At 63.4% G+C, this 114,535-nt stretch carries 101 protein-coding genes, 1 tRNA gene and 2 pseudogenes (2 of these 104 running past the window's edge); 55 read left to right on the forward strand and 49 right to left on the reverse strand.

The features are described 5' to 3' along the window. The 9 genes from CAG29_RS17850 to CAG29_RS17890 form a co-directional block, all read left to right on the forward strand. Positions 1 to 1,072, forward strand: partial view of a methyltransferase gene (locus CAG29_RS17850; protein WP_085694897.1) — the 3' portion only. 164 nt of this gene lie to the left of the window's left edge; the window shows 1,072 of its 1,236 coding nt (coding positions 165-1,236); the start codon falls outside the window, past its left edge; it ends in the stop codon at positions 1,070 to 1,072. 344 nt (positions 1,073 to 1,416) lie between these two features. After that, a complete protein-coding gene (locus tag CAG29_RS17855; RefSeq protein ID WP_085694898.1) occupies positions 1,417 to 2,232 on the forward strand; it encodes an FkbM family methyltransferase in 816 nt (271 codons plus the stop codon). 76 nt (positions 2,233 to 2,308) lie between these two features. Next, a tRNA-Thr gene (locus CAG29_RS17860) sits at positions 2,309 to 2,384 on the forward strand. Positions 2,385 to 2,548: 164 nt separating this feature from the next. Next, positions 2,549 to 3,877, forward strand: coding sequence for an integrase arm-type DNA-binding domain-containing protein (locus CAG29_RS17865; protein WP_085694899.1), 1,329 nt, complete (start codon positions 2,549 to 2,551; stop codon positions 3,875 to 3,877). 1,027 nt (positions 3,878 to 4,904) lie between these two features. Continuing rightward, positions 4,905 to 5,804, forward strand: a complete 900-nt coding sequence (locus CAG29_RS17875) for a DUF1837 domain-containing protein (RefSeq protein WP_085694900.1) — start codon at positions 4,905 to 4,907, stop codon at positions 5,802 to 5,804. Continuing rightward, on the forward strand, positions 5,801 to 8,347 hold the full coding sequence (locus tag CAG29_RS17880) for a DEAD/DEAH box helicase (protein WP_085694901.1): 2,547 nt from the start codon (positions 5,801 to 5,803) through the stop codon (positions 8,345 to 8,347). Before CAG29_RS17875 ends, CAG29_RS17880 begins: the two co-directional genes overlap by 4 nt. A 22-nt stretch (positions 8,348 to 8,369) precedes the next feature. Then, the gene (locus CAG29_RS28285; protein ID WP_139831507.1) at positions 8,370 to 9,335 is read left to right on the forward strand and encodes a hypothetical protein; all 966 of its coding nucleotides are present in this window, start codon (positions 8,370 to 8,372) and stop codon (positions 9,333 to 9,335) included. Between the two features lie 948 nt (positions 9,336 to 10,283). Beyond that, the gene (locus CAG29_RS28660; protein ID WP_218191442.1) at positions 10,284 to 11,942 is read left to right on the forward strand and encodes a hypothetical protein; all 1,659 of its coding nucleotides are present in this window, start codon (positions 10,284 to 10,286) and stop codon (positions 11,940 to 11,942) included. A gap of 866 nt (positions 11,943 to 12,808) precedes the next feature. Further along, on the forward strand, positions 12,809 to 13,084 hold the full coding sequence (locus CAG29_RS17890) for a DUF3077 domain-containing protein (protein WP_085694903.1): 276 nt from the start codon (positions 12,809 to 12,811) through the stop codon (positions 13,082 to 13,084). 57 nt (positions 13,085 to 13,141) lie between these two features. Here CAG29_RS17890 and CAG29_RS17895 read toward each other — a convergent pair whose 3' ends face one another. The 4 genes from CAG29_RS17895 to CAG29_RS17910 form a co-directional block, all read right to left on the reverse strand. Next, a complete protein-coding gene (locus tag CAG29_RS17895) occupies positions 13,142 to 13,852 on the reverse strand; it encodes an SDR family NAD(P)-dependent oxidoreductase (protein WP_085657141.1) in 711 nt (236 codons plus the stop codon). A 33-nt stretch (positions 13,853 to 13,885) separates the two neighbouring features. Continuing rightward, the gene (locus CAG29_RS17900) at positions 13,886 to 14,530 is read right to left on the reverse strand and encodes a DsbA family oxidoreductase (protein WP_085694904.1); all 645 of its coding nucleotides are present in this window, start codon (positions 14,528 to 14,530) and stop codon (positions 13,886 to 13,888) included. Further along, positions 14,527 to 14,745, reverse strand: a complete 219-nt coding sequence (locus CAG29_RS17905; RefSeq protein WP_085581897.1) for a 4-oxalocrotonate tautomerase family protein — start codon at positions 14,743 to 14,745, stop codon at positions 14,527 to 14,529. Before CAG29_RS17905 ends, CAG29_RS17900 begins: the two co-directional genes overlap by 4 nt. 153 nt (positions 14,746 to 14,898) lie before the next feature. Further along, a complete protein-coding gene (locus CAG29_RS17910; protein ID WP_256576789.1) occupies positions 14,899 to 15,162 on the reverse strand; it encodes a type II toxin-antitoxin system RelB/DinJ family antitoxin in 264 nt (87 codons plus the stop codon). 372 nt (positions 15,163 to 15,534) lie between these two features. Between CAG29_RS17910 and CAG29_RS17915 the strand changes: the two genes are divergently transcribed. Then, positions 15,535 to 16,461, forward strand: a complete 927-nt coding sequence (locus tag CAG29_RS17915) for a LysR family transcriptional regulator (RefSeq protein ID WP_085694906.1) — start codon at positions 15,535 to 15,537, stop codon at positions 16,459 to 16,461. Here CAG29_RS17915 and CAG29_RS17920 read toward each other — a convergent pair. The 7 genes from CAG29_RS17920 to CAG29_RS17945 form a co-directional block, all read right to left on the reverse strand. Continuing rightward, positions 16,378 to 16,695, reverse strand: coding sequence for an AzlD domain-containing protein (locus tag CAG29_RS17920; protein WP_085581901.1), 318 nt, complete (start codon positions 16,693 to 16,695; stop codon positions 16,378 to 16,380). The genes CAG29_RS17915 and CAG29_RS17920 overlap by 84 nt on opposite strands. Next, a complete protein-coding gene (locus CAG29_RS17925; RefSeq protein ID WP_085694907.1) occupies positions 16,674 to 17,390 on the reverse strand; it encodes an AzlC family ABC transporter permease in 717 nt (238 codons plus the stop codon). The genes CAG29_RS17920 and CAG29_RS17925 overlap by 22 nt, the downstream gene beginning before the upstream one ends. Further along, the gene (locus CAG29_RS17930) at positions 17,387 to 17,764 is read right to left on the reverse strand and encodes a GNAT family N-acetyltransferase (protein ID WP_085582221.1); all 378 of its coding nucleotides are present in this window, start codon (positions 17,762 to 17,764) and stop codon (positions 17,387 to 17,389) included. Before CAG29_RS17930 ends, CAG29_RS17925 begins: the two co-directional genes overlap by 4 nt. A 79-nt stretch (positions 17,765 to 17,843) precedes the next feature. Continuing rightward, positions 17,844 to 18,590: a 2OG-Fe dioxygenase family protein gene (locus tag CAG29_RS17935; RefSeq protein WP_085581906.1), complete on the reverse strand. Its 747-nt coding sequence runs from the start codon at positions 18,588 to 18,590 to the stop codon at positions 17,844 to 17,846. Between the two features lie 33 nt (positions 18,591 to 18,623). Next, positions 18,624 to 18,800: a hypothetical protein gene (locus CAG29_RS28545; RefSeq protein WP_170930285.1), complete on the reverse strand. Its 177-nt coding sequence runs from the start codon at positions 18,798 to 18,800 to the stop codon at positions 18,624 to 18,626. 20 nt (positions 18,801 to 18,820) lie between these two features. Next, positions 18,821 to 20,107, reverse strand: coding sequence for an OprD family porin (locus CAG29_RS17940; protein ID WP_085631926.1), 1,287 nt, complete (start codon positions 20,105 to 20,107; stop codon positions 18,821 to 18,823). A 298-nt stretch (positions 20,108 to 20,405) separates the two neighbouring features. Continuing rightward, positions 20,406 to 21,074 carry a DsbA family protein gene (locus CAG29_RS17945; protein WP_085694908.1) on the reverse strand — a complete coding sequence of 223 codons (669 nt, stop codon included), beginning with the start codon at positions 21,072 to 21,074 and terminating at the stop codon, positions 20,406 to 20,408. Positions 21,075 to 21,331: 257 nt separating this feature from the next. Here CAG29_RS17945 and CAG29_RS17950 point away from each other — a divergent pair, with 257 nt between their 5' ends. Beyond that, on the forward strand, positions 21,332 to 23,422 hold the full coding sequence (locus CAG29_RS17950) for a TonB-dependent siderophore receptor (protein ID WP_085694909.1): 2,091 nt from the start codon (positions 21,332 to 21,334) through the stop codon (positions 23,420 to 23,422). Between the two features lie 242 nt (positions 23,423 to 23,664). Here CAG29_RS17950 and CAG29_RS17955 read toward each other — a convergent pair whose 3' ends face one another. The 3 genes from CAG29_RS17955 to CAG29_RS17965 form a co-directional block, all read right to left on the reverse strand. Continuing rightward, a complete protein-coding gene (locus tag CAG29_RS17955; RefSeq protein ID WP_085581914.1) occupies positions 23,665 to 23,877 on the reverse strand; it encodes a hypothetical protein in 213 nt (70 codons plus the stop codon). A 245-nt stretch (positions 23,878 to 24,122) separates the two neighbouring features. After that, positions 24,123 to 25,229, reverse strand: coding sequence for an agmatine deiminase (aguA, locus tag CAG29_RS17960; RefSeq protein WP_085581916.1), 1,107 nt, complete (start codon positions 25,227 to 25,229; stop codon positions 24,123 to 24,125). A 266-nt stretch (positions 25,230 to 25,495) separates the two neighbouring features. Continuing rightward, complete coding sequence (locus tag CAG29_RS17965; protein ID WP_085639428.1) at positions 25,496 to 28,408, reverse strand: aminotransferase; 2,913 nt, start codon at positions 28,406 to 28,408, stop codon at positions 25,496 to 25,498. Between the two features lie 230 nt (positions 28,409 to 28,638). Between CAG29_RS17965 and rfbC the strand changes: the two genes are divergently transcribed. From rfbC to CAG29_RS17985, 4 genes are all read left to right on the forward strand, one after another. Continuing rightward, positions 28,639 to 29,184: a dTDP-4-dehydrorhamnose 3,5-epimerase gene (gene rfbC, locus CAG29_RS17970; protein ID WP_085581920.1), complete on the forward strand. Its 546-nt coding sequence runs from the start codon at positions 28,639 to 28,641 to the stop codon at positions 29,182 to 29,184. Between the two features lie 105 nt (positions 29,185 to 29,289). Next, positions 29,290 to 31,098 (forward strand): ATP-binding protein, encoded by a 1,809-nt coding sequence (locus CAG29_RS17975; protein ID WP_085581922.1) that lies wholly within the window; start codon positions 29,290 to 29,292, stop codon positions 31,096 to 31,098. Beyond that, a complete protein-coding gene (locus CAG29_RS17980) occupies positions 31,095 to 32,483 on the forward strand; it encodes a sigma-54 dependent transcriptional regulator (RefSeq protein ID WP_085581924.1) in 1,389 nt (462 codons plus the stop codon). Before CAG29_RS17975 ends, CAG29_RS17980 begins: the two co-directional genes overlap by 4 nt. Before the next feature lie 40 nt (positions 32,484 to 32,523). Further along, the gene (locus CAG29_RS17985) at positions 32,524 to 32,979 is read left to right on the forward strand and encodes a YiiD C-terminal domain-containing protein (protein WP_085581926.1); all 456 of its coding nucleotides are present in this window, start codon (positions 32,524 to 32,526) and stop codon (positions 32,977 to 32,979) included. 5 nt (positions 32,980 to 32,984) lie between these two features. On the opposite strand, the gene cysQ is transcribed toward CAG29_RS17985, so the two are convergent. Further along, on the reverse strand, positions 32,985 to 33,812 hold the full coding sequence (cysQ, locus tag CAG29_RS17990; RefSeq protein ID WP_085694910.1) for a 3'(2'),5'-bisphosphate nucleotidase CysQ: 828 nt from the start codon (positions 33,810 to 33,812) through the stop codon (positions 32,985 to 32,987). Positions 33,813 to 33,823: 11 nt separating this feature from the next. Further along, complete coding sequence (gene nudE, locus CAG29_RS17995) at positions 33,824 to 34,390, reverse strand: ADP compounds hydrolase NudE (protein WP_085581930.1); 567 nt, start codon at positions 34,388 to 34,390, stop codon at positions 33,824 to 33,826. An 87-nt stretch (positions 34,391 to 34,477) separates the two neighbouring features. Between nudE and yrfG the strand changes: the two genes are divergently transcribed. Further along, positions 34,478 to 35,140, forward strand: a complete 663-nt coding sequence (gene yrfG, locus CAG29_RS18000) for a GMP/IMP nucleotidase (RefSeq protein ID WP_085694911.1) — start codon at positions 34,478 to 34,480, stop codon at positions 35,138 to 35,140. A 40-nt stretch (positions 35,141 to 35,180) separates the two neighbouring features. Here the strand turns inward: yrfG and lysM are convergent, their stop codons facing one another. Further along, a complete protein-coding gene (lysM, locus tag CAG29_RS18005) occupies positions 35,181 to 35,621 on the reverse strand; it encodes a peptidoglycan-binding protein LysM (protein WP_085581934.1) in 441 nt (146 codons plus the stop codon). 139 nt (positions 35,622 to 35,760) lie between these two features. Between lysM and CAG29_RS18010 the strand changes: the two genes are divergently transcribed. The 4 genes from CAG29_RS18010 (at position 35,761) to CAG29_RS18025 (ending at position 40,644) form a co-directional block, all read left to right on the forward strand. Next, the gene (locus CAG29_RS18010) at positions 35,761 to 36,648 is read left to right on the forward strand and encodes a LysR family transcriptional regulator (protein ID WP_085631914.1); all 888 of its coding nucleotides are present in this window, start codon (positions 35,761 to 35,763) and stop codon (positions 36,646 to 36,648) included. Between the two features lie 92 nt (positions 36,649 to 36,740). Then, positions 36,741 to 37,580: a formate dehydrogenase accessory sulfurtransferase FdhD gene (gene fdhD / locus CAG29_RS18015; protein WP_085694912.1), complete on the forward strand. Its 840-nt coding sequence runs from the start codon at positions 36,741 to 36,743 to the stop codon at positions 37,578 to 37,580. Beyond that, the gene (locus tag CAG29_RS18020) at positions 37,577 to 39,925 is read left to right on the forward strand and encodes an FdhF/YdeP family oxidoreductase (RefSeq protein WP_085694913.1); all 2,349 of its coding nucleotides are present in this window, start codon (positions 37,577 to 37,579) and stop codon (positions 39,923 to 39,925) included. Before fdhD ends, CAG29_RS18020 begins: the two co-directional genes overlap by 4 nt. 239 nt (positions 39,926 to 40,164) lie before the next feature. After that, positions 40,165 to 40,644 carry a YMGG-like glycine zipper-containing protein gene (locus tag CAG29_RS18025; RefSeq protein WP_085581944.1) on the forward strand — a complete coding sequence of 160 codons (480 nt, stop codon included), beginning with the start codon at positions 40,165 to 40,167 and terminating at the stop codon, positions 40,642 to 40,644. A gap of 66 nt (positions 40,645 to 40,710) precedes the next feature. Here the strand turns inward: CAG29_RS18025 and CAG29_RS18030 are convergent, their stop codons facing one another. The 3 genes and pseudogenes from CAG29_RS18030 to CAG29_RS18040 form a co-directional block, all read right to left on the reverse strand. Further along, positions 40,711 to 41,142 carry a thioesterase family protein gene (locus CAG29_RS18030; RefSeq protein ID WP_085581946.1) on the reverse strand — a complete coding sequence of 144 codons (432 nt, stop codon included), beginning with the start codon at positions 41,140 to 41,142 and terminating at the stop codon, positions 40,711 to 40,713. A gap of 83 nt (positions 41,143 to 41,225) precedes the next feature. Beyond that, positions 41,226 to 42,452 (reverse strand): 3-hydroxyacyl-CoA dehydrogenase, encoded by a 1,227-nt coding sequence (locus CAG29_RS18035; protein ID WP_085639434.1) that lies wholly within the window; start codon positions 42,450 to 42,452, stop codon positions 41,226 to 41,228. A gap of 230 nt (positions 42,453 to 42,682) precedes the next feature. After that, a pseudogene (locus CAG29_RS18040) lies at positions 42,683 to 44,605 on the reverse strand (ATP-dependent DNA helicase RecQ); the annotation flags it as partial. Between the two features lie 252 nt (positions 44,606 to 44,857). Here CAG29_RS18040 and CAG29_RS28800 point away from each other — a divergent pair. After that, positions 44,858 to 44,989 carry a hypothetical protein gene (locus CAG29_RS28800; RefSeq protein ID WP_256576451.1) on the forward strand — a complete coding sequence of 44 codons (132 nt, stop codon included), beginning with the start codon at positions 44,858 to 44,860 and terminating at the stop codon, positions 44,987 to 44,989. Positions 44,990 to 45,002: 13 nt separating this feature from the next. On the opposite strand, the gene CAG29_RS18045 is transcribed toward CAG29_RS28800, so the two are convergent. Then, on the reverse strand, positions 45,003 to 45,506 hold the full coding sequence (locus CAG29_RS18045) for a polysaccharide deacetylase (RefSeq protein WP_085656673.1): 504 nt from the start codon (positions 45,504 to 45,506) through the stop codon (positions 45,003 to 45,005). Between the two features lie 283 nt (positions 45,507 to 45,789). On the opposite strand from CAG29_RS18045, the gene CAG29_RS18050 reads away from it, so the two are divergent. Both CAG29_RS18050 and CAG29_RS18055 read left to right on the forward strand, forming a co-directional pair. Then, complete coding sequence (locus CAG29_RS18050; protein WP_170930018.1) at positions 45,790 to 46,077, forward strand: hypothetical protein; 288 nt, start codon at positions 45,790 to 45,792, stop codon at positions 46,075 to 46,077. 97 nt (positions 46,078 to 46,174) lie between these two features. Further along, positions 46,175 to 47,302, forward strand: coding sequence for a hypothetical protein (locus CAG29_RS18055; protein WP_085694915.1), 1,128 nt, complete (start codon positions 46,175 to 46,177; stop codon positions 47,300 to 47,302). A gap of 135 nt (positions 47,303 to 47,437) precedes the next feature. On the opposite strand, the gene CAG29_RS18060 is transcribed toward CAG29_RS18055, so the two are convergent. Further along, entirely contained in the window at positions 47,438 to 48,979 is a 1,542-nt protein-coding gene (locus tag CAG29_RS18060; RefSeq protein WP_085581956.1) for a phosphoenolpyruvate carboxykinase, read from the reverse strand. A gap of 181 nt (positions 48,980 to 49,160) precedes the next feature. Next, positions 49,161 to 50,063, reverse strand: coding sequence for an Hsp33 family molecular chaperone HslO (gene hslO / locus CAG29_RS18065; RefSeq protein ID WP_085581958.1), 903 nt, complete (start codon positions 50,061 to 50,063; stop codon positions 49,161 to 49,163). Between the two features lie 103 nt (positions 50,064 to 50,166). Between hslO and CAG29_RS18070 the strand changes: the two genes are divergently transcribed. Next, the gene (locus CAG29_RS18070; RefSeq protein ID WP_085631903.1) at positions 50,167 to 50,967 is read left to right on the forward strand and encodes a phosphatase PAP2 family protein; all 801 of its coding nucleotides are present in this window, start codon (positions 50,167 to 50,169) and stop codon (positions 50,965 to 50,967) included. 87 nt (positions 50,968 to 51,054) lie between these two features. Here the strand turns inward: CAG29_RS18070 and CAG29_RS18075 are convergent, their stop codons facing one another. Then, positions 51,055 to 51,462 (reverse strand): RNA-binding S4 domain-containing protein, encoded by a 408-nt coding sequence (locus CAG29_RS18075; protein WP_085581962.1) that lies wholly within the window; start codon positions 51,460 to 51,462, stop codon positions 51,055 to 51,057. Positions 51,463 to 51,673: 211 nt separating this feature from the next. Between CAG29_RS18075 and CAG29_RS18080 the strand changes: the two genes are divergently transcribed. Together CAG29_RS18080 and rimK are read left to right on the forward strand one after the other, a co-directional pair. Further along, positions 51,674 to 52,120 (forward strand): ATP-dependent zinc protease, encoded by a 447-nt coding sequence (locus tag CAG29_RS18080; RefSeq protein WP_170930020.1) that lies wholly within the window; start codon positions 51,674 to 51,676, stop codon positions 52,118 to 52,120. Further along, the gene (gene rimK, locus CAG29_RS18085; RefSeq protein WP_065257794.1) at positions 52,117 to 53,022 is read left to right on the forward strand and encodes a 30S ribosomal protein S6--L-glutamate ligase; all 906 of its coding nucleotides are present in this window, start codon (positions 52,117 to 52,119) and stop codon (positions 53,020 to 53,022) included. Before CAG29_RS18080 ends, rimK begins: the two co-directional genes overlap by 4 nt. A 153-nt stretch (positions 53,023 to 53,175) precedes the next feature. Here rimK and CAG29_RS18090 read toward each other — a convergent pair whose 3' ends face one another. Together CAG29_RS18090 and ompR are read right to left on the reverse strand one after the other, a co-directional pair. Continuing rightward, positions 53,176 to 54,489 carry an ATP-binding protein gene (locus CAG29_RS18090; protein ID WP_085581966.1) on the reverse strand — a complete coding sequence of 438 codons (1,314 nt, stop codon included), beginning with the start codon at positions 54,487 to 54,489 and terminating at the stop codon, positions 53,176 to 53,178. Between the two features lie 101 nt (positions 54,490 to 54,590). Next, entirely contained in the window at positions 54,591 to 55,331 is a 741-nt protein-coding gene (gene ompR, locus CAG29_RS18095; RefSeq protein ID WP_085581968.1) for a two-component system response regulator OmpR, read from the reverse strand. Positions 55,332 to 55,694: 363 nt separating this feature from the next. On the opposite strand from ompR, the gene CAG29_RS18100 reads away from it, so the two are divergent. The 7 genes from CAG29_RS18100 (at position 55,695) to tauD (ending at position 64,046) form a co-directional block, all read left to right on the forward strand. After that, positions 55,695 to 58,019, forward strand: coding sequence for a Tex family protein (locus CAG29_RS18100; protein ID WP_085631901.1), 2,325 nt, complete (start codon positions 55,695 to 55,697; stop codon positions 58,017 to 58,019). Further along, the gene (locus tag CAG29_RS18105) at positions 58,019 to 58,402 is read left to right on the forward strand and encodes a PaaI family thioesterase (protein ID WP_085581972.1); all 384 of its coding nucleotides are present in this window, start codon (positions 58,019 to 58,021) and stop codon (positions 58,400 to 58,402) included. The genes CAG29_RS18100 and CAG29_RS18105 overlap by 1 nt, the downstream gene beginning before the upstream one ends. A gap of 269 nt (positions 58,403 to 58,671) precedes the next feature. Beyond that, entirely contained in the window at positions 58,672 to 60,255 is a 1,584-nt protein-coding gene (gene gshA, locus CAG29_RS18110; protein ID WP_085581974.1) for a glutamate--cysteine ligase, read from the forward strand. A 214-nt stretch (positions 60,256 to 60,469) separates the two neighbouring features. Beyond that, complete coding sequence (tauA, locus tag CAG29_RS18115; RefSeq protein WP_085694916.1) at positions 60,470 to 61,447, forward strand: taurine ABC transporter substrate-binding protein; 978 nt, start codon at positions 60,470 to 60,472, stop codon at positions 61,445 to 61,447. Between the two features lie 16 nt (positions 61,448 to 61,463). Next, on the forward strand, positions 61,464 to 62,258 hold the full coding sequence (tauB, locus tag CAG29_RS18120; RefSeq protein ID WP_085581978.1) for a taurine ABC transporter ATP-binding subunit: 795 nt from the start codon (positions 61,464 to 61,466) through the stop codon (positions 62,256 to 62,258). Continuing rightward, a complete protein-coding gene (tauC, locus tag CAG29_RS18125) occupies positions 62,255 to 63,094 on the forward strand; it encodes a taurine ABC transporter permease TauC (protein WP_085694917.1) in 840 nt (279 codons plus the stop codon). The genes tauB and tauC overlap by 4 nt, the downstream gene beginning before the upstream one ends. Positions 63,095 to 63,203: 109 nt before the next feature. After that, a complete protein-coding gene (gene tauD / locus CAG29_RS18130; RefSeq protein WP_085581982.1) occupies positions 63,204 to 64,046 on the forward strand; it encodes a taurine dioxygenase in 843 nt (280 codons plus the stop codon). A 303-nt stretch (positions 64,047 to 64,349) separates the two neighbouring features. Here the strand turns inward: tauD and mgrA are convergent, their stop codons facing one another. Further along, positions 64,350 to 65,372 carry an L-glyceraldehyde 3-phosphate reductase gene (gene mgrA / locus CAG29_RS18135; protein WP_085694918.1) on the reverse strand — a complete coding sequence of 341 codons (1,023 nt, stop codon included), beginning with the start codon at positions 65,370 to 65,372 and terminating at the stop codon, positions 64,350 to 64,352. A 281-nt stretch (positions 65,373 to 65,653) separates the two neighbouring features. Continuing rightward, positions 65,654 to 66,547 (reverse strand): LysR family transcriptional regulator, encoded by an 894-nt coding sequence (locus CAG29_RS18140; protein ID WP_085581986.1) that lies wholly within the window; start codon positions 66,545 to 66,547, stop codon positions 65,654 to 65,656. Positions 66,548 to 66,670: 123 nt separating this feature from the next. On the opposite strand from CAG29_RS18140, the gene CAG29_RS18145 reads away from it, so the two are divergent. Together CAG29_RS18145 and CAG29_RS18150 are read left to right on the forward strand one after the other, a co-directional pair. Beyond that, positions 66,671 to 67,411 (forward strand): SDR family oxidoreductase, encoded by a 741-nt coding sequence (locus CAG29_RS18145; RefSeq protein WP_085581988.1) that lies wholly within the window; start codon positions 66,671 to 66,673, stop codon positions 67,409 to 67,411. Positions 67,412 to 67,502: 91 nt separating this feature from the next. Further along, positions 67,503 to 67,763, forward strand: coding sequence for a hypothetical protein (locus CAG29_RS18150; RefSeq protein ID WP_085581990.1), 261 nt, complete (start codon positions 67,503 to 67,505; stop codon positions 67,761 to 67,763). Between the two features lie 23 nt (positions 67,764 to 67,786). Here CAG29_RS18150 and betT read toward each other — a convergent pair whose 3' ends face one another. Both betT and epsC read right to left on the reverse strand, forming a co-directional pair. Further along, on the reverse strand, positions 67,787 to 69,787 hold the full coding sequence (betT, locus tag CAG29_RS18155; RefSeq protein ID WP_085631889.1) for a choline transporter BetT: 2,001 nt from the start codon (positions 69,785 to 69,787) through the stop codon (positions 67,787 to 67,789). A 324-nt stretch (positions 69,788 to 70,111) separates the two neighbouring features. After that, on the reverse strand, positions 70,112 to 71,038 hold the full coding sequence (epsC, locus tag CAG29_RS18160; RefSeq protein ID WP_085581994.1) for a serine O-acetyltransferase EpsC: 927 nt from the start codon (positions 71,036 to 71,038) through the stop codon (positions 70,112 to 70,114). A gap of 190 nt (positions 71,039 to 71,228) precedes the next feature. Between epsC and CAG29_RS18165 the strand changes: the two genes are divergently transcribed. The 12 genes from CAG29_RS18165 (at position 71,229) to CAG29_RS18220 (ending at position 83,415) form a co-directional block, all read left to right on the forward strand. Then, the gene (locus CAG29_RS18165) at positions 71,229 to 72,221 is read left to right on the forward strand and encodes a D-cysteine desulfhydrase (protein WP_085581996.1); all 993 of its coding nucleotides are present in this window, start codon (positions 71,229 to 71,231) and stop codon (positions 72,219 to 72,221) included. A gap of 239 nt (positions 72,222 to 72,460) precedes the next feature. Further along, entirely contained in the window at positions 72,461 to 73,261 is an 801-nt protein-coding gene (gene tcyJ / locus CAG29_RS18170; protein WP_085581998.1) for a cystine ABC transporter substrate-binding protein, read from the forward strand. Next, on the forward strand, positions 73,261 to 73,926 hold the full coding sequence (tcyL, locus tag CAG29_RS18175) for a cystine ABC transporter permease (protein WP_085582000.1): 666 nt from the start codon (positions 73,261 to 73,263) through the stop codon (positions 73,924 to 73,926). The genes tcyJ and tcyL overlap by 1 nt, the downstream gene beginning before the upstream one ends. 4 nt (positions 73,927 to 73,930) lie before the next feature. Further along, entirely contained in the window at positions 73,931 to 74,680 is a 750-nt protein-coding gene (gene tcyN, locus CAG29_RS18180) for an L-cystine ABC transporter ATP-binding protein TcyN (protein WP_085582002.1), read from the forward strand. A 462-nt stretch (positions 74,681 to 75,142) separates the two neighbouring features. Beyond that, complete coding sequence (locus CAG29_RS18185; RefSeq protein ID WP_085582004.1) at positions 75,143 to 75,895, forward strand: hypothetical protein; 753 nt, start codon at positions 75,143 to 75,145, stop codon at positions 75,893 to 75,895. A gap of 172 nt (positions 75,896 to 76,067) precedes the next feature. Further along, entirely contained in the window at positions 76,068 to 77,309 is a 1,242-nt protein-coding gene (locus CAG29_RS18190; protein WP_085582006.1) for an SfnB family sulfur acquisition oxidoreductase, read from the forward strand. 38 nt (positions 77,310 to 77,347) lie between these two features. Next, the gene (locus CAG29_RS18195; RefSeq protein WP_085694919.1) at positions 77,348 to 78,541 is read left to right on the forward strand and encodes an SfnB family sulfur acquisition oxidoreductase; all 1,194 of its coding nucleotides are present in this window, start codon (positions 77,348 to 77,350) and stop codon (positions 78,539 to 78,541) included. Beyond that, positions 78,541 to 79,899, forward strand: coding sequence for an LLM class flavin-dependent oxidoreductase (locus CAG29_RS18200; RefSeq protein WP_085694920.1), 1,359 nt, complete (start codon positions 78,541 to 78,543; stop codon positions 79,897 to 79,899). Before CAG29_RS18195 ends, CAG29_RS18200 begins: the two co-directional genes overlap by 1 nt. Before the next feature lie 127 nt (positions 79,900 to 80,026). Then, positions 80,027 to 80,836 (forward strand): MetQ/NlpA family ABC transporter substrate-binding protein, encoded by an 810-nt coding sequence (locus tag CAG29_RS18205; RefSeq protein WP_085582012.1) that lies wholly within the window; start codon positions 80,027 to 80,029, stop codon positions 80,834 to 80,836. A gap of 1 nt (position 80,837) precedes the next feature. Next, entirely contained in the window at positions 80,838 to 81,962 is a 1,125-nt protein-coding gene (locus CAG29_RS18210) for a methionine ABC transporter ATP-binding protein (RefSeq protein ID WP_085656667.1), read from the forward strand. Then, positions 81,952 to 82,596, forward strand: a complete 645-nt coding sequence (locus CAG29_RS18215) for a methionine ABC transporter permease (protein WP_085694921.1) — start codon at positions 81,952 to 81,954, stop codon at positions 82,594 to 82,596. Before CAG29_RS18210 ends, CAG29_RS18215 begins: the two co-directional genes overlap by 11 nt. A gap of 162 nt (positions 82,597 to 82,758) precedes the next feature. Beyond that, positions 82,759 to 83,415: a bifunctional 2-polyprenyl-6-hydroxyphenol methylase/3-demethylubiquinol 3-O-methyltransferase UbiG gene (locus CAG29_RS18220; protein WP_085582018.1), complete on the forward strand. Its 657-nt coding sequence runs from the start codon at positions 82,759 to 82,761 to the stop codon at positions 83,413 to 83,415. A gap of 61 nt (positions 83,416 to 83,476) precedes the next feature. On the opposite strand, the gene CAG29_RS18225 is transcribed toward CAG29_RS18220, so the two are convergent. Genes CAG29_RS18225 through CAG29_RS18235 form a run of 3 tightly spaced genes read right to left on the reverse strand, consistent with a single transcriptional unit; the run spans position 83,477 to position 88,691 of the window. Next, positions 83,477 to 86,530 carry an efflux RND transporter permease subunit gene (locus tag CAG29_RS18225; protein ID WP_085631877.1) on the reverse strand — a complete coding sequence of 1,018 codons (3,054 nt, stop codon included), beginning with the start codon at positions 86,528 to 86,530 and terminating at the stop codon, positions 83,477 to 83,479. Beyond that, a complete protein-coding gene (locus CAG29_RS18230) occupies positions 86,527 to 87,591 on the reverse strand; it encodes an efflux RND transporter periplasmic adaptor subunit (RefSeq protein WP_085582022.1) in 1,065 nt (354 codons plus the stop codon). Before CAG29_RS18230 ends, CAG29_RS18225 begins: the two co-directional genes overlap by 4 nt. Then, positions 87,588 to 88,691 carry an efflux RND transporter periplasmic adaptor subunit gene (locus CAG29_RS18235; protein ID WP_085582024.1) on the reverse strand — a complete coding sequence of 368 codons (1,104 nt, stop codon included), beginning with the start codon at positions 88,689 to 88,691 and terminating at the stop codon, positions 87,588 to 87,590. The genes CAG29_RS18230 and CAG29_RS18235 overlap by 4 nt, the downstream gene beginning before the upstream one ends. Before the next feature lie 158 nt (positions 88,692 to 88,849). On the opposite strand from CAG29_RS18235, the gene CAG29_RS18240 reads away from it, so the two are divergent. Continuing rightward, entirely contained in the window at positions 88,850 to 90,010 is a 1,161-nt protein-coding gene (locus CAG29_RS18240) for an AAA family ATPase (RefSeq protein ID WP_085639465.1), read from the forward strand. A gap of 42 nt (positions 90,011 to 90,052) precedes the next feature. Here CAG29_RS18240 and CAG29_RS18245 read toward each other — a convergent pair whose 3' ends face one another. The 12 genes and pseudogenes from CAG29_RS18245 to CAG29_RS18295 form a co-directional block, all read right to left on the reverse strand. After that, entirely contained in the window at positions 90,053 to 90,904 is an 852-nt protein-coding gene (locus CAG29_RS18245; protein WP_085694922.1) for a transporter substrate-binding domain-containing protein, read from the reverse strand. Beyond that, positions 90,901 to 91,034 (reverse strand): annotated as a pseudogene (locus CAG29_RS28665) (amino acid ABC transporter ATP-binding protein); the annotation flags it as partial. The gene CAG29_RS18245 and the pseudogene CAG29_RS28665, both read right to left, overlap by 4 nt. A gap of 24 nt (positions 91,035 to 91,058) precedes the next feature. Beyond that, entirely contained in the window at positions 91,059 to 91,718 is a 660-nt protein-coding gene (locus CAG29_RS18250; RefSeq protein WP_085582030.1) for an amino acid ABC transporter permease, read from the reverse strand. Continuing rightward, entirely contained in the window at positions 91,699 to 92,364 is a 666-nt protein-coding gene (locus CAG29_RS18255; protein WP_085694923.1) for an amino acid ABC transporter permease, read from the reverse strand. Before CAG29_RS18255 ends, CAG29_RS18250 begins: the two co-directional genes overlap by 20 nt. 509 nt (positions 92,365 to 92,873) lie before the next feature. Beyond that, positions 92,874 to 93,671: a MetQ/NlpA family ABC transporter substrate-binding protein gene (locus CAG29_RS18260; RefSeq protein WP_085639468.1), complete on the reverse strand. Its 798-nt coding sequence runs from the start codon at positions 93,669 to 93,671 to the stop codon at positions 92,874 to 92,876. Positions 93,672 to 93,838: 167 nt separating this feature from the next. Next, positions 93,839 to 94,771, reverse strand: a complete 933-nt coding sequence (locus tag CAG29_RS18265) for a sigma 54-interacting transcriptional regulator (protein ID WP_085694924.1) — start codon at positions 94,769 to 94,771, stop codon at positions 93,839 to 93,841. 59 nt (positions 94,772 to 94,830) lie between these two features. Then, positions 94,831 to 95,412, reverse strand: coding sequence for an alpha/beta hydrolase (locus tag CAG29_RS18270; RefSeq protein ID WP_085639474.1), 582 nt, complete (start codon positions 95,410 to 95,412; stop codon positions 94,831 to 94,833). A 275-nt stretch (positions 95,413 to 95,687) separates the two neighbouring features. Next, on the reverse strand, positions 95,688 to 96,089 hold the full coding sequence (locus CAG29_RS18275; RefSeq protein WP_085631869.1) for a biopolymer transporter ExbD: 402 nt from the start codon (positions 96,087 to 96,089) through the stop codon (positions 95,688 to 95,690). Position 96,090: 1 nt separating this feature from the next. Then, positions 96,091 to 96,813 (reverse strand): MotA/TolQ/ExbB proton channel family protein, encoded by a 723-nt coding sequence (locus CAG29_RS18280; RefSeq protein WP_085694925.1) that lies wholly within the window; start codon positions 96,811 to 96,813, stop codon positions 96,091 to 96,093. Between the two features lie 45 nt (positions 96,814 to 96,858). Then, positions 96,859 to 97,671, reverse strand: coding sequence for an energy transducer TonB (locus CAG29_RS18285; protein WP_085582044.1), 813 nt, complete (start codon positions 97,669 to 97,671; stop codon positions 96,859 to 96,861). 382 nt (positions 97,672 to 98,053) lie between these two features. Further along, positions 98,054 to 98,380, reverse strand: a complete 327-nt coding sequence (locus CAG29_RS18290; RefSeq protein WP_085582046.1) for a hypothetical protein — start codon at positions 98,378 to 98,380, stop codon at positions 98,054 to 98,056. Between the two features lie 257 nt (positions 98,381 to 98,637). Next, positions 98,638 to 100,998, reverse strand: coding sequence for a TonB-dependent receptor (locus CAG29_RS18295; protein WP_085639477.1), 2,361 nt, complete (start codon positions 100,996 to 100,998; stop codon positions 98,638 to 98,640). 165 nt (positions 100,999 to 101,163) lie between these two features. Between CAG29_RS18295 and CAG29_RS18300 the strand changes: the two genes are divergently transcribed. Beyond that, on the forward strand, positions 101,164 to 102,108 hold the full coding sequence (locus CAG29_RS18300) for a LysR family transcriptional regulator (RefSeq protein WP_085694926.1): 945 nt from the start codon (positions 101,164 to 101,166) through the stop codon (positions 102,106 to 102,108). Positions 102,109 to 102,350: 242 nt separating this feature from the next. Next, a complete protein-coding gene (locus tag CAG29_RS18305) occupies positions 102,351 to 103,967 on the forward strand; it encodes an alkaline phosphatase family protein (protein WP_085639483.1) in 1,617 nt (538 codons plus the stop codon). A gap of 140 nt (positions 103,968 to 104,107) precedes the next feature. Here CAG29_RS18305 and CAG29_RS18310 read toward each other — a convergent pair whose 3' ends face one another. After that, positions 104,108 to 105,028 carry a TauD/TfdA family dioxygenase gene (locus CAG29_RS18310; RefSeq protein WP_085582053.1) on the reverse strand — a complete coding sequence of 307 codons (921 nt, stop codon included), beginning with the start codon at positions 105,026 to 105,028 and terminating at the stop codon, positions 104,108 to 104,110. Between the two features lie 181 nt (positions 105,029 to 105,209). Between CAG29_RS18310 and CAG29_RS18315 the strand changes: the two genes are divergently transcribed. Continuing rightward, entirely contained in the window at positions 105,210 to 106,130 is a 921-nt protein-coding gene (locus CAG29_RS18315; protein ID WP_085694927.1) for a LysR family transcriptional regulator, read from the forward strand. Positions 106,131 to 106,196: 66 nt separating this feature from the next. Here the strand turns inward: CAG29_RS18315 and CAG29_RS18320 are convergent, their stop codons facing one another. Next, a complete protein-coding gene (locus CAG29_RS18320) occupies positions 106,197 to 107,210 on the reverse strand; it encodes an ABC transporter substrate-binding protein (RefSeq protein ID WP_085694928.1) in 1,014 nt (337 codons plus the stop codon). Positions 107,211 to 107,523: 313 nt separating this feature from the next. On the opposite strand from CAG29_RS18320, the gene CAG29_RS18325 reads away from it, so the two are divergent. The 3 genes from CAG29_RS18325 to CAG29_RS18335 are packed head-to-tail and all read left to right on the forward strand — an operon-like array spanning position 107,524 to position 111,559. Further along, positions 107,524 to 109,122: an ABC transporter permease gene (locus CAG29_RS18325; protein ID WP_085694929.1), complete on the forward strand. Its 1,599-nt coding sequence runs from the start codon at positions 107,524 to 107,526 to the stop codon at positions 109,120 to 109,122. Then, complete coding sequence (locus CAG29_RS18330; RefSeq protein ID WP_085694930.1) at positions 109,119 to 109,934, forward strand: ABC transporter ATP-binding protein; 816 nt, start codon at positions 109,119 to 109,121, stop codon at positions 109,932 to 109,934. Before CAG29_RS18325 ends, CAG29_RS18330 begins: the two co-directional genes overlap by 4 nt. Before the next feature lie 14 nt (positions 109,935 to 109,948). Next, the gene (locus CAG29_RS18335; protein ID WP_085694931.1) at positions 109,949 to 111,559 is read left to right on the forward strand and encodes an arylsulfatase; all 1,611 of its coding nucleotides are present in this window, start codon (positions 109,949 to 109,951) and stop codon (positions 111,557 to 111,559) included. A 192-nt stretch (positions 111,560 to 111,751) separates the two neighbouring features. On the opposite strand, the gene CAG29_RS18340 is transcribed toward CAG29_RS18335, so the two are convergent. Then, positions 111,752 to 112,828 (reverse strand): fatty acid desaturase, encoded by a 1,077-nt coding sequence (locus CAG29_RS18340; protein WP_085694932.1) that lies wholly within the window; start codon positions 112,826 to 112,828, stop codon positions 111,752 to 111,754. Between the two features lie 100 nt (positions 112,829 to 112,928). On the opposite strand from CAG29_RS18340, the gene CAG29_RS18345 reads away from it, so the two are divergent. Beyond that, positions 112,929 to 113,933 carry an AraC family transcriptional regulator gene (locus CAG29_RS18345; protein ID WP_085582065.1) on the forward strand — a complete coding sequence of 335 codons (1,005 nt, stop codon included), beginning with the start codon at positions 112,929 to 112,931 and terminating at the stop codon, positions 113,931 to 113,933. A gap of 107 nt (positions 113,934 to 114,040) precedes the next feature. Here CAG29_RS18345 and CAG29_RS18350 read toward each other — a convergent pair whose 3' ends face one another. Then, positions 114,041 to 114,535, reverse strand: the 3' portion of a protein-coding gene (locus CAG29_RS18350) for a Crp/Fnr family transcriptional regulator (protein ID WP_085694933.1). 189 nt of this gene lie beyond the right edge of the window; only the last 495 of its 684 coding nucleotides appear in the window; its start codon lies off the right edge, out of view; its stop codon occupies positions 114,041 to 114,043.

Here is a 114,535-nt window from a genome sequence, read left to right on the forward strand (position 1 = left end):
CACCTGGCTACGCGGCCGGTCGCTGGACGATGCGGAAAACGCCCACAACCACCCTGCCGATCTGCTGAATGCGCCGGAGCCGTTCGCCTCCCTGGCCGCGCTGTCGCTTGAGTTGAGCGCGGTGGGCGAGTTGCCGGGGCATGCGCTGGAGGCGGCGGGCCATCGGCTCAACGTCGATGTGCCGGGGCGCAAGTGGCAGCAGATCGAAGCTTTCGCCAGTCGCCTGTCGTTTACCTCCAGGCCCGTGCATTGGCTGGACTGGTGTTCCGGCAAAGGGCATTTGGGGCGGCGCCTGCTGGGGGCCGAGCAGCAACTCACCTGCGTGGAATTTGATCCGCTGTTGGTCGCCAGCGGCCAGGCACTGAGCCAGCGTCATCATCTGCACGCCTTGCACATCGAACAGGACGTGCTGGCCGCCGACGCCGCAACCGTCCTCGACGCCCGCCACACCCCGGTGGCCCTGCACGCCTGCGGCGATCTGCATGTGCGGCTGATGCAACTGGCCAGCGCCGCCGGCTGCAAACACATGGCCATCGCGCCGTGCTGCTACAACCGGATCCGTCTGACCGAGTATCAGGCGTTGTCCTCGCCGGGTCTGCGATCCATCCTGCAGCTGTCGCTGGAAGACCTGGCGCTGCCCATGAGCGAAACCGTCACCGCCGGCGCACGCGTCCGCCGTCAGCGCGACACCTCCATGGCCCGTCGCCTGGGGTTCGACCTGTGGCAACGGCAGCTGCGTGGCGTCGATGAATACCTGCCCACCCCGTCCCTGCCCAGCGCCTGGCTGGACAAACCCTTCGCCGACTACTGCCGCGACCTCGCAGCGCTCAAAGAGTTATCCACAAGCGGCGAGGCGGACTGGCCGGCCCTGGAAGCGGCGGGATGGCAGCGGTTGGCCGAAGTTCGCAACCTGGAACTACTGCGCGGATTGTTCCGACGGCCGCTGGAGCTTTGGCTGAACCTGGACCGGGCACTTTTCCTCAGCGAGCAGGGTTACGCCGTGCGCCTCGGCACCTTCTGCGACACCCCGCTCACGCCCCGCAACTTCCTGCTGCTGGCCGAACGCACCTGACGCCACACAGCCTGTGGATAACTCTGTTGATGAATTGACCGTGGATCCAATATCCACGCCTGTTTCAGGGGCGAAACAGCACTGGTCATTTTTTGTTCACATGAACAAAAAACCTGTAAAACAGGGATTTGCGACCCAAATGAGAACCCGTCCACAAAACCCCGCCAGAACGCACGCCCTCTCTGCCGCGTTGTGCATAAGCCTCCAATCAAAAGGACATAAACGCCGAATCCCGGACGCCCGGAACAGGCAATTGCACCGGCCGGGCACCCTTGCTATACAAGGTCACTCCGTTCCGGTGGCGCACAGACCAATAAGAAAAACCTGACAGAAAGGAATCGACTTTGACGTTCATTTCCTACGCCGAGAATTTCGAAGACGTTCGCCTGTGGCGGGCCCTCAAGCATTGCGAAACCGGCTTCTACATCGACGTCGGCGCCAATGACCCGATCCAGGATTCCGTCACCAAATCCTTCTACGACCACGGCTGGCAAGGCATCAACATCGAGCCGGTGCAGGACTTCTACGACGCCCTGCGCCAACACCGCCCGCGAGACATCAACCTGCAATGCGTGGCCACCGACCAGCCGGGCGAACTGACCTTCTACAGCATCCCCGACACCGGCCTCTCCACCGCCGACCCCGCCGTCGCCCGGGCGCGCAAAGACCTCGGCATGGACGTGCGAACCCTCACCGTCAACGCCCGCACCCTGACGTCGATCTGCGAAGAACACGCCGCCGACCGGCCGATCCACTTCCTGAAAATCGACGTCGAAGGCCACGAAGAAACCGTCCTGCGCGGCATGGACTTCACCCGCTTCCGCCCCATGGTCATCCTCATCGAAACCCCATGGGAACGCGACCACACCTGGGAACACCTGGTGACCGGCGCGGGCTACCAAAACGTGCTGTTCGACGGCCTCAACAGCTACTTCCTGGCCAACGAACACCTGAACCTCAAACCCGCCTTCGACCTCCCGCCCTGCAACCTCGACGGCTTCCGCCTCTGCAAGGGCCACAAACTGGCCCACCCGCTCAACACCGACCTGGAAACCGCCCTGCAACGCGCCGAACACGCCGAAGCCCAACTGCACGCCCTGCAGAGCAGCCGCACCTGGCGCACTGTACAAAAACTGCGCAACCTCCTGCGCCGAGCCTGATCCGCCGCCCGCGCAAAAATAGTCAGAATTCAGGGGTTTACAGAACCCGCCCAACCGCTATAATCGTCGCCCACATGCCGGTATAGCTCAGTTGGTAGAGCAACTGACTTGTAATCAGTAGGTCCCGGGTTCGATTCCTGGTGCCGGCACCATATCCAGCTCCATAGCGTTCCACCGAATGCCTTGGAAGCCCCTAAAACCCGCCCTTTGGCGGGTTTTTTCGTTCCAGGACCCTCCGTCGGGATCCAGCAAAATACCCCATCCCCGGGGGTATTTTTAGGGTACAGCGTCTTGCCTGCATGGAGAACGTACCCTTATGCCACGCCTAGCCGTTCCTCTCAGCGACCTCAAATGCCGTACGGCGAAACCTCGCGAACGCGCCTACAAGCTATTCGACGGTGGCGGCATGTACCTCTTCGTGAAACCCAACGGCGTGAAAACGTGGCGATTGCGCTACTTCAAACCCAGCGGCAAGGAAGGCACGCTGATCATCGGCAACTACCCCATCATCTCGCTGGCCGTCGCGAGGACCAAGCGCGATGAAGCCAAGGCCCTGTTGATCGACAACATCGACCCGATGGAAGAGAAGAAGAAAGCGAAGCTAGCGGCTCAACGAGCTTCCCTGCTTTTTGAAACCGTCGCCCTGGAGTGGCACGCCGAAATGTCGCGGCGCTGGACGGAGGGACACGCCAAGACCGTCATGAGTCGGTTGCGCACCCACGTCTTTCCTCTGATCGGCCAACGCCCCATCGCTGAGCTTGATACCCATGATCTGCTTGAGGTCACTCTGCGTATCAAAGAGCGCGGCACCATGGACGTTGCCCTGCGCGTGCAGAATTATCTCTCCACGATCATGCGGGGCGCGAAGCGGGCGCGGCAGATCAGCCAGAATCCGGCGCTCGATCTGGCAGGCTCGATTCATGCCCCGCGCACCGTGCACCGCCCTGCCCTCTCACTCAACCGCCTCCCCGAACTACTAGAGCGGATCGACAACTACAACGGTCGTGAGCTAACCAAGCTGGCTGTAATGCTGACGCTGCACGTGTTCGTGCGTTCCAGCGAACTGCGCTTTGCGCGCTGGGATGAGTTCGACCTGCAAAGGGCGATGTGGGAAATCCCGGATACTCGCAAGCCAATCGATGGCGTGCGCAATTCCACCCGCGGCACCAAGATGAGCGGAGACATACAGATGGTGCCGCTCTCTCCCCAAGTCATTGCGATCCTTGAGCGGCTGCGCGGCTTGAGTCGCTTCTCCGAACTGGTGCTGCCCGGTGACCACAAATACTGGAAGCCAATGTCTGAGAACACGGTTAACCAGGTGCTGCGCAACGTTGGCTATGACACATCCAAGGAAGTATGCGGGCATGGATTCAGGACCATGGCCTGTAGCGCCTTGCTGGAGTCAGGGCTGTGGACAGACGCGGCTATTGAGCGGCAGATGAGCCACAAGGAACGCAATCGCGTGCGCGCCGCCTATATCCACAAGGCCGAATTTTTGGAGCAGCGTCGGCTGATCATGGCGTGGTGGAGCAATTACATCGATGCGAACAGATCGGGGCATGTCACTCCACATGAGTTCGCCCATCCAGCTGGAGACAACATCACTCCCTTGCCAAGTGGGCGTGGCGCATTCAATCGTCGATGAACCCTCCAGATCACCGCTGGCCGCTCTTTAATTCGGGTCCATCCAAACAGGGCTGCAAAGCCGCCCTGTTTGGATGGACCTCGCTTTGCAAAGCTAAAAGCCGACACAAATCCTTTGGATACCACTGATTTCCACCGGTGGATAATTTCATGCACAAGCCCAGAAGCCACGAAAATCAGGGCGTTGACCAAAGTTACCCACAGGCGTAGAACTGATCTTGCAACCGCTGCCTTAGGCAGCACCCCAGGTGACCCGAACCTTCAAGGTCACGCCGCTCTCGAGGTGGTTCTCCCCAAAGGCGATTCGCATCCGGCAGCTCGCCCGGTCACTACCCATGTGATGGATGCTCTTACACATATAGCGCTCGTGCGCCAGATACACCGTACCTCGCTGCCCTGCAGCAACCTATCCGCTTGGCCGAATCCTGCGCCAACCTGTGCCCGTCTCTTTTCCTGAAAAGAGACGGGCACTTCTACCACTGCTGCAGCCCTGATCGCACATGGCTTTGCGGCACTCCCCCTCGTGACAATCGGCGTGACAAACGCTGATGTCACCAGCAACGGCGCTGTAGATGATGGTGCCGCAGACCAAGGAATGGACTGCACCTGACTGACAGTCAGGCATGCCCCGGTCATCGCATTGCTGCTTGCACATGGCTCAGGATCTTCAGGCGCTGGTCTCGTCAGCCAGTGCTGCCTCCACCCGCCCACCGGTAACGGTGTTCAGGAGGCCAGATCATGAGATGCCCTTGCTCCCGGACGTAAGGAGCCGCCAGTCCCGCGTTAGAGGACATCCCCACAGGTCGCAGGGGCCTTGATCCCTGATAACACTCAACATTCTTGGCGGGATGACGTGGGGGGAAATGCGGTGGTAACCGTCAGAGGACGATAACAAGGCTTGAGAAATTTCTGCATTAAGCAGGATGAGGGCGCGGGCTTGAATTGGCCAGACGCATAATGGCATGCTGCCATACAAATAGATTCCTCCTCAAAACACACACGCCAAAGAATATGGATGTCAAAAAGAAATGGACTTAACACTCGAGAGCGATGAATTTCTCAATGGTTTTGATCATCTGGACTGCCATACAGTTAAGTCCAACACAATAGATTTGTTTTCACTAAAAATCAATGCCAACGAATTCAACTACACATCTCTACAAGAAAATCTGATAGACCCGCTTGTTAATTACTCGCTATCTCGGAAGGTAAGAACAGAATATCAAGGAAAGCCTGCAACTCTATCTAGAAAAGCACGAGAAAAATTTCTGGACTATTTGAGAAACAGAGGAGAGCTTGGCGAGCTATTGCTTTATTGTTTCTTAGAGTCACATCTGAAAGCACCTAAAATACTTTCGAAACTCGAACTTAAAACCTCCACAAGTCACTATGTAAATGGCGCCGACGGCGTACATTTCGCAAAACTAGACGACGGAAACTTTCAAATAATATTTGGCGAATCAAAAACAGAAGAAAGCCTAACCACAGCACTAAGCCATGCATTCAAGTCAATATTCGAATTTAAGAACGAAATCAATTCTTCAGGCGTAAGTAAAAGCGGACTACCCTATGAAAAGGGGTTAATCAGTGATCATCTAGAAAAAGAAACATTCAGCGATGCCGAAAAGAGTTTCATAAAAAGCATAATATATCCTAAACGAGACAACAAGTTCGAAGTAGACGACGCCTTTGGGATATTCATTGGATATGAAATTACTATTGAGGATGCCGATCGCTGGCTCCCTAATTCAGAATTCAGGAAGAAGACTCAGGATAAAATTAAGAAAGAAATTCAAGAGCGCCTTAGCCATATCGAGAAAAAAATCACCGAATACAAGCTATTTGGTCACAGATTTTATATCTATATCTTACCATTCACAGAGCTCTCTAAGACCAGAACAAAAATCCAGGAGGAGATTACAAAATGAGGTTCTTTGAAGAGCTATCAAACGAAGCACTCAATGACGAGTACTTTCGGGAATTGTTAGTTAAACTCGAAACTATTTCGGCACAAAATTTTTTCAAGATCCCTGTCGCCAACATCACATCAAAAGAGCTAACCGACTCCCTTCGTTTCGCAGACATACTTTCACGCTCAGAAAACCCTGACGCAAAAAACAAATCTTACAAAATAGTCAGCTTACTATCTGAATCGCATCAAAAAGACGAAACTTTTTTAACATTCGCAAAGCCAATACTTATCAGGCTAGGCAATTTCCCCGCCTTAAGCTATTTAGAAGATAGCTTGGGGGTAGATGTCAAATCACCACGAGAAGTGGTTTTTGAAAAGATCATCAAAGAAACATTTCACGCTATCCCGAATAGCAGTCACACGTTTACAGACTCACAGTATGAAATCTACGAGAGCCTCAAAAAAAACAACCATTTCAGCTTTTCCGGCCCTACATCTATCGGCAAGTCTTTTATCATCAAGGCCTTTATCCACCATTTAATACGTGAAAGCAACGGCAATGACAACATTGCCTTACTGGTTCCCACCAGGGCGCTTATAAATCAAGCAGAAAGCCAAATAAAGTCGGAGTTTTCGCAATACACTCAATACAAAGTACTTGCTCATCCGATAATCCCAAAAGCCTTGAAGAGAGAATCCAATAAATTTATATTCATTTTCACACCCGAACGCTTGATATCCTACTTATCAACCACCGACAACCCCAAAATCGACTACCTGTTTATTGACGAAGCGCACAAAATAGTATCTGAGAGCGATACGCGAAGCCCTCTTTATTACCACGCCATTCTTCAAGCCGAGAGAAAAAGCGTCAAGCTTTACTTTGCGTCCCCAAACATTCCAAATCCTGATATCTTTTTGCGTCTATTTGAGAAAAGCGCAGAAGAATCACTCTGCGTAAAAAGCTCTCCTGTTTCTCAGAATAGATACTTTTTAGATTTAGTTGAAAAGCGAGGAGTACTTTTATCCGACTCTGAAAGTGAGATAAATCTTTCCTTGGAATTTGATTCTAACGACTTAAACCACTGGATTAAAAAACTATCCAGCGGAGAAAAGAGCATTATATATTGCAACTCAAAATCTGATACTATCGAACTAGCCCTCCAATTTGCAGAAACGTTGCCAGCAAAAAACATCAAGGAAGTGAATGAAGTAATTACGCTCATCGAGCAGCATCTGCATAAAAAATACTATTTAGTCGATTGTTTGAAGAAAGGCGTAGCGTTCCACTTTGGTAATTTACCGCAGCGTATTAGAGAGCGGATAGAGTGGCTTTTTGAGTCTAAAAAGATTGACTACCTTTTTTGCACCTCCACGCTTCTAGAAGGGGTGAACCTCCCTGCCAAAAACATTTTCATATTGAGCAATGCTATTGGACTAACGAAATTTACGGATATTGACTTTTGGAATCTTTGTGGTCGCGCAGGCCGGCTCACAAAAGAGTTGTCTGGCAACATAATATGCACCCGCGCATTCAACAAAAAAAACCGATGGGATAAGCCTGAAACAGACCTGAATGTGGTCAAACAAAAGAAAATAAAGAAGCTTGAACCGCAGATAATTTCTGGGAAAGGGAATTTTTACAAAAATCTTGAATCCGCCTTGAACGGAAAAGAATTTACCAAGAAAAAACCCTCTGCAAATCAAGTAAGCATCTGGAAGCACTATGCGAACATTGCGCTAATCCATGAGGTGCGCGGTGATGACTCAGTCCTCAGATCAAGTTTAATAAACAGTAGCAATACGGGACAAGCCACATTAAAAGCAAAAACTGCATCTATTGTCGTGCCGCAGAAAATTCTAGAGTCATGCTCAGGAATAAAACCTGAGTACCAAAATGAAATATACAAGAACGCTAGAGCCAGTACATCTATATTGCCTGAAGAAATCACATACGAGACAGCTCTGGCCGCATTAAGATCGCTAAGCAATTTTTATCGTTGGCCAGACGAGGAATCTTCGGGAAAATCACCTTTGTATACCTCTGCCGACGTTCTAAAATATTATGCCGTGTTAATTTCAGGCTGGGCAAATACCAAACCTCTTCATTTGATGATTCAAACTGCCCTAGACCATTATGAAACCAAGGGCGAAATCTGGATCACAAACGAAACCATCCCTTTCGATAAAAACAACAAAAAACACTTAAATGTCGTTATCAACAACCTAATATCAGACATCGACAACTTCATACGCTTCAAAATCAGAAGCTACTTTGAAAACTACAACCTGCTTATAAACTCAAGCCTTGGCGATACTGCTGAAGTCCCCAACTGGGCTGAGTATCTTGAATACGGCACTACTGACTACAGAGTAATCGAACTACAAAACTACGGAATACCTCGCCATCTCGCACTGTATTTGATTGAAAACCACGAAAGCTCAATGAACTTTGACGACAGCAATAAAGCACCTTTCGAAAAGAAAAAATTGCTTGAACTCATGGACAAAGAAAGCGACGAATTTAGAGAGCTAAGCGAGCTAGAGCTATACTACTAACATCGTTAAATGGAGAATCACTGTGTCCATACTAAACAATGCAATTGAGTCAATTCAAGTTGGAATGGAGGATTTCCATAGCGATGATCCCCGCCGGGTGCAGTCTGCCATACGAAACTTGTACGCAGGAATCCTTCTGCTATTCAAATACAAGCTTCAGCAGCTTAGTCCTGAAGGCTCTGACGAAGTCCTGTTAAAAACCAAAATAATCCCTACAATCAATCCCACCACTGGTATTGTGGCATGGGTTGGCAAGGGGAAGAAAACAGTAGAAGTTCACGACATCACTGAACGACTCACAGCACTAGGCATTACGAACATCGAGTGGAATCGCCTTAGCACTTTACAAAGCATCCGCAACAATATCGAGCATTACTTTAGCACTTTACCCGCTGAGCGCATGAAGGAAGCGGTAGCAAACTCGCTTCATTTAATCATTCAATTTTGCGAGCCGTACTTGGGTCAGCAACCGGTTGATATTTTAGGTCAAGAGTGCTGGGAATTAATGCTAAATGAAGCGACAATATATGACGCCGAGCTACAATCATGCCGAGGTAATTTAGAAAGTGTTAACTGGCCATTCCCCGAAGTTGGTGAATCAATTCCTAAGATGAGATGCCCAGAATGTGACTCTGAGCTACTAAGAGTTACAAATACTCAGGCAATCCGTGAGGATATTAATTTCCTGTGCAGTAGCTGTCAGGAAGAGTTTACGTATCCACAGATAGTAGGCCCGGCAATTAGTGAAGCGATGGCTGGTAGAAATCATTGGCGAGTTAAGGATGGAGACCAAGCTGTCACTGGCGATTGCCCAGAATGTGGAGAAGATACATTTCTTCTAGACCATAACGAGTGCGCCTCTTGTTTTTATGAACTGGAATATACCGAGTGCGAATGGTGTGGCGAGAGTTTAGGTTTGGAAGATCAATACTTGGAGGGCACTTGTGGCTATTGCCAGAATAGATACGACAGAATAATGGCTGAGTGAGATTTAACATAACCCCACTAAAACGTCCGAGTTCGATTCCACTGAGAGCCATAAATAGCTGAATGATTTATAGTCACCTTTTGAGGTACATCAAATTTTCCACCGAATTCCAGATCTGCGAAAAAACTGGCGTCGCCGACCAGGACCGTTCGTCTGGTGCCGCACCATACACAGTGAAGCCCCTGCAGAGATGCAGGGGCTTTGTTGTTTCTGGGGGTTGGGAAATTTTTCTGTTGTGGATGGTTGTTGTGCTGACTGTCTATGCCCTTGCTCTCCTTTCCAATCTTGAGCTACAGCACTGGACAACAGATCTGTCACCCTTTCCCGGCCATCCCTCAACGCACACCGCCTGAGTTTGGCTCCATCCGCCTATATGCTCACGCGAATGCCTACGGATAGTCATAGGAAAATAGTCAAACAAATCAAAAATAAAATTCAATAAAAATAACAACTTATAAAACTTTTCGACTTGTGATGCCGCACCATACACAGTGAAGCCCCTGCAGAGATGCAGAGGCTTTGTTGCTTCTAGAGTTTCGAACACTCTCCTATCGTGGAAAGCCAATGCACTGACAGTTTTGACCCCAACTCTACTGTCCACTTTCGAACTACAGCACCGAAAAACAGATCGACCACTTTCTCTTTAATTTTCAATAAGTTATGCCATTAAAGCTATGGCTGTAGATCATTAGATAGGAATAGTAGGCCAAAACTGGTTAAGGTCAAAAACTGAACTACGCTGCCACTAGAGATTATCGTGTAGCTCGGCTTTCGCGACAGGCTTAAGGGTGATAGCTATCTAGAACATCTAACCAGATAGAATCGAAACGGAATAATCTGCCCCCCTCAGAACTGAAACAAAAATTCCTTGATATCATCCAAAAAAATGGCATATTGCCACTCATGCATGCCGATACCCCCTAACCGCCTCAACACAAGGATGAAAAAATGGCGACTTATTTTGAAGATACCATTTCAAAAATCTATGGAGACAAAGACGACTTCATAATAATAGGTCTGACTGGGCAAACCGGCAGCGGATGTTCAACCGTAGCAAGTATTCTTTCAAAAAAGCAAGAGCACATAAAGCACTCGTTATACAAAGGAAATGCTCCAGAGAACAACCACCAAAGAAAACAAAAAATAATATACAAATGCTTTGAAAAAACCTGGACTCCTTTCATCTCAATACAAGCCAGCTCAATTTTAACATTACTTCTCAGCGAAAAGAGAATTGAAGATGTTGCTCGCTTCGCAGGAGGAGTAGCCGGACTTACTGATGAGCTACAAAAGACAATCGTAGAAACAATCAAAACAATAAAAGACTCACACAACAACTTAAACCACCAAGATATTGATGCACTGAGATCCTTCTATACCGAGTTCCTACCAACTCAAAACAACGAGTTAAAAAACAAAATCGGTGGAGCTGGGTATGTATCTCTTTTCCAAACTATCGGCAACAACGTCAGAAACTCTGGAGATCCAACCTCAGACGAGGTAATTGGGGGAAACTTCTTTTCTCTAGCCGATCGCATCAACAAAATAATCAAGGCCATACGAAAAGCTAGAAATAAAGGTGAAAGGACGTTCATCGTCATAGACGCCATCCGAAATCCATTCGAGGCAATCTACTTCCAAGATAGATACTCTTCGTTTTATTTGATGGCTGTTTCCTGTGAGGACGATCAACGTAAAGCAAGACTCAGAGGGCTGGGGTATACAGATAGCCAAATCAAAGCAATGGACGACGAAGAGTATGGCGACAGAAAGCTCACCGAAAAATCCACTTACATAAAACAGGACATCCAGGCCTGCTTACAACGTTCCGATCTTTATGTGAGCAACCCTAACTCAAGCAACACCGTCTCACACTTTAGTTCACTAGCAAATCAAATTTTAACTTTCGTTTGCTTGATGGTTCGCCCGGGGCTAGTAACACCCACGCCATTAGAAAGATGCATGCAAATAGCTTACACCGCGAAACTTAACTCAGGCTGTATTTCTAGACAAGTCGGAGCCGTGGTGACGGATAAAAACTTTTCAGTTCAATCCGTAGGATGGAATGACACTCCCTTTGGACAGGTACCTTGTAGTTTGAGAAGCAGATTCGACTTAGTCAACGGCAACGACCAAGAAGCGTACTCCGAATATGAAAAAACCGACATCAAATACATCACTAGATTCACTGAAGAGAGCAAGAAATACCAAAAAATAGAAAACACCGGAAGAAATATCTCGTACTGTTTTAAAAGCGAGTACAATGATTTAATCGGCGAAAAAAACCAAGTACACACGCGCTCGTTACACGCAGAAGAGAATGCATTTTTACAATTATCGAAATATGGCGGCAGAGGTATAGAACATGGAAAACTTTTTACCACTGCAAGCCCTTGTGAACTTTGCGCAAAAAAAGCATATCAACTCGGCGTAAAGGAAATATATTACATCGACCCATACCCAGGAATTGCAATGAGCCATATACTCATGGGAGGAACCAACAATCCAGAATTAATTCTTTTTTCAGGCGCGATTGGAAAAGCATTTCACAACCTATACTCATCCAAAATGCCTTATAAAGACGAACTGAACGCTTTAGCACTTTAAAAAACCACAACACCACCAACCAGACACAATTACATTAATACATCCAACACATAATATTTTTGCAGGGGCCAAGTTAGTTTGGCACTCACTTGGCCCCAACCCTCCTGGCTCTATAATAAAAAGTCGCACCTCCCACGTTACGACATCCATTGAGCCAAAATTTGTAGACCACCATACAACTCACAACACTGAATAAAATATACTCTCAATCCAATTTGGCGTGATTAAACCAAACAAAACGTTACATCCTCTCCTCAAAAACTGACGCAGAACATTTTACCAGCATGAAATTGCCCCTCATAATTTACTATATATTTTATTTCTAAACCCGTAAAAACCTTGTTAGGCCATAACTTCCACATCCACCCTCAGATAGCTTTTGTTGCTTTTTTGGACAGAAACTCCAAGGTCTGACTTGCTGTTCCTTAACTTCCCTCTGAACCTCCCCTTCAAAAGCTCGGCGATCAAAGGCCACAGATATCACCTCGCTAACACCAGCACTTCGCCACGATTGCGCTCCCCCCGCCCCCAAGCTACCGTCAACCCCGTCGCCACCAATCCAGCGACCGGGCCTGATAACCCGAGTAAGATGCAGGCGCCCCCAGCGCCCCAACCCACGTTTGCCGGCGCTTTTTCATGCCCGCAACTCCGTGTAATGGCGGCTGTGCGTGGGAGACCTTCGGGTCTGCCGGGTTCCTGTATCTCCGGTTTATCAGCCTACGCATAGCTGCCACCCATTCGCCTGATAACGAATTGGCAGCCCTCATTTGATACAGGGAGTTTCACAAATGAATGCCATCAATCCGTCCAAGCTCCACACACCGGTCATCGCTCTCCACCGCCCAGCGAACGGTAGGTGAAGCCCAATGACCTACCCTCAAGACCTGAAAACCCTCGGCCTCACCCACTTCTCCTTCCACTCGAACCACGCGCTGTTCCGCACCAACGCCGGCGTCCCGGTCACTACCGCCCTCTCCCATGCCTCGCAGCTCCTCCACATATCCCGATTGCTGATCGCCGACACCTCCGCCGCGCGTGATCCCGACCTACGTTCCTGTGCCTCGCAGTATTTGCAGGAGTTGAGCAAGGCCTTGATCGACGACGCAGTGAAAGTCCTGGATTCGCCGAAGCCCAAACCCTGAACCGCGTCCATAAAAAAGCCCTCGCATCTCTGCGAGGGCTTTGTGTTTCAACCGCACTCAGTGCCCGGCGCTCTGCCCGCCATCCACATGCAGAATCTCGCCGGTCACGAAGCCCGCGTTGTCGAGGTAGACCACCGCCTGCGCGATGTCCTCGATTTCGCCCATGTGCCCGACCGGGTGCAGGCTGCCCAGCGCCGCGTGGGTTTCTTCGCCGTGCATCGGGGTCTTGATGATGCCTGGCGATACGGCGTTCACGCGGATGCCGCGTTTGGCGTATTCGATGGCCAGGGATTTGGTCGCGGCGTTGAGGCCGCCCTTGGTCAGTGAGGCGAGAACCGAAGGGACGCCGTCGATGGCGTGGTCGACGAGGCTGGTGGTGATGTTGACCACGTGGCCCTTGCCCTGTTTTTCCATTTCGGCGATGGCCAGTTGGGTGATGTAGAAGAAGCCGTTGAGGTTGACCGACAGCACCGCCGCGTAGTCTTGCGGGGTGTAGGCGGTGAACGGTTTGGCGACGAAGATGCCGGCGTTATTGACCAAGGTGTCGATGCGGCCGAAGCGGGCCACGCCTTCGCTGATCACGCGCTGGGCGGTGGCGGGGTCGCCGATGTCGCCGGCGATGGTCAGGATCTGCGGGTCGTTCGACGGTTTGATCGAGCGCGAGGTGGCGACGATGTTGTAGCCCAGTTCGCGGAAGGCCTTGACCATGCCTTCGCCCAGACCTTGGGATGCACCGGTGATGACGACGGTTTTTTTCGAGCTGCTCATGATGGATTCCTCAATGATAAAGACGGTGTTCAATCAGGCCTTGGCCAGTTGTTTAAGCATCTGTTCGTAGTACTCGACCGATTGCGAACCGGACACCAGGTGCGTGCCGTTCAGAATCAGCGCCGGCACCGAGTTGATGCCGTGTTGCCGGTAAAACGTTTCGAGCTGGCGCACTTCGCTGGCGAACTCGTCGTTGGCCAGCACCTTGCGGGCCCGGGCCGCATCCAGTCCCGCTTCGGCGGCCAGTTGCACCAGGGTCGGCCGGTCGCTCGGGTCGGCACCGTCGCGGAAGTAGGCGCGCAGCAGGATCTTCTTCAGCGCGATCTGCCGCCCTTCCTGCGCCGCCCACATCAGCAGGCGGTGGGCGTCGAAGGTGTTGTAGAAGTGCGTGCGCTTCTCCAGGTCGAACTCGAAGCCGATGGCCTGGCCGCGTTCGATCTGCATCCGTTTGCCGGCGACGATGTCGGCGGCGCTGCGCCCGTACTTGCGCATCAGGTGCTGCTCCGCCGGTTCGCCTTCGGCGGGCATGTCCGGGTTCAGTTCGAAGGGCTTGTAGGTCAGCTCCACCGAGACTTCGCCGGCCAGGTTGGCGATGGCCTGCTCCAGCGCCGTCGCCCCGAGGGCGCACCAGGGGCACACCACGTCGGAGACGAAATCGATGGTCACGGTCGGGGTCATGACTGGCCCCGTTCCGCCAGCTGTCGGCGGTACTCGGTGGTGGTGATGCCGGCGTAGCCCCAGTTATCGGTGTCGACTTCCTCGATCACGATGTGGGTCAGATCCGGGCGTTTATTGAGGACGCGTTCCAGGGTTTCCGTGATTTCGGCGATCACCTGGGCCTTCTGTTCGGCGGTGACGCCGTCGCGGGTGATGCGGACGCTGACGAATGGCATGACGACTCTCCCAGTGACCTGGCCTCGGGATGGGGTCAGGTGTTGGAGCTCAATTTAGGCGTGCGGCGGGAGGGGAAAAAGTAGGGATGGGGTACTTCATTTGTGAGGTGGTGTAATCAATTCGGCGCAAACCGCCAAGCCTTCTTCATGCCGCTACTTAGTGCGTTTTCGTCGGCCCTGCTTTCTTTGCCCTTCATCCATGGAGTCGAAACGTCGACCTATCTCTCTAGCTTCCCGTATGGCCCGGGCGGCCTTCGGGGAAGGTTTTCGCGTTTCGAACGGTAGGTTCTGAGTCGTAACGACTTTAATGAGAAACAAACGAACTGCATCTGCGAGGGTAAGCCCGTGAGCGTCCAAAACCTTGCTGGCTTCTGCCTCCAAATCGGCGAATCTCAACTGAACATCCAAGGCAATCACCTGTATCTGCTATTTACTGATACGAACGGAACCTATTAGAGGTGCTGACAGAGACCGACGCCATCAGCGCAATTGCAGCTTTCCATAGGAATTTTCCGTAATGATCGCAAGTAAAGGAGAATCTCTCCTCTCATCCCCTTCTCTCAGAATAACCACTCTCCCATGACTGATTCGGGTACTTTTTTGACCCCAATCACCCCCACGTCATCAAAAACCCCGATCCTCTGTCAGCCTCCAGCCATCGGCGGGGGCATCAATTCGCTACTAATTGCGCGACAACTATGCTCAGGTACAGGAATATAGCCGGCAGATGGCGCCGGACCGGCGGAAACGTACACAACAATACCCAGCCCACATCAGAGGGCATTACCCATGGATAGCAGAACCTTACGCAACCTCATGCGCATCGTGCAGACCGGCTCGTTGTCGGCCGCAGCCGAGCATTCGTGCCTGACCGTGCAGGCGTTGGCCGCGCAGTTGAACAAGGTCGAAGAACAGTTCGGTTTCCGCTTGTTTCGCCGATCCAACAAAGGGCTGACGCTGACGCCGCAAGGCACCGAGCTCACGCCTTACATGGACCGGGTGCTGATCGCCACGCGCCAGATGGAAGAGAAAGTCGAAACGCTGAAGGCGCCGGGCCAGCGCACCCTGAAGGTGGCGTTGAACAACACGCTGGCGCCGGACTTCAACCGGCGGATGATCGGACGCCTGATCGAGGTGTTTCCCGATTACCAGATGGAATTCAGCTACGCCGAGTCGATGGAAAACCTCAGCAAGCTGAAGAACGAGGACTTCGACCTGGCGGTGCTGATCGGCCCGCAGCGGCCGGGCCTGCCGAGCCTTGTCTTGCCGGACGTGCAGGTGCAGGTGGTCGGCGCCCATTGCGGGCAGGAGAATGATCCACTGACGTTGTTGGGCAACAAGTTTCAGGTGCGTCCTGCAGAAGATTGTCCGTATTCCCACAGCTTCTTGCGTTTTCTCGACGCGGGGCTGGGCAATCAGGAGAACGGCCAGCGCATGGTCTATTCATGCAGCGAAACCCTGACCCTGTCGCTGATCACCCAGATGGACGGCGTCGGCATGGTCTCGCGCGAGGCCGCGCAGAAGAACGGCCTGACGATTTTCCCCGGGTTCGAGGATTTCCTCGAAGTACGCCTGGCGGTGAACAACCCGGACCTGTCCGGCCAGGCGCTGAACGAGGTGGTCGATCTGCCGCTACATGAACGAGCCGAGCGCAATGTACGCAGCCGTCCCAACCGCCACACTGAGAAAGAGGTTTTTGCTGAAATACGCACATAACAACGTCGGAATCGCGGCATAGAATTCCGGGCGGTCGAGCTGTATGCGCTGATCCTTGATCAACAAGGGAGTCAGGCTGATCGCAGCGACGATCGCCACCGGCAGGTACTCCAGCGCTCGCGCCACGAAGGGCGGCCAGTGCTCGGTGTTGACCTGCAACGGCAGCGCCCGCGGCAGGAAGGTCACGGCCATCATCAGCGCCACCACCAGCATCAGGAACGTTTGGTCAGGCATACACCCACCCCGCAACCCACAAACGTGGCGATGAAAACGTTGAACGGCGAAGTGCCCACCAGGCTCAGTGCACCCATGCACAGCACGGCGCCCAGGGCGGCGACGAGTTTTTTCCGGGTGTTGCACAGCGAGACCAGCACGTAGAGCATCATCGCGGTCAGGGCGTAGTCGAGCTGGTACTTGATCAGGTGCGCCGCGTATTGCGCGCAGACCGCCCCGAGCAACCCGCCGAGCACCCAAGAGGTGTGGCAGAACAGGTTGAAGCCGATCAGGTAACGCACGTTCACCGGTGCGCCGTTGCCCAGTTTCACGCTGTGGAAGGCGAACGATTCGTCGGTCAGCCCGCCGGCGTAGCACCAGCGCTCCATGCGGCTCAGGCCCAGCGCGCGCAAGGCCTTGGCCATGTACACCGACATCAGCATATGCCGCGCGTTGATCAGGAAAGTGGTCAGCACGATGGTGGTCAGCGACGCCCCGCTGCTGATCAGCGCCAGCGCCGCGAATTGCGAAGCACCGGCATACACGAACAGGCACATCGCTACCGGCAGCCACAGCGGCAGCCCGGCGTTGACCGCCATCAGCCCGAACACGAACGACACCGTGAAGTAGCCGGCCACCACCGGGCTGGCTTCGGCGAACGTGCGCGACGGCTGACGGTCGGCCATCAGCGGCGCACTGCCGGACGTTTCATTCATAGATCCCTCTCGTAAGTCCGTTCGCCGTGAGGTTCGCAAAAACCCTGGGCCGTCCAAAAACGCTTGCCCGCGAGGTTAGCATCGTCGACGAACAGAAACATCCGCAGCACGCCGACCCGCTTCATGTCGGACGACGCCGCCTCCACCAGCCGCTGGCCGACGCCTTGGCTGCGGTAGCGCAGGCTGACCGCCAAGTGGTTGATGGTGCCGCGGCTGCCGAGCATGCCGCCGAGCACCGCGCCGACGATCTCGCCTTCGACGTCGAAGGCGAGATAAGCCGTGGTGGTCTTCTGGATCAGCACGCCGCGCAGGCACTTGGCGTCCTGCCACTCGCAGAAGGACACTTCGTCGAACTGGCGGAAGAAGCGCTCCATGCGCTGCGCATCCTTGGCGGTGGCGCGTCGCAGCACCACCGGCGTCGAGCATTCGACGCCGTCGATTGGGGTGATCTGATTAGCGAACAATGTCGAAAGCGGTCCCGGGCCGCGAGAAGGAAATCGCCAGAATCTGCCGGTAAGCCATGGCGCTCGAATGGGTGTTGCGCGCCGGTGTCACGTAGTGGCGCATGTCACGGTCGAGGAAGTACGTGGTGTCGAGAATTTCCTGGTAGGTGGTCGACGCCAGTTGATGCTCATGGATGTCGTACAGACGGCTTTCGGCGCCATCGACGTTGTTGCGGCCCCAGAAGTGCACGCCACTGAACGGGTAGCCGTCGCAGTGGATGCCTTCCGGCGTGATCTCCAGTTGCTTGCCAGGCTTGATCTCGATGCGGATCTGGTGGATCTGGCACTGCCAGATTTCCTCGTGCAGCTCTTCCGGCAGCACGTTCTTGTACACCTCGAAATCGGTGTCGATCAGGCTGCGCATCACAGGCGAAGTGATGACTTCATCGGAGAAGTCCTGGAAGTGCCGCACCACGCCGCCCACGTAACTGTTGTTGGCCTTGGACTGCACATACGCGCGGTGTTCCAGCTGACGCAGTTCACGGGTCTTGGGGTTGTATTCGAAGTCGCTGTAGCGACGGTAGCGCATGCCCGCGTCGGCCTGACCGTAATAACTGTCAGGTTCCATGTTTTCCCAACTTTTGGTCAGTCTGACGAAGTCGGCGAAATGACCGTAGAGATTGAAGTCACCACCCTGGACGTTGACATACTTGTCGCGCCGTAGCGATTCGCCCACTTCTCTGTTCAAAACGATCATTACCAAATTCTCCGTTGCATTGAACGCCCTAATCTAGAGGGTGGAGAATTTGCGTCCATGAGAAAGAATTTCAGGCATTTGAAGCCCTGTTTGAAACGGCTTTTGAAGCACCTTCAAATGCAGTTTGAAGGGGTCGAAAAGCGTCTTTTTCGCCTTTTTCATCAAAAACGGGCCGAAAAAAAACCCCGAACCGATCGGGGTTTTTTCCATGTCTGCAGCTTAAGCGATCATCAGAAGATGTTGATCGGGTAATCCACGAACACACGCACTTCGTTGCCGCTGACGTTGTACTCGCTGGACTTCTGCGACACGCGCAGGATCGAGCTGCGCAGTTTCACGCTGAGGTCCTTGGCCGGACCGCTCTGCACCACGTACTTGAACTGGTTGAAGATTTCGCGCTCGGTGCCGCCTTCGCTGGTGGAGGTGGTGATGTTGTCGCCACGCACGTACGCGAAGTTGTAGCTCAGGCCCGGCACGCCGAAGGCGCCGAAGTCCAGGCCGTAGCCCAGCTGCCAGCTGCGTTCGTCTTCAGCGTTGAAGTCCGACCAGTAGGAGTTGGCCAGGTAGATGGTGTTGCCGCCGTCGCCGACGCGGCCTTGGCCTTTCTGGTAGCCGCCGTAGGCGTAGCCCAGGTTGCTGTCGCCGGTGGAGCGCTGGTGCGCCACGGTGAACGAGTGCGGGCCGGTGGCGAAGGTCGCCGCCAGGCTCCAGATCTTGTTGTCGTCGCCGGTCGCGCCGCTTTCGCGGACGTAGGAGTCGTCCAGCTTGGTGCGGTAGCCGTTGAAGTCGAAGGTCAGGGACTGATCCTTGTCGATCGGCAGCACGTAGTTGGCGTTGATGTACTGCTTCTTCAGCACGTCTTCGACGTCGGAAGCGTACAGCGCACCCTTGAAGCGCTCGGTGAACTGGTAGCTGCCGCCCAACACGTTGATCGACTTCAGGCCGCCGCTGTCACGGCCTTCGGCGCTCTTGCGCGATTCGGCGGTGAAACGGCCGGCGTTCAGTTCCAGGCCTTTGATCTCCTTGGAGGTGATCAGGGTGCCGGTGTAGCTTTCCGGCAGCAGGCGCGAGTTGTCGTAGTTCAGCACCGGCAGGGCCGGCATCTGGTCACCGTAGGTCAGCACGGTGTTGGACAGACGGAATTTCACCGCCGCGCCGCCCTTGGACAGGTCGTCGGCCGCGTTGCCGCTGTCGCCTTGCTTGAAGAAGTCGATGCCGCCGGCGCCGCTGCGGCCCTTGCCGCCGTCCAGACGCAGCGCGTACAGACCGAAGGCGTCCACACCCACACCGATGGTGCCTTGGGTGAAGCCGGACGAGAACGTGCCGATGGCCGCTTGGCCCCACTCGGCCTTGTCTTTGTTGCCGTCTTTGTAGTCACGGTTGATGTAGGCATTGCGCAGCAGCACTTTGAGGCTGCTGTCTTCAACAAAACCCTTGGACTCGGCCTGGTCGTTAGCCATGGCCGAAGTGGCGCTCAACATCCCCAATGCGATCAGACTGATCCGCTTGTTCAACATTTTGTTTTCCTTATTACGGGTTGAAACGCGCTGTGTCGAACGGCTGAAACGGCGCTATCGCACTCTTTTTTCATCCCGGAACAAAAAGGCCCGCCCACGGCAAAGCCGTAGCGGGCCTTCTTATTGTTCTTGAGTCATGGCGGTTGGCCACAGGCGTTGGGCCGAATCGTAGCCGCGCCCTGAACAATGTGTCAATTTCAAGAATCGTCTGTAAATAGGCAAAAATCGTCTAAAAAACGTAATTTTTGTGATAGCGGCGTGCACGGAAATGACAGCGATCAGGGATTCCCTGATGCGCTCAAGCGCAGCCGTCGAGCCCGCAGACCGGCAAGGCCTGCGCAGGTGCAGCACTCGGCAGGCACTCGCCCAGCCATTGGGCGAAGGCCTGCGGCTTGCCCACCCACGGGCCGATATCGAACAGGGTGAACTGCCCGTCCTGCTCCAGCGCGAAGGTCGGGAAGCCGTTGCCGTGCAGCGTCGCCAGCAGTGCGCGGCTTTCCTTTATATGGCGCGCGGTATCGGCGGACGCGAAAGCCGCCCGGAAAGCGGCCGGGTCGTAACCCAGCTCAGCCGCCAGTTCCATCAGCACGGCCTCATCGGCGATCCGCCGGCCTTCCACGTAATGGGCGGTCTGCAGGCGGCCGAGCAGCGTCAGCCCGCGCCCGTCCAATTGTTCGGCGGCCATCACCGCGGCGATCGGCGGGGCGGAGTCGAAGACCGCCGTGTGATCGCGCAGCAGCCCCTCGAAATACGCCTCGCCGAACGGCTGGCCGGTGTACTCGGCGATGCGCCGGTCGTGAGGCATGACGTAATTGCGCAGCTGCGGCGAAACATTCTGGCGATTGGCGCCGGTCATCATGCCGCCGCCGTGGGGCACCACCGGCAGCACCTGCTGCGCGGCCTGAACCAGGGGTTCGGCGCCGTAGCACCAGCCACAGAGCGGGTCGTAAATGTAGTGAAGGATCATCGGAAACTCCGGCATCAAAGGTGGGAAAAATCGATGGCGGCAGATTAGTACTCCAGCGGTTGTCGAAAAACGCCGGAATCGCGTTCAGTCTGTTGCCTGAATCGGTCGAATGGCGGGCGGAACGGGTTTGTATCAATCCCGAAATAAATTGAAACAATCAATCAAAGGAACTTATTAACGAATCATTAACGGAGGCAAATGCAAAGCATTACCATTCACGCGCTCAGATTCCTCCACCCTTTCGGATGCGCTTTTCAATGCCTGCCCCGTTCCGTCTCACGCCCGTCACCCTCGGGCTTTCCGCCGTCCTGTCCTCCGGTTTCGCCTACTGCGCGACCGAATTGCCCGCCACGTCGATCAGCGCCGAATCGCAAGTCGACGACCCGCGCGTGAAAGTCAGCAGCACCGCCACCCGCACCGCCACGCCCGTGCGCTACGTGCCCCAGGCGATCGACTCGGTCAAGACCGCCAACGTCGCCGACTACGGCACCAACGACCTGGGCGACGCCCTGAGCGGCATCCCCAACGTCAGCAACGGCGGCGACACCCGGTTCGACAGCCTGCGCATCCGCGGCTTCGACGCCAGCAACGACTTCTACCTGGACGGCATCCGCGACGACAGCCAGTACAAGCGCGACCTGCACAACATCGAACGCGTCGAAGTGCTCAAGGGCCCGGCCGCCGTGCTCTACGGCCGCGGCAGCCAGGGCGGGATCGTCAACCGGGTGAGCAAGGCGCCGGAAGCCGGCCGCCGCTCGACCATCGAGGCCCAGGGCGGCAGCGAGGATCTGCGCAGCCTGTACGCCGACCTCAGCACCGACCCGAGCGAGAACATCAGCCTGCGCCTGAACATGAGCAACATGGACGAAAACAGCTTCCGCGACGGCGTCAGCGGCAACCGCCAGCTGTTCGCCCCGTCGATGAGCTGGCAACTCACGCCGGATCTGAACTGGCTGGTGCAGTACGAATACAGCCGCTACAACCGCACCCCCGACCGCGGCATCCCGGGCATCAACGGGCGCCCGGCGGACGTCGGCCGGGACACCACCTACGGCAACGACCACGACTTCATCGACGACAAGACGCAATCCTTGCGCTCACGCCTGAGCTACGAACTGAGCGACGACTGGCAACTGCGCCACACCCTCGGCGTGTTCAAGCTCGACAGCGACTTCGACAACACCTACCTCACCGGCTTCGACAAGAAGACCAACAAGGTCACTCGCCAGCACTGGCAGCAGGACCTGACCACCCGCAACATCTACAACAACCTTGAGCTGGAAGGCGGCTTCGAAACCTTCGGCCTCGAGCACCGCCTGCTCACCGGGCTCGAGACCGGCAGCCAGCGCCGCGACCCGACGCTGTACAACGCCGCCACTTCCGGACGCGGCAGTTCGCCGGTGCCGGGCCTGGACCTGTACAACCCTGACCGCGACCTGCGCCACACCGGGCGCATGCAGGTCTCGAGCAGCAGCCACACCGAAGTCGAAAGCCGCGCCGTGTACGTGCAGGACCAGCTGCGCCTGAACGATCAATGGCAACTGCTGGCCGGCCTGCGCTACGACACCTTCGACATCGAGTCCACCAACAAGCTGCGCAACATTTCCGAAGACCGCGACAGCCACAGCACCAGCCCGCGTTTCGGCGTGGTCTGGACGCCTTTGCAGAACCACTCGTTCTACGCCTCGTGGACCAAGACCTTCTCGCCGGTCGGCGGCGGCCTGATCGGCATCACACCGGGCGCGTCGGGCAACGGCAACGACCTGAGCCCGGAGCTGACCAAGCAGAAGGAAATCGGGGTCAAGAGCGACTGGCTCGACGACCGCCTGAGCACCACCCTGGCGGTCTACGAGCTTGAGCTCTACAACCGCCGCACCACCGACCCGAACGACCCGACCCTGACCGTGCTCAGCGGCCTGCAGCGCTCGCGCGGGATCGAGCTGACCGGCACCGGCAAGATCACCGGCAACTGGTACGTGCGCGGCGGCGTCGGCGTGCAGGACGCGACCATCGAGAAGGACAACAACGGCCTGGAAGGCAACCGCGTGAACAACGTCGCCAAGCGCAACGGCAGCCTGTTCCTGACCTGGAAACCGGAGCTGGGCTGGTACGCCGAAACCGGCCTGACCCTGGTCGGCCAGCGCTACGCCGACAACGCCAACACCACGGTGCTGCCGGGCTACGGCCGCTGGGACGCCCTGGCCGGCTACCGCCACAAGGACTGGGACGTGCGCGCCGCGCTGAACAACATCACCGACCGCGAGTACTACTCGTCGGCCACCAGTGCGTTCCAGATCCAGCCGGGCGCGCCGCGCAGCCTGGTGGTCACCGGCACGTACAGTTTCTGAGCATCGGGTCGCCGGTGTGCCCTTCGGGGCATTTCCGGCTGACCCGCCGCCATCGCCAGCAGGCTGGCTCCCACAGGGTTGCGGGGTGACCGCAAAATCCATGGTCACCGCTGAACAATGTGGGAGCCAGCCTGCTGGCGATGGCGGCGGCACAGACACCCCGGGGAACCCCGCCCTTCCCGCAGGCAAAAAAAAGCGCCGCCCTCCCGGCAGCGCTTTCACCTGTCCTTAGTCGTTCTTCTTTATCCTTCCATCACATCCCACAACGCTTCCAGTTCCGCCTCGCTGAACAGGCCAGCGGGGTAACGCTCGATCATCATCCGGCGCGGATCAGGTTCCCTGATCTGACGCGTTCCATTGGACTTCAACCAGTGCGCGACAATCTGGAGCGACTCAGTGTTTACAGCCATGGGATGCAACGTCCGCTCGCTGATTACGTTCACTTCGGCGTTCATTTCAGCGCTCTCTCCCCGTTCGTGAGCGGCTAAGTTATCCAAGGTTTATGACAGAACCGTTGAAGTTCTCCCCCCTCCCTAGTGCGCCATGAGCGATACAAGAGCTATGCCAAATTCGGAGAATCGCCGACCGGCGGCCATAAAGAAACCCGCGGTCCTGACGGGCTGCGGGTTTCTCTTTGGGCGACGAGGCCGGATTCGGGCTTGAGCGATTCTCCAATCAACTCAAGCTGTTACATCCGCACTCACTCTTTGTGCGGGGCAGGCTGCTGCTGGGTAAGGCAGTGAATGTTACCGCCTCCCAGTAACAGTTCGCGGCCCGGCACCATCACCACTTCGTGCTGCGGGAACAGGTTCTGCAGGATCTCTTTGGCCGGCCCGTCCATCGGGTCGTCGAAGCTCGGCGCGATGATGCCGCCGTTGACGATCAGGAAGTTCACGTAGGAACCGGCCAGGCGTACGCTCGGGTTGCGCTCCTGGGTGCCGTCCACCGGATCGACGCCGGCGCATTCCTCTTCGGTCGCGTACAGCGGCCCCGGAATCGGCATCTTGTGCACCGTGAACGGGCGGCCCTTGGCGTCGGTGCTGCTCTGCAGCACTTTCATCGCCGCCTGGCAGCGCGGGTAGTTAGGGTCCTGCGGATCGTCGGTCCAGGCCAGCAGCACTTCGCCCGGGCGCACGTAGCAGCAGAAGTTGTCCACATGGCCGTCGGTCTCGTCGTTGTACAGGCCGTCCGGCAACCAGATGACTTTGTCCACCGACAGGTGGGCGCTGAGCACCGCTTCGATCTCTTCGCGGCCCAGGTGGGGGTTGCGGTTGCGGTTGAGCAGGCACTCTTCGGTGGTGATCACGGTGCCTTCGCCGTCGACGTGGATCGAACCGCCCTCCAGGACGAAGCCTTCGGTGCGGTAGCGCGGGCTGCGCTCGATCTCGAGGATCTTGCCGCCGACCTGGGAATCACGGTTCCACGGCGAGTACAGGCCGCCGTCGAAGCCGCCCCAGGCGTTGAAGTCCCAGTTCACGCCGCGCACTTCGCCGCTGCCGTTGATGACGAAGGTCGGGCCGCTGTCGCGCACCCAGGCGTCATCGCTGGACATCTCGACCAGGCGGATGTTCGGCACGTCGAGGCGGGCGCGGGCGTTCTCGTACTGGCCGGCGGACACCGCCACGGTCACCGGCTCGAAACGGGCGATGGCCTTGGCCACCGCAGCGTGCGCGGCCTGCGCGGGCTTGCCGCCCAGGCGCCAGTTGTCCGGACGCTCCGGCCAGATCATCCAGGTCTGGGTTTGCGGCGCCCATTCGGCCGGCATGTGGAAACCGTCGGCGCGGGGTGTGCTTTTCAGTGTGGTCATGGTGGTCTGGACTCCGGGAAACCTTCGGGAGAAAACACGGGCACCGGACCTACGCCGGAGCATTGGCGACTTTATAACCGATAAAAATCGGCATTAAAAGCCAAATGAATGCTGTGAAGCTTAAGGCTATGAAATTTCATCGATATTAATCGGATTGAAAACCCTGTAGGAGCGAGCCTGCTCGCGATGGCGGCGGATCGATCAACATCGCGCTTGAATGATCGTCCGCTATCGCGAGCAGGCTCGCTCCTACAGGAGGCGGGGCTTCACAGCCCCTCGTCGAACACCTTCGCCAGCATGTCGACGAAGAAGTCCACGCTCCGGCGCGAGGTGACCATCGGCGGCTTGATCTTGAGGATGTTCAGGTCGTCGCCGGTGGGCTGCATGAAGATCCCCAGTTCCCGCAGCCGGTCGCACAGGCGCATGGTTTCCTCGGTGGCCGGCTCCAGGGTCTCGCGGTCGCGCACCAGTTCCAGCCCCAGGTAGAAGCCGGAACCGTGCACCGCGCCTGCCAGCGGGTACTTCTCGACCAACGCTTGCAGACGGGCCTTGAAATGCCCGCCGACCACCTGGGCGTTTTCCCACAGTCCCTCTTCTTCAAGGACGTCCAGCACCGCCATGCCGATCTGACAGCTCACCGGGCTGCCCCCGGCGGACGAGAAGAAATAGCCTTCATTCTCCAGCGCCTCGGCAATCTCGCGCCGGGTGATCACCGCGCCCAACGGCTGGCCGTTGCCCATGCCCTTGGCCATGGTGATGATGTCCGGCACCACGCCCTGCTCTTCGAAGCCCCAGAAGAAATGGCCCATGCGCCCGTAACCGACCTGCACTTCGTCGGCGATGCACACGCCGCCCCGGGCGCGCACCAGTCCGTAGACGGTCTTCAGATACCCCGGCGGCAGCGAGATGCCCCCGGCGTTGCCGTAGACCGGTTCGCAGATGAAGCCGGCCAGTTGCCGTTTCTGTTCGTCGAGGCGGGCCAATTGATGCTCGACGCTGCGCACGTAGTCCGGCGCCGAATCCGGCCCGCGGAACTCGCCGCGGTAGGTGTTCGGCGCCGTCACCGGATGCACCCAGTCCGGGCGGCTTTCGAGGGCGCGCGGGTTGTCGGCGACGGAGGTCGAGACCGAATCCGCACCCACCGTCCAGCCGTGATAGGCCTCCAGCACGCTGATCAGGTCGCGACCGCCGCTGTAGGCCCACGCCAGACGGATCGCCAGGTCGTTGGCCTCGCTGCCGCTGTTCACCAGGAACACCCGGTCCATGCCCTCCGGCGCCAGTTTCAGCAGCCGCTCGGAAAACTCGGCGACCGCCGCATAGTTGAACCGCGAGTTGGTGTTGAGCAACGACCATTGCCGGCGGGCGGCCTCCGCCATGCGCGGATGGCCGTGGCCGAGCACGGCGACGTTGTTGAGCATGTCGAGATAGGAACGGCCCTGCATGTCGATCAGGTGGTTGCGCCAGCCGCGCTCGATGCGCGGCGGGTCGACGTAATAATGCTTCTGGGTGCGGGCGAAACTGGCGTCGCGGCGTTGGAGCAGGGTTTTCCCGTCCAGCTCCGGCTCGGCGTCGCAGGCCAGCCCCAGCAGCGAAGCCGGCGACGGGCACAAGGCCTGCCAGGCCGGCGCCCGCGAAGGCGTGCAGAACAGCGGCGCCTCCAGTTGCGCGTCCCGCAGCAACTGCACGGTCAGGGCGCCGCCCGCCGTTCCCAGCACCTGGCCTTTGACCAGCGCCGCGCCGCTGTGCAGCGAGGTCGTCACCCCCCACAGGCGCACGCTCGACTGCACACCGTCCAAGCGCAGCGAACCGTCCGCCGCCAGGTGGAGCACACCGGCAAACGGTGCCTCCAGCGCCGAGCCTTCCGGCACCCGCAGTTCGACGTGCAGCGGGAAGGTGTCCGGCTCATCGGCAGAGTCCGGCCGGGTGCGCGACAAGCGGTATTGCCCGTAGCGGCTGGCCGCCAAGCCGTGCACAGCAGCGGCTTCATCCAGCAGGCGCTGGTCGATGCCGGCCTGCTCCCAATTGCCGGCCTCGAAATGCGGGCTCAGCACGCCGAGGTCGATCAGCGCGAACTCGCGCCCGACCAGGCCCGGCAGCAGCGGCGCAAAGCCTTCGCTGCCCAGGGCCGGCAACGTCTGCCCGACCGCCGTCAGGATCGCCGCCTCCATCAGGGCGAACGGCACCGAAGTGGCGACCCGGAAAATCTCCCACTCATGGGCCAGGTTGTTGCGGCTGTAGGCGTTGCCGGGGTCGATGCTGACCTGCTGTTCGCCGCTGAGCACCAGCACCGCCGCCCGGGCCACGATCAGCGGCCACAGGGCCTGCAGTTCTTCGGGCAGCAGCGGATTGACCGCGTGGTAGGCCTGCACCGCCGGCAGGATCACGAACGGATCACCCTCGGCATGGTGCAGCAGCGCCGCACAGGTCACCGACAGGTCGGTGATGCGCCAGGTGCGCACCAGGTCGCCGAAATCGATGACGCCCTGCAACTGCCAGTGGCGCCCGGCGTCCCGCTGCCAGACGACGTTGTCGTCAGTGATGTCCATGTGGATCGCCTGCACCGGCAACCGCGCCAGCAACGGCCGCAACCGGTGTTGGGCCTGGGCCGCCGCGTCGGCGATCAGCGCGCGCTGGCGGTCGTCCGCGATCACCGGCAATAAATGTTCGGTCAGGGCCTCGGCGTGCCGGGCGTCCCACTGCAACGTGCGTTCAAGGCCCGGATGGTCGAACCCGGCCAAGGCCAGATCCATCTCGCCGCAGAGCCGGCCGAACCCAGCCACCACTTCGTGGCCCAGATGGTCGAGCGCCGTCAGGGACTGGCCTTCGATGTAATCCAGCAGCCGCACATGCACGGACTCGCCGCCGACGGTCAGCGTCAGCAGGTCTTCACCGTTGCGGGCCGCAATCACCCGGGGCACCGGCACGGCGCAATGTTCGGCCAGGTATTTGAGGCCGGCGTGCTGGGCCTGCAGTTCCACCAGCGAATAGTCGCCGCGGCAGACCTTGAGCACGAAGCGGCCGCGCTCGCTGTCGACCCGGAAGTTGAGATCCTGCTGACTGCCCAAGGGGTGCAGCGCGCCGCTCAGCCCGTAATGCTCCTTCAGAAGGTGCAGGGCCTGCTCCGCAGAGACCTGCGGGGTGGGTAGGCTGACACGATGAATCAACGTGGCGAACGACATGGAGCGACCCCTATTGTTTTGTCAGGCGCCTATATCGCCACTGCTTCGGGCGATCTGCAACCCCCTGAACCGGTTGCAGGACGGAGCGAGAGCGGCGACGGCCAACCCCATCGAGCGGAACGATGGAATGTCGGCAAGGTCGATTGACCGTTGCATCCGCTTCGACACTCGCGCAGGCCGGCACTTTGCGCAAGAATACCGACCATTCACATTGGCCACCGAAAATCCCCATGAATGTAATCCCCACCGACCTGCCCGGTGTCCTGATCATCGAACCCAAGGTGTTTGGCGACGAGCGCGGCTTCTTTTACGAGAGCTTCAACGGCAAGGCGTTCCTGGAGGCGACCGGCCTCGATGTGCAGTTCGTCCAGGACAACCATTCCCGCTCGCAGAAAGGCGTGCTGCGCGGCCTGCATTACCAACTGCAGAACACCCAGGGCAAGCTGGTGCGCGTCACGGCCGGCGAGGTGCTGGACATCGCCGTGGACATCCGCCGCAGCTCGCCGCACTTCGGCCAATGGGTCGCGGTGCGCCTGTCCGCCGACAACCACCGCCAGCTCTGGATCCCGGAAGGTTTCGCCCACGGTTTCGTGGTGCTGAGCGAATTCGCCGAATTCCTCTACAAGACCACCGACTACTACACGCCTTCGGCGGAACGCACCATTCGCTGGGACGACCCGGACCTTGCCATCGACTGGCAGCTGGACGAGGCGCCTCAGTTGTCCGCCAAGGACCAGGCGGGCACCGCCTTCAAGGACGCCGACGTCTTTTCCTGATTCGCCGTGCGAATCTTCAGCGGCGCTGTGCCCCGCCGAGCGGCGCGCAGACTGCTGCCGCAAGGCTAGGCATAATGCGTCTGTCCCCACAGGCGCACGATGCTCATGACCCCGACCCTACCCCGCCGGCCCCGCTGGCGCAGCCTCGCCCTGCTGGCCCTGTGCCTGGCCCCGTTGCTGTGGCCGCTGGAGCATCTGGCCGAGCGCTACTACCGCAGCGAACTGGCCGGCCAGAACCGCCAGACCCTGGACCTGTACGTCGCCAACCTGCTGGGCACCCTGCACCGCTACGAAGTGCTGCCGCAGATCCTCGGCGACCTGCCGGCCCTGCGCGCCATGCTCGCGGCCCCCGACGACGGCGACACCCAGGCCAACGCCAACCGCCTGCTCAAGAACATCGCCGCCCAGACCGGCGCCGAGGTCATGTACCTGATGGACACCTCCGGCAAGACCCTGGCCGCGTCGAACTGGGACAAGCACGACAGTTTCGTCGGGCGCAATTTCTCCTTCCGGCCCTACTTCAGCGAAGCCATGGCCGGGCACCTCGGGCGCTTCTTCGGCCTGGGCACCACCTCGGCCAAGCGCGGCTACTTCTTCGCCGCCGCCGTGCGCGCGGGCGACAAGACCATCGGCGTGCTGGTGATCAAGGTCGACCTGGACCACACCGAAAGCCTGTGGGGCAAGACGCCCGAACAACTGCTGGTGACCGACCACAACGGCGTGGTCATCCTCACGTCGCGCCCGGAATGGCGCTTCCGCTCGACCCGGCCCTTGAGCGACAGCGAGCGCACGGCGATCACCGCAATCCAGCCCTATCCGACCCGCGATCCGCGCCCGCTGAACCTCAGCCCCACGGCGTGGCTGACCCAGACCCGGGAAATCACCGAAACCGGCTGGAGCGTGAGCATCCTCGCCCCGCGCACCCTGATCGACCGTCCGGTGCGCACCGTGGTGGCGATCGGCGGCGCCACGCTGCTGGTGGTGATGCTGCTGCTCGGGCTGATGATGCAGCGGCGCCGGCACTACCTGGAACGGATCGCTTTCGAAGGCAAGGCCCGGCGTGAGCTGGAGGGTCGGGTCGCCGAGCGCACCAGCGACCTCGAAGGGCTCAACCGCCGGCTGAAGCAGGAAGTGCTGGAGCGCGAACACGCCCAGCAGGAACTGGTGCGGGCCCAGGACGACCTGGTGCAGGCGGGCAAGCTGTCGGCGCTGGGCACCATGTCGGCGAGCATCAGCCACGAGCTCAACCAGCCGCTGGCGGCGATCCGCAGCTACGCCGAAAACGCCGAGGTGCTGCTCGACCATCAGCGCACCGACGACGCCCGCGGCAACCTCAAACTGATCAGCGAACTGACCGGGCGCATGGCCTCGATCATCGCCCACCTGCGCGCCTTCGCCCGCCGCGACCGCCACGCTCCCGAGAGCGTCGCCCTGCAACCGGCGCTGGACGACGCCCTGGCGCTGTTGGCCAAGCGCCGGCGGAGCATGGACGTCGAGCTGATCCGCGACCTGCCCGCCGCCACCTTGTGGGTGGAGGCCGGGGAAACCCGCCTGCGCCAGGTGCTCGGCAACCTGCTGGCCAATGCCCTCGACGCCCTGACCGAGAAAGGCCCGCCGCGCAAACTGTGGCTGAGTGCCGAATCCACCGGCGACGGCGTCAACCTGTACATCCGCGACAACGGCCCCGGCTTCTGCATGGAGGCCCTCGGCCGCGCCAGCGAGCCCTTCTACACCACCAAGACCCGCACCCAGGGCCTTGGCTTGGGGCTGGCGATCTGCGAGACCCTGATGCGCGCCTTCGGCGGCGAACTGTCGTTCGCCAACCACAAGCAAGGCGGCGCCCTGATCACCCTGAGGCTGCGCGCCGGAGCGCCCGGCGTCAGTCTGCAACCGTCCGAGGACCGAAGCGCATGACCATCGACAACCGCATCCAGGTGCTGCTGATCGACGACGATCCGCACCTGCGCCAGGCCCTCGGCCAGACCCTGGACCTGGCCGGCCTGAAAGTCCTGTCGCTGTCAGAGGCCACCGGCCTGGCCGGGCAACTGGAGCGAGACTGGCCGGGCGTGGTGGTCAGCGACATCCGCATGCCCGGCATGGACGGCCTGGAACTGCTGACCGAACTGCACGCCCTGGATCCGGAACTGCCGGTGCTGCTGATCACCGGCCACGGCGACGTGCCGCTGGCGGTGCAGGCCATGCGCGCCGGCGCCTATGACTTTCTGGAGAAACCCTTCGCCAGCGACGCCCTGCTCGACAGCGTGCGCCGCGCCCTGGCCTTGCGGCGGCTGGTGCTGGACAACCGCAGCCTGCGCCTGGCGCTCAGCGACCGCAACGAACTGAGCGCGCGGCTGGTGGGGCATTCGGCGCCCATGCTGCGCCTGCGCGAACAGATCGGCGCCCTGGCCGCGACCAAGGCCGACGTGCTGATCCTCGGCGAGACCGGCGCCGGCAAGGAAGTCGTCGCCCGCGCCCTGCATGACCTGTCGAGCCGGCGCAACGGGCCGTTCGTGGCGATCAACGCCGGCGCCCTGGCCGAATCGGTGGTGGAAAGCGAACTGTTCGGCCATGAGCCCGGCGCCTTCACCGGCGCGCAGAAGCGCCGGATCGGCAAGTTCGAGTTCGCCAACGGCGGCACGCTGTTTCTCGATGAAATCGAAAGCATGAGCCTGGACGTGCAGGTCAAGCTGCTGCGCATGCTGCAGGAGCGGGTGGTCGAACGGCTGGGCGGCAATCAATTGATCCCGCTGGACATCCGCGTCATCGCGGCGACCAAGGAAGATCTGCGCCAGGCTGCCGATCAAGGGCGTTTCCGCGCCGACCTCTACTACCGCCTCAACGTCGCCCCGCTGCGCATCCCGCCGCTGCGCGAACGGGGCGAAGACGTGCTGGTGCTGTTCCAGCACTACGCCGACGAAGCCAGCGCCCGCCATGGCCTGCCCACCCACGAACTGCAACCGGCCCAGCGCGCCCTGCTGCTGCGCCACCCGTGGCCGGGCAATGTGCGCGAGCTGCAGAACGCGGCGGAGCGCTTCGCCCTCGGGTTGGAACTGGCGCTGGACAACACCGAAAGCGGCGGCCAGGGCAGTGCGACCGCGGGAACGGTCGGCGCCGGCCTCAGCGAGCAAGTGGAAAACTTCGAGAAATCGCTGATCGCCGCCGAACTGGCGCGCTCCCACAGCTCGGTGCGCAGCCTCGCCGAAGCCCTGGGCATTCCGCGCAAGACCCTCCACGACAAACTGCGCAAGCACGGCCTGAACTTCGCCGACGGCGCCGGCCAGTCCGAGGAATCCGAATGATTCGCCCCTACGCCCCCCCGTTGCCGCAAGAGGATCGGACATGAGCCGCGACAGCCTTTACCTGGAATCCGTCCTCCACCACGACATCCCGCTGACCCGGGACATGGGCCTCAAGGTGCTCGACTGGCACGAACGGCAACTGCGCCTGCACCTGCCGCTGGAGGCCAACGTCAACCACAAGAGCACCATGTTCGGCGGCAGCCTGTACTGCGGCGCGGTGCTGGCCGGCTGGGGCTGGCTGCACCTGCGCCTGAAAGAGGAAGGCATCACCGACGGCCACATCGTCATTCAGGAAGGGCAGATCCTTTATCCCCTGCCGGTGACCGGCGATGCCGTCGCCGTTTGCCCGGAACCGGAGGCGGCGGTATGGAAGAAATTCCTGGCGATGTACCGGCGTTACGGGCGCGCGCGGCTGACGCTGCAGACGCGGGTCGTCAACGCCGGGAGCGATGAGGACGCGGTGACCTTCACCGGCCAATACGTCCTGCACCGCTGAAAGCGTCAGGAGCGGGCCAGTTCCAGCAGTTTCGAGCGCCACGCCGCCTTCGCCGGCAACGCCAGGAAGAACCCGTTGAGCAACGACTCCCGGGCCGGGTAGCTGAACGCCACGCCGTTCAGGTCCAGCACCTCGCCGCCGGCGCCTTCCAGCACGCCTTGCGCCGCCGCCGTGTCCCACTGCGAGGTCGGCGCCAGGCGCGGGTAGCAGTCCGCCGCCCCTTCGGCCAGCAGGCAGAACTTCAACGAACTGCCGATGTTCGCCAACTGCAGCTCGCCGAGGCTGGCGCTCAAGCCGTTCAGCAGCCGCTCCTGCTCCGGGCTGGAATGCCGACGGCTGGCGACCACGGTGAACGCCTCGCCCGGCCCCGGCACATCGCGCACCCGGATCGCCTGCGGCGTGCCGCCCGTGTCGCCGCGCCAGGCGCCGAGCCCGGCGCCGCCGACGTAATAGCGCCCGCTGGTCGGCATCGACACCACACCGAACACCACCCGACCGTTCTCGACCAGGGCAATGTTGACGGTGAACTCCTCGCTGCCGCTGATGAACTCCTTGGTGCCGTCCAGCGGATCCACCAGCCACCAGCGCTGCCACCCGGCGCGCACGGCCTGCGGGATGTCGGCGTCCTCTTCGGACAGCACCGGAATGTCCGGCGCCAACGCCGCCAGACCGGCTGCGATCACGTGGTGCGCCGCCAGATCGGCAGCGGTCACCGGCGAATCGTCGGACTTGGCGGTGACCGCCACCCCGGCGCGCCAGAACGGCAGGATCGCCTGGCCTGCGCGCAAGGCCAGTTCAACCACCGGCGCCATCATCGGATGGGGAAAATTCATCGGGCTCTCACTCATGGCTTGAAGAACCCGCGCTGGGTCAGCAGATCACGGGTCAGGTACAGGGCCGCCAGCGCGCGGCCTTCGGAAAAGTTCGGAGTCTGCGCCAAGGCCGACAGCTCGCGCAGGTTGACCTTGTCCACGCGCATCGGCTCAGGTTCGTCGCCTTCCAGGCGCTCTTCGTACAGATCGGTGGCCAGCACCACCTGAATCTTCTGGCTCATGTAGCCCGGAGACAGCGACAGTTCGGTCAGGTGTTCCAGCTGCCGCGCGCCGTAGCCGGCCTCTTCCTTGAGCTCACGCTCGGCCGCCGCCAGAACATCCTCGCCAGGCTCGATCAGGCCCTTGGGCAGCGACAGCTCGTATTCGTCGGTGCCACCGCAGTATTCCTCGACCAGCACCGCGTGCTCGGCATCCAGCATCGCCACGATCATCACGGCACCGTACCCGGCGCCCTTGCCGACCAGGCGCTCATAGGTGCGCTCCGCGCCGTTGGCAAAACGCAGCTTCAGTTCTTCGACGCAGAACAGCCGGCTGGTGGCGACAATCTCGCGGGCGAGGACGGTGGGTTTCTGGCGCATGCGAAGCTCCTTGGGTGAACGCGCTACTATAACGCGGCTTTTCCGATTGTTTGCGTCGGATATCTTTCTACCCCCCGAGACGTTGCCATGCCTTCATTACCGTGGTCCGACATCGATACCGTTCTGCTGGACATGGACGGCACGCTGCTGGACCTGCACTTCGACAACCATTTCTGGCTGGAGCACCTACCCCGGCGCTACGCCGAACTGCACGGCATGAGCCTGGCCATGGCGCAGATGGAACTGCAGCCGCTGTTCGAACGCAACGCGGGGCGGCTGCAGTGGTACTGCCTGGATTTCTGGAGCGCCGAACTGAAGCTGCCGGTGCGCGAACTGAAGCTGGAGACCGCCCACCTCATCGCCCTTCGTCCGGACGCCGACACCTTTCTGGCGGCGATCAGGCAGGCCGGCAAGCGGGTGGTGATGATCACCAACGCACACCGTGATTCGCTGTCGCTGAAACTGGAGCGGATCGAACTGGCGCCGTACTTCGAGCGGCTCATCAGTTCACATGACTACGGTTTCCCCAAGGAAACCCCGCAGTTCTGGGACGCCTTGCAGGCGGATCTGCGCTTCGATCCGGCGCGCAGCCTGTTCATCGACGACACCTTGCCGATCCTGCGCAGCGCCCGGGGTTTCGGCGTGGCGCATCTGCTGGCGGTGAAGGAGCCGGACAGCCGCAAAGGGCCGAAGGACACGGCAGAATTTGCGGCGGTGGGGGATTACCGGGATCTGATTGAGGGCCTCTAGGGCCCCAACCAGCGAGGGAGCACGCTCCCTCGCCACAAGGTCATTCGGGGATGCGCAGCACCTGGCCCGGATAGATCTTGTCCGGATGCGACAGCATCGGCTTGTTGGCCTCGAAGATCTTGTTGTACTTGTTGGCGTCGCCGTATTCGGCCTTGGAGATCGCGCTGAGGGTATCGCCCTTCTTCACCGTGACGAAACGTGCTGCCGTCGCGACCGGCCCGGTCACGGTGATCTGGTCGTCCACACTGCCGACCCCGGCGATGTTGCCCAGGGCCAACAGGATCTTTTCCTTCTCCTCCTGGCTCGCCACTTCGCCTGTGACCGTGACCTTGTCCCCGTCCACGGTCGCCTGGACGTTCGGGTTGCCCAGGCCGACCTTGCTGATGTGATCCTTCAGCTGATCGCCGGCGTTGGCGTTGCCCGGCGTCAGCAGATCGATCAGTTTCTCGCCCGCCTCTTTCACAAAACTGAAAATGCTCATCGTGTTCTCTCCATGGAATCAAGGGTCAGTCGACAAAGCCTAGACCACCCCGCGCGGAGCCGGTTCCGGCCCGACCAATGACCCTGCCCCCGCACAGGCGTTAGAATCGCCCACCCCCAACCCACGCCCCGGAGCGAAGATGGACATCAAGCAGCTGAAATTCCTCATCGCCCTCGACGAGACCCGCCACTTCGGCCAGGCCGCGGCCCGTTGCCACGTCACTCAGCCGACGCTGTCGATGCGCCTGCGCAGCCTCGAAGAAGAGCTGGACCTGCCGCTGGTCAACCGCGGCCAGCGCTTCGAAGGCTTCACGGCGCCGGGGGAGCGGGTGCTGGCCTGGGCGCGCACGGTGCTGGCGGCCTACGACGGCTTGCAGGCCGAAGCGGCGGCCTGCCGCGGCAACCTGATCGGCACATTGCGGCTGGGGGTCGTGCCGTTGTCGAGTTTCGACGCCGTGCCGCTGATGCGCCAGCTGCACGGGCAGCACCCGAACCTGCGCTTCGAGCTGTCGTCGCTCAGCTCCGAGCAGGTCCTCGAACACCTGGCCAACAACCGCATCGACCTGGGCGTGTCCTACCTGGACCGTCTGGACAGCGAGCGCTTCGAGTCCCTCGAACTGAGCGAGACCCGCATGGGCCTGCTCTACGATCAGCGCTGCTTCACCTTCGGCGAGGCGCCGTTGAGCTGGGAGTCGCTGATCGAACTGCCGCTGGGCATGCTCACCAGCGGCATGCACTTTCGCCAGTCCATCGACCACAACTTCCACAGCCGCGGCCTGACCCCGCAGCCTTTGCTGCAGACCGACGCCGTCCATCAATTGCTGCAAGCCGTGCACGGCGGCCTGTGCTGCGCCGTGATGCCGCTGGACGGCGGCCTGGAAAACCTCACCGATCACCTGCGCCTGCAACCGATCGAAAGCGCCCGCACCCTCGCACCGCTGGGTCTGATCATGCGGCGCGGGGCACCCCGCTCGGCGTTGGCCGAGGCCTGTTTCGCGCTGTACCGGAAATCGCCGGCAGCCGCTTGATCGACGGCATCTATCGGAAGATCGACACTAGCGATTAGACGCGACAACTTGACGCGCCTAGGCTTAACGTTGATCAATCCGTCGGTGATGCCATGAACGCCAAGCGCCCTGCCTGCGCGGCGCCTGCTGTCGAAACAGGCGCGCCCGCCGCGAGCCGCACCTACAGCTACAGCGACCTTCTCCAAAACGAATCGGCCGCCACCGCCCTGGCCGAGGAAGTCGCCTTGGCGATCGCCTACAACGGCATCAGCCAGGCCGTCATGCTGGTGAGCCCGACCGACCTGGAAGACTTCATCGTCGGCTTCAGCCTGGGCAGCGGCATCATCGAAGACGCCACCGACATCTATGACCTGCAACTGACCGGCTCGGGCCAGGCGCAGTACGCGCAGGTGACCATCGCCAACCGCGCCTTCTGGAACCTCAAGCAACAGCGTCGGCAACTGGCCGGCACCAGCGGCTGCGGGTTGTGCGGCGTGGAAGCGGTGGAACAGGCGCTGCCCGAACTCGCCGAACTGCCCGGCGCGCCCTTGCCGCCGCCGCAGTGGCTCGACGGCCTGCGCCAGCGCATCAGCGAGTTCCAGCCGCTGGGCCAGCACTGCGGCGCCGTGCATGCGGCGGTGTTCATGAACGCCAATGGCGAGCTGCTGCTGGGCCGCGAAGACATCGGCCGGCACAACGCCCTCGACAAGCTGATCGGCGGCCTGGTGCGGCAAAAGATTTCCACAGCCGGCGGTGCGGCGATCGTCACCAGCCGCTGCAGCCTAGAACTGATCCAGAAAGTCCTGCGGGCCGGCATCCAGACCCTCGTCAGCCTGTCGGCGCCCACCGGCCTCGCGGTGCAGTGGGCCCGCCGGCACAACCTCAATCTCATCCACCTGCCGCAGAAGAACGCGCCGCGGGTGTACAGCCCAGAAAGGGAGAAACACCTGTGAGCCAACATCATCAAGCCGACCAGAAACCCGTCCCGCGCTACAAGCCGTACAAAGGCCCGGCCGGCGGCTGGGGCGCCCTGATCAGCGTGGCCCAGGCCTGGCTGACCAGCGACAACGCGCTGAAGAACCTGCGCATGATGCTCAAGACCAACCAGAACGGCGGCTTCGACTGCCCCGGCTGCGCCTGGGGCGATTCGCCGGAAAGCGGGATGGTGAAGTTCTGCGAGAACGGCGCCAAGGCCGTGAACTGGGAAGCGACCAAGCGCCGGGTGGACGCGAAGTTCTTCGCCAAGCACAGCGTCACCTCGCTGCTGGAGCAGAGCGACTACTGGCTGGAGTACCAGGGCCGCCTGACCGAGCCGATGGTGTACGACGCCGAGACCGACCGCTACAAGGCCATCGCCTGGGACGACGCCTTCGCGTTGATCGGCAGGCACCTGCAAGCCCTGTCGAGCCCGGATCAGGCCGAGTTCTACACCTCGGGCCGGGCCAGCAACGAAGCGGCGTACCTCTATCAGCTGTTCGTGCGCGCCTACGGCACCAACAACTTCCCCGACTGCTCGAACATGTGCCATGAGGCCAGCGGCGTGGCGCTGGCGCAGAGTGTCGGCGTCGGCAAGGGCACCGTGACCTTCGACGACTTCGAGCATGCCGATGCGATTTTCGTCTGGGGCCAGAACCCCGGCACCAACCACCCGCGGATGCTCGAACCGCTGCGCGAGGCGGTCAAGCGCGGCGCCCAGGTGGTGTGCATCAACCCGTTGAAGGAACGTGGCCTGGAACGCTTCCAGCACCCGCAGCATCCGCTGGAGATGCTGACCAACGGCGACAAGCCGACCAACACCGCGTATTTCCGTCCGGCCCTGGGCGGCGACATGGCGGTGCTGCGCGGCATGGCCAAGTTCCTGCTGCAATGGGAGCGCGATGCGCAGAAGGCCGGTGCCCCCGCCGTGTTCGACCACGGCTTCCTCAATGAACACAGCGTCAACGTGCTGGATTACCTGGCCGTCGTCGACGACACGCCGTGGGAACAGATCGTTGCGCAATCGGGCCTGACCCTGGTGGAGATCGAACGGGCCGCGCGGATGTACGCCAAGGGCAAGAACGTGATCATGTGCTGGGCGATGGGCATCACTCAGCACCGCCACTCGGTGCCGACCATCCAGGAAATCGCCAACCTGATGCTGCTGCGCGGCAACATCGGCAGGCCCGGCGCCGGCCTGTGCCCGGTGCGCGGCCACAGCAACGTGCAGGGCGACCGCACCATGGGCATCAACGAACGTCCGCCGGCGGCGTTCCTCGACGCCCTGGAGCGGCGCTTCCAGTTCAAGGTGCCACGCCACAACGGCCACAACGTGGTCGAGGCGATCCACGCCATGGCCGAAGGCCGCGCCAAGGTGTTCATCGGTCTGGGCGGCAACTTCGCCCAGGCCACCCCGGACAGCCCGCGCACCTTCCAGGCCCTGCGCAACTGCGACCTGACCGTGCAGATCAGCACCAAGCTCAACCGCAGCCACCTGGCCCACGGCAAGGACGCGCTGATCCTGCCGTGCCTGGGCCGCACCGACATCGACCTGCAGGGCGAAGGCCCGCAAGCGGTCACCGTGGAAGACTCCTTCAGCATGGTGCACGCCTCCACCGGCCAGTTGCAGCCGCTGTCGAACCAGATGCGTTCGGAACCGTCGATCATCGCCGGCATCGCCGCCGCGACACTGGGCAGCAAGCCCGTGGACTGGAACTGGCTGGTGGCCGACTACCGGCGCATCCGCGACCTGATCGCCGACACCATTCCGGCCTTCAAGGACTTCAACGAGAAGGTCAAGCACCCGGGCGGCTTCTACCTCGGCAACACCGCCGGCGCCCGCAAGTGGAACACCGCCTCGGGCCGCGCCAACTTCAAGGCCAACGCCCTGCCCAAGGATCTGATCCACGAACGCACCCGCGCCACGGGGCAACTGCCGGACCTGATCCTGCAGTCGATGCGTTCCCACGATCAGTACAACACCACCATCTATGGCCTCGACGACCGCTACCGCGGCGTGAAGGGCCAGCGCGACGTGCTGTTCGCCAACGAAGCCGACATCATCCGCCTGGGCTTCAAGCCGGGCCAGAAGGCCGACATCGTGTCGCTGTGGGAAGACGGCCGCGAGCGTCGGGTGAAGGGCTTCACCCTCTTGGCGTTCGACATTCCCGCCGGCCAGGCGGCGGCCTACTACCCGGAAGTGAACCCGCTGGTGCCGCTGGAAAGCGTCGGCGACGGCAGCCATACGCCGACTTCGAAGTTCATCGCGATCCGCCTGGAGGCTGCGAGCGAAACCGGGCTGATCATGTCCAAGTCTGCGTAATGGTGATGAGGGCGCTCGCTCCCGCGCCCCGGCGCATTTTCGAACGCCCACAAAAAAGGCCGCTTCTGCATGAAAGCGGCCTCTTCGAAGTAGCTAAAGACCGGTGAAAATCGGTTAAGTTCCAACCAAAAAACAATAACTTAGCGAATTGTGCACAAGTCGTGCTACTCGTCGGATTTTGATTGTCACGCCTATTCCACAGCCTCAGGATCGCGCCGTCATCCCTTTGAGGCTCCGCTATGAAGTTCTCCTCGATTCTCTTGTTGTCCCTTGGCCTGGTCAGTGGCGTCGCCTCTGCCGGAGGCACCGCTGAAGCAGGCGTGGGCGGCGCATTGGGCGGGGTGCTTGGTTCGGTCGTCGGCCAGTCCTTGGGCGGCAGCACCGGCTCCACCATCGGCGCGGCCCTGGGCGGCGCAGGCGGCAGTGCGGTCGGCGCAGACAAACGCAGCCGCGGCGAAGCCGCCATCGGCGGTGCGCTGGGCGCAGCCGGCGGCAACGTGGTCGGCCGCAGCATGGGCGGCACCACCGGCAGCCTGATCGGCGCAGCGGCAGGCGGCGGCGCCGGCGGCGCGCTGGGTAACTACATGGGCAACAAGAGCGATGACGACGACCGTCGTTACGACCGCCGTCACGATGACCGTCGCTACTACCGCGACCATCACCCTGGCCGTGGCCACGCCTACGGCCACCGCAAGCATCACCGCTACTACCGCGACTGAGGCCTCAGCGCCCCGTTGCCCGGTGAACCGAGAAACGCAGCCTGAAGGCTGCGTTTTTTTTGCCTGTCACACCACCAGGCCTTCCAGTGCCTGCCGCAGTTGCGGCGGAATCGGCGCAGGCCGGTTGCTGGCCCGGTCGACGAACACATGGACGAACTGTCCGGCGGCGCAGGCTTCGCTTTCGCCGGCCTTGAACACCGCCAGTTCGTACTGCACCGAACTGTTGCCCAGCTTGCCGACCCGCAGGCCGACTTCGATCAGGTCCGGAAACGCGATCGAGGCGAAGTAGTCGCACGACGAGCTGACCACGAACCCCACGACCTCCCCGTCATGGATATCCAACCCGCCCACCTGGATCAGGTACGTGTTCACCGCCGTATCGAAGAAGCTGTAATAGGTGACGTTGTTGACGTGACCGTAAGCGTCGTTATCGTGCCAGCGGGTGGTGATCGGCTGGAAGTGCGGGTAGTCGCTGCGTTGCGGCATCGGGTTGGACATCGGTGTCAGTTCCTGAAGTCGGGTGGTGAGTCTAAGGTCAAATCCGTGCCGTTCCCAATCGCCGGCAAGCTCGCGACGGGGACTCAGTCATCGGCGAATCCCTTGCCCTGCGCCGCCAGCTCACCGATCAACCGCGCCGGCTTCCACTGATCCCCCTGCCGTGTCTCCAACGCCAGCAAGCGCTGGTGGATGTCCGCCAGCCCCTGGGAATCCGCCCAGGCCATCGGCCCGCCCTTGTCCGCCGGGAAACCGTAGCCGTTCAGGTACACCAGATCGATGTCATGGGCGCAGCGGGCAATGCCTTCCTGAAGGATCTTCGCCCCCTCGTTGACCAGCGCCAGCAAGCACCGCTCCAGAACCTCCTCAGGCCCGATCACGCGACGATGGAAGCCCAGCCGTTCGCTGACCTCCAGCACCAGCGCGTCCACCTCCGGATCATGCTCGGCCTGCCGGCTGCCCGGCTCATAGCGGTAGTAGCCGCTGCCGGATTTCTGGCCGAACCGCCCGAGTTCGCACAAGCGGTTGTCCACCTGGATCTCCGGGGCGTCCTGTCCCTTGCCGGCCAACTCCCGGGCCCGCCACTCCAGGTCGATGCCGACCACGTCATACATGCGAAACGGGCCCATGGCGAAGCCGAAGCCCTGCAAGGCGGCGTCGACCTGTTGTGGATAAGCGCCCTCCAGCAGCATCTTGCGGGCTTCAAGCACATACGGGTGCAGCATGCGGTTGCCGATGAAACCGTGGCAATTGCCCGAGACCACACTGACCTTGCCCATGCGCGCCCCCAGCGCCAGCGCTGCCTCCAGCACCGCCGGCGAGGTCTGCGCGCCGCGCACGATCTCCAGCAGTTTCATGATGTGCGCCGGGCTGAAGAAATGCAGGCCCAGCACCTGGGCCGGCCGCCGCGTCGCGGCGGCGATCGCATCGATGTCCAGCGCCGAGGTGTTGCTGGCCAGCAGCGCCCCGGGCTTGAGCAGGCCGTCGAGCTCGCGGAAGATCTTCTGCTTGAGCTCCAGGTTTTCGTACACCGCTTCGATCACCAGATCGACATTGCGGATCGCGATGTAGTCCGCCGCCGAGGTGATGCGGGCGACACGGGCGTCGGCCTCGTCCTGCCCGATGCGCCCCTGGCGCACGTTGTGGGCATAGGTGTCGGCCACTGCGGCCAGCGCCTGCTCCAGCATCTGCGGATTGTTGTCGACCCACTGCACCGCCACGCCGGCATTGGCCAGGCACATGACGATGCCGCGGCCCATGGTGCCGGCGCCGATCACGGCAGCCTGGCGGATTTCGAAGGATGTCTGGCTCATTGCGGTTCTCTTGTTGGCGACCCGAAGACAGGTTTCACCCTAGTCAACCGACGGCCGTTTTAGAAGCCCGTTCCCGTGATGATCGACATTCAGCGGATGGATGCGGCCACGCCACCGTCTTGACTCAGCCGTGCGGCGCCTGGGCTGAAGCCTTCGCCGGCCGGATGGCTCTCACAGGGATCATGGGTGAATGCGGAGCCTGCGATCACCGCAGCGTCGGAGCCACCGGACAGGTGCCGCTCCACCCAGGCGCGCACCTCGGCATAGGGATAGGCTTCCAGTGCCCCATGGCCGGCGATCGTCCGCGCCTTGAGCTTGGTGAACAACGGCGCGCCGATGCCGCAGAGAAACCGGGTCAGCCGCTGCGCCGAAGGTGGGTTGCCCGTGTGCTGTCCGTGCCTGTGGATAAAAGCCCCGCACAATGCCGCGAACGACTTATCCACAAGCGCCGGCAGCTTCGGCGGCAAGGGGAGCGTTGCGACCTGGCCGTTGCATACCGAACAGTGCCCGCACTGCACCGGCGCGTCATGGTCGCCGAAGTGTTCGGCCAGTCGGCGCCCCAGGCAGCGTTCAGAGGCGAACAGCTCGAGCATGGCGTGTATCCGCGCCACTTCGGTTCGCTCGTGGCGGGAGAAATGTCCATGCAACTCGCGGCTCAAGGCCTGGCTGTCGAAGCCGCTGTCCAGCACGCCGTAGACCTCGGTCATCTGCTTGCTTTCCAGCTCGATCCAGCCCTTTTCCTGAAAGTGATCCAGCGCCTTCACCACCCGGCCCCGCTCGGCGCCGTAGTGTCGGGACAAGGCGTCGAAGTCCACCGTGGCCCAGGTGCGCGCGCGGGGCGAGGCCTGGATGAGCGCTGCGACGAAGGCCCGGCGCTCGCCGTCGAAACGCTCCAGCAACGCCTCCGGCTCCAGCAGGTACTTGAAGCGGTACTCGGCGTAATAGGCGTAGCGCGGCGCAATCAGCCCCTTAAGTTCCAGTTGCACCAACAGTGTCTTGAGCGGCAGCGCACGGATATTGCTCCGATCCGCCAGCGGGCCCTGCAGGAACTCCCACTGACCGTGACCGGCCGCCAGCACTTCGTCCAGCACGCAACGGATGCCGTCCTGTTCCGGCGTGTCGCCGTACACGAAGTTCTCCAGCACGTTCAGGCTGTCGCGGTTGGCAAGCACCAGACACTCCGAACGTTGCCCGTCACGCCCGGCGCGGCCGATTTCCTGGCTGTAGTTCTCGATGGATTTGGGCAGGTCGAAATGCACCACGTGGCGGATGTCCCGCTTGTCGATGCCCATGCCGAACGCGATGGTGGCGACGATGCAGTGGGTCTGCCCGGCCATGAAGCGCTTCTGCACCGCCTCCCGCCGATCCCCCGGCAAGCCGGCGTGATAGGCCTCGGCGGGAATCCCGTGACGGCCCAGATGCTCGGCGATCTGCTCGGCGGTCTTTTGCAGGGTGACGTAGACGATACCCGGCCGGCCCGCACGTTCGCCCATCCATTCCACCAGCCGGCGGCGCTTGTCCTGCCCCTGAACCGGTTCCACCCGCAGGTCGAGGTTGGGCCGGTAGAAGCCCGTGGTCACCACATCCCCGGCGGCGATGGCGAACCTGGCCTGCATGTCGGCGATCACCTGCGGCGTCGCCGTGGCGGTCAGCAACAGGGCCTGTGGAATGCCGAACTGGCGCTGGTAGTCCGGCAGCTTGAGGTAGTCGGGCCGGAAGTTGTGGCCCCACTCCGAGATGCAATGGGCCTCGTCCACCACCAGCAGCGAAATCGGCACCTGCTGGAGGAAATGGCGAAAGCGCTCGTTCTTCAGGCGCTCCACCGAAACCATCAGGATCTTCAGCTCGCCGGAGCGGGCACGGGCCATCACGGCATTGGCCTCGTCACGGCTTTGCGCCGAGTCGATGCTGCCGGCCGCAATGCCGTGGCGCGCGAGGAACGCCAACTGGTCCTGCATCAGCGCCAGCAACGGAGAAATCACCAGGGTGAGGTGCGGCAGCAGCAATGCCGGCAACTGGTAGCACAGCGACTTGCCCGAGCCTGTGGGGAAGATAGCCGCCGCCGGACGCCCGGCCAGCACCGCGCTGACCGTGGCCTCCTGGCCGGGACGGAACTGTGGATAACCGAAGACCCGCTTCAGGGTGTCGTGCATGGGCTGTCGCTCCTTGACTGCTGACGTGACCACAGCCTAGCGGACGACCGCAGCGAGTCGAGGGAGCCCGCAAAGCAAATCGATACGGAATGATACAGCCCCGCCGAAGGCATCGGCGCCTGCATCAAAAGACACACTTTGCCGCTCGCCGACGCGCCGGACGGAGGCTAGGGTGGCCGCCCATTGACCTGCGTTTACCTGCATCGCGCCATGACGGCGGATGTGCGCACGTCATCCGCAAAGGAATCGTTCATGCTGCACAGACTGACCTTGACCCTCGCCTTGCTCATCGCACCGCCGCTGCTGAACGGCTGCGTACCGATCCCCGAGGACTTCCAGCCCCAGGCCGGGCTCGCGGGCCCCGCATCCGCCGGCACGGCGTAGACCCCGCCGCACGTCAGGGCTGCAGCGAGGCCACCCGCAGTTGCTCGTTCACCGTCTGCTCATGCAGTCCTTGGCTGCGGCTGGCCCACAGCGCATGCGCAGGGCTGATGTCGCCGGTGAACGCCGCCGCCAACTGGCGCAGGTCGGCGACATTGCGCACCCGCGGGCAAAACGCTTGTCCGTCGCAGTTCAGGCTGGCGTTGCGGTAGGTGCCCAGCAAGCCTTCCCACAGGCCGTCGCGCACCCGGCGGATCGACTCCAGGCGCACCTGCGGCACCTCCAGGCGCCGCTTCAGCCCCTGCTCGTCCAGCGCCTCGCTGGCCAGCAAGGCCTTGGCGAACATCAGCACTTCGGCACGGGAGGCCGTATCGACGTTCGCCTGGCTGGTCAGCGCGTCCGGCCAGCCGCTGCGCTCCAGATTCGTCAGCACCAGCGCATTGCCCGCATCGGAAGCGATGCCCGGGCGGCAAGCGCCCACCCACAACAACAAGATCGAGGCCATTCTTAGCCACTGCATACCCAATTCCCTTTAAGCGTGTATCGGACGCACGGAAACGCCCTACGGATTCTGGCGCGCACCATACAGAGGTTTCACAAGAATCGCCTGAGAATCGGGTAGGAAATTTGACCGCTAAGGGTTTAGCCCTGAAAAGCCGCGAAAACGCGTAGGGCAAATCCTCAATCCCCGGTAAAACCCTTACAAAGTCTGTCCATTGCGGCTGTCTTGTCCCACCTTCACCCGCACTCCTATAGTGGCCGGCGCAACTGAAGCGTGACTTCGTACAGGACACCTCCGAGCCATGAACACGTTCAACCCGATGCCCGACCGCTATCGTCCCCTCAAGACCAGTTACAACGACAGCCCGACACTGGTCATCGACACCGAGGCCCGCCACGGCGATCTGCTCGACGCGGCGCAACAGCGCATCCGCGCCGCCAGCGATCTGCTGGAAACCCTTTACTGCATGTGTTTCAAGCAAGCGGATGTCAAAGACATCCCCAACATCGTCAATGCCCTTTATTTGTTGACGCAAGACGGTTGTGAACTACTTGAAGTCGCAAAACAGCAACTAAGGCATACCGGCTAACTCAATAGGCGGCACAAACCCGGCAATAATCCATCGCTTCAACCGCAGAACGGTGACCACTAGCCTGCTTGCTCTTACATCAAACAAGAGCAACGTCATGACAACTTTGACCATTTTCTTCTGCGGCACAGGCTCGACCCGGCTCGACACGACCCATGCCAACTACTGGGACGGCGAGTTGGTGTCCTCCCTCGCCTCCCGTCACACCGGCCGCGAGTTCGCCGAGTGGATCGTGATCGACGGCCCCGGCACCGGCAACCTGCAGGCCGACGAACTGTTTGTGCAGAACAAGGACTACGGGCTCAGCGGCACGCTGTTCGGCAAAGGCTGGGAGGAGAACGTCCAGCATGCGATCAATGTCATCAAGGGCAAATGCACCTGGCAGCGCCAGCGGCTGACGGAGGCCGAGTACAACCGCCTCAAGGCGGCCGGCATTCCCATCGAAGACGTGAAGACCGAAGGATCCTGGTTCTGGCGAAAGTACAACTACGGCGAACGCAGCATTACCCAACAAGCCCTTCAGGAACAGATCATCAAGACCTTCCGCAAGGACGGCGTCATTCCCACCCAGGTCAATCTCGTGGGCTGGAGCCGGGGAGGCATCAGTTGCCATATGCTGGCCAATGCGATGTACAACGATGCGCAACTTGCCCACATTCCGGTGAACATCTTCGCCATTGATCCGGTGCCGGGCATCAGCAACTTTCAGGAACACCGCATCAAGCTCAACCGCAACGTGAAAGAGTATGTCGGGTTCTACGCCCGGGACGAACGCTCCAAAGGCTTCAGTTGCGTGATCCCGCAAACCGCCGTCGGCACCCGCACCCATGTCTACCCGATGCCCGGCCGCCACGCCACCCTGGTCGGCAACGCGTCCGCCGACGGCGTCAGCGGCCCCAAGGCCTTGCCCGAACCAGGCCTGATGGTTCGCCACTTCGCCGAAGTGTGCCTGCAACGCTGGGGCACCCCGTTGAGCAAGCCCCTCAAGCTGAGCGATGCCACCCTCAAGGGCCACGGCGACGCGATGGTGCGCGACGCGGCCAAGTACAAGCTCATGGAGAAATGCTCCTACACCTGGTTCACCGAGCTGGACGAAGGCGAGCGCTATGTCTCGCTGGGCAGCAACGGCGTCAGGTTCTCGGCGGTAAAGGGCGGGATCTACGCGCCGGGCAGCGGGCTGACGACCAGCGTGCTGGATGTGGAGGCTTACCGGCACATCCGTTGATGTGCATAGCACCGGACAGTCGTTTCCCGCCCGCGGGGCAGCGGTGCCCGCCGAGCCGCGGGCAAGATCCGGCAAGGAAGACGCCCACAAAAAAGCCGCCCCAAGGGGCGGCTTCTTCATGCGCAGAACCAGACCTTACAGCTTCGGCCCGGCAGCCTTGATCGCGTCGCTCACTTCGAACTTCTTGAAGTTCTCGATGAACAGACCGGCCAACGCTTTGGCGGCTTCGTCGTAGGCAGCCTTGTCAGCCCAGGTGTTGCGCGGGTTGAGCAGGTTGGTTTCGACGCCCGGCACGGCCAGCGGCACGTCCAGGTTGATGGTGTCCAGGTGCTCGGTTTCGGCACCGATCAGCGCGCCGCTCTGGATCGCTGCGATCACCGCACGGGTGGTCGGGATGTTGAAGCGTTTGCCGACGCCGTAGCCACCGCCGGTCCAGCCGGTGTTGACCAGGTAGACCTTTGAGTTGAAGCCCTTGATGCGCTTGATCAGCAGCTCGGCGTACTCGCCTGCCGGACGCGGGAAGAACGGTGCGCCGAAGCAGGTGGAGAAGGTCGACTTGATGCCGCTGCCCGAACCCATTTCAGTCGAGCCCACCAGAGCGGTGTAGCCGGACAGGAAGTGGTAGGCCGCCTGCTCGTTGTTCAGGATCGACACCGGCGGCAGAACGCCGGTCAGGTCGCAGGTCAGGAAGATCACGGCGTTCGGCTCGCCGCCCAGGTTCTTCTCGGAACGCTTGGCGACGTGCTCCAGCGGGTAGGCTGCGCGGCTGTTCTGGGTCAGGCTGACATCGGCGTAGTCGGCGTGCTTGGCGTCGTCGATGACGACGTTCTCCAGCACCGCGCCGTGCTTGATGGCTTTCCAGATCACCGGCTCGTTCTTCTCGGACAGGTCGATGCACTTGGCATAGCAACCGCCTTCGATGTTGAACACCACGCCTTCGCCCCAGCCGTGTTCGTCGTCACCGATCAGGTAACGGCTTTCGTCGGCGGACAGGGTGGTCTTGCCGGTGCCGGACAGACCGAAGAACAGGGTCACGTCGCCTTCTTCGCCGATGTTGGCGGCGCAGTGCATCGGCAGCACGTCGGCGGCCGGCAGCAGGAAGTTCTGCACGGAGAACATGGCTTTCTTCATTTCACCGGCGTAACGCATGCCGGCGATCAGCACTTTCTTCTGGGCGAAGTTGATGATCACGCAACCGTCGGAGTTGGTGCCGTCACGCTCCGGCACGCACTCGAAGTTGGCGACGTTGAGCACTTGCCACTCGTCGCGGCCGGCCGGGTTGTATTGCGCAGGGTTGATGAACAGGCAACGGCCGAACAGGTTCTGCCAGGCGGTCTGGGTGGTCATCTTCACGGCCAGGTAGTGCTCGGCCGCCGCGCCTACATGCACGTGGGAAACGAAGTGCTCTTGCGCATTGTTGAAGGCTTCGACCCGGGCCCACAGCGCGTCGAACTTGTCGGCCGGGAACTTGCGGTTGATCGGGCCCCAGGCGATGGCGGCCTGGGTGGAAGGCTCTTCAACGATGAAACGGTCGACTGGCGAACGGCCGGTGCGGTGACCGGTGCGGACAACCAGGGCGCCGGTATCGGCAAGCTCGCCCTCACCGCGTTTCAGGGCTTCTTTTACCAGATCATCAACACTCAGATCGGTGTACACGGCGTTATTGGCTTGCGTCATGAGTTTCCCCGTCGGCCAGTGGCCGAGTGTGCTCCAAACGTTTTGTAGTAGAAAGTCGTGCACTACTACCGCGAAAAAAGTGCGCCGGATTATGCCAGAAAAGCCCAAAAAGAGTAGGGCCCTCCCGTCGTAACGGCGTTAATCCGTCGCCGGGCAGTGAATTTACCTGCGCTGAACCGTTTTAGTGCCGGGTATCTGACGGTGTCTCGACACCCGCGCCGGCGAACAATTGAGCGATGTCCGCCGCGTCGAACAGGTAGCGCTCGTTGCAGAACTGGCAATCGATCTCGACCTGGCCGCCGTGTTCGGCCACCAACTGCTGCGCATCCTCAAGACCCAGACTGACCAGCGCATTGCCCGAACGCTCCCGGGAGCAGCTGCAGCGGAAACGCAGTTTCTGCACGTCGAACAGGCGCACCTGCTCTTCATGGTAGAGGCGATGGAGCACGGTTTCGTTGTCCAGGCTCAGCAGTTCGTCGGCGGTCAGGGTGCTGGCCAGCGCAGTGATGTGCTGCCAGCTCGCGGCGCGCTCCTCTTCGTCCTTCAGGCGGTCGGCCGGCAGTTGCTGCAGCAGCAGGCCACGGGCGCGACGGCCGTCGGCGTACAGCTTGAAGCGGGTGCCCACCTGCTGGGACATGACGAAGTAGTTGGTGAAGCAGTCGGACAGGGTCTCGCCGTCGAGGTCGACGATGCCCTGGTAGCGCTGGCCGGCGGTCGGGTCGACGGTCAGGGCCAGCACGCCGTTGGGCATCAGGTCGGCCAGGGACGCGTTCGGCGCGATCTGATCGGCGTGGTAGCGGGCCAGGCCACGGATCTCGCGCTCGCTGGAGCACTCGATCATCAGCAGCGGCACCGGGCCTTCGGAGCGGGCCTGAAGGATCAGCAGACCGTCGAATTTGAGGGTGCCCACCAGCAGCGAGGCGGCCGCCATGAGCTCGCCCAGCAGCTGCGCCACCGGCTCCGGATAGGGGTGCTTGGCGAGGACTTCGGCGTAGCTGCGCTCCAGCGCCACCAGTTCGCCGCGGGTGTCGCTGTCATCGAAGATGAAGCGTTGGGTGTAGTCGGTATCCGGGAAATCGGTCATGGGCTCGGTATCTGAATAAGATGACAAAATGGTTACAAAAGATGAAAATTTGCGCTTCTTGGCACCCTTTTTGGTGCGCCTGTTCTGCCACGGGAGGCATTTTATGAACAATCCGGGTTTGTTCCAATCAAGGTGGAACCTCGGCCGGCTGGTTCTGTGCAACGCGGTGCCGTTGGCACTGCTGGCTTTCTGGTTATGGCCTACGGGCCAGATGCTGTGTTCGGTTTTCGACGAGTGGCTGTTCCGCTCACTCAACGCGCCATTGGCCAGCAACCCCATATGGCTCCACATCTGGGCAATTGCAAGTCTGCGCCCTTTCGACATCGTGGTCGGCCTGATCCTCCTGACACTGCTGATCAAGGGCGACTGGGTCTTCAAGGCCACCGACGTGCGCCGCGCCTTCTTCGGTTTCTTCTCGATCCTGCTGCTGATGGTGGTCATCCGCGCTCTGTTCTCCAAGTTCGCCGACCACATGGGCTGGCAGCACAGCAGCCCGTCGATGGTGCTGGAGGGGGCGGTGCACATCAGCGATTTCTTCCCGCACCTGGAAAAGACCTGGGAGCTGAAGGACCGTTCAAGCCAGAGCTTCCCCGGTGACCACGCTTCGGTGCTGCTGATCTGGGCGCTGTTCATGGGCGTGTTCAGCCGCACCGCCGGCCAGCGCCTGACGGTCTGGGGCCTGGCGCTGCTGTTCATGCTGCCGCGGCTGGTGGCCGGCGCGCATTGGGGCCAGGACGACTACATCGGCGGCCTGCTGCTGGCCGTGTGGGCGCTGGGCTGGGGCTACTACACGCCGTTCGCGCACCATGCCGCGAACTTCTGGCTGAAGGTGACGGCGCCGGTCTTCGCCCTGCTGGGCAAGTTGCCGGTGGTGTCGCGGATGAGTGTGGTGCGCGGCATCTGATACTGCCTCGGGAGCGGGCAGGCTCGCTCCCGCACTGGTCGAACAGCGTTCGACCGGGCCTGCCCTGAATCCAACGAAACAGCGGCGCTATTCGCCGCTGCTGCTCCCACGAAACTTGAACAGATCCCGCCGCTGTTTCTTGCTCGGCTTGCCGTCGGTGCTCACCCCCAGCGCGCCGGCCTTGCGCATCGCCGCTGCCGCTTCGCGCTTGGCGACGCTGGCGTCGGTCTCGGCATACAGCGTCTGCGCCTCGGGCGCGCCGCGGCGCACGATCGACAAGGCCTGAACCACCACCGTGCGCTCATCGAAGCCGGTGCGGATCTCGAATTCATCGCCGATGCGTGGCTCTTTGCCAGGCTTGCAACGCTCCCCCCGACAATGCACCTTGCCGCTCTCGATGGCCGCCTTGGCCAACGCACGGGTTTTGTAGAACCGCGCCGCCCACAGCCATTTGTCGAGACGGACCTTGTCGTCCTCTTCGCTTTTTTGTGCCATGGATTTTCCTCATTCTGAAATATTGGTGAACTGTACTACCGTTTCTGTCGTGCCATGAACGGCGCCGTCCCGGATTACAATCCGGCCCGCAGATATCTGTCGCCTTTTAACCCTTATTCTGCGTGAATACCGCCATTGCGGCCCCCGGGCCGGACGGTCTCACCGGCTGAGCATTTTTTTGAAGACATTTGACCATTTGACCGTCGTCGGTCTGCGCGAGTGGGTGGCGCTCCCGGATCTGGGAGTGGCGGGCCTGCGGGCGAAGATCGACACCGGCGCCAGCACCTCCAGCCTCCACGCCACCGACATCGAGCCGTTCGAGCGCGACGGCGAGAAGTGGGTGCGCTTCACCGCGCACCTGGGCACGGTGGTGCAACTGCGCCACCGGCGCTGCGAAGCACCGCTGGTCACCCGAAAGACCATCAAGAGCTCCAACGGCCAGGCCCAGGTGCGCTACGTGATCAGTACCACCCTGGCCCTGGGCGACCGGGTCTGGCCGGTCGAATTCACCCTCGCCTGCCGCAAGTCCATGCGCTATCGCCTGCTGCTCGGTTCCAAAGCCCTGATCGACGGCCAGCTGGTGGTCAGTCCAGGCGTCAAGTATGTACAAGACAAGCCGGTGTTCCCGGTATCTACCTCCTCCACAGGTGTTGCATGAAGATCGCTGTGCTGTCGCGGAACCCGCGTCTGTATTCCACCCGCCGTCTGGTCGAAGCCGGAACCGAACGCGGGCATGAAATGGTGGTGATCGACACCTTGCGCGCCTACATGAACATCGCCAGCCACAAGCCGCAGATCCACTACCGCGGCAAGCCGCTGGAAGGCTTCGACGCGGTGATCCCGCGGATCGGCGCGTCGGTGACGTTCTACGGCTGCGCGGTGTTGCGTCAGTTCGAGATGATGGGGGTGTTTCCGCTCAACGAATCGGTGGCCATCGCCCGTTCGCGGGACAAGCTGCGTTCGCTGCAGCTGCTGTCGCGCCGCGGCATCGGCCTGCCGGTGACCGGCTTCGCCCACTCGCCGGACGACATTCCCGACCTGATCGACATGGTCAACGGCGCCCCCCTGGTGATCAAGGTGCTGGAAGGCACCCAGGGCATCGGCGTGGTGCTGTGCGAAACCGCGACCGCCGCCGAGTCCGTGATCGAGGCGTTCATGGGCCTGAAGCAGAACATCATGGTGCAGGAATACATCAAGGAAGCCGGCGGCGCGGACATCCGCTGCTTCGTGGTCGGCGACAAGGTGATCGCGGCGATGAAGCGCCAGGCCAAGCCGGGGGAGTTCCGCTCCAACCTGCACCGCGGCGGCAGCGCCAGCCTGATCAAGATCACCCCCGAGGAACGCATGACCGCCCTGCGGGCCGCCAAGGTGATGGGGCTGACCGTGGCCGGCGTGGACATCCTGCGCTCCAATCACGGGCCGCTGGTGATGGAGGTGAACTCCTCGCCCGGTCTGGAAGGGATCGAGACCACCACCGGCAAGAACGTGGCCGGGATCATCATCGAACACCTCGAGAAGAACGGCGGGCCGAACATGACCCGCACCAAGGGCAAAGGCTGACCTTCACAGAAGGGGCGGCCGCAAGGCCGCCATCGCGGGCAGGCTCGCTCCCACAGATTCCGCGCCGTTCACGACGGCTGTGAACGCCCCAGATCAATGTGGGAGCGAGCCTGCTTGCGATGAGGCCCTCAGCCCCACGGAAGATCCGGCCCGCTAGACCGCATCCCGCGGCAGCATCAACCCCAACGGCAACCGCACCCGCGCCTCCAGCCCGCCGCCGGAGCGGTTGCGCAGTTCCACGTTGCCGCCGTGCATCGAAGCGATCCGCTTGACGATCGCCAGGCCCAGCCCGGTGCCCTTGCCGCCCCGTGCGCGGTCGCCGCGGGTGAACGGGTTGAAGATCGCCTCCAGCTCCGCCGGGTCGATCCCCGCCCCGCGGTCCATCACGCTCAGCACCACATACGGAGCGCTGGTGTCGCCGGACACGTAGGCCGCCACCTCCACGCCGCTGCCGGCATGGTTCAGCGCGTTGCCGATCAGGTTATTGAGCAGGCGCTTCATCGACACCCGGCGCAGCGGGAACGGCTGGATCGGCTCCAGGCGCAGGCGCACCTTTTCTTCGTTCTGGTTGTAGGGCGCCGCCACCTCGCGCACCAGGTCGCTCAGGTCCACCTCCTCCACCGTCTCGTCCCGTCCGTCACGGATGAAGGCCAGGAACTGGTCGAGGATCGCGTCCATGTCTTCGATGTCGCGCACCATGTCGTTGGTGAGGTCGGTGCGGTCGCCCATCAGTTCCAGCGACAGCCGCAACCGGGTGAGCGGCGTGCGCAGGTCATGGGAAACCCCGGCCAGCATCAGTTCGCGCTCGCGGCCCGCCTGCTCCACGTCTTCGGCCATCTGGTTGAAGGCGCGGTACACCTCGGTCATCTCGCTGGGGGTGTCGCTGATCGGCAGCCGCACGCTGCGGCCCTGGCCGAGTTGCCGGGCGGCATAGACCAGGCGCTTGAGCGGCTGGTTGAGCTGGCTGACGAAGATCCACGCCGACGCGGTGGACAGCAGCCCGATGGCCAGGAACCAGCCGAGCACGTTCCAGATCTTCTGCCCGCGCAACGGGTGCGGGTACAGCGGCACCTTCAGCCAGCCGTCGCCCAGGCTCGGCGCCCGCACCCATAAGGCCGGCGGCGAATGCATGCGCAGACGCACTTCGGTGTCGGCGCCGAGTTCGGCCTGCATCTGCCGCTGGTAGATCTCGCTGTACGGCCAATGCTGCTCGCCTTCCGGCACCCCGGCGCCCACCACCCGGATCAGGGTCGCGGCATCGGCGATCTTCGCGCGGTTCTCTTCGTCGGCCGCCCAATAGGCGCGCAGCGTCAGGGCGACGCCGTGGCTGTATTGGCGGTCCACCAGCACGTCCTCGTTCATCAGCAGGTACACCAGGGTCAGGGCCTTGGAGAACAGCACGACGATGAGCACCAGCCACAAGGTGCGGGAAAAGAAACTTTGGGGGAACCAGACGGGGGTCTTCATGAATAGCCGCTACACGCTTGCAGGAGCGAGCCATGCTCGCACATTGCGGAGGGCGAGTCTGCCGGCGAACATCCGCCAGACCCGCTACTGCAGATCACCGGTCACTTCGTGGAGTTGCCGTCCGGCACGAACACATAGCCCACGCCCCAGACGGTCTGGATGTAGCGCGGTTTGGACGGATCGGGTTCGATCATCCGGCGCAGACGGGAAATCTGCACGTCGATGGAGCGCTCCAGCGCATCCCATTCCCGGCCACGGGCCAGGTTCATCAGCTTGTCGCGGGTCAGCGGCTGGCGGGCGTTCATCACCAGTGCCTTGAGCACCGCGAATTCGCCGGTGGTCAGCATGTGCACTTCGTCACCGCGCTTGAGTTCGCGGGTGGCCAGGGACAGCACGTAATCGCCGAAGGTGACGTTTTCGTCTTCGCTGCCCGGTGCGCCCGGCACGGCCGGAGCCTGACGGCGCAGCACGGCCTTGACGCGGGCCATCAGCTCGTCGGGGTTGAACGGCTTGGCCAGGTAATCGTCGGCGCCCAGTTCCAGGCCCTTGATGCGGCTCAGCTCGTCGCCCTTGGCGGTGAGCATGATGATCGGAATCTGATTGTTCGCGGCCCGCAGGCGGCGGCATGCGGTCAAGCCGTCTTCGCCTGGCAGCATCAGGTCGAGGACGACCAGGTTGAACACTTCGCGGGACAGCAGACGGTCCATCTGCTCGGTGTTCGGTACGGCACGGGCACGGTAGCCCTTGCTGACGAAAAAGCGCTCCAGCAGGCTGCTCAGCCCCGGATCGTCGTCAACGATGAGAATTTTTTCGCCTTCAGCAGTTTGTGCAGTGCTGCTCATTGGATGCTCCTTTTAGCTCGGCGCGCATTATGGCGTAGCTGCCGTTATACGCACCGTGTGCATTGTTAGCAGATTTTTCCTTCACTGCCAGAAAACCGGGGCTTGTGCCTACACGGCCCGACGCCCCCGAATGACAGAACGCCGGTTATAATGCGCGGCCTTTTGTGCCAGGCAACGTCTGAATCGTTACCGTTGGTGGCCAAGCCCTATTTTTCATGTCCACCGCAGTAATCGTTCGGTTTCACGGGTCAATGGTCTGCTCCCTTGGCCCAGGCAGCGGCAAGCGCCAGGCCGCACAACCAGGTTCCGGGCCCTCATCCTTCGCGCCTGCGGACCTGCTTTCACAATTTGTCAGGTGGTTTTATGGACAGCATCAACAGCCGCATCGCCGAGGAACTCGGCGTACGCCCGCAACAGGTCGAAGCGGCCGTCGCGCTACTCGATGAAGGCTCTACCGTTCCCTTCATCGCCCGATACCGGAAAGAAGTGACCGGCAGCCTCGATGACACTCAGCTGCGTCATCTGGAAGAGCGCCTGCGCTACCTGCGCGAACTCGACGAACGGCGCGTCAGCATCCTCGCCAGCATCCAGGAGCAGGGCAAGCTCACCCCCGCACTCGAACGCGACATCAAGCTCGCCGACACCAAGACCCGCCTCGAAGACCTGTACCTGCCGTACAAGCAGAAGCGCCGCACCAAGGGCCAGATCGCCCTGGAAGCCGGCCTCGGCGAACTGGCCGACGGCCTGTTCAACGACCCGTCGCTGGCGCCGGAAGTCGAAGCCGCCCGCTTCATCGACGCCGACAAAGGCGTGGCCGACGCCAAGGCCGCCCTGGAGGGCGCCAAGTACATCCTCATGGAACGCTTCGCCGAAGACGCGGGCCTGCTGGAGAAACTGCGCTCCTTCCTCAAGCAGGAAGCCACGATCAGCGCCCGCGTGATCGCCGGCAAGGAAGAGGAAGGCGCCAAGTTCCGCGACTACTTCGAACACGACGAGCCGCTCAAGAGCATGCCGTCGCACCGCGCCCTGGCGATCTTCCGCGGCCGCAACGAAGGCATCCTCAGCTCGGCCCTGAAGGTCGGCGAGGAACTGCCGGGCACCCTGCACCCGTGCGAAGGCATGATCGGCCAGCACGTCGGCATCCAGAACCAGAACCGCCCCGCGGACAAATGGCTGGGCGAGGTGGTGCGCTGGACCTGGAAGGTCAAGCTCTACACTCACCTTGAGACCGACCTGCTCGGCGAACTGCGCGACGGCGCCGAGACCGAAGCGATCAACGTGTTCGCCCACAACCTGCACGACCTGCTGCTGGCCGCCCCGGCCGGCCCGCGCGCGACCCTGGGCCTGGACCCGGGCCTGCGCACCGGCTGCAAGGTCGCGGTGGTCGATGCCACCGGCAAGCTGCTGGATCACGCCACGGTCTACCCGCACGTGCCGCACAACAAGTGGGACCAGACCCTGGCCATCCTGGCGGCCCTGTGTGCCAAGCACTCGGTCGACCTGATCGCCATCGGCAACGGCACCGCCAGCCGTGAGACCGACAAGCTGGCCATCGAGCTGATCAAGAAATACCCGGCCATGAAGATGACCAAGGTCATGGTGTCCGAGGCCGGCGCGTCGGTGTACTCGGCCTCGGAACTGGCCGCGAAGGAATTCCCGGACCTGGACGTGTCGATCCGCGGCGCGGTGTCCATCGCCCGCCGCCTGCAGGATCCGCTGGCGGAGCTGGTGAAGATCGATCCGAAATCCATCGGCGTCGGCCAGTACCAGCACGACGTGTCGCAGCTGAAGCTGGCGCGCAGCCTGGACGCCGTGGTCGAGGACTGCGTGAACGCCGTGGGCGTGGACGTGAACACCGCGTCCGTGGCCCTGCTGGCGCGGATCTCCGGCCTCAACGCCACCCTGGCGCAGAACATCGTCGCCCACCGTGACGAGCACGGCGCGTTCAAGACCCGCGCCGCGCTGAAGAAAGTCGCGCGCCTGGGCGAGAAAACCTTCGAACAGGCCGCCGGCTTCCTGCGCGTGATGAACGGCGACAACCCGCTGGACGCATCGGCCGTGCACCCGGAAGCCTATCCGCTGGTCAAGCGCATCGCCGCCGAGACCGACCGCGACATCCGCTCGCTGATCGGCGACACCGGGTTCCTCAAGCGCCTGGACCCGAAGAAATTCACCGACGAGACCTTCGGCCTGCCGACCGTCACCGACATCCTCCAGGAACTGGACAAGCCGGGCCGCGACCCGCGTCCGGAGTTCAAGACCGCCGAGTTCCAGGAAGGCGTCGAAGACCTCAAGGACCTGCAGCCGGGGATGATCCTCGAAGGCGTGGTGACCAACGTCACGGCGTTCGGTGCGTTCGTCGACATCGGCGTGCACCAGGACGGCCTGGTGCACATCTCGGCCCTGTCGGAGAAGTTCATCAAGGATCCGCGCGAGGCGGTGAAGGCCGGCGACGTGGTGAAGGTCAAGGTCATGGAAGTCGACATCCCGCGCAAACGCGTCGGCCTGTCGATGCGCATGAGCGACACGCCGGGCGAGAAGATCGACGGCGCCCGCGGCTCGCGTCCGGGCTCGGCGCCGCGCCAGGGTTCGAACAACGCGCCGCGCAAGGAAACCGCCACCGCCGCACCGGCCAACAACGCCATGGCGTCCCTGTTCGCCAACGCCAAGCAGTTGAAGAAGAAGTGATGGACATTCCCGCCGGGCTCGTCGAGAGCGCGTTCTTCAAGCTGTTGGGCTGCCGTCTGCACAGCCTGGAGACCGGGGTGGCGCAAGTCGCCCTGGCGCTGGAGCCGCCGCTGCGCAACCGTGGCGGCAAGCTGCACGGCGGCGCGCTGTTCAGCCTGGTCGACATCGCCATGGGGCTGGCTTGCTCCAGCACCCACGGCTTCGACCAGCAGAGCGCGACCATCGAGTGCAAGATCAACTACATCCGCGCCGTGTCCGACGGCGAGGTGCTGTGCACGGCCCGGGTGATCCACCCGGGCCGGCGCACGCTGGTGGTCGAGGCCGACGTGATGCAGGGCGACAAGCTGGTCGCAAAAGCGCAAGGCACGTTCGCTGTCCTGTAGCTAGCCGTCACCGATTTGGGTTAATTTCGGCGCAACGAAACCTGTGGGAGCGAGCCTGCTCGCGAAGAGGGTGCATCAGCAACGAAAGTGCTGGCTGACACACCGCCTTCGCGAGCAGGCTCGCTCCCACGGGGAATGTGCAGTTCTTGACTGACCGGCAAACGGCCTGCCGCTCCAAAACCAGGCGAAAACGCCAGTTTCAACTTCACCCTTGTAGACCGTCCTGCCCACCCCCATATTGGGGCGACTGACGCGTGAAGGAATCCAAATTGAGCGAACTTCTCAACCGCCGCCTGGCCCTGCTCGGCGAGCGCGCCAACCTCTCCCTGCTCGAGCAGTGCCTGCACGGCATCGAACGTGAATGCCTGCGCGTGACCGGCGAGGGCCGCCTGGCGCAGACGCCGCATCCCGAGGCCCTGGGTTCCGCGCTGACCAACGAACAGATCACCACCGACTATTCCGAGTCGCTGCTGGAGTTCATCACGCCTGCCCTGCCCGACCCGGCCGACACCCTGGCCAGCCTGGAGCGCATCCACCGCTTCGCCTACAGCAAGCTCGGCAACGAGTACCTGTGGAGCCCGTCGATGCCGTGCCCGCTGCCGGCCGAAGAAGACATCCCGATCGCGTACTACGGCACCTCCAACATCGGTCGGCTCAAGTACGTCTACCGTCAGGGCCTGGCGCTGCGCTACGGCAAGACCATGCAGTGCATTGCCGGGATCCACTACAACTTCTCCCTGCCGGAAGGGCTCTGGCCGCTGCTCAAGCAGACCGAGGGCTTCGAAGGCAGCGACCGCGACTTCCAGTCCGCGTCCTACATCGCCCTGATCCGCAATTTCCGCCGCTACAGCTGGCTGCTGATGTACCTGTTCGGCGCCTCGCCTGCGCTGGACGCAGGCTTCCTGCGCGGCCGCCCGCACCAGCTCGAACAGCTCGATCCGGACACCCTGTACCTGCCCTACGCCACCAGCCTGCGCATGAGCGACCTGGGTTACCAGAGCAATGCCCAGGCCGGCCTGACGCCGTGCTACAACGATCTGTCCAGCTACACCGACAGCCTGCGCAAGGCCGTCGCCACGCCGTATGCGCCGTACGTCGAGATCGGCACGCACCAGGACGGCGAGTGGGTGCAGCTGAACACCAACATCCTGCAGATCGAAAACGAGTACTACTCCAACATCCGCCCCAAACGCGTGACCTACACCGGCGAACGGCCGATCCAGGCGCTGATGGCCCGCGGGATCCAGTACGTCGAAGTGCGCTGCCTGGACATCAACCCGTTCCTGCCGATGGGCATCGACGTCACCGAGGCGCGTTTCCTCGACGCGTTCCTGCTGTACTGCGCGCTCAACGACAGCCCGCTGCTGACCAGCACCAGCTGCGGCAACGCCACGTCGAACTTCCTCAGCGTGGTCAAGGAAGGCCGCCGTCCCGGCCTGCAGCTGCAGCGTGACGGACAGCCGGTGGACATGAAGCAATGGGCGAGCGAACTGCTGGAGCACATCGCGCCGCTGGCGGCCCTGCTGGACCGCAGCCAGGGCAGCGATGCCCACGGCAAGGCGCTGGACGCGCAGCGGGCCAAGGTCAGCGACCCGTCGCTGACGCCGTCGGCCCAGGTGCTGGCGGCGATGGCCGCGCACAAGGAAAGCTTCGCGCAGTTCTCCCTGCGCCAGAGCCAGGCCCATGCCGATTTCTTCCGCAGCGAGCCCCTTGCCGCCGAGGAGCAGGCCCGGTTCGAAGCGCTGGCGCACTCGTCGCTGGAGCAGCAGGCGGAGCTGGAACAGAACGAGGTCGGCGATTTCGACGTGTTCGTCGGGGCCTACCAGGCGAGCATCCTGGCGATCAGCAACTAGCCTGCGAGGATCCTGCGGATTCTGTCGCGAGCAGGCTCGCTCCCACAGGTGACGGCGGTGATGCCGCCGCACCTGCTCGCGGTGGCGGAATCCTGGCGGCCCTTTAGATTTTTCCGCTCATAAGTTAATTCTAAAAAGTTATTTATTTTTAGATTCTTAGATCATTTAGTCTCCTTTCACGCCGACGACCGGTGGCCTGACAAGGAGCTCTCCCATGAAACTGAATGTCCCGCTTCGCCTGCTGGCGGTGGCCACCCTGGCCGCCGCAAGCTTCCTGGCCCAGGCCGCCGACCTCACCGTCGCCTACCAGACCACCGTCGACCCGGCGAAAGTCGCCCAGGCCGACGGCGCCTACGAGAAGGCCACCAAGGCCGACATCAGCTGGCGCAAGTTCGACAACGGCGCCGACATCATCGCCGCCATCGCCTCCGGCGACGTGCAGATCGGCTACCTCGGCTCAAGCCCGCTGACCGCGGCGGTCACCCGCAAGGTGCCGGTGGAGACATTCCTCATCGCCACCCAGATCGGCGCCGCCGAAGCGCTGGTCGCCCGCGACGGCGCCGGCATCAAGACACCGCAGGACCTGGTGGGCAAGAAAATCGCCGTGCCGTTCGTTTCCACCGGCCACTACAGCCTGCTGGCCGCCCTGAAGCATTGGAACATCGCCCCGTCGAAAGTCACCGTGCTCAACCTCGCTCCACCGGCGATCATCGCCGCGTGGAAACGCGGTGACATCGACGCCACCTACGTCTGGGATCCTGCCCTGGGCGTGGCCAAGGAAAACGGCAAGGTGCTGATCACCTCCGGCGAGCTGGCCAAGTTCGGCGCGCCGACCTTCGATGCGTGGATCGTGCGCAAGGACTTCGCGCAGAAGCATCCGGAGATCGTCACCGCGTTCGCCAAGGTCACCCTCGACGCCTACGCCGACTACCGCAAGGATCCGAAAGCCTGGCTCGCCGACACGAGCAACGTCGACAAGCTGGTGAAGCTGTCCGGCGCCAAGGCCAGCGACATTCCCCTGCTGCTGCAAGGCAACGTCTACCCGCTGGCGGCGGATCAGGTCAACGACCTCGGCGCGCCGACCACCAAGGCCATCACCGACACCGCCGTGTTCCTCAAGGAGCAAGGCAAGGTCGAGGCCGTGCTGCCGGACTACGCGCCGTACGTCAGCGCCCAGTACATCACCAACTGATCGGGAGTCGACCGCGATGGCCTTGCTTTCGCTGGAGCGCATCAGCGCACAGTACCCCGGCAGCCCGGAACCGGTGCTGTCGGATATTTCCCTGACCCTCGGCCCCCGGCAACTGCTGGTGGCCCTCGGCCCGTCCGGCAGCGGCAAGACTTCGCTGTTGAACCTGATCGCCGGTTTCGTCGACCCCAGCGCCGGGCGCATCACCCTCGACGGCGTGCCGGTCAAGGGGCCGGGCGCCGAACGCGGCGTGGTGTTCCAGGACGACGCCCTGCTGCCCTGGCAGGACGTGCTGGCCAATGTGGCCTTCGGGCTCGAACTGGCCGGCGTGCCCCGGGACAAGCGCGAGCGGCGCGCCCGGGAAATGCTCGCGCTGGTGGACCTGGCCGGTTTCGAGAGCCGCCGCGTCTGGCAACTCTCCGGCGGCCAGAAGCAGCGTGTCGGCCTGGCCCGCGCCCTGGCCGCCGATCCGCGCGTGCTGCTGATGGACGAACCCTTCGGCGCCCTCGACGCCTTCACCCGCGAACAGATGCAGGAACTGCTGCTGCAAGTCTGGCAACGCACCGCCAAACCGGTGTTCCTGATCACCCACGACATCGAAGAGGCGGTGTTCCTCGCCACCGACCTGATCCTGCTGGCGCCCAACCCCGGGCAGATCGTCGAACGCCTGCACCTGGACTTCGGCCAGCGCTACGCCGCCGGCGAACCGGCGCGGTCGATCAAGTCCGACCCGCGCTTCATCGAAACCCGCGAACACGTGCTCGGCAAAGTGTTCTCCCAACGCAACGCCGTCCGGCTACAGGAGCGCGCATGAGCAGCTACGACGTTTCCGCCGCCACGGTGAAACCTTCCAAACCCTCGACGTCCATTGCGGCGCGGCGCAGCCTGAGCACCCGCTGGATCAGTGTGCTGACCCTGTTCGCCCTGCTGCTGGCCTGGTGGGCGGTGACCGCCACCGGCCTGATCGAACCGCTGTTCCTGCCGCCGCCCGCCGCCGTACTGCAAAAGGGCTGGTTGCTGGCCACCAGCGGCTACATGGACTCGACCCTGTGGCAGCACCTGGGCGCCAGCCTGAACCGCATCGGCCTGGGTCTGGGCTTCGCCATCCTGACCGCCGTGCCGGTGGGCATCGCCATCGGCGCCAACCGCATCGCCCGCGGCGTGCTCGATCCGCTGATCGAGTTCTACCGGCCGATCCCGCCGCTCGCCTACCTGCCGCTGATCGTGATCTGGTGCGGCATCGGCGAGGTGTCGAAAGTGCTGCTGATCTACCTGGCGATCTTCGCGCCGATCGCGATCGCCACCGCCACCGGCGTGCGCACGGTCGACCCGGCCAAGCTGCGGGCCGCCCAGTCGTTGGGCGCCACCCGCGGGCAACTGATCCGCCATGTGATCCTGCCCAGCGCCCTGCCGGACATCCTCACCGGCATCCGCATCGGCCTTGGCGTTGGCTGGTCGACCCTGGTCGCCGCCGAACTGATCGCCGCCACCAGCGGGCTGGGTTTCATGGTGCAGTCGGCGGCGCAGTTCCTGGTGACCGACGTGGTGGTGCTGGGGATCCTGGTCATCGCCCTGATCGCCTTCGCCATGGAAATGGGCCTGCGCGCCCTGCAGCGCAGACTGGTGCCGTGGCACGGCCAGGCCCACTGACTTTTTCCCTTGCGGGAGCCGGCCTGCTGGCGATGGCGCCAGCCCGGGCACCGCAGACAGTCGCTCCCACCGCTTGAACAGCCCTCCACCGAATATTGATGAGAACACCATGAGCGACCTGAACATCGTTCCCTTAAGCCCGGCCCTCGGCGCGCAGATCAGCGGCGTCGACATCAGCCAGCCATTGAGCCAGGAGCAGCGCGACGCCATCGGCCAGGCGCTGCTCAAGCACCAGGTGCTGTTCTTCCGCAACCAGCCCATCGAGCCTGCGCAGCAGGCGCGCTTCGCCGCGTACTTCGGCGACCTGCACATCCACCCGATCTACCCCAACGTGCCGGAACAGCCCGAAGTGCTGATCCTCGACACCGCCGTCACCGACGTGCGCGACAACGCAATCTGGCACACCGACGTGACCTTCCTGCCGACCCCGGCGATGGGCGCGGTGCTCAGCGCCAAGCTCCTGCCGGAGTACGGCGGCGACACCCTGTGGGCCAGCGGCATCGCGGCCTATGAAGCGCTGTCGGCGCCGGTGAAGGCCCTGCTCGAAGGGCTGACCGCCACCCATGACTTCACCCGCTCGTTTCCGCTGGAGCGCTACGGCAACACGCCCGAAGCGCTGGCGCAGTGGGAAGAGGCACGGCGCAAGAACCCGCCGCTGTCGCACCCGGTGATCCGCACCCACCCGGTGAGCGGGCGCCGCTCGCTGTTCGTCAACGAAGGCTTCACCTCGAAGATCAATGAACTGTCGGAGACCGAAAGCGAGGCGATCCTCAAGTTCCTGTTCGCCCACGCCACCCGGCCGGAATTCACCATCCGCTGGCGCTGGCAGAAGGACGACATCGCGTTCTGGGACAACCGCGTGACCCAGCATTACGCAGTGGACGACTACCGCCCCGCCCGGCGGGTGATGCAGCGGGCGACGGTGTTGGGGGATGTGCCGTTCTTTCGCTGACGGCTGCGTCGCCGGTTCCGGCCCCATCGCCAGCAGGCTGGCTCCCACAGGTTCTTGCGGCGCAGATGGATCCTGCGGACACCGGGGATACCTGTGGGAGCCGGCTTGCCGGCGATGGCGGCGGGTCTGTCACCACAGATGTCGGCAGTGCCGGCCTCATCGCTGGCAAGTCGAGTCGCCGCACCGCAGCTCCCACAGGGTCTTGCGGCGCATATGGATCCTGCGGACACCGGGGATACCTGTGGGAGCCAGCCTGCTGGCGATGACGGTGTGACAGGCGCCGCAGGATCCGGCGCCTGACGCTTACTCGGCCGTCGACGGCTTCTCCCACAGATTGATCCCGCCCTCCTGGGCGAACCGATCGATTTCAGCCAGCTCTTCAGCGCTGAAGCTCAGGTTCTTCAGCGCCCCGACGTTCTCGATGATCTGCTCCGGCCGGCTCGCGCCGATCAGCGCCGAGGTCACCCGCGGATCGCGCAGCGTCCAGGCCAGCGCCAGTTGCGCCAGGCTCTGGCCACGACGCTTGGCGATCTCGTTCAGCGCCCGCACATGGGCGATGTTGGCCTCGGACAGGTGCGACGCCTGCAGCGAACCGCCGCCCGGACGGTTGACCCGCGCATCGGCCGGCACGCCATTGAGGTACTTGTCGGTCAACAGGCCCTGCGCCAGCGGGGTGAAGGCGATTACCCCGGTGCCGAGCTCGTCGGTGGTGTCGAGCAGGTCCTTTTCCACCCAGCGGTTGAGCAGGTTGTAGGCCGGCTGGTGGATCAGCAGCGGCACTTTCCATTCCTTGAGCAGCGCGGCGATTTCGCGGGTCTTCACCCCGGAGTACGACGAGATGCCGACGTACAGCGCCTTGCCCTGCTGCACGGCGGTGGCGAGGGCGCCGGCGGTCTCCTCCAGCGGGGTGTCCGGGTCGAAGCGGTGGGAATAGAAGATGTCCACGTAGTCCACGCCCAGCCGTTGCAGGCTCTGGTCGAGGCTGGCCAGCACGTACTTGCGCGAACCGCCGCCCTGGCCGTAAGGGCCCGGCCACATGTCCCAACCGGCCTTGCTGGAGATGATCAGCTCGTCGCGGTAGCGCAGCAGGCGGCCGAAGTTGATCTCGGCGCTGCCGTAGGGCGGGCCGTAGTTGTTGGCCAGGTCGAAGTGGTTGATCCCCAGGTCGAACGCCGTGCGCAGCAAGGCACGCTGGGTGTCGATCGGCGTGCTGTCGCCGAAGTTGTGCCACAGGCCCAGGGACAGCGCCGGCAACACCAGGCCGCTGCGGCCCACGCGGCGGTAAGGGAGGGTGTCGTAGCGGTTTTCGGCAGCGGTGTAAGTCATCGAATCCTCTCTAGATTGAGTTTCAGCCATCGTCGGTCGGACATTTCCTGTGGCGAGGGAGCTGGCTCCCGCTCGGTTGCGCAGCGACCGCCGGTGCAGCGGTGCTTTGACAGACCGAAGCTGCTCAGCATACGCCCAAGCGGGCCCCTGCCCACCTCGGATTCGACCTATGGCTGAATCGTTTCACATCAGGAAGGGAAAAGACGCCGCCACCCCGTCTTCACAGATCCTTGTCGACCTGCTGACGATGGCGCCAGCCAAAACGCCTCAAGACCTTCGGCCTAACGGGAAACCTGTGCAAAGACCTCGCTCAACCAGTCCACGAACACCCGTACCCGCGGCGACAGGTGCCGGTTGTGCGGGTACAGCACCGACACCGGCATCGGTGGCGGCGGCGTGTCGGGCAGGACTTCCCGTATCAGGCCCTGGTCGATCTGGCTCTGCATGCGGTAGTGCGGGCACTGGATCAGGCCCAGGCCGGCGATGGCGGAGGCCGCGTAGATCTCGGCGCCGGACACCGAGACCGCCCCGTCGATGGCGACCTCCGTGCGTTCGCCGTCGACCATGAATTCGAAGGGAAACACCCGGGTGGTGCTGCGCGAGACGTAGTTCACCGCGCGATGGTCTTTCAGCTCGGCCAGGCTGCGGGGCTCGCCGAACCTGCGCAGGTAGGCGGGGCTGGCGCAGGTGATCTGCCGCAGGCTGGCCACGCGCTTGCCGATCAGCGTCGAGTCGCCGAGGGTGCCGGCGCGCAGCACGCAATCGACGCCTTCGGCGATCAGGTCGACGAAGCGGTCGGCCTCGCTGATCGACAGTTCGATGTCCGGGTAGCGCGCCATGAACTGCGGCAACGCCGGGATCACGAAATGCCGGGCCAACGTACCTTGCATATCGACCCGCAGCCGCCCCTTCGGCACCACGCTGCGGAACGCCAGTTCGGCGTCCTCCAGCTCCGCAAGCAACTGCACGCAACGCCGGTAATAAGCCTCTCCGTCCAGGGTCGGACGCACCTTGCGCGTGCTGCGCTCCAGCAGGCGCGTGCCGAGCCAGGCTTCGAACTGGTTGAGGGTGTGGGTCAGGGTGGCCCGGGGCAGGTTCAGGTCGGCGGCGGCCTGGGTGAAGCTGCTGCGCTCGTAGATCCGCACGAACGCCTTCATCGCTTTGACTTGATCCACGGCGGGCTCCCGGCCTTCGATTGTTGGCGGATGTTGAACAGTCAAGGCAACTTTGCGGCATTTATCCAGCACAGGCAAACAGGTGAAATGGCTCCCACTTCCCCCGCACACAGGAACACAGCCATGACCCAGCACACTTCGAAAGTCGCCCTCGTGACCGGCGCCTCCCGCGGCATCGGCGCGGTGATCGCCAAGCAATTGGCCGAGGACGGTTTCGCCGTCGCCGTCAATTACGCCAACAGCGCCGACGAAGCTTCCCGGCTTGTCGTCGAACTGCGCCAGGCCGGCCACCGGGCCATGGCCATCCAGGGCGACGTGGCCGACGCCGCCGACGTGCGGCGCCTGTTCGACGAGACCGAAGCGCACCTGGGCAAGGTCGACGTGCTGGTGAACAACGCCGGCATCCTCAAGGTGCTGCCGCTGGCCCAGCACAGCGACGAGTTGTTCGAGCAGACCTTCAACATCCACGCCCGCGGCACCTTCAACACGATGCGCGAAGCGGCGGCTCGGCTGAACGACGGCGGACGGATCATCAACTTCTCCAGCAGCACCGTCGGCCTCAACCTGCCGGGCTACGCGGTGTACATCGCCAGCAAGGCGGCGGTGGAATCGCTGACCCAGGTGTTCGCCAAGGAAATGCGCGGGCGCAACGTCACGGTCAACGCCGTGGCGCCGGGTCCGGTGGCCACCGAGCTGTTCCTGCACGGCAAGAGCGAGGAGCAGATCCAGACCTACGCGAAGATGCCGCCGCTGGAACGCCTGGGGCAGCCGGAGGACATTGCCCGGGTGGTGTCGTTCCTGGCGAGCCCGGCGGCGGACTGGGTCAACGGACAGATCCTGCGGGCCAACGGCGGGCTGGTTTGACTATGCTCTGAACAGGCCCGCAGCGGCCCCGTCGCCGGCTGGCTGGCGATGGGATCCGCCCAGGCGAAACGACACCGACAGGCAGCCTCTCATGCACACCACCATCATCATCACCTTCGGCCTGATCCTGCTGGCGCTGATGCTGTACATCGGCGAACGCATCGGCTTTTCCCGCCAGACCCTGGCCTACGGCTTCGCCGCCCTGTGGCTGGCGCTGACGGTGATCAACGGCGCGGTCGGCATGGTGCACGGCAAGCAGACGCTGAGCACCGAACTGATGGTCGGCAGCGCCGTGTTCGGCGTGCCGGTGGCGGCGATGGTGCTGTTCATGGTGCTGAGCGCCGAGGCCTGAGACCGCCCCGGCGCCCGCCGGGCTCAACGCACCAGGTGCAGGAACTGCATGTGCCGTTCGTACTGGTCGAGGATGTCGTTGATGATCTGCTCCTTGGTGTAGCCCACCAGGTCGTAGTCCTGGCTGCCCTCGCTCAAGTGCACTTCGGCGCGGTAGTAGCGGCGGTTGTTGAGCTGCTTGGAACCCATGCCGCCCCGGGCGAACGACGGCGTGAAATAGCCGCGCATCTGCACCTGGTAGATGAACGGGTGCAGTTCGCCGTGGCCGATCTCCAGGCTGACGCTGTCGTGGGCCGGATCCGGCTGCGTGACCACATGCAGACCCTTCTCGACGAACACCGCCGTCACCTCTTCGATGGCCGGCTTCACGGTGCTGTCCATGAACCGGTACACCTCGTCCCGCGACGGGAAATGCACCGCCTGGCTCAGGCGCTGCCGCCAGCCGCCCTTGCCGCGCCGCGAACCGGACACCGGCGCCAGCGAATGCAATTGCGCGATCTGCTTCTGCGACTCCAGGTAGAACGCCTTGTGCAGCCCCCACATCATCAGCAGCAGGATCAACGAGAACGGCAGTGAGGTCAGCACCACCGCCGACTTCAGCGCATCGATGCTGCCGGAGAACAGCAGCGCGCTGGTGATCAGCGCCGTCATCGCGCCCCAGAACACCCGCAGCCATTTCGGCCCGTCCTCGTCCGGGCCGCCGCCCTTGGCCGACAGGGTCGAGAGCACCACGGTGCCGGAGTCGGCGGAGGTGACGAAGAACACGAAGCTGATGAACACCGTCACCGCGATGACGGTCTTGCTCCACGGGTAGGTCTCCAGCAGCAGGTAGAGGGTCATCGACGGGTCGTCGATGGCCGACAGGCCGAGGGCCTCCATGCCGTGGTTGAGCACCTGGTCGATGGCGCTGTTGCCGAAGATCGACATCCACGCCAGGGTGAAGCCCAACGGAATCAGCAGCACGCCGAAGACGAATTCGCGGATGGTGCGGCCCCGGGAGATCCGCGCGATGAACAGGCCCACGAACGGCGACCAAGCGATCCACCAGGCCCAGTAGAACACGGTCCAGCCGCCGAGCCAGTCGCTGGGCTTGTCGTAGGCGTAGAGGTCGAAGCTCTTGGTCGGCAGCGCGCCGAGGTAATCGCCCAGGTTCTGGATCAGGGTGTTGAGCAGGTGCTGGGTGGGCCCGGCGAACAGCACGAACAGCAGCAGCGCGCAGGCCAGCAGCATGTTGATGTCGGACATCACCCGCACGCCCTTGTCGACCCCGGACACGGCGACGGTGATCGCCGCGCCCATCATCAGGACGATCAGGCCGACCTGGATCCACTGGGTGTGGGCGATGCCGAACAGGTAGTCCAGGCCGGAGTTGAGGTGCAGCACGCCGAAGCCCATGTCCGCGCCGAGGCCGAACACCGTGGCGATGATGCCGAAGCCGTCCACCGCGTAGCCGATGGGGCCGTTGATGCGTTTGCCGATCAGCGGATAGAGCGCCGAGCGCAACGCCAGCGGCAGGTTGTGGCGGTACGCGCAGTACGCCAGCGCCATGCCGACGAAGGCGAACACGCCCCAGCCGTGCAGGCCCCAGTGCAGGAACAGGATCTGCATCGCTTGGCGCGCGGCGTCCGCCGTGCCGGCCTCGCCCTGGGGCGGCTGGAGCATGTGGGTCAGGGGTTCCGACACGCAGAAGAAAAACAGGGTGATGCTGATCCCGGCGGCGAACAGCATGCCGGCCCAGGACAGGTAACTGAATTCGGGTTCGTCGTGGTCGGCACCGAGCTTGATCTTGCCGTAGCCAGACAGCGCGGTGACCACCACGAAGACCAGATACAGGGTCATCGCCAGCATGTAGTACCAGCCGACCGTGTTGGCCGCCCAGTCCTGGGCCTTCAGCAGCCAGGCGCCGGCCGCCTCCGGCAGGGAAATCACGACGAGGCCGAACAGCAGGATGACCGTCGCGGCGAACCAGAACACCGGCGGGTTCATGCGCACCTGGGCGCTGGCGGGGGTGGACGATGCACTCATGGACGGTGCACCTCGAAGGGGTGGAACATGGCTGAAATGATCGGACTCAGCAAAGGCAAGCCTCCTGTTGTGAGCGGGCAGCGGACTGCCGGTTTAACTTGAATGAACGTTCAAGTTAAACATGGATAGCACGCTAAGGACTAATCGCAAGGCCGAGCGGTCGCTCGCCCCTGCGGGCTCAAGGAGGGTTATGACGCAGGTTCGGAGGGATTCGTTCAGTGGCGAATTGGCCGGATGCCACTATCCGGGCCGGCCTGAGTCCGTTCGACGGGCCCGCGACGGCGCCGGTCAAGGCGCCGCAGGGCCTTCAAGCGGAGTGCGCCGTCACTTCTGCGTCCCGTCGTCGTGCTGCAGGTTGGCCTGGGTCAGGTTGCTGCCGGCCGGTACGCTGCGGGTCAGCCACACGTTGCCGCCGATGGTCGAGCCCTGGCCGATGGTGATGCGCCCCAGGATGGTCGCCCCGGCGTAGATCACCACGTCGTCCTCGACGATCGGGTGGCGCGGATGGCCCTTCTGCAGTTGGCCGTCCTCGTCCGCCGGAAAGCGCTTGGCGCCCAGGGTCACCGCCTGGTAGATCCGCACCCGCTCGCCGATGATCGCGGTTTCGCCGATCACCACGCCGGTGCCGTGGTCGATGAAGAAGCTCGGGCCGATCTGCGCGCCGGGGTGGATGTCGATGCCGGTGGCCGAGTGAGCGATCTCCGAGCTGATCCGCGCCAGCAGCGGCAGGCCCGCGCGGTACAGGTGATGGGCCAGGCGATGGTGGATCACCGCCAGGATGCCCGGGTAGCACAGCAGCACCTCGTCGACGCTGCGCGCCGCCGGATCGCCGTGGTAGGCCGCCAGCACGTCGGTGTCGAGCAGGCTGCGCAGGCCCGGCAGGGCCAGGGCGAAGTCCTGGACGATGCGGATCGCGCGGGACTCGACCTCGGTGTCGGCCTGGGCGCTGTGGCGGGCGACGTAGCGCAGTTCGAGCCGCGCCTGGACGAGCAAGGCATTCAGGGCGACGTCGAGGGTATGGCCGACATAGAAGTCCTCGCTTTCCTCACGCAGGTCCACAGGCCCCAGCCGCATCGGGAACAACGCCCCGCACAGGGCCTCGAGGATCTCCGCCATCGCTGCGCGGGAGGGCAGTTCGCGCCCGCCCTGTTCGCCGGTGGCCCGGCCGTTCTGGGTACGCCACAGATCCCGCGCGGTACGCAGTTGGCTGACGATGGTCTGCAGTTGCCAATGGCTGGAACGCTCGCTCACGGTAAAGACTCCTCACCGGCGGCCGGACTGTCGGGCCGCCTCAACGGCGACTACTTTACGGCATGGCCCCAAGCGCGAATTAAGAACCGATAGTGCTGGCCTAAGCACGTTTGGCTATAAGCGATTGACGGTTGCCCCGCCAAAACGCCATGCCTATAGTCCTGTGATCTTCCTCCGCCAGTACAGGCCCATGATCAAACAACAGCTGGACCGCTTCCATCGTCTCGACCTGCTCGGCCAACCCACTCCCCTGGAAAAACTCGAACGCCTTTCCGCCTGGCTGGGCCGCGACATCTACTTCAAGCGCGACGACCTGACCCCGCTGGCCATGGGCGGCAACAAGCTGCGCAAGCTCGAATACCTCGCCGCCGACGCCCTCGCCCAGGGCGCCGACACCTTGATCACCGCCGGCGCCCTGCAATCGAACCACGTGCGCCAGACCGCCGCGATCGCCGCCAAGCTGGGCCTGGGCTGCGTGGCGCTGCTGGAGAACCCGCTGGGCACCGACGACGGCGACTACACCGGCAACGGCAACCGCCTGTTGCTGGACCTGTTCGACGCCAAGGTCGAGCTGGTCGACAACCTCGACAACGCCGACGAGCAACTGGCGGCCCTCGCCGTGCGCCTGCGCAGCAACGGCAAGAAGCCGTACCTGGTGCCCATCGGCGGCTCCAACGCCCTCGGCGCGTTGGGTTACGTGCGCGCCGGCCTGGAACTGGCCGAACAGATCAAGGACACCGGCCTCGACTTCGCCGCCGTGGTGCTGGCCTCCGGCAGCGCCGGCACCCACAGCGGCCTGGCCCTGGCCTTGAACGAAGCATTGCCGGCGCTGCCGGTGATCGGCGTGACCGTCTCGCGCAGCGAAGAGGACCAGCGCCCGAAAGTGCAGGGCCTGGCCGAACGCACCGCCGACCTGCTGGGCGTGGCGCTGCCGGACAGTTTCAAGGTGCGCCTGTGGGACGAGTACTTCGGCCCGCGCTACGGCGAACCGAACGCCGGCACGCTGGCGGCGGTGAAGCTTTTGGCCAGCCAGGAAGGCGTGCTGCTCGACCCGGTCTACACCGGCAAGGCCATGGCCGGCCTGCTCGACGGCATCGGCCGCGGGCGCTTCGACGACGGCCCGGTGATCTTCCTGCACACCGGCGGCGCACCGGCGCTGTTCGCCTACAAGGACTTCCTGTAAGGCCCGCGGCGAGGGAGCCGGATCCCTCGCCGCAGCAGGCTGCGCACATATTCGAATTTGAAATAACAAAAATAAAAACCATTATTTTCAATTCTAAGCGAGCAATCATATAGTCTCCCCGCAGGCGAATTTCGCGGGAGACGCATAAGCTGCTTTAGGGCACGATAGCGCAGTCGTCCAATTCCCGGATTCGCCAACTTTCCTTAAGCGTCTTCCATAAGAAAACACAGGGGCATGTCATGAATTTTTCCGCACTACGTCGCAACCTGCTGGTGGGTTCGCTGGGCCTGGCGCTGAGCGCCGGCCTGATCGGCCACGCAGCCGCCGGTGAGCAACTGAAGCAGATCAAGGACAAAGGCGTCATCAACGTCGGCCTGGAAGGCACCTACCCACCGTTCTCCTTCGTCGATCCCGACGGCAAGCTGGCCGGCTTCGAGGTCGAACTCTCCGAAGCCCTGGCGAAAAAGCTGGGCGTGAAGGCCAAGATCCAGCCGACCAAGTGGGACGGCATCCTCGCGGCCCTGGAATCCAAGCGTCTGGACGTCGTGGTCAACCAGGTCACCATCTCCGACGAGCGCAAGAAGAAATACGACTTCTCCGAGCCCTACACCGTGTCCGGGATCCAGGCGCTGGTGCTGAAGGACAAGGAAGCGGCGCTGAACATCAAGACCGCCGCCGACCTGTCCGGCAAGAAGGTCGGCGTGGGCCTGGGCACCAACTACGAGCAATGGGTGCGGGCCAACGTGCCGGGCGCCGACGTGCGCACCTACGACGATGATCCGACCAAGTTCGCCGACCTGAACAACGGCCGCACCGACGCCATCCTGATCGACCGTCTGGCTGCTCTGGAATACGCCAAGAAGGCACCGAAGACCGTGGCCGCAGGCCAGGCGTTCTCCCGTCAGGAATCGGGCATCGCGCTGCGCAAGGGCGAGCCGGAACTGCTGACGGCGGTGAACAAGGCCCTCGACGAACTGCGCGCCGACGGCACGCTGCAGAAGCTCTCGGAAAAGTACTTCAACGCTGACGTCACGAAATAATGGAAGCAGCTTTCCAACTCGCGCTGGACTCCGCGCCCTTCCTGCTCAAGGGCGCGTACTACACGGTCATCCTTAGCCTGGGCGGCATGTTCTTCGGTCTGCTGCTGGGCTTCGGCCTGGCACTGATGCGCCTGTCGCGCTTCAAGTCGGTCAGCTGGCTGGCCCGCATCTACGTGTCGTTCTTTCGCGGCACGCCGTTGCTGGTGCAGCTGTTCGTGATCTATTACGGCTTGCCGCAACTGGGTGTGGAACTGGATCCGCTGCCGGCGGCCCTGATCGGCTTCTCGCTGAACATGGCCGCCTACGCCTGCGAGATCCTGCGTGCCGCCATCGGCTCGATCGAGCGCGGCCAGTGGGAAGCGGCGGCCAGCATCGGCATGACCCGCGCGCAGACCCTGCGCCGGGCCATCCTGCCGCAGGCGATGCGCACGGCATTGCCGCCGCTGGGCAACAGCTTCATTTCGCTGGTCAAGGACACCGCGCTGGCCGCCACCATCCAGGTGCCGGAGCTGTTCCGCCAGGCGCAGCTGATCACCGCCCGCACCTTCGAAGTGTTCACCATGTATCTTGCCGCCGCGCTGATCTACTGGGTTCTGGCCACGGTGCTGTCGCACCTGCAGAACAAGTTGGAAGAGCGGGTCAATCGGCACGACCAGGAGTCCTGACCCCATGATTGTCGTGGAAAAACTGACAAAGCAGTTCAAGGGTCAGACCGTGCTCAACGGCATCGACCTTAAGGTGAAGGAAGGCGAGGTCGTGGCGATCATCGGTCCCAGCGGCTCGGGCAAGACCACGTTCCTGCGCTGCCTGAACTTCCTTGAGCAACCCACCAGCGGCCGGATCAAGGTCGGCGACATCGAGATCGATACCGGCCGTCCGCTGAACCAGCAGCAAGGCCTGGTGCGCAACCTGCGCCAGCACGTGGGCTTCGTGTTCCAGAACTTCAACCTGTTCCCTCACCGCACCGCCCTGGAGAACGTCATCGAAGGCCCGACCGTGGTCAAGAAGACGCCCCGCGCCGATGCCATCGCCCTGGGCCGCAAGCTGCTGGCCAAGGTCGGCCTGGCGGGCAAGGAAGACGCCTATCCGCGGCGCCTGTCCGGTGGCCAGCAACAGCGCGTGGCGATCGCCCGGGCGCTGGCGATGGAGCCGGAAGTGATCCTGTTCGACGAGCCGACCTCGGCCCTGGACCCGGAACTGGTGGGCGAAGTGCTGGCGACCATCCGCGGCCTCGCCGAGGAGAAACGCACAATGGTCATCGTCACCCACGAAATGGCGTTCGCCCGTGACGTGGCCAACCGTGTGGTGTTCTTCGACAAGGGCGTGATCGTCGAGCAAGGTGAGGCCAAGGCCCTGTTCGCCGATCCGAAGGAAGAACGCACACGACAGTTCCTCAGCAAGTTCAGAAACAACGGCTGATCTCACCGATCCGCAACAACCGCAAACTTCCATGGACGGAAGTTTCGCTCTCTCTCCTTTCTCCCTACAGCAATCAACTTGTTCCGATGCGGCACATATATATGTTCTGCAACAGATATTCCGTGCCCGGCATCCGCTAAACACCCTCCATACAGGTGCATGGCCAGACATGCGCTGAAACCGCCAAAATAGCCCTGTCCTGTGGCCGAATTCACTCCGCAGGCCAGGCAAATTGCGCTGTTGATGTAGGAGCTTTCTGATTAGTCCGCAATTTTTAAAATCACCGATTGCCTCTATTGACAGCTCTTTCGGCGAACTTTTATCTAGTCGCCACCGTTGCCCGTTACTTCATCAAGGCGACATAAACATCGATCAACCCGACACTGTTTCATGACCTGAGCATTCAAACCGCCCGAACTTTCAGAAACGGACTTCGCTGCAAGGTCTCAAGGAGAGAACCCCATGCCCTTCGCTTCGCACATCCCCGAAATGGCCGCGCCGAACCTGACGTCGGCCCGCCACGGCGGCATCGGTTTGGCCGCCGCCGCCCATTTGCTGGTCGAAGTCGCCCCGTATCCCGGGATGGATGCCGGCGACCTGATCGAACTGTTCTGGAACGACTGCTACGTCGCCTCCCATGTGCTCACGGACGCCTGTGTCGGCGAACCGGTCAGGCTGCGGGTGCCGGAAAGCTTCGTGGTCAACGGCCCGGCCCATGCCCACTACCGGATCATGCAGGTGGGGCGCAGCCCGGCGCTGTCGGCCAGCGCGTCGGCGCAGGTGAAGCTGGACTGTCCCGGCGGGCAGCCGCCGCCGTTGTGCAACGACGAGAACCAGCACCTGGCGCAAGCCGTGCTGCCCGGCACCATCTGCCGTCAGGGGGTGAACCCGGGGCAGGTCAAGCGCGGTGTGCCGCTGACCATCCAGCCCTACCTGAACATGGCCGAGGGCGACGCGATCACGGTGCGCTGGGGCGATGTGCGGATGGACCTGCCGCCCGTCGCGACCGAGGGCGTCGGACGGCCGGTCCAGGTGTGGATACCGCCGTCGGTGATTCTCGAAGCCGGCGAGGATCTGCGCCTGGAAGTGACCTACTGCATCCTCGACCGGGTCGGCAACAACTCGCGCTGGGCGCCGCCGCGCATGCTGAGGATCGGCGGCAGCCTGTTAACCGGACAGGCCATGGCCCCTTCTATGCATATTTCTAAAAGTTAGTTCATAAAATATTTATACACGTTTAGGGTATATGAACCGGACCACCGGACATTCTTTCGTTCGCCGCATTTCGCGGCGATTTTTTGAGATGTGAGGTAGGTAGCATGGTCCGGAACCCAATCACCCCAGTGCGGATCGCCAGGGCATTGCGTGCAGCCAAGGAGTGGCACTGATGTCCAGTCTGGCAGACGCAAACGTTCAGACCGATCTGGACACCGCCCCGTTGTTGTTGCCCGCGCAGATCCTGCGCAACGACGCCCAGGCCATCGAGGCCGCCCATGAACTGGCCGAGGCCGCCCGTGTGGACGCCGCCCGGCGCGACCGCCAGCGCAAGCTGCCGTGGGCGCAGATCGAACAGTTCACCCGCAGCGGCCTGGGCAGCATCGCCATCCCCCGCGAATACGGTGGGCCGCAGGTGTCCTTCGTCACCCTGGCCGAAGTGTTCGCGATCATCTCCGCCGCCGACCCGGCGCTGGGGCAGATCCCGCAAAACCAGTTCGGCATCCTCAACCTGGTGCTCGGCTGCGCCACCGAGGCGCAGAAGCGCCAGCTGTTCCAGAGCGTGCTCGAAGGCTGGCGCATCGGCAACGCAGGCCCCGAGCGCGGCACCAAGGACACCCTGGAGCTGAAGGCGCGGATCACCGCCGACGGCGACGATTTCGTCATCAACGGCCAGAAGTTCTATTCCACCGGTGCCCTCTTCGCCCATTGGGTCGCGGTCAAGGCGCTCAACGATGACGGCCGGCAGGTGCTGGCTTTCGTTCGGCGCGGCACGCCGGGCCTGCGCATCGTCGACGACTGGTCGGGCTTCGGCCAGCGCACCACCGCCAGCGGCACGATCCTGTTGAACAACGTGCGGGTCGAGGCTGGCCTGGTGGTGGACAACTGGAAGATCAACGAGAAGCCCAACACCCAAGGTGCGGTGTCGCAGCTGATCCAGGCCGCGATCGACGCCGGCATCGCCCGCGGCGCCCTCGACGACGCCATCGACTTCGTCAAGACCCGCGCCCGTCCGTGGATCGAGGCCAAGGTCGAGCGCGCCAGCGATGACCTTTACGTCATCGCCGACATCGGCAGGCTGAAGATCGAACTGCACGCCGCCGAAGCGCTGCTGCGCAAGGCCGGGCAAGTCCTGGACCAGGTGCATGCCGCGCCGGTCACCGCCGAGTCCGCCGCCCGCGCCTCGATCGCCGTGGCCGAAGCCAAGGTGCTGACCACCGAAATATCGCTGCTGGCCAGCGAGAAGCTGTTCGAGCTGGCCGGCAGCCGCGCGACCCTCGCCGAGTTCAACCTCGACCGCCACTGGCGCAACGCACGGGTGCACACCCTGCACGACCCGGTGCGCTGGAAGTACCACGCGGTCGGCGCCTACCGCCTCAACGGCAAGCTGCCGGCCCGCCATTCCTGGATCTGACGACCAGAACACTTTTGACCAGATCTCTGGAGAAGCACATGACCCTTTCCCATCCCGTCGCGGTCATCGCCAGCGACGAACAGGCCCTGATCGTCGCCAGCGACCTGGCCGAAGACTTCAAGCGCGACAGCCACCTGCGCGACCGTGAACGCCGCCTGCCGCTGGCGGAGCTGGACGTGTTTTCCCGCTCCGGCCTGTGGGGCATCAGCGTGCCGAAGGAATACGGCGGCGCCGGCGTCTCCAACGTCACCCTGGCCAGGGTCATCGCCCTGATCGCCCAGGCCGACGGCTCCCTGGGGCAGATACCGCAGAACCATTTCTACGCCCTCGAAGTGCTGCGGGTGAACGGCAGCCCTGCGCAGAAGCGACGCCTGTACGCCGAGGCGCTGACCGGCCGCCGCTTCGGCAACGCCCTGGCGGAACTGGGCACCAAGACCGCCCATGACCGCGTCACTCGCCTGACCCGCGAAGGCGACGGTTTTCGCATCAACGGCCGCAAGTTCTACGCCACCGGCGCGATCTATGCCCAGCGCATCCCGACCCTGGTGGTGGACGAAAACGGCGTGCAGCAACTGGCGTTCGTCCATCGCGACAGCCAGGGCCTGACCGTGATCGACGACTGGAGCGGCTTCGGCCAGCGCACCACCGGCAGCGGTTCGGTGGTGTTCGAAGACGTGTACGTCGCCGCCGAAGACGTGGTGCCGTTCCAGGCCGCCTTCGAGCGCCCGACCACGGTCGGCCCGCTGGCTCAGATCCTCCATGCGGCCATCGACACCGGCATCGCCCGCGCCGCCTTCGAGGACGCGCTGCATTTCGTGCGCAGCAAGACCCGTCCGTGGATCGATTCGGGCAACGATAAGGCCACGGAAGACCCGCTGACCCTCAAGAGCTTCGGCCACCTGAGCATTCGCCTGCACGCCACCGAGGCGCTGCTGGAGCGCGCGGGTGAATTCCTCGACGCCGCCCAGGCCGACAGCAGCGCCGACACCGTCGCCGCCGCGTCGATCGCCGTCGCCGAGGCCCGGGCGATCAGCACCGACATTTCCCTGGCCGCCGGCAGCACCCTGTTCGAGCTGGCCGGCAGCCAGGCCACCCTCAGCGAACACGGCCTCGACCGCCACTGGCGCAACGCCCGCGTGCACACCCTGCACGACCCGGTGCGCTGGAAGTACCACGCGGTGGGCAACTATTACCTCAACGACGAAAAGCCTCCGCTGCGGGGGACGATCTGATGGCCGCCGGGAAAAAGAAGATTCTGCTCAACGCGTTCAACATGAACTGCATCGGCCACATCAACCACGGCCTGTGGACGCACCCGCGCGACACCTCGACCCGCTACAGCACCCTTGAGTACTGGACCGAGCTTGCGCAGTTGCTTGAGCGCGGGTTGTTCGACGGCCTGTTCATCGCCGACATCGTCGGCGTGTACGACGTCTACCAGCAGTCGGTGGACGTCACGCTCAAGGAGTCGATCCAGATGCCGGTCAACGATCCGCTGCTGCTGGTCTCGGCCATGGCCGCGGTGACCAAACACCTGGGCTTCGGCCTCACCGCCAACCTCACCTACGAGCCGCCGTACCTGTTCGCCCGGCGCCTGTCGACCCTCGACCACCTGAGCCGCGGGCGGGTGGGCTGGAACATCGTCACCGGCTACCTGGACAGCGCCGCCAAGGCCATGGGCCTGCGCGAACAGGCCGAACACGACCGCCGCTACGACCAGGCCGACGAGTACCTCGAAGTCCTCTACAAACTCTGGGAAGGCAGTTGGGAAGACAGCGCCGTGGTCAACGACCCGCAGCAGCGGATCTACGCCCGCCCGGACAAAGTGCACAAGGTCGAACACCGGGGCGAGTTCTACCAGGTCGAGGGTTATCACCTGTGCGAGCCGTCGCCGCAGCGCACGCCGGTGCTGTTCCAGGCCGGCAGTTCGGACCGCGGCCTGCTGTTCGCCGGGCGCCATGCCGAGTGCGTGTTCATCAGCGGCCAAAACAAGCCGTCGACCAAGGCCCAGGTGGACAAGGTGCGCGCCAGCGCCGTGAAGGCCGGGCGCAACCCCGAGGACATCAAGGTGTTCATGGGCCTGAACGTGATCGTCGGCGAGACCGAAGAAGCGGCCTGGGCCAAGCACGCCGAGTACCTGAGCTACGCCAGCGCCGAGGCCGGCGTGGCGCATTTCTCGGCGTCCACCGGCATCGACTTCTCCGAGTACGCCCTCGACGAACCGATCCAGTACGTGAAGAGCAACGCCATCCAGTCCGCGACCAAGAACCTGCAGAACAACGACTGGACCCGGCGCAAGCTGCTGGAGCAGCACGCCCTCGGCGGGCGCTACATCACCGTGGTCGGTTCGCCGCAGCAGGTGGCGGACGAGCTGGAATCGTGGATCGCCGAAACCGGCCTCGACGGCTTCAACCTGACGCGCATCGTCACCCCGGAAAGCTATGTGGACTTCATCGACCTGGTGATTCCGGAACTGCAGCGGCGCGGATCGTACAAGACCGCCTATGACGACGGCAGCCTGCGGGAAAAGCTGTTCCGTGCCGGGGCGCAGTTACCGCGACAGCACACCGGATCATCGTTTCGCCGCTGAAAAGCTTCGCGGGCAAGCCAGCTCCCACAGGGGTGTGCGGTGTACACAAGAACCTGTGGGAGCGGGCTTGCCCGCGAAGAGGCCCGACCAGACACCCCATAACCCATGCACTGACTGGAAAACCCTCATGACCAAGACTCTCCTGCCCAACCCGGTCAAGGCACTGGCCCTGGCCCTCGGCCTGTTCAGCTCGGCGGCGTTCGCCGCCGAGGCGCCGCTGAAGATCGGCACCACCGCCGCCTTCGCCATTCCCCTGGAGGCCGCCGTCGAGGAGGCCTCCAAGCAAGGCCTGAAGGTCGAGCTGGTGGAGTTCACCGACTGGATCGCGCCGAACGTCAGCCTCGCCGCCGGCGACATCGACGTGAACTACTTCCAGCACATCCCGTTCCTGGAGAACGCCAAGGCCGCCTCAGGTTTCGACCTGGTGCCGTTCGCGCCGGGGATCATCAACAACGTCGGCCTCTACTCGAAGAAGTACAAGAGCTTCGCCGAGCTGCCCGAGGGCGCCAGCGTCGCCATCGCCAACGACCCGATCAACAGCGGACGCGGCCTGCAACTGCTGGCCAAGGCCGGCCTGATCACCCTCAAGCCCGGCGTCGGCTACAAGGCCACCGAGGACGACATCGTCGCCAACCCGAAGAAGATCAAGATCCTTCAGGTCGAGGCCGTGCAACTGGTGCGCGCCTATGACGACGCCGACCTGGTGCAGGGCTATCCGGCCTATATCCGCCTGGCCAAGACCTTCGATGCCGGCTCCGCGCTGCTGTTCGACGGCCTCGACCACAAGGAATACGTGATCCAGTTCGTGATCCGGCCCAAGAGCAAGGACGATCCGCGCCTGATCAAGTTCGTCGACATCTACCAGCACTCGCCCGCCGTGCGCGCCGCGCTCGACAAGGCCCACGGCAAGCTGTACCAGGCCGGCTGGGAAAGCTGACATGACGGCCGCCCTCCAACGGCGACTGGAGACTCCAGAGCCCCGTCACAGTGCCGAACGCACAGAATTGCACCCCGAACTGACCCGCGCCCATGTGCGCTTCATCGGCGTCGGCAAGACCTACGAAGGCCGCCAGGGCCCGGTCGCGGCGCTGCAAGGCATCGACCTGTCGATCCGGCGCGGCGAAGTGTTCGGCATCATCGGCCGCAGCGGCGCCGGCAAGTCGTCGCTGATCCGCACCATCAACCGTCTGGAGCAACCGACCGCAGGACGGGTGCTGATCGATCAGGTGGACATCGGCGAATTCGACGAGGACCGCCTCGTCGCCCTGCGTCGGCGGATCGGCATGATCTTCCAGCACTTCAACCTGATGTCGGCCAAGACCGTGTGGCAGAACGTCGAGCTGCCGCTCAAGGTCGCCGGCGTGCCGAAGGCGCAGCGCGAAGCGAAGGTGCGCGAACTGCTGGATCTGGTGGGCCTGCAAGGCAAGCACGCGGCTTATCCGGCGCAGTTGTCCGGCGGGCAGAAACAGCGCGTGGGCATCGCCCGGGCCCTGGTGCACGACCCGGACATCCTGCTGTGCGACGAGGCCACCTCGGCGCTCGACCCGGAAACCACCCAGTCGATCCTCGGCCTGCTGCGCGAGATCAACGCCCGCCTGGGCCTGACCATCGTCCTGATCACCCACGAAATGGCGGTGATCCGCGACATCTGCGACCGCGTCGTGGTGCTGGAACGCGGGCACATCGTCGAGCAGGGCCCGGTGTGGGAAGTGTTCGGCGACCCGCAGCACGAAGTCAGCCAGACCCTGCTCGCGCCCTTGCAGCACGCCTTGCCCCAGGAATTGCAAAGCCGTCTGCACGCCCAGCCGCCATCACCGGAGGCCGCCGTGGTGCTGCGTCTGCAATTCACCGGCGGCGATGCCGACGAGCCGGACCTGGCCGCGCTGTTCGCTGCCCTCGGCGGGCGGGTCAAGCTGCTGCAGGGCGGCGTGGAGCGGATCCAGGGCCATGCGTTGGGGCAACTGCTGCTGGCGGTGAGCGGCTCGTCCCTGGACGCTGCCCGGTTGCAGGCGCGCGCCGGGCAATGGGCGCAACGGGTGGAGGTGCTGGGCCATGTGGATTGACCGTCTGCTGCAAGGCTTCATCGACACGTTCCTGATGGTCGGCGTGTCGTCGCTCATCGCCTTGGTGGCGGGAATCCCGATGGCGGTGATCCTGGTCACCAGCGACAAGGGCGGCATCTACCAGGCCCCGGCGCTGAACCGGGCGCTGGGGGCGTTCGTCAACCTGTTCCGCTCGATCCCGTTCCTGATCCTGATGGTCGCGCTGATCCCGTTCACCCGGCTGATCGTCGGCACCACCTACGGCGTGTGGGCGGCGGTCGTGCCGCTGACCATCGCCGCCACGCCGTTCTTCGCGCGGATCGCCGAGGTGAGCCTGCGCGAGGTCGACCACGGCCTGATCGAAGCGGCCCAGGCCATGGGCTGTCGGCGCTGGCACATCGTCTGGCACGTGCTGTTGCCGGAGGCGCTGCCGGGGATCGTCGGCGGCTTCACCATCACCCTGGTGACCATGATCAACTCCTCGGCCATGGCCGGGGCCATCGGCGCCGGGGGCTTGGGCGACATCGCCTACCGCTACGGCTATCAGCGGTTCGACAGCCAGATCATGCTGACGGTGATCGTGCTGCTGGTGGCGCTGGTGGCGGTGATCCAGCTGGGCGGCGACCGCTTGGCGCGGGGCTTGAACAAGCGCTGAGTCTTGCGTCGCCAATAAAACGGTCATCGCCAGCAGGCTGGCTCCCACAGTGGACGGCGGCGTTCATGACTTCGGTGGGGGCCAGCCTGCTGGCGACGGGCTGCGCAGCGGCCCTACAGGTTGGCGTATATTCGGCACATCCCATAGCCCGCGCAGCCGACCATGAAACAGACCCCCTCCGATCTGGAACAGATCACCTCCACCACCCTGGGCCACTACGACTCGGTGGCGGAAGATTTCCGCGAAGGCACCCGCGACCACGACGTCAGCCAGAACATCGACGCCCTGCTGCGCCACATTCAGGGCCCGGCGCCCTTCAGCATCCTGGACTTCGGCTGCGGACCGGGCCGCGACCTGCAGACCTTCACCCGCCTGGGCCATGTCGCCATCGGCCTCGACGGCTCGGAAGCGTTTGTGCGGATGGCCCGGGAGGACAGCGGCTGCGAAGTCTGGCGGCAGGATTTCCTCAAGCTCGACCTGCCGGCCGGACGCTTCGACGGGATCTTCGCCAACGCGGTGCTGTTCCATGTGCCGTTGCAGGAACTGCCCCGTGTGCTCGGGCAACTGCACGCCACGCTCAAGCCGGGCGGCGTGCTGTTCAGCTCCAACCCCCGCGGGGACAACCGCGAGGGCTGGAACGGCCCGCGCTACGGCTCGTACCACGATCTCGAGGCCTGGCGCCGCTTGCTGACCGCCGCCGGGTTCGCGGAGCTGGAGCACTACTACCGGCCGGCGGGCCTGCCGCGGGAGCAGCAGCCTTGGCTGGCCAGCGTCTGGCGCAAGATCGGCCAGGACGCCATCGCCGGCAGCCACATTTGAACGGCACTGACTCCCCCGGCGGGAGCCAGCCTGCCGGCGACGGGCGCACAGCGCCCGCTTGTCACTGCGCGTCCTTCTTCGGCTCGCGGATCCTGTACCACGCCACATACAGCGCCGGCAGGAACAGCAGCGTCAGCAAGGTCGCCACGATGATCCCGCCGATCATCGCGTAGGCCATCGGCCCCCAGAACACTTCGCGGGCGATCGGGATCATGCCCAGGCTCGCGGCCGCCGCCGTCAGCAGGATCGGCCGGCGCCGGTGTTCGGTGGCCTCCACCACCGCGTCCCACGGCGCATAACCCTTTTGCTCGTACTCTTCGATCTGGGTCACAAGGATCACCGAGTTGCGGATGATGATGCCAATCAGCGCCAGGATCCCCAGGATCGCCACGAAGCCCATCGGAATGCCGGTGGGCACCAGCGCCAGCACCACGCCGATCAGCCCCAGCGGCGCGACGCTGGCCACCAGGAACAGCTTCTGCACGCTGTGCAGCTGGATCATCAGGAAGGTCGCCATCAGAAACAGCATCAGCGGGATGACCTTGGCGATCGGCCCCTGGGCCTTGCCGCTCTCCTCCACCGTACCGCCGGTGGCGACCTTGTAGCCCGGCGGCAGCTTGGCGGCGAACGCGTCGACGGAGGGCTTGAGCACCTTCACCAGGTCCGTGGGCTGGATGTCGCCGCGCAACGCCGCCTTGATGGTGATGGTCGGCAAGCGGTCGCGGCGCCACACCAGCGGCTGCTCCAGTTCGTAGCGCACGGTGGCGAACGCCAGCAGCGGGATCGAGGTGCCGTTGGGCGTGACGATCTGCAGGTTCTGCAGGGTCTCCGGCGTGCCGCGCTCGGAGTCCACCGCCCGGCCGACCACGTTGATCAGGTAGATGTCGTCGTCGACCTGGGTCAGCGTCGAGCCGCTGACGATGCTGTTCATCAGGCTCGCCACGTCTTCGGACGACAGCCCGAGCTGGCGCGCCTTGTCCTGGGCGATGTCGATGCGCAGGACTTTGCCCGGCTCGTTCCAGTCGTAGATGATCTCGCCGATGTGCTCGTTCTTGTCCAGCTCGGTGGCCAGGTCGATGGCGTGCTTGCGCACCTGGTCGATGTCCTTGCCGCTGACCCGGTACTGGATCGGCCGGCCCACCGGCGGGCCCATCTCCAGGGCCTGCACGTAGCCGCCGATGCCGACGAAATCCTTGCGCAGGCGGTCGCGGATCCGCTGGCTCAGCGCCTCGCGGGCCTCGAAGTCCTTGCTGACGATCACCAGCTGGGCGTAGTAGGGGTTCTGCAGCTGCTGGTCCAGCGGCAGGTAGAACCGGATCGCGCCCTGGCCGATGTAGGTGCTCCAGCGCACGATGTCCGGGTCACCCTTGAGCGTGGCCTCAAGCTTGTCCACCGCCTTGCGGGTCTCGTCGATGGAAGCGTTCTGCGGCAGGTCCAGGTCCACCAGGATTTCCGGGCGGTCCGAGGACGGGAAGAACTGGTTCTGCACGAAGCGCATGCCGACCACCGACAGGACGAAGCACAGCACGGTGATGGCGATGGCCCACCAGCGGTTGCGCATGCACCACAGCAGGCCATGGTTGAACGCCCGCCCGATGCGGCCGGGCTCCCCCTCATGGGGCTTCACGTTGGTGCTCAGGATGTGCACGCCGATCACCGGCGCGAACAGCACCGCCACCACCCACGACACCAGCATCGCCACGGCGATCACCGCAAACAGGGTGTAGGTGTATTCGCCGGCGGAACTGGCGTTGAGGCCGATGGGCACGAAGCCCGCCACGGTCACCAATGTGCCGGTGAGCATCGGGAACGCCGTGGAGGTGTAGGCGAACGTCGCCGCCTGCTCCTTGGTCTCGCCCATCTCCAGACGCGTGACCATCATCTCCACCGTGATCATCGCGTCGTCCACCAACAGGCCCAGGGCGATGATCAGCGCGCCGAGGGAGATCCGCTGCATGGTGATGCCGCTGTACTCCATGTAGACGAACACCATCGCCAACACCAAGGGAATCGAGCACGCCACCACCAGCCCGGCACGCATGCCGAGGCTGACGAAGCTGACCACCAGCACGATCACAACCGCTTCGAACAGTGCGCTGGTGAACCCGCCGACGGCCTCCTCCACCACCACCGCCTGGTCGGACACGTTGTGTACGCCGACGCCCACTGGCAGGTCGGCGATGATTTCGTTGATGCGCTCGTGCAGGGCCTTGCCGAAGGCCTGGACGTTGCCGCCCGTCTGCATCGCGATGGCCAGGCCGATGGCCGGCGTGCCGTTGAAGCGGAACTCCGGGGTGGCCGGGTCGACGTAGCCGCGGGAGATGTCGGCGATGTCCGCCAGCCGGTAGAAGCGGTCGTTGAGCTTGAGGTTGACCTCGGCGAGGTCCTTTTCCGAGGCGAACTGCCCCGAGGTGCGCACCGAGATCCGCTCGGGCCCGGCCTCGATGACCCCGGCCGGCGTCACGGCGTTCTGCTGCTGCAGGCTCTGCACGACCTGACGCTGGTCGATGCCCAGCGCCGCCAGTTTGCGGGTGGAGAAATTCAGGTACAGCACCTCGTCCTGCTGGCCGATCATCTCGATCTTGCCCAGCCCCGGCACGCCGCGGATCTCGGCCCGCGCCTGCTCCACGTAGTCGCGCAGCTGGCGCATCGTCAGGCCGTCGGCGGTGAAGGCGTACACCGAGCCGTACACGTCGCCGAACTCGTCGTTGAACCCCGGCCCCTGGATGCCCTGGGGGAACTGGCCGCGGATGTCGCTGATCTTCTTGCGCACCTGGTACCAGATTTCCGGGATGTCCTTGGCCTGGGTGGTGTCGCGCAGGTACACGTACACCGTCGATTCGCCGGGGCGGGTGTAGCTCTTCACGTAGTCGAGGGAGTCGAGCTCTTCGAGTTTCTTCTCGATGCGGTCGGTGACCTGCTTGAGCGTCTCCTCCTGGGTCGCTCCGGGCCACCGGGTCTGGATCACCATGGTCTTGATGGTGAAGGACGGGTCTTCCTCGCGTCCCAGGTTGAAGTACGAGAACACCCCCATCAGCAACCCGACGAACATCAGGTACCAGACGAACGACTGATGCTTGAGGGCCCATTCGGAGAGGTTGAAAGACCCTTTCATTGACTGTCCTCGTCAAATTTCACGGTTTGTCCGGGCTTGAGGCTGTTGACCCCGGCGCTGATGACCCGCTCGCCGTTGCGCACCCCGCCGTCCAGCACCACGGTGCTGTCGGTGCGGCTGAGCAGGCGGACGTCGCGGGGCGCCACGGTCTTGTCCTGGGGGTTGATCACCCAGATGCGCGGCTTGCCGTCGACCTCCTGCAAGGCCGCCGCCGGCAGTTCGATGCGCGGCTTGATCGCCGACCGCAAGGTCACGCTGATCGCCGTGCCGAGGCGAAAGCCCGGCGGCGTCTCGGCCAGGGTCAGGCGCGCGCGGCGGGTGCGGGTGGCGCTCTGGGCCTGGGGTTCGATCTCGCGGATCACCGCCGTGGTGTTGATGCCGGGGTCGAGCTGGGCCGCCACCTGGAACACCACGTCCTTGGGCAACTGATCGACCAGGGTGTCCGGCAGATCGATCACCGCTTCCTTGATGTCCGGCTGCGCCAGGGTCACCACCTGTTGGCCGGCGGTCACCACCTGGCCGGCCTCGGCGCTCCAGCCGGTGACCACGGCCTTATGGTCCGAACGCAATTCGGTGTAGCCGAGTTGGTCCTTGCTCTGGCTGACCGCCGCCCGGGCCTGGTCCAACGAAGCCTGGGTGGTCTTCAGGTCGGTCTGGGCGATGTCCAGCTGCGCCTGGGCGCCGACCCCGCGGTCGAACAGCGCCTGTTGGCGGCGGGCGTTGGCCTGGGCGTTGATCAGTTGCGCCTCGATCTTGGCCAGGTCGCCCTGGGCCGAGCGCAGCTGGTTCTGCTGATCGGACGGGTCGAGGGTGGCCAGCAGCGTGCCCTTGCCGACCTCGGCGCCCACATCGACGTTGCGGCTGGCGATGCGTCCGCCCACGCGAAAGCCGGTGTTGCTCTCGTAGCGCGCCTGGATGTTGCCGGCGAACCGGCCCAGGCTCTCTTCGCTGAGCGCCTGCACCTTGACCGACAGCACCGGACGCACCGGCTCCGGCGGCGCTTCGCTCTTGGAACACGCAGCGAGCAGTACCCCGACGGACAGCAGTCCCAGGCGCTTCATGGCTGCGCTTCCATTTTCAGATCCTTGTAGGTGTAGTCGGCGATCTCGACCTTCATGCCCGGATGCAGCAACTGCCCTCCGGCGATGATGACCTTCTCCCCGCCATTGAGGCCTTCGCTGACGACGACCTTGCCGGTCAGGTAGCGGCCCACCGTCACCGCTTGCAGCTGCGCCTCGCCTTTGCCGTCCACCAGCCACACGGCGGGTTCGCTGACCTTCTTGGTCAGGGCCGACCACGGCAGCTCCACCGCCGGCTTGCCGGAGCCCTTGGCCGTGGCGCTCACCACCGAACCGAGCTGCATCCCCGGCGGCAGGCCGTCGAGGGCGATCTTGACCTGCACCGTGCCGGACTGCGCCGACACCGACGGGGTGACCTCACGCACGGTGCCGGTGGTCTTGACCGCGGGGTTGTCGAGCAGGCTCACCACGATCGGACGTTTCGACGGCCGCTCGGCCAGCAGCGACTCGTAGACGTTGAACACCGCATCGCGGTCGCCGTCCCGGGCCAGGCTGAAGATCGGCATCGTCGCCTGCACCACTTGGCCGACCTCGGCCTGGCGCTCGGTGATGACCCCCGGCGCATCGGCCACCAGGGCGGTGTAGCTCAGTTGGTCCTTGGCGTTGGCCAGCTGCGCCTGGGCAGCGCTCAAGGCGCTCTGGCTGCTGCGCAGCGCAGCCTGGGCGGAGTCGTATTCGCTCTGGCTGGTGTAGCCCTTGGGCAGCAGTTTCTGCTGGCGCACGAAGGCTGCCGCGCTCTGCTTCACCCGGGCCTGCTCGGCCAGCACCTGGGCCTGGGCGGAGTCGACGTTGGTCTGCAGGTCCTTGGGGTCGAGCCGGGCCAGCACCTGCTTGGCGCTCACCCGGTCGCCGACCTCGACCAGCCGCTGGATGATCTTGCCGCCGACGCGGAACGAGAGTTGGGTCTGCACCCGCGCCTGCACATCGCCGGTGAGGGTCACGGCGGCAGCGTAGTCGGCGGGCTTCACGTCGAGCACCAGCACCCTGGGCAGGTACTCCTCGGCGGCTTTCTTTTCGCCGCAGGCGCTCAGCAAAGCGACGGCGCTCAGGGCCAATGCCACTTTATATCCGGGACCCGCCATGCAGACTCCTTGGCTTTTTCTGACGTGACAGAGACGATACGACTGAGAGCTTAGAACAGCCTTTGACCATTGCACGGCTTTACCGCACGAAGCGTGCGCAGGCACACGGCGACACGGCATTCAGGCAAACTGGCCGGCTCCGGCAGAAGGAAACGCCCATGCTCAAGACCCTGGCGGTGGCCAATTACCGCTCGATCAACAAACTGGTGATCCCGCTGGGCCGCCTGAACCTCATCACCGGCCCCAACGGCAGCGGCAAGTCCAACCTCTACCGGGCCCTGCGCCTGCTGGCGGAGACCGCGCAGGGCGGCGTGGTCAACGCGCTGGCCCGCGAGGGCGGGCTGGACTCGACCTTCTGGGCCGGGCCGGAAACCCTCAGCCGACGGATGCGCAACGGCGAAGTGGCCATCGAGCCCACGGTGCGCCAAGGCGTCAAACGCCTGCGCCTGGGGTTCGCCGGGGAGGACTTCGGTTATGCGATCGCGCTGGGCCTGCCCGAGCCGTCCCGCTCGTACTTTGCCCTGGATCCGGAAATCAAACGGGAGTGCATCTGGGCCGGGCCGTTCCATCGCCCGGCCAGCCTGCTGGTGGACCGCGACGGCCCGATGATCCGCGCCCGCGAAGGCCGCCGCTGGGAGGTGCTGGCGCAGCACACGCCGACCTTCGACAGCCTGTTCGACCAGGTCGGCAGCCTGCGCACCTCGCCGGAGGTGTTCCAGATGCGCGAGTTCATCCGCCGCTGGCGCTTCTACGACCACTTTCGCAGCGACGTTGACGCCCCGGCACGCCAGCCGCAACTGGGCACCCGCACCCCGGTGCTGCACCACGACGGCCGGGATCTGGCGGCGGCGCTGCGCACCATCATCGAGATCGGCGATCCCGAAGCCCTGCGGGCGGCGGTCAGCGACGCGTTTCCCGGCGCACGCCTGGAGATCGCGCCGCTGGCCGGCGGACGTTTCGCCATCGAATTCCATCAGGAAGGGTTGCTGCGGCCGCTGTCGGCGGCGGAGCTGTCGGACGGCACCTTGCGTTACCTGCTGCTGGTCGCGGCGCTGCTGACGCCGCGCCCGCCGTCGCTGATGGTGCTGAACGAACCGGAGACCAGCCTGCACCCGGACCTGCTGCCGGCGCTGGCGCGCCTGATCATCCGCGTATCGCAGGACTGCCAGGTGTGGGTGGTGTCCCACGCCCGGCGGCTGATCTCGGCGTTGCAGGAGGATCCAGACTGCAACTGCATCGTGCTGGAAAAGACCCTCGGCCAGACCGGCGTCGTCGGCCAGCGAATGCTGGACGAGCCGGCCTGGCACTGGCCGGATTGAGCCCGTGGCGAGGCTCCCTCGCCACAGCTTTTGGTCAGGCGCTCAGCCCTGCCACTTGCCGCCTTCGACAATCACGCTCTCAGGCTGGGTGTCGTCGCTCAGTTCCTTGCGCACGTACTGGTCGTACAGCTTGAGCAGGTATTTCTCCTCGCCCAGCTTCGCCAGCTCGGTATTCACCCAGTCGCGCAGTTCGGTATTGCCCTTCTTCACCGCCGGTGCGATCGGGGCCTCGTCGCCGAGCTTTTCGTCCAGCACGCGGTAGCCCGGGTTCTGCTTGGCCCAGCTGAACAGCACCAGGTTGTCCTGGGCGTAGGCGTCGCCGCGGCCGCCGGCCAGGGCCTGCAGCGATTCGGAGTTCTTCTCGAACTTGAGCAGTTTCCAGTCCGGGTGGTGCTTGGTCAGCCAGATGTCGGCGGTGGTGCCGGTGGTGACGATGGTGGTGCGGGTCGCCAGGTCGTCGAGCCGCTTCACCGCGCTGCCCTGGGGCACCAGCGCCTGCACCGCCACCCGCAGGTTCGGGTTGGTGAAGTCCACCGCTTCCTTGCGCTCCGGGGTGACGGTCATGTTGGCCAGGATCAGGTCGACCTTGTCGCTTTGCAGGAACGGGATCCGGCTGGCCGGCTCCACGGCGACGAACTCGACCTTGTTCTCGTCGCCCAGCAGGTCCTTGGCCAGCCGGCGGCCGATGTCGGTGTCGAAGCCGACGTAGCGCCCCGTTTCGTTGACGAAGCCGAACGGCGGCTTGTCGCGGGCCTTGATCTTGTCCAGGCTGCCTGCGGGCGCAGCGCTTTCGCTGGCGACCTTGGGCTTGGCCGGTTCCTCGGATTTGTTGCAGCCGGCCAGCAGCGCGAGGCCGAGCAGGGGCAGAACGAACAGCGATTTGGCAGTTTTCATGACGGTTCCTTGGTCTGAGTCGTTTTGGGCAACGTCGCCGAAGGCCAGGCTTCGGCGGGGAGAACTTCTCCAGGAACGGCTGCGCGCGTGCGGTCTGCGGGTTCGCAAAGAAAATCTCGGGCGGGGTGCGGGCCCTGCCAAGCGGTCGAGGCGCTCATGCGTGGGCCCAGCGCCGCTCCAGCACGCGGGAGGCGGCAGAGAGCGGGTAGCAGATGAAAAAGAAGAACAGGAACAGCGCACCGTAGATCAGCACCGATTCGTAGGTGCGTTCGATGATCTGCTGACCGACCTTGATCACGTCCACCACGCCGATCAGCACCGCAAGCGAGCTGGTCTTGATGATGCGCGTGTAGACATTGATGGTCGGCGGCGTCATGCGCTTGAGCGCCTGCGGCATCAGCACGTAGGCGTAGAGCTGCACGGCGTTGAAGCCGAGCGACAGCCCGGCCTCGCGCTGCCCGCGGGGCAACGAGCGCAATGCGCCGCGCGCCGCCTCGCCGACTTCGCTGGCGCCCCACAGCGACAGCACCGTCACGGCGCACCAGAAGCTCGGCACGCTGAGGCCGAAGAAAATCGGCAGGCCGAAGAACAGCAGGTACAGCCAGACCAGCACCGGAATCGCCCGGAACAGCTCCAGGTAGACCCGCAGCACCGCGTTGAGCCACTTCACGTCGAGGGTGCGCAGCACGCCGTAGAGCACGCCGCCGACGGTGCTGACCGCGATGCTCAGCAACGAGATCGACAAGGTCTGCCCGGCGCCGGCCGCCAGTTGCGGCAACGACACCCACAGCAGCTCAAGACCCGAACTGGCCATGTTGCAGCCTCCTTTCCAGACGGCCGAGCAGCAGCGACAGCGGCAGGAACAGCAGCACGCAGATCAGCGTCAGCACGGCGAGCATTTCGTAGGTCTTGTAGTACAGGGCGATGTAGCTCTTGGTGGTGTAGAGGAGTTCCGGCACCGCCACGGCCGACACCACCGTGGTTTCCTTGAGCAGGAAAATGAAATTGGCGAACAGCGACGGCATGCTGAGGATCCCCGCCTGCGGCAGGATCACGTAGCGCAGCACTTGCAGGTCGGACAGCCCGAGGGAACGGCCGGATTCGATCTGCCCCTTGGGCACCGCTTCGACGCCGGCGCGCAGCACCTCAGTCAGGTAGGCGCCGCCCAGGAACGTCAGGGTGATGATCGCGGCGGCGAAACCGGACACTTGAACCCCCACGGTCGGCAACGCGAAGTAGACGAAAAACAGCTGGATCAGCAGCGGCGTGTTGCGGGCCAGTTCCACGTACAGGCCGATGACCTTCGGCAGGTACGGCACACGCAACACCAGGAGCGCCGCATTGAACAGCGCCACGGCCAACGAAGTGCCGATGGCGATCAGCCCGACCTGCAAGGTCACGCCCACGGCGCTGAGGAAGGCCGGCAAGGTGCTGAGGATGAACGCGTAATCGAAGGTCATGAAACGTCCTGACGCCGCTCGGTAAGCGACGGTGGTGCAATCCATGGACAGCGGGTGGCCGTCCTGCAGGCACCGACTTTATAGGTATAAAAAAAAGAATTTAAATACCGATAAAGCATATTGATATCACACAAAAAACTAATCGCCGGGTTTGCCGGGACGGAAGAAGAAAGCTATTTTCCCCGGCGCTGTAGGAAGGATCTTTTTTTCAGATTGCCCCTCCAAGGACGCACAGCTTTTGACCAGACTCCCTGGGCCAAACCATTACAAGGAAGAAAACATGGCTGACGTAAAAGTGCCGCAGCGGCTGGATCCGCAGGACATCGTGAAACTGTTGGTGGCGTTGCGCAGGGCGCTGAAGACGGGGCTCGCCTAGGCCCTTGCGGTGACGGAGCGGGCTCCCTCACCGCAGGCTGCGACACCGCCGCAAACGAAAACGCCGACGACCATCGCTGGCCGTCGGCGTCTTCACACCTGAAGGGGGGTGCTGTTGCGTCGGATGCGTCGGATCAGAACGCCGGCAATACCGCGCCGTTGTACTTCTTCTCGATGAACGCTTTGACTTCAGGGCTGGTCAGGGCCTTGGCCAGCTTCTGGATCGCGTCGCTGTTCTTGTTGTCCTCACGGGCCACCAGGAAGTTCACGTAAGGCGAGTCGGCACCTTCGATCACCAAGGCGTCCTTGGTCGGGTTCAGCTTGGCTTCCAGCGCGTAGTTGGTGTTGATCATGTCCAGGTCGACTTCGTTCAGCACCCGCGGCAGCAGGGCCGATTCCAGTTCCTTGAACTTGAAGTTGTGCGGGTTCTTGGCGATGTCCTTCGGGGTGGCCAGCGCGTTCTTCGGATCCTTCAGCTCGATCAGGCCGGCTTTCTGCAGCAGGATCAGGGCGCGGCCGCTGTTGCTGCCTTCGTTGGGGATCGCGATGGTCGCGCCGTTCGGCAGGTCGGCCAGCGACTTGTACTTCTTCGAGTAGCCGCCGAACGGTTCGACGTGGACGCCTTCCACGGTCACCAGGTACTTGGCCTTGTCGTCCTTGTATTTGCCGGCGTTGAAGCTGTCCAGGTAAGGCTTGGTCTGGAAGTAGTTGGCGTCCAGGCGCTTCTCGCCCACCTGCACGTTCGGCTGCACGTAGTCGGTGAAGACTTTGACTTCCAGATCCACGCCTTCTTTGGCGAGGGTCGGCTTGATCAGTTCGAGGATCTCGGCGTGGGGAACCGGCGTGGCCGCCACCACCAGTTTCTCGCCGGCCTGGGCCAGGGATGCGGTCAGGGCAGCCGCCAATGCGGAGAACAGCAGAACCTTTTTCATGCAGTGTCCTTATCGAAAGTCATGGTCGTCATCGACGACGGCATTGAATACAAGTGCCAGTGATGTGCTATCGCTGGCGTGAAGCGGACAATACCGGGATTTTTTATTCCCGGACAATAACGTTTATTCAGCTTCATATTCCATTTTGTTCATGTTGAACAAAATGGTTACAACCCTTCCGCCAGGCGCAAAAGCAAGTCTTTCAATGCCTTGCGTTCGTCGGGCGTGCCGCCGATGCCGATGCCCGCCACATGGCGTTCAAACGGAGCCAGCAGCCCGGACGCCTCGGGCAGGTTGAGGTGTACCGGCAGGATTTCGTCCCCCGTGCTCACCAGCAACGCGAAGTGAATGACGTTCTCCAGCTCCCGGGTGTTGCCCGGCCAGCTGTGGCGCTCCAGCACCTCCTGCGCCGCCTCGCTGATCAGCGGCACCGGCAGGTCCAGGCGCTGGCTGTAGATGCCGAGGAAGTACTCGGCCAACGACAGGATGTCGCCGGTCCGCTCGCGCAAGGCCGGCAGTTCCAGATGGCCTTCGCTGAGGTAATGGAACAGCCGCTCATGGAATTTCCCCGCCGCCACCGCCTGCGCCAGGTCGATGCTGGTGGCGGCCACCAGGCGCACGTCCACCGGGCTCGGCTGATGGGCGCCGACCCGGGTGACTTCGTGGTTTTCCAGGGCGGCGAGCAATTTGATCTGAATCGGCAACGGCAAGTCGCCGATTTCGTCCAGGTACAGGGTGCCGCCGTTGGCCGAGCCGAACCAGCCGGCGCGGCTGCTGGCCGACCCCGCGTAACTGCCGGCGGCATAACCGAACAGTTCGGCGTCGGCGTAGGTCGGGCTGATCGCCCCGCAGTTGACCGACACGAACAGGCCGCTGCGGTCACTGGCGCGGTGGATGTGCCGGGCGAGCAGTTCCTTGCCGGTGCCGGTTTCGCCGCGGATCAGCACCGAGATCGACCGCGGAGCCAGTTGGTTCATGTGCTCGCGCAACCGGCGCGAGCGCGGATCGACGAACACCAGCGCCTTGGCGCGGATGCTCAGGGGGCTTTTTTCCGCATCGGGAAAGGTCAGCAACGGCTGGCCGAAGGTCTCGAAACTCATGGCAGACTCCCACCCAGAACCGCCGGGAGACGGGGGCGATCAAAAATGGAAAGTAGGGTTCAAGCGCGCCGCCGGGCGTGATGTTCCATGCGGTTCTGCAGGCGGTACAGGTACGCGAATCCCTGTTCCCAGCGCCGATGGCCGGACTTCACGTTGATGTGCCCGGCCCCGGCGAGGATCCCCGCCTCGGCGCCCCAGTTGCGTGCCAGCTCCAGGGCCCGGGTGGCGCTGACGGCGGCGTCGTTGTCGGAGCTGACCACTTGGCTGGGGAACGGCAGCAGGTCGGTCGGGATCGGTGCGAAATTGCGCAGGGCCGGCACACACGCCGGACGCTCGACATCCGCCGGTGCGACCAGCAGCGCGCCGCGCACCTGACGCAGGGCCTGCAACGGCGCGTTGGCCGCCCAATGGGCAACGGTGATGCAGCCCAGGCTGTGCGCAATCAGGATCACCGGCGCGCTGTCGGCGGCGATCGCCTCGGCCAGTGCCGCCACCCAGTCCTCACGCCGGGGCGTCAGCCAGTCGGCCTGCTCCACCCGGGCGCTGTTGGGCAGGCTGTTCTGCCAATGGGTTTGCCAATGATCCTCTGGCGATCCTTGCCAGCCCGGCACAATCAGGTAACGAATCGGTTCGTTGCGCATGGGGATGCTCTCCTGCGTCGTGTCTGTTCCTGGTCGAGTATAGGGACGAGAGTTATATTCGTTAAGGAATAAGAAGCTATTTATTAATACCCAAAATACATATCAAGCGATGACTTTGCCGGCGCGACCCTGCTTGCGAATACCGCCGTTGGCGACCTGCACCGCCCCTTCGCGAGCAGGCTCGCGCCTGCAGGGAGCGGCGGCGCAAAGAAGACGGGAATAAAAAAGGGGCCGCACCCTGCCAAGGAGACGGCCCCGGAAAAATCGACATTCGTTCACCGCGCGGTGATCACCGACAGCTTGGTGATGCCGGCCCGCTCGATCGACGCCATGGCCCGCGCCACTTCGCCGTAGTTCACGCCGTCGTCCGCCTGCAGCTGCACGCGGACTTCCGGATCCTTGGCCTTGGCGGCCTTGAGGTTGAACTCCAGCAGATCCGGCTGGATTTCATCCTTGTTGATGAACAGCTTGCCGGCCCCGTCGATGCTCACCACCAGCGGATCCTTCTGCTCCACCGGCGCCACCGCTTCGGTCTTGGGCAGGTTGATCGGTATCGCGTTGGTCAGCAGCGGCGCGGTGACGATGAACACCACCAGCAGCACCAGCATCACGTCCACCAGCGGCGTCACGTTGATCTCGCTCAGCACCTCGTCGCTGTCTTGCGTGGAGAAGGCCATCTCAGGACGCCTCCTTCACTTTCGCCGCACCGCCGGCCACCGCGGCGCGCTGGGCCGCCGGGTGGATCAGCACGCGGAACGCGCTCTTCTGCGCCAGGCTGTAGAAGTCATGGGCGAAGTCGTCCAGATCCGCCGCGGTCAGCTTCAGGCGCCGCAGAAAGTAGTTGTAAACCAGCACCGCCGGCACCGCGACGGCGATCCCCACGCCGGTGGCGACCAGTGCCGCACCGATGGGCCCGGCCACCGTTTCCAGGCTCGCCGACCCCGCCGCGCTGATGCCCTTCAACGCCTCCATGATCCCCCACACCGTGCCGAACAGGCCGATGAACGGCGAGGTGCTGCCGATGCTCGCGACCACCGCCAGACCGGTTTCCAGCGAACGCCGCTCGCGCACGATCTGCTGGCGCAAGGCACGCTCCAGGCGATCCTGGTGGTTGATCGCCTGGCTCAGATCCGCCGCCGGCGCCTCGCCCACCTGGATCGCCGCATAGCCGGCCTGGGCCACCCGAGCGGCGGCGCCGGGCTGGGTCTCGCTCAGCTCGGCGGCGGAATCCAGGCTCGACGCCGCCCAGAACCGTTTGTGAAACCTGCGATCCTGGGCCTTCAGGCGGCCGAACTGCACAGCCTTGAGCAGCGCCAGTCCCCAAGTGGCGACGGAAAAGGCCACCAGCAGCCAGATCACTGCGCTTTCGATGGATTCCAGTGGAGAGGCCAGTAACGTCATGGTGCATTCCCTCGTATAAACGTTTCGCGCGAATTTGGTTTCGGTTCAGTGAATCTTGAAATCGATGGGGACGCTGACCCAGCCGTCCTGGGCGACATCGCCCTGCTTGGCCGGCACGAAGCTCCAGCGCTTCACGGCCTCCAGCGCCGCGTCGTCGAGCTGTTGCCGGCCGCTGCTTTTCTGGATCTGGATCTCGCCCGGCTTGCCGCTGGCCAACACGTGCACCCTGAGCAGCACGGTGCCTTCCCAGCCGCGGCGCTGGGCCAGCGACGGGTATTCCGGCGCCGGGTTCTTCAGGTAAGCGGCATTGGCCGAGGCCGGTGTGACCGGTGCGGGCGCAGGCGGCGCGGGCGGCGTAGGTGCCGCGACCGGAGCAGCCGGCTGCGGCGGTGCCGGCGGTTGCTCGACCGCCTTGGGCGCAGGTTTGGGCACAGGCTTGGCGACCGGTTTAGGAATCGGCTTCGGCACCGGTTTTTTCGGCGGCGGCTTGACCGCCAGTTCGTCTTCCACCGGCGGAGGCGGTTCGACCACGGGCGCCGGCGGCGGTGGCTCGACCACAGGAGGCGCCGGCGGCGCCGGACGCGAAAACTCGATGGTCATCGGCGGAACCTGCGGCGGCACCACCGGCAGCGCCGGGGTCGGCTGCCGGCCGACCCAGTAGATCACCGCGCCATGCACCACCAGGGCCAGCACGCCGAGCAGGATCGTTTCGCGCCGGCTCAGGATGCCTTTGGGCGAGCGCTGCAGACGCAACTGCCCCAGCGGCACCCGGTGAGGCCGGCCGAGACCGACCAATTCGCCGCTCGGCGCCTGGCGCCACAGCACCTCCTGTGCGGCGGCGGTCTGGACATTGCCCATTGATTCACTCCCTGCGGTCTCTTTTGCGTTCTCGTTCTGCCAAAGCTGCCGACAACCGCTTGTTGAATCCCCCACGGCCCATCGACGACCCCATCATTAGGCCAGTCGCTTATCTCCGAAAGTAATCTTTGATGTTATGAATAGACTTATATGGAATATAAGAAACGGTCATTTCCGCCAAGGCCACGTCCCGCAAGGGCTGTAGCGGAGGATGGAAAACCGCATGCCTTTGAGGCATGAAAAGTATTCATCCAAGGCATGTGTTTTACAGGCGACCCAAGAAGCGGGGACAACTAATGCGAAATGAATAGTTGCTGTTTCATGAAAGAAAACAAAAAAGCCGATGCAGGTTAATGCATCGGCTTTTATTACTGCGGCGTCATTATTGTTTCACGAACTCCCCGGCCAGGCCGACCACGTCGCCGTCAAAGTTGTTGCGCGAACCCACCGCGCGCACTTTCGAGTAGTTGTGGTCTGGCGAGAACAGTGTCCAGGCCTGATAGCCGGTGCCGTCATTGAGGGCCGCGAAGGTGATGATCGTAGGCTGCCCGGTGCTGTTCTGGAAGTGGTAGTGCCCGTATGCGATGTCGTAGTTCACGCCGTTCTGGCTGAACCGGCCGCTGAAGGTGCCGTTGGAGTCGTTGCCATCGGTAATCGTCAGTTTGGCGCCAGCGTTAGCGTTTACATAAGTGCCATTAATGCTCGACATAACGAGATTTCCTTAATCGTTGGTTAAGTATCTTCCGATGAGAGCAAGTTTCCTCCTGGAAACTCACGGCACTCAGGATGGTTCGAGAATGACCGATTGTCCACGCATATAACGGGCTATTTACCAACGAATTCGCAATAACAACTATGAACACCCGGCATACTTTGCACCAAAGTATTAAGCCTCCTCCGACAAACCTCTACACCCCTGCCGCCGATGTATAACGGCTGTCATAACTGTCATATCGACACGCCCCGTCAAAAGTCATAACGGCCCGTCACACCCAACGTCCGCGGGGTGCCGAGCAAGCCCTCATAGCCACCGTTGCCGCCCGTCCACAGCGTCGTGTAGTAGGTCTTGTCGAAGGCGTTCTTCAGCCACAGCGACACGTCCCACTGGCCCTGGTTGAAGTCGCCGCGCAGGCCGGTGGAGAAGTTGACCACCGCGTAGCTCGGGATCTGGCCGAAGTCCGAGTCCTCCACCGTGCCCACCGCCTTGGAGCGGAACGCGTAGCTGGCGGTGACGTAGGGTTCGAAGCCGTTGTCCAGGTTCCACTTGTATTCGCCGTTGGCGTTGCCGATCCATTTCGAGGCGCCGACCACTTGGTGGCCGCTGAGGTCGCAAGAGGCCGGGGCTCCGGGCGCGAGGCTGACTTCCGGCGGGCACGGCGCATCCTTGTACGAGAGGTAGCTGACGTCGTTGAAGGAGCCGTTGAAGTTCAGCGTCAGGCCGCGCAGCGGGATCACCGTGCTGTCGAACTCGACCCCGCGCGAGCGCACGGAACCGGCGTTGGTCAGGTACTGCACGCGGTTGACGTCGTCGTAGGCGTTGGTCTGGTAGGCGTTGACCTGCGTCCAGAACACGTTGGCGTTGAGTTGCAGGCGGCGATCCCACAGCGTGCTCTTGAAACCGAGCTCGGCGTTGTTGGCGCGTTCGGTGCCGATCAGCAGCGAATCGGCACCTGCCGTCGGCGCCGATCCGACCACCAGGTTGACCCCGCCGGACTTTTCGCCGTGGGACAGCGTGGCGTAGCCCAGCAGTTCATCGCTGAACCGGTAGCTCAGGTTGAGCAGTCCGGAGGGGCTGGAGCTGTACTGGTTGAGGTCGCCGGAATCGTAGGCGCCGACCCGGCCGCGCCGCGCCGTGGCCGCTGCACCGGTCACCGCAGCGCCGCCACGGGGCGCGTCGCGGTCGACCCAGGCGTTCTTCTCTTCGTAGGTGCCGCGCACCCCGGCGGTGAAGTCCAGGCGCTCGGTCAGGTGCCAGGTGCCCTGGGCGAACAGCGCGAAGCTGTCGGTCTTGATGTGGCCGTGGCCGACCGTGTCGACGTTGGCCAGCGCACCGCGCGGCGTGCCGTTCCAGATGTCCGCCTGCGGGCCGTAGTAGGCGAAGGATTTGTTGTCCAGGTCCGAGCCGAAGTAGTAGGCGCCAAGCACGTAATCGAAGAACTCGCCCTTGGGCGACGCCAGGCGCAATTCCTGGGAATACTGCTTGTCCTCCACCGACACCCCGGCGTTGTAGGTGGCCGGGACATTGAGACCGTCGTCGTTGCGCGGGGTGAAGTTCCAGAACCGGTAGGAGCTGACCGAGGTCAGGGTGAAATCGCTCGGCAGCGTCCAGTTGGCCTCCACCGACGTGCCGCCCTGGTGCACGGTGACGTGCTGGTCGTTGTCCAGGTTGACCTTGCGGTGCGAACCGTTGACCAGGGTCGCGCCCGCAGCCGCTGCCCGTGCCGAATAGACGTTCACGCCGTTGATGGTCGGCCCGGTGCTGTAGAGCACGCGGGTGCCGGCGCTGGAGTCCTCTTCGTTGTAGTCGCCGATCCAGCGCAGGTTGAAGGACTCGTTGGGCTTGAACAGCAACTGCGCGCGGAAGCCGTCGCGGGAACCGCCGTTGAGGTCGTGCCCGTTGAACTCGTTCTTGATGTCGCCGTCGCTGCGGGTGCGGTAGGCGGAAAAGCGCCCGGCCAACTGATCGTTGAGCGGCCCCGAAATCGTGCCCTTGGTCTGGAAGTAGCCATCCTCGCCGACCGAGGTCTCGATGCTGCGCTCCGGGGTGAAGCTCGGTGCGCGGGTGCCGATGTTGATCACCCCGGCGGTGGTGTTCTTGCCGAACAGCGTGCCCTGGGGCCCGCGCAGCACTTCGAGCTGCTCGATGTCCATCAGGTCGAAGACCGCCATCCCCGGACGGCCCAGGTACACGTTGTCGATGTACAGCCCGACGCTGCCTTCGAGCCCGTCGCTGGCCGGGTTGTTGCCCAGGCCGCGGATCGACACGCTGGACTGGCGCGCATGCATGTAGGCGACGTTGACGCTGGGCACCAGTTGCTGAAGGTCCTGGATCCGGTACACCCGCTGGGTCTCCAGGGTCTGGCCGCTGACCACGCTCATCGGCGTCGGCACATCCTGGGCGCTTTCCTCCCGGCGGCGGGTGGTGACGGTCACGGTTTCCAGCTGTGAATCGGCAGTGGCGCCCTTGCCGGCCGGAACGGGCGCCGGCGTTTGCGGATCGGCGGCGTAGCCCGCGCTCCAGTTGGCGCTCCCGGCCAGCAACAAGGCCAAGGGCAAGCGTTTGAGCCGTCGGGGCGGCAGCGCAGTGGCGGGGTTCAACGGACTCATGAGGCGGCTCCTGGTCAAAGAACGCACAGGCCGATCCGGCGCTGCATATTCTTCAAAGTTATTTGTATATTGATTTACAAACTTTTACTGCATAAGAGATTGCCTTTATAAGGAGTCGACCTAATGCATATCCAATGCATTTCCCGGATATTTTTTATGTGAAAAATGCATATCGACTTGCGACAGTTACGTCACTTCATCGCCCTTGCCGAACAACGCAGCTTCGTCGCCGGCGCGCAGGCGGTGAACCTGTCGCAGTCAGCGTTCAGCCGCAGCATCCAGGCGCTGGAGCACAGCGTCGGCTGCCAGTTGGTCGACCGGGGGCGCAAGGATCTGCCGCCGACCAAGCAAGGCCTGGTGCTGCTGGAGCATGCGCGACGGCTGGTCAGCGGCGCGCAGCAGATGGCCAACGAGATCAGCCAGTTCAACGGCCTCGAGGCGGGCGAGCTGCGCTTCGGCTGCGGCCCGGCGCCGGCGGCGGGGCTCATCCCCCGGGCCGTCGGCCGCTTCATCGGGCGCTACCCCAAGGCGCGTGTGCATTACCAGGTCGATGACTGGCAGAGCCTGAGCAAACGCCTGCACAGCGAAGAGTTCGAGTTCTTCGTCGCCGACACCCGGCATTTCGAGGCCGATCCGGACTACCTGACCCACCGCCTGCGTCCGCGCAAATGGCATTTCTGCTGCCGCGCCGGGCATCCGTTGGCGGCGCGGGAGCGGCTCAGCGCCGCCGAGTTGATGAGTTATCCGATGGCGGTGAGCATCCGCCCGCCTAACCTGCGCAAAGTGATCGTCGACCTCAGCGGCCGCCCGGACTTCACGCCGAACGTCGAATGCGAAAACAGCGCCAGCCTGCTCGGCGTGGTGCTGCGCTCGGATGCGGTGGGTATCGTCGGCGAATACTCCGACGCGCTGCACCGGGCCCGGGACGAGTTGGTGTGCCTGAAGATCGAAGGGTTGGCCGATGACCTGGAGGAGCTGTACACCCGCTACGGGATCGTCAGCCGGGCGGGGTATCGCCTGTCACCGCTGGCCAAGGCGATGGTGGCGCAGATCCGCGAGATCGATGCGCTGGACGAAGGGATGTGCTCGCTCGACGGGCTGGCGGTCTGATCCGCCGCCATCGCCAGCAGGCAGGCTCCCACAAAGGGCGCGGCCGTACCCGGATCGGTGATCAGCGCAGAACCCTGTGGGAGCCAGCCTGCTGGCGATGGCGTCAGTAAAGGCACCGCAGGATCGGGGCAAGACCGCCGAGCCGATGCAATCCCTGCATGACCGGCATTCCCCGAATGCACTTGCCGAACGGCCCCGACCGCAGCGAAAAAAGCCGCCTGTCCCTCTGACCGGTGAGCCCCATGCCCAACCCGCCAAAACCCGTGCGCAACGTGCTGTACATCATGTGCGACCAACTGCGCCGCGATTACCTGTCCTGCTACGGCCATCCGCACCTGCACACCCCGAACATCGACCGCCTCGCCGCCACCGGCGTGCGCTTCAGCCGTGCCTACACCCAAGGCACGATCTGCGGCCCGTCGCGGATGTCGGCCTACACCGGGCGCTACGTCAGCAGCCACCAGGTGGCCTGGAACGCCGTGCCGCTGCCGCTGGATGAACTGACCCTGGGCGACTACCTGCGCCCCCACGGCATCCGCACCGCGCTGGTGGGCAAGACCCATGCGACGCCGAACCTGGACGGCCTGCAGCGGCTGGCGCTCGATCCCGACGGCGACCATGCCCGGGCGCTCAACGAAGTCGGCTTCGAGCCTTACCTGCGGCATGACGGCATCTACCCCGACGACCCGCTGTTCGACGACAAGCGCGAATCCGCCCCCTACACCCATTACCTGCGCAGCCACGGCTTCGGCGGCCGCAACCCCTGGCACGACTGGGCCAACGCCGCCGAAGGCGAGAGCGGCGCAATCCTCAGCGGCTGGCACATGCGCCATGCGCACTTGCCGGCCCGCATCCCCGAACGGCATTCGGAGACCGCTTTCACCACCGATCGCGCCATCGACTTCATCAACGAACAAAACGGGCAATCCTGGTGTTTGCACCTATCCTTCATAAAGCCTCATTGGCCTTATATCGTACCATCGCCGTACCACGCCTTGTACAGTACGAAATCGATTCTCGAACCGGTGCGCGCCGCCCCCGAAAACGCCAGCAACCACCCGGTTTACAACGCCTTCCGCCAACACGAAGAAAGCCTGAACTTCTCCCGGGATGAAGTACGGCAGAACGTCATTCCTGCGTACATGGGCCTGGTCAAGCAGATCGATGACCACCTCGGCCGATTGTTCGATTTCCTGCAAAGCAACGGGCACTGGGAGGACACGCTGATCGTGTTCACCAGCGATCACGGCGACTTTCTCGGCGACCACTATCTGGGGGAGAAGGAGTTCCTGCTGGAGCAGGCGGTGGGCGTGCCGCTGATCGTGCGCGACCCGCGCGCGGCGGCGGACATCACCCGGGGCTCGGTGGACGAACGACTGACGGAAACCATCGACGCGCTGCCGACGTTCCTGGAAGCATTGGGCCTGCCGGGTGCCGAGCACCGGCTGGAAGGGCGCTCGTTGATTCCCCTGCTGCACGGCGAGCGTCCCGCGTGGCGCCGTTACGCGATCAGCGAATACGACTACGCCTTCCAGGCCCCCGCGCGGGAGCGGCTGGGCCGGCCCATCGACCGCTGCCGCATGACCATGGTGCGCAGCGAACGCTGGAAATACCTGGCCTACGACGGCTTCCGGCCGCAGCTTTTCGACCTGTCGAACGACCCGCAGGAACTGCGCGACCTAGGGGAGGAGCCGGCGTACGCGGCGGTGCGGGAGGAACATGCGGGGTATCTGTTCGAGTGGCTGCGCGGGCTGAAGCGGCGCACCACCATCAGCCACCGGGAAATCGATGAGCGCGGGCAACGGTTCCGCTACGGCGAGCCCGGCACTGAGAAAGCCGTGCAGATCGGCGTGTGGTGAAGGCGGCCACTTCGTTGGCCGCCCCATTGCCTTCGCGGGCAAGTCGAATCGGCGCACCGCCGCTCCCACCGGTCGTCGGTCGCAGGACCTGCGTTCGCCGCAGCCCCTGTGGGAGCAGGCTTGCCTGCGATGAGGCCAGATCAGGCACCGACGCTTTCAGCCCCTTTGACGGTCCGGCTGCGCTGCCCGGAAGCCCCCACCGGCACTTCGCCCTTGAGCGTCACGCGGCGCACCACCCGGTCCTGGGTGCCGTAGTCGTCGATCGCGTAATGCTGGGTCGAACGGTTGTCCCAGATCGCCACGTCGCCGGCCTTCCAGCGCCAGCGCACGGTGTTCTCCTGGCGGATCACATGGCTCTGCAGCAACCCGAACAGGTGCGCCGAATCGGCCTGGGAATAGCCCTTGATGCGTTTGACGAAATGCCCCAGCAGCAAGCTCTTCTCGCCGCTGACCGGGTGCACCCGCACTACCGGGTGTTCGGTCTCGTACACGGTCGAGGTGAAGATCTTGCGGTAGCGCTCCAGCTTCTCCGCCGACACGTGCGGCTTCACCGCCGCGTAGTCGTACTCGTTGCTGTGCACGGCCACCAGTTTGTCCGCCAGCTCCCGCAGCTCCGCCGGCAGTTCGCTGTAGGCGGTGGCGGTGTTGGCCCACAGGGTGTCGCCGCCGAAGGCCGGCGCCACCACCGAACGCAGGATGGAGGCCTTGGGGTAGGCCTCGACGAAGGTCACGTCGGTGTGCCACGAGTTGGCGCGCTGGCCCTCGGCGCCGTCCAGCTCCAGCAGGTAGCGGGTGCCCTCGCGGGACGGCACGGTGGGATGCGCCACCGGTTCGCCGAGCAAGTGGGCGAACGCCTCCTGGCGCTGGTCGTCGAGCTGGGTCTGCTCGCGGAAGAACACCACCTTGTATTGCACCAGCGCCTGCTGGATGGCTTCGACGGTGGCGGCGTCCAGCTCACCGGACAGTTGCACGCCACGGATCTCGGCGCCGATGCGGCCGGCCACCGGATGGATGTCCAGCGCCTGGACAGCGGGTTTTACAGCGAGTGCGGCATTGCTCATGGATCGACCCTCATCATCTGCTTGCGGTTGGCCGGCAGCGAAGCAACGCTCTATCTATATTCTATTTACATCTAATAGATATTCACGTGCTTCGTTGACGGAATAAGAGCTTGCATTTAAAACCTCGATCAACCCTCGTCGCAAATGCCTTCGCGCTATTTTTAGGATGCCGGAAAAGCATATGGATCTTCGCCAATTGCGCTACTTCATCGCCCTCAACGAACACCGCAGCTTCGTCCGCGCGGCGGACGCGATGGGGATCACCCAACCGGCGTTCAGCCGCAGCATCCAAGGGCTGGAGCAGGAGTTCGGCTGCGTGCTGGTGGACCGCGGCAACAAGGATCTGCGCCCCACCCCGGAAGGCCAAGTGGTGTTGCAGCACGCCCTCACCCTGGTGCAGGGCGCGGCGCTGCTCAGCGCCGAAGTGACGCAGATGACCAAGCTCGACGCCGGCGAACTGCGCTTCGGCTGCGGCCCTGCGCCGGCGGTGAAACTGGTGCCGGATGCGGTGGCGCAGTTCGTCAATTCGCACCCCAAGGTGCGCACCTGCTTTCAGGTGGACAACTGGGAAAAGCTCAGCCGCGCCCTGAGCCGCGAGGAGATCGAATTCTTCATCGCCGACATCCGCCATTTCGAGGCCGACCCCAACTTCCAGACCCAGGCGCTGACGCCCAAGCGCGGGGTATTCTTCTGCCGGCCGGGGCATCCGCTGCTGGCCAAGGAAAGCCTGTCGACCAACGACATGTTCGACTACCCGCTGGCGACCACGATGATCCCGCCGGGCATCCGCAAACTGCTGGCGAACCTCAGCGGCCGGGTCGACTTTTCACCGACCATCGAGACCGAGCATTTCCCGGCGCTGGTCAAGGTGGTACTGCAGTCCAACGCCATCGGCGTGGGCACCGAAGAGGCGTTCGAACAGGACATCGCCCAGGGCTCGCTGGCACTGCTGCACTGGCGCAACCTGCCGCAGAACCTGGAAAGCATGAACGCCCGGTGCGGGATCGTCAGCCGCACCGGCTTCCGCCTGTCGCCGGCGGCGCGGGCGATGATCGAGACGCTGGTGACGCTGGACAGGCAGGCCCTCGGCGTCGCGGTCTAGGGCTGTCATCCACGTCCCTGTGGGAGCCAGCCTGCTGGCGATGAGGCCAGCCCTGCCGCCACCGGTTCAGAGCCCGGCAGCCGCCAGCCCCGGTGCCACCCAGTCATTGACCTTGAACGGCTTGCGGATCAGCTTCTGCTGCGCCGCCAGATCCACCGCGTCCTGCAGCTTGCCGAGGAACACTGGATCCAGCGTCGAGGGGAACACTTCACTCAGTCTCTGATCCTTCAGGTCCTGGGTCAGGATCACCGGCGGATAGCTGGCCAACCCCGAGACCAACTGCACATAGGCGTCCTTGTTGCTGTCCTGGGTCAGCCAGTCTACCGCCTGCTGCTGGGCCTTGAGCAGCTTGGCTACGACGTAGGGATGGGCATCGACGAACTTGCCGGTGCCCACCAGCACCGCCTGCACGCTGCCGGCGCCGCCCAAGTCCTTGGTGTTGAGCGGCAGTTCGGCCAGTCCCTTGGCTTGAAGCGCGGTCAGCCCGGAGCTGCCCCACGACGCATCGATCTGTTTGGCCGCCAAGGCGGCCACCGCCGCGTTGAAGTCGAGGTTGATGACTTTCACGTCCTTCTCGCTCAGGCCCTGGCTGGCCAGCGCCGCATCGAACGACAGCTGCGTCGCGGTGCCGCGGAAGATCGCCACGCGCTTGCCTTTAAGGTCCTGCAGCGTCTTGATCCCCGACCCCGGCACCACGCCCAGGTACTGCTTCACGCCACGGGCGGTCGCGCTGAGCAGGCGGGTGTCGAGACCGTTGGACTTGCCGATGATCGCCGCCAGGTCGCCCAGGTAGGCCAGATCCACCTGGCCGTTGGCGAACGCCTCGTTGATCACAGGACCTGCCCCCTTGAAGAAGCTCCACTGAATCTTGATCCCCTGCTCGGCGAAAGCCTTCTCGAAGACCTGCTGATCGCGCAGCACGTCGACGATGCCGCCGCCGCTGTGCTGGGTGCCGGCGCTGAGGTCGGGCACGGCGATGCGGATTTCCTTGAGTTCATCGGCGTGGGCGGTGAAGGCGAACAACCCCGCCAGCGCAGAGGCGGCAAACAGACGGGTGACACGTTTGAAGGGAAGGTTCATGGGCGCGGCTCCTGATTGCGGCGGGCATTGAGGAGCCGAACGTAGGCGCAATGGCCTTCTGCACATAAATACTATAAATGCACATTTTTATAGCTTTTTAAGCTAAGCAGGCGGCGTCGGGGCTCCTGGGCCCGTATGCAAAAACAGCATCGAAAATATTCTCCGAATGCATTGGATGCGTCAGGGCTGCAGGCCTTAAATGGTCTGGCTTATCTCCCAATAGCATTGAATCAATTGTTTATATATCGATTTTGCATACACCGCTTCCGCACACGCAGCGGTCTGCCATGCAACCCGACAACGGAGGTCAACCATGGCCCGAGACTCCCTGCTCAGCCTGCCGCTACCGGCGCCGTCGCTCAAACCCCGGCGGCCCTGGCCGACGCTGAGCCAACGCCTGCTGCCCTGGCTGCTGCCGCTCAGCCTGTTCGCCCTCTGGTGGCTGGGGGCGCGCAACCAATGGATGAGTGAGCAGATCCTGCCGGCACCATCCCTGGTCTGGAGCAGTGCGCTCGAACTGTCCCGGGGTGAATTGTGGAGCCATTTGTGGATCAGCCTGCAGCGGTTGCTCTGGGGCCTGCTGGCCGGCGTTTCGACCGGCGCGGCGCTGGGCGCGGCACTGGGTTTCAGCCGGCCGCTCGAACGGTTGATATTCCCGACGTTCGCCGGGCTCGCCCAGGTGCCGACGCTGGCGTGGATCCCGCTGTTCATGGTGGTCTTCGGCATCGGCGAAACACTCAAGCTGGTGGTGCTGGTCAAGGCCATCGTGGTGCCGGTGACGCTGCACACGCTGGTCGGCGTGCGCGATGCGCAACCGAAGCTGCGCGACGCCGCCACCGTGCTGCGCCTGCCGCCGCACCTGCTGATCCGCCGCCTGATCCTGCCCGCTGCGCTGCCGGCGTTCATGGCCGGCGTACGCCTGGCCCTGGCGGCCGGTTGGACGTCGCTGCTGGCGGTGGAGCTGCTGGCCTCCAGCGAAGGCATCGGCTACCTGATGGTCTGGGCGCGGCAGCTGTTCATGCTCGACATCGTGTTCGTCTGCATCGTGGTCATCGGCCTGTTCGGCGTGGCGATGGACCGCGGCATCGGCCTGCTCGACAGCCGGCTGGTGCACTGGCCGCACCCGGCCACCGCCGAAATCCGCCGGAGCCCCCGCTACCGGGGCTGGCAGCGTGTGCAGCCGTGGCTGCTGCCCCTGGGCCTGCTGGCGCTGTGGCAGGCGGCGAGCGACGGGCAGTGGATCGACGCCAACCTCTTGGTCAGCCCGTTGACCGTGCTGGAGGCCACCCGTAACGGCCTGCGCGACGGCACGTTGATCGGCGGCATGGCCCTGAGCCTGGGCCGCACCCTGGGCGGCCTGCTGATCGGCGGCGGGCTCGGCCTGGCGCTGGGCTTGCTGCTGGGTCTGTCGCGCAGCGCCGAACGCTTGGTCGGCCCGACCCTCGCCGCCCTGCGGCAGATCGCGATCTTCGCCTGGGTGCCGCTGCTCACCGCGTGGTTCGGTCTGGGCGAACTGGCCAAGTGGGTGTTCGTGGCCCTCGCCGCGTTCTTCCCGCTGTTCGTCGCCACCCAGCGCAGCGTCGCCAACCTGTCGCCGCAGCTCAACGAAGCGGCGCAGGCGCTGCGCCTGAACCTCGGCCAGCGCCTGCGCCGGCTGGTGCTGCCGGGCGCGGCCCCGGGCATCTTCGCCGGCCTGCGCCTGAGCCTGATCTACGCATGGCTCGGCACCATCGGCGCCGAATACTTCATGCCGTCCAACGGCGGCATCGGCAGCCAGATGATCGGCGCCCAGCAACTGCTGCGCATGGACCTGATCATGGCCGGAATGCTGCTGGTCGGCCTCACCGGCGCCCTCCTCAACCTCATCGGCCAACGCCTGGAAATCCGCGCCACCCGCTGGAGACACGCATGAACGCACCGATTGTCAGCTTCACCCACGTCGGCAAATCCTTTGACGTCGACGGCTTCGAACTGGAGGCGATCCGCGAATTCAACCTCGACATCGCCGAGGGCGAGTTCGTCGCCATCGTCGGCTCCAGCGGCTGCGGCAAATCCACCCTGCTGCGCTTGCTGGTGGGCCTGGACACCGCGTTCCGCGGGCAGATCACCGTGGACGGCAAGGCCGTCACCGGCGTCGGCAGCGAACGCGGCATCGTGTTCCAGGAGCACCGCCTGTTCCCGTGGCTGACGGTGGCCGACAACATCGGCCTGGGCCTGGTCAACGAGCCCCTCGGCGCCGCCGAGAAGCAGCGGCGCATCGACAGTTTCATCGAACTGGTGGGCCTGCGCGACTTCGCCCGCGCCTACCCGCACCAGCTCTCCGGCGGCATGGCGCAGCGCGTGGCCATCGCCCGCGGGCTGGTGGCGAGCCCGCGGATCCTGCTGCTCGACGAACCCTTCGGCGCCCTCGACGCGCTGACCCGCCAGCAGATGCAGGACGAACTGCTGGCCATCCGCGACCGGGCGAAGATCACCACCATCCTGGTCACCCACGATGTCGAGGAAGCGATCTTCCTGGCCGACCGGGTGGTGGTGATGGAGCCGCGGCCGGGACGGATCAAGCAAGTGGTGGACATCGCCATGCCCCGTCCCCGCCAGCGCAGCGGCTTCGACTTCCACCAACTGCGCGAGGAACTGCTGCACGAACTGACCGGCGACGGTCACTACCTGCCTGCCCCGGCGGTGCAGATCCGCGATCTGCCGCTGTCTTTCATTGCCTACTGAACAGGAGTCTGCCGATGCCGCAACGCCCCAATTTCCTGGTGATCCTGGCCGATGACCTCGGCTTCTCCGACATCGGCGCCTTCGGCGGCGAGATCGCCACGCCGAACCTCGATGCCCTGGCCGAGAACGGCCTGCGCCTGACCGATTTCCACACCGCGCCGACCTGCTCGCCGACCCGTTCGATGCTGCTCACCGGCACCGACCACCACATCGCCGGGATCGGCACCATGGCCGAGGCGCTGACGCCGGACCTGATCGGCAAGCCCGGCTACGAGGGCCACCTCAACGACCGCGTGGTGGCGCTGCCGGAGCTGCTGCGCGAAGCGGGCTACCAAACCCTGATGAGCGGCAAGTGGCACCTGGGCCTGACCGCCGAGCTGGCCCCCCACGCCCGGGGTTTCGAGCGTTCGTTCTCGCTGCTGCCGGGCGCGGCCAACCACTACGGTTTCGAGCCGCCGTACCAGGACGACACGCCGCGCCTGCTCAAGTCCACCCCGGCGCTGTACATCGAGGACGATACCTTCCTCGACGCGTTGCCCAAGGACTTCTATTCCTCCGATGCGTTTGGCGACAAGCTGCTGCACTACCTGAAGGAACGTGACCAGACCCGACCGTTCTTCGCCTACCTGCCGTTTTCCGCGCCGCACTGGCCGTTGCAGGCGCCGGCTGAGATCGTCGAAAAATACCGCGGCCGCTACGACGCCGGCCCCGAGGCCCTGCGCCTCGAAAGGCTAGAGAAACTCAAGGCGCTGGGGTTGATCGAGACGGACGTCGAGCCGCATCCGCTGATCCAGCTGAACGCGCAGTGGGAAGCCTTGAGCGACCGGCAACGGCAGATCTCCGCCCGGGCCATGGAGGTCTACGCGGCAATGGTCGAGCGCATGGACTGGAACATCGGCCGGGTCGTCGACTACCTGCGCCAGCAGGGGCAGCTCGATAACACGTTCATCCTGTTCATGTCCGACAACGGCGCCGAAGGCGCGCTGCTGGAGGCCTTCCCGAAATTCGGCCCGCAGCTGCTGACCTTCCTCGACCGGCACTACGACAACAGCCTGGACAACATCGGCCGCGCCAACTCCTACGTCTGGTACGGGCCGAGCTGGGCCCAGGTGGCCACGGCGCCGTCGCGGCTGTTCAAGGCCTTCACCACCGAAGGCGGGATCCGCGTGCCGGCGCTGCTGCATTACCCGCCGCTGCCGGTCGGCGGGCAGATCAGCCACGGCTTCGGCACGGTCATGGACATCGCCCCGACCATCCTCGACCTGGCCGGCGTGCGCCATCCCGGCAAGCAGTGGCGCGGCAAACCGGTGGCGCCGCTGCGGGGCAAATCGTGGCTGGGCTTCCTGTCCGGCGAGACGGCGCAGGTGCATGACGAACACACCGTCACCGGCTGGGAGCTGTTCGGGCGCCGGGCGATCCGCCAGGGGCACTGGAAAGCGGTCTACATCCCGGGCCCGGTGGGGCCGGCGACCTGGCAGCTCTATGACCTGGCGGCGGATCCGGGGGAGATCCACGACCTGGCGCAGGACCGGCCGGAGAAACTTGAGGCATTGATCGGCCATTGGCAGCGCTACGTGGAAGAGACCGGAGTGATCCTGAGCGAGTCGCCGTTCCAGCCGGATTGAGGGCGCCTGGAGCACGCCCGCTCTCACACTGCTGGCGATGGCGGAGGGTCAGATGCCGGAAGCGCTGGCCGTACCGGCCCCATCGCTTGCCGCCAAGCGCCCACAGGGCTCCGGAGTGATCTGCGTTGCTGTGTATCTGCGCAGTACCTGTGGGAGCCAGCCTGCTGGCGATGGCGCCAGTGAGTTCTCCCCTCAGACCCTGGCCGTACCCGCCTCCTCCCGCACCACCGCGCCTTCTTTGCGCACAAACCGGTTCGCCCGCCCGAACGTGCCGAAGTCGTTGAACCGCACCCCCATCTCGCGCATCACCTTGTGCGCCACCGGTGCGGTCATCTGACGGATGTAGAACGGCTCCTTGACCACGAAATGATGGATCCCGTGGGTGCTGCCGAAGTTGAAGCAGAACGCCTGCAGCGGCCACAGCCACCAAGGGTTCAGCACCTGGCACTGCTGGATCACGTTGCCCGGCTCCACATCGCCGTAGTAATGCATGTTCGAGCTGATGAAATGCAGGCAAAACGTGCGCAGCACGTTCGGGCCAATGATCACCACGGCGGCGATGTCGATCACCTGCATCACCGACAGCGTGGTCGCCGACCAGTCGATGGTCGAGCCCAGCAGCCAGGCGACGCCGTTGGCTCCGTGGAAGCCGAGGAACACGTACCACGCGCCCCAATGCAGCAGCGCCAGCGGCGCGTAGACCTTCAGCGAGCGCTTGAGGATGCTGACCTTGTGCGCCCAGGTCTTGGCCCGCAGCATGCGGATGAACGCCGACATCACGTTGTCGCCCACCATCAGCAGCCGGGCCGGGCCCCACGGTTCGCCGTTGGTGATCGCCCGCTCTTCCATGTCGGTTTCGGTGCCGGACACCTTGTGGTGGTTGAGGTGCAGGTGGCGGCGGATCCACGGGTTGATGGTGCTCGGCCGCGCCAGCCAGACCAGCGCCATCATCAGGTTGTGCGGCACCCGCCGCTTGCGGAAGTACATGCTGTGGATCAGGTCGTGCTCCAGCTCGTGGGTCAGCGATGCGAAGAAGCCGTTGAGCAGCAGGCACGCCCACCAGGCCAGGTGGCCGGTGATGTACAGCGCCGCCGACGCGGTCATTCCCACCAGCGCGAAGGCCAGGATCCCGGCGCCGAGGGCGTCCTGACGGTTCAGAACGGGGTAGCGCTCGCGCAGTTCGGCGCCTCTGGCCAGCACCACCTGGCGAATGTGCGCCGCGCGCTGGGTGTCATTGTGTCGCTGGGGACTTGCAGAAGTACGGTGCATGCTTCCATCCTCTGGTTATCGATGTCCGCATCCTGCCTTGGGGCGGGGCCGGACGCGGTAGCCGAGAACGCCAACCTGTTGACCGGAAGCGCCAATCGACATGAAGGAACCGACCTCCCTCGCCAGTTGGACCCGTGCCCTGCGCAAGCAACTCGACGCGCTGGGGCTCGACAGCACCGACCTGTGCCGGCAGGCGGGGCTCGACCCGCAGTTGATGGACGATCCGAACGCCCGCTACCCGCTGTCCGGCACCACGCGCCTGTGGGAGATCGCCGTGCAGGTCAGCGGCGACCCGGCCATCGGCCTGCGGGTGTCGCGCTTCGTCAGCCCCACGACGTTCCATGCCCTGGGCTATGCGCTGGTGGCCAGCGGCAGCTTGCGGGAAGTGTTCGAGCGGATCGTGCGCTATCACCCGGTGGTCAGCGATGCCCTGGAGCTGGAGCTCACCCGCGACGAGGACCGCTACCGCTTCCGCCTGAACGTACCCGCCGGCAACCCGGCTCCGGCGTTCGAAGCCATCGACGCCTTCGCCGCGATCTACGTGCGCACCTGCCGCAACCGCCTGGGCCGCGATTACGCGCCGCTGGCGGTGTACCTGCGCCGCCCGGAACCGACCGACGCCCACCCGTGGCACAAGGTGTTCCGCGCCCCGGTGCATTTCGCCGCCGAAGAAGACCGGCTGGAGTTCGCCCTCGCCGACTTCGACAGCCACCTGGACGACGCCAACCCGGAACTGGCCGAGCACAACGAGGCGGTGCTCAACCGCACCCTCGCCCAGCTCAAGCCGCTGACCTGGGAGCGCAAGGTGCGCGACGCCATCGAAGAGCAACTGCCCGAAGGCGAACCCGGCGCCGAACGCATCGCCCAGGCCCTGCACCTGAGCCTGCGCAGCCTGCAGCGGCACCTGGCGGACGAAGGCTGCCGGTTCGACACGCTGCTCAACGAAAGCCGCGAGAACCTCGCGCTGCTGCACCTGCGCGATCCGCACTGCTCGCTGAGCGAAATCAGCTACCTGCTGGGCTTCGCCGACACCAGCAGCTTCAGCCGCGCGTTCAAGCGCTGGACGGGGATGACGCCGGGGCAGTTCCGCGATCAGTTGCGCTGACGCCTGCACACGGCGGGAGCGAGCCGGCTCGCGATGGCGGTCGTTGATCCGACATCGCCGGTGACAGACCTCACGCCATCGCTCCCACAGGTGATCCCGCGCACTTGTCAGATCGTGGCCAGGGCCCTCAGCCGCTCGGCATCGAGAATCTCGATTTCGCCGTAGCCCAAGCCGATGATCCCCTGCCCCTGCAGGTCCTTGAGGATCTGGTTGGTGGTCTGGCGCGACAGCGACAGCATCGACGCCAGTTGCTCCTGCGGCAGTTGCAGCACGCGGCGGGGCGGGTCGAGCTCGCCGTAGCCTTCGGCGATCATCAGCAGACGGTGGGCCAGGCGCGCCGGGGCCGGGAGCAGGCTCAGCTGTTCGAGGTTGATGAAGGTCAGGCGCAGTTTCTGGCTCATCAGCAGCGCCAGATGACGCCAGTGCTGCGGATGCTCGTCGAGCAGCTTCAGCAGGGTGGCCTGAGGGATGTTCAGCAGGGTGCACGGCCCCGCCGCGTAGGCGTCATGGGTGCGCGGCTGGCCGTCGAACAGGCAGATCTCGCCGAACCAGTGCGGCGCCTCCACCAGGCTCAGCAGCGCTTCCTTGCCGTGCTCGCTGAC

It is taken from the genome of Pseudomonas sp. B7(2017), from assembly GCF_002112745.1.
In the GTDB taxonomy this organism is placed as follows: domain Bacteria; phylum Pseudomonadota; class Gammaproteobacteria; order Pseudomonadales; family Pseudomonadaceae; genus Aquipseudomonas; species Aquipseudomonas ekonensis.

Coding starts and splice junctions, on each gene's coding strand:
- CAG29_RS17865 (WP_085694899.1), top strand. CDS start 2,549: ATGCCACGCCTAGCCGTTCCTCTCAGCGACCTCAAATGCCGTACGGCG.
- CAG29_RS17875 (WP_085694900.1), top strand. CDS start 4,905: ATGGACTTAACACTCGAGAGCGATGAATTTCTCAATGGTTTTGATCAT.
- CAG29_RS17880 (WP_085694901.1), top strand. CDS start 5,801: ATGAGGTTCTTTGAAGAGCTATCAAACGAAGCACTCAATGACGAGTAC.
- CAG29_RS28660 (WP_218191442.1), top strand. CDS start 10,284: ATGGCGACTTATTTTGAAGATACCATTTCAAAAATCTATGGAGACAAA.
- CAG29_RS17890 (WP_085694903.1), top strand. CDS start 12,809: ATGACCTACCCTCAAGACCTGAAAACCCTCGGCCTCACCCACTTCTCC.
- CAG29_RS17895 (WP_085657141.1), bottom strand. CDS start 13,852: ATGAGCAGCTCGAAAAAAACCGTCGTCATCACCGGTGCATCCCAAGGT.
- CAG29_RS17900 (WP_085694904.1), bottom strand. CDS start 14,530: ATGACCCCGACCGTGACCATCGATTTCGTCTCCGACGTGGTGTGCCCC.
- CAG29_RS17905 (WP_085581897.1), bottom strand. CDS start 14,745: ATGCCATTCGTCAGCGTCCGCATCACCCGCGACGGCGTCACCGCCGAA.
- CAG29_RS17915 (WP_085694906.1), top strand. CDS start 15,535: ATGGATAGCAGAACCTTACGCAACCTCATGCGCATCGTGCAGACCGGC.
- CAG29_RS17920 (WP_085581901.1), bottom strand. CDS start 16,695: ATGCCTGACCAAACGTTCCTGATGCTGGTGGTGGCGCTGATGATGGCC.
- CAG29_RS17925 (WP_085694907.1), bottom strand. CDS start 17,390: ATGAATGAAACGTCCGGCAGTGCGCCGCTGATGGCCGACCGTCAGCCG.
- CAG29_RS17930 (WP_085582221.1), bottom strand. CDS start 17,764: ATGGAGCGCTTCTTCCGCCAGTTCGACGAAGTGTCCTTCTGCGAGTGG.
- CAG29_RS17935 (WP_085581906.1), bottom strand. CDS start 18,590: ATGATCGTTTTGAACAGAGAAGTGGGCGAATCGCTACGGCGCGACAAG.
- CAG29_RS28545 (WP_170930285.1), bottom strand. CDS start 18,800: ATGGAAAAAACCCCGATCGGTTCGGGGTTTTTTTTCGGCCCGTTTTTG.
- CAG29_RS17940 (WP_085631926.1), bottom strand. CDS start 20,107: ATGTTGAACAAGCGGATCAGTCTGATCGCATTGGGGATGTTGAGCGCC.
- CAG29_RS17945 (WP_085694908.1), bottom strand. CDS start 21,074: ATGATCCTTCACTACATTTACGACCCGCTCTGTGGCTGGTGCTACGGC.
- CAG29_RS17950 (WP_085694909.1), top strand. CDS start 21,332: ATGCCTGCCCCGTTCCGTCTCACGCCCGTCACCCTCGGGCTTTCCGCC.
- CAG29_RS17955 (WP_085581914.1), bottom strand. CDS start 23,877: ATGAACGCCGAAGTGAACGTAATCAGCGAGCGGACGTTGCATCCCATG.
- aguA (WP_085581916.1), bottom strand. CDS start 25,229: ATGACCACACTGAAAAGCACACCCCGCGCCGACGGTTTCCACATGCCG.
- CAG29_RS17965 (WP_085639428.1), bottom strand. CDS start 28,408: ATGTCGTTCGCCACGTTGATTCATCGTGTCAGCCTACCCACCCCGCAG.
- rfbC (WP_085581920.1), top strand. CDS start 28,639: ATGAATGTAATCCCCACCGACCTGCCCGGTGTCCTGATCATCGAACCC.
- CAG29_RS17975 (WP_085581922.1), top strand. CDS start 29,290: ATGACCCCGACCCTACCCCGCCGGCCCCGCTGGCGCAGCCTCGCCCTG.
- CAG29_RS17980 (WP_085581924.1), top strand. CDS start 31,095: ATGACCATCGACAACCGCATCCAGGTGCTGCTGATCGACGACGATCCG.
- CAG29_RS17985 (WP_085581926.1), top strand. CDS start 32,524: ATGAGCCGCGACAGCCTTTACCTGGAATCCGTCCTCCACCACGACATC.
- cysQ (WP_085694910.1), bottom strand. CDS start 33,812: ATGAATTTTCCCCATCCGATGATGGCGCCGGTGGTTGAACTGGCCTTG.
- nudE (WP_085581930.1), bottom strand. CDS start 34,390: ATGCGCCAGAAACCCACCGTCCTCGCCCGCGAGATTGTCGCCACCAGC.
- yrfG (WP_085694911.1), top strand. CDS start 34,478: ATGCCTTCATTACCGTGGTCCGACATCGATACCGTTCTGCTGGACATG.
- lysM (WP_085581934.1), bottom strand. CDS start 35,621: ATGAGCATTTTCAGTTTTGTGAAAGAGGCGGGCGAGAAACTGATCGAT.
- CAG29_RS18010 (WP_085631914.1), top strand. CDS start 35,761: ATGGACATCAAGCAGCTGAAATTCCTCATCGCCCTCGACGAGACCCGC.
- fdhD (WP_085694912.1), top strand. CDS start 36,741: ATGAACGCCAAGCGCCCTGCCTGCGCGGCGCCTGCTGTCGAAACAGGC.
- CAG29_RS18025 (WP_085581944.1), top strand. CDS start 40,165: ATGAAGTTCTCCTCGATTCTCTTGTTGTCCCTTGGCCTGGTCAGTGGC.
- CAG29_RS18030 (WP_085581946.1), bottom strand. CDS start 41,142: ATGTCCAACCCGATGCCGCAACGCAGCGACTACCCGCACTTCCAGCCG.
- CAG29_RS18035 (WP_085639434.1), bottom strand. CDS start 42,452: ATGAGCCAGACATCCTTCGAAATCCGCCAGGCTGCCGTGATCGGCGCC.
- CAG29_RS28800 (WP_256576451.1), top strand. CDS start 44,858: ATGCTGCACAGACTGACCTTGACCCTCGCCTTGCTCATCGCACCGCCG.
- CAG29_RS18045 (WP_085656673.1), bottom strand. CDS start 45,506: ATGCAGTGGCTAAGAATGGCCTCGATCTTGTTGTTGTGGGTGGGCGCT.
- CAG29_RS18050 (WP_170930018.1), top strand. CDS start 45,790: ATGAACACGTTCAACCCGATGCCCGACCGCTATCGTCCCCTCAAGACC.
- CAG29_RS18055 (WP_085694915.1), top strand. CDS start 46,175: ATGACAACTTTGACCATTTTCTTCTGCGGCACAGGCTCGACCCGGCTC.
- CAG29_RS18060 (WP_085581956.1), bottom strand. CDS start 48,979: ATGACGCAAGCCAATAACGCCGTGTACACCGATCTGAGTGTTGATGAT.
- hslO (WP_085581958.1), bottom strand. CDS start 50,063: ATGACCGATTTCCCGGATACCGACTACACCCAACGCTTCATCTTCGAT.
- CAG29_RS18070 (WP_085631903.1), top strand. CDS start 50,167: ATGAACAATCCGGGTTTGTTCCAATCAAGGTGGAACCTCGGCCGGCTG.
- CAG29_RS18075 (WP_085581962.1), bottom strand. CDS start 51,462: ATGGCACAAAAAAGCGAAGAGGACGACAAGGTCCGTCTCGACAAATGG.
- rimK (WP_065257794.1), top strand. CDS start 52,117: ATGAAGATCGCTGTGCTGTCGCGGAACCCGCGTCTGTATTCCACCCGC.
- CAG29_RS18090 (WP_085581966.1), bottom strand. CDS start 54,489: ATGAAGACCCCCGTCTGGTTCCCCCAAAGTTTCTTTTCCCGCACCTTG.
- ompR (WP_085581968.1), bottom strand. CDS start 55,331: ATGAGCAGCACTGCACAAACTGCTGAAGGCGAAAAAATTCTCATCGTT.
- CAG29_RS18100 (WP_085631901.1), top strand. CDS start 55,695: ATGGACAGCATCAACAGCCGCATCGCCGAGGAACTCGGCGTACGCCCG.
- CAG29_RS18105 (WP_085581972.1), top strand. CDS start 58,019: ATGGACATTCCCGCCGGGCTCGTCGAGAGCGCGTTCTTCAAGCTGTTG.
- tauA (WP_085694916.1), top strand. CDS start 60,470: ATGAAACTGAATGTCCCGCTTCGCCTGCTGGCGGTGGCCACCCTGGCC.
- tauB (WP_085581978.1), top strand. CDS start 61,464: ATGGCCTTGCTTTCGCTGGAGCGCATCAGCGCACAGTACCCCGGCAGC.
- tauC (WP_085694917.1), top strand. CDS start 62,255: ATGAGCAGCTACGACGTTTCCGCCGCCACGGTGAAACCTTCCAAACCC.
- tauD (WP_085581982.1), top strand. CDS start 63,204: ATGAGCGACCTGAACATCGTTCCCTTAAGCCCGGCCCTCGGCGCGCAG.
- mgrA (WP_085694918.1), bottom strand. CDS start 65,372: ATGACTTACACCGCTGCCGAAAACCGCTACGACACCCTCCCTTACCGC.
- CAG29_RS18145 (WP_085581988.1), top strand. CDS start 66,671: ATGACCCAGCACACTTCGAAAGTCGCCCTCGTGACCGGCGCCTCCCGC.
- CAG29_RS18150 (WP_085581990.1), top strand. CDS start 67,503: ATGCACACCACCATCATCATCACCTTCGGCCTGATCCTGCTGGCGCTG.
- betT (WP_085631889.1), bottom strand. CDS start 69,787: ATGAGTGCATCGTCCACCCCCGCCAGCGCCCAGGTGCGCATGAACCCG.
- CAG29_RS18165 (WP_085581996.1), top strand. CDS start 71,229: ATGATCAAACAACAGCTGGACCGCTTCCATCGTCTCGACCTGCTCGGC.
- tcyJ (WP_085581998.1), top strand. CDS start 72,461: ATGAATTTTTCCGCACTACGTCGCAACCTGCTGGTGGGTTCGCTGGGC.
- tcyL (WP_085582000.1), top strand. CDS start 73,261: ATGGAAGCAGCTTTCCAACTCGCGCTGGACTCCGCGCCCTTCCTGCTC.
- tcyN (WP_085582002.1), top strand. CDS start 73,931: ATGATTGTCGTGGAAAAACTGACAAAGCAGTTCAAGGGTCAGACCGTG.
- CAG29_RS18185 (WP_085582004.1), top strand. CDS start 75,143: ATGCCCTTCGCTTCGCACATCCCCGAAATGGCCGCGCCGAACCTGACG.
- CAG29_RS18190 (WP_085582006.1), top strand. CDS start 76,068: ATGTCCAGTCTGGCAGACGCAAACGTTCAGACCGATCTGGACACCGCC.
- CAG29_RS18195 (WP_085694919.1), top strand. CDS start 77,348: ATGACCCTTTCCCATCCCGTCGCGGTCATCGCCAGCGACGAACAGGCC.
- CAG29_RS18200 (WP_085694920.1), top strand. CDS start 78,541: ATGGCCGCCGGGAAAAAGAAGATTCTGCTCAACGCGTTCAACATGAAC.
- CAG29_RS18205 (WP_085582012.1), top strand. CDS start 80,027: ATGACCAAGACTCTCCTGCCCAACCCGGTCAAGGCACTGGCCCTGGCC.
- CAG29_RS18210 (WP_085656667.1), top strand. CDS start 80,838: ATGACGGCCGCCCTCCAACGGCGACTGGAGACTCCAGAGCCCCGTCAC.
- CAG29_RS18215 (WP_085694921.1), top strand. CDS start 81,952: ATGTGGATTGACCGTCTGCTGCAAGGCTTCATCGACACGTTCCTGATG.
- CAG29_RS18220 (WP_085582018.1), top strand. CDS start 82,759: ATGAAACAGACCCCCTCCGATCTGGAACAGATCACCTCCACCACCCTG.
- CAG29_RS18225 (WP_085631877.1), bottom strand. CDS start 86,530: ATGAAAGGGTCTTTCAACCTCTCCGAATGGGCCCTCAAGCATCAGTCG.
- CAG29_RS18230 (WP_085582022.1), bottom strand. CDS start 87,591: ATGAAGCGCCTGGGACTGCTGTCCGTCGGGGTACTGCTCGCTGCGTGT.
- CAG29_RS18235 (WP_085582024.1), bottom strand. CDS start 88,691: ATGGCGGGTCCCGGATATAAAGTGGCATTGGCCCTGAGCGCCGTCGCT.
- CAG29_RS18240 (WP_085639465.1), top strand. CDS start 88,850: ATGCTCAAGACCCTGGCGGTGGCCAATTACCGCTCGATCAACAAACTG.
- CAG29_RS18245 (WP_085694922.1), bottom strand. CDS start 90,904: ATGAAAACTGCCAAATCGCTGTTCGTTCTGCCCCTGCTCGGCCTCGCG.
- CAG29_RS18250 (WP_085582030.1), bottom strand. CDS start 91,718: ATGGCCAGTTCGGGTCTTGAGCTGCTGTGGGTGTCGTTGCCGCAACTG.
- CAG29_RS18255 (WP_085694923.1), bottom strand. CDS start 92,364: ATGACCTTCGATTACGCGTTCATCCTCAGCACCTTGCCGGCCTTCCTC.
- CAG29_RS18260 (WP_085639468.1), bottom strand. CDS start 93,671: ATGAAAAAGGTTCTGCTGTTCTCCGCATTGGCGGCTGCCCTGACCGCA.
- CAG29_RS18265 (WP_085694924.1), bottom strand. CDS start 94,771: ATGAGTTTCGAGACCTTCGGCCAGCCGTTGCTGACCTTTCCCGATGCG.
- CAG29_RS18270 (WP_085639474.1), bottom strand. CDS start 95,412: ATGCGCAACGAACCGATTCGTTACCTGATTGTGCCGGGCTGGCAAGGA.
- CAG29_RS18275 (WP_085631869.1), bottom strand. CDS start 96,089: ATGGCCTTCTCCACGCAAGACAGCGACGAGGTGCTGAGCGAGATCAAC.
- CAG29_RS18280 (WP_085694925.1), bottom strand. CDS start 96,813: ATGACGTTACTGGCCTCTCCACTGGAATCCATCGAAAGCGCAGTGATC.
- CAG29_RS18285 (WP_085582044.1), bottom strand. CDS start 97,671: ATGGGCAATGTCCAGACCGCCGCCGCACAGGAGGTGCTGTGGCGCCAG.
- CAG29_RS18290 (WP_085582046.1), bottom strand. CDS start 98,380: ATGTCGAGCATTAATGGCACTTATGTAAACGCTAACGCTGGCGCCAAA.
- CAG29_RS18295 (WP_085639477.1), bottom strand. CDS start 100,998: ATGAGTCCGTTGAACCCCGCCACTGCGCTGCCGCCCCGACGGCTCAAA.
- CAG29_RS18300 (WP_085694926.1), top strand. CDS start 101,164: ATGCATATCGACTTGCGACAGTTACGTCACTTCATCGCCCTTGCCGAA.
- CAG29_RS18305 (WP_085639483.1), top strand. CDS start 102,351: ATGCCCAACCCGCCAAAACCCGTGCGCAACGTGCTGTACATCATGTGC.
- CAG29_RS18310 (WP_085582053.1), bottom strand. CDS start 105,028: ATGAGCAATGCCGCACTCGCTGTAAAACCCGCTGTCCAGGCGCTGGAC.
- CAG29_RS18315 (WP_085694927.1), top strand. CDS start 105,210: ATGGATCTTCGCCAATTGCGCTACTTCATCGCCCTCAACGAACACCGC.
- CAG29_RS18320 (WP_085694928.1), bottom strand. CDS start 107,210: ATGAACCTTCCCTTCAAACGTGTCACCCGTCTGTTTGCCGCCTCTGCG.
- CAG29_RS18325 (WP_085694929.1), top strand. CDS start 107,524: ATGGCCCGAGACTCCCTGCTCAGCCTGCCGCTACCGGCGCCGTCGCTC.
- CAG29_RS18330 (WP_085694930.1), top strand. CDS start 109,119: ATGAACGCACCGATTGTCAGCTTCACCCACGTCGGCAAATCCTTTGAC.
- CAG29_RS18335 (WP_085694931.1), top strand. CDS start 109,949: ATGCCGCAACGCCCCAATTTCCTGGTGATCCTGGCCGATGACCTCGGC.
- CAG29_RS18340 (WP_085694932.1), bottom strand. CDS start 112,828: ATGCACCGTACTTCTGCAAGTCCCCAGCGACACAATGACACCCAGCGC.
- CAG29_RS18345 (WP_085582065.1), top strand. CDS start 112,929: ATGAAGGAACCGACCTCCCTCGCCAGTTGGACCCGTGCCCTGCGCAAG.